The sequence below is a fragment of the Marinifilum sp. D714 genome (assembly GCF_030851345.1).
In the GTDB taxonomy this organism is placed as follows: Bacteria; Bacteroidota; Bacteroidia; order Bacteroidales; family Marinifilaceae; genus Marinifilum.
Genome location: NZ_JALPNU010000007.1, coordinates 1 through 115,343 on the forward strand (window position 1 = coordinate 1; position 115,343 = coordinate 115,343).

Annotated in this window: 103 protein-coding genes, 2 tRNA genes and 1 riboswitch; of the genes, 45 read left to right on the top strand and 60 right to left on the bottom strand. The window is 35.3% G+C overall.

Annotated features, from left to right (window positions below; translation table 11 throughout):
• Positions 1-176: 176 nt before the first annotated feature.
• Positions 177-398, top strand: coding sequence for a helix-turn-helix domain-containing protein (locus tag M0051_RS08690; RefSeq protein WP_306741143.1), 222 nt, complete (start codon positions 177-179; stop codon positions 396-398).
• Positions 399-404: 6 nt separating this feature from the next.
• Positions 405-1,085, top strand: coding sequence for a hypothetical protein (locus M0051_RS08695; protein WP_306741144.1), 681 nt, complete (start codon positions 405-407; stop codon positions 1,083-1,085).
• Here the strand turns inward: M0051_RS08695 and M0051_RS08700 are convergent.
• Positions 1,080-2,960 carry an N-6 DNA methylase gene (locus M0051_RS08700; protein WP_306741145.1) on the bottom strand — a complete coding sequence of 627 codons (1,881 nt, stop codon included), beginning with the start codon at positions 2,958-2,960 and terminating at the stop codon, positions 1,080-1,082. The two genes, M0051_RS08695 and M0051_RS08700, sit on opposite strands and share 6 nt — an antisense overlap.
• A 211-nt stretch (positions 2,961-3,171) precedes the next feature.
• Between M0051_RS08700 and M0051_RS08705 the strand changes: the two genes are divergently transcribed.
• Positions 3,172-3,684: a YcxB family protein gene (locus M0051_RS08705; protein WP_306741146.1), complete on the top strand. Its 513-nt coding sequence runs from the start codon at positions 3,172-3,174 to the stop codon at positions 3,682-3,684.
• A gap of 173 nt (positions 3,685-3,857) precedes the next feature.
• On the top strand, positions 3,858-4,412 hold the full coding sequence (locus tag M0051_RS08710) for a hypothetical protein (RefSeq protein WP_306741147.1): 555 nt from the start codon (positions 3,858-3,860) through the stop codon (positions 4,410-4,412).
• 291 nt (positions 4,413-4,703) lie between these two features.
• Here M0051_RS08710 and M0051_RS08715 read toward each other — a convergent pair whose 3' ends face one another.
• The 5 genes from M0051_RS08715 to M0051_RS08735 form a co-directional block, all read right to left on the bottom strand.
• Positions 4,704-11,288, bottom strand: a complete 6,585-nt coding sequence (locus M0051_RS08715; RefSeq protein WP_306741148.1) for a carboxypeptidase-like regulatory domain-containing protein — start codon at positions 11,286-11,288, stop codon at positions 4,704-4,706.
• Between the two features lie 730 nt (positions 11,289-12,018).
• On the bottom strand, positions 12,019-12,357 hold the full coding sequence (locus M0051_RS08720; RefSeq protein ID WP_306741149.1) for a hypothetical protein: 339 nt from the start codon (positions 12,355-12,357) through the stop codon (positions 12,019-12,021).
• 21 nt (positions 12,358-12,378) lie between these two features.
• Positions 12,379-13,356: a deoxyhypusine synthase family protein gene (locus tag M0051_RS08725; protein WP_306741150.1), complete on the bottom strand. Its 978-nt coding sequence runs from the start codon at positions 13,354-13,356 to the stop codon at positions 12,379-12,381.
• Positions 13,346-14,200 carry an agmatinase gene (gene speB / locus M0051_RS08730; RefSeq protein ID WP_306741151.1) on the bottom strand — a complete coding sequence of 285 codons (855 nt, stop codon included), beginning with the start codon at positions 14,198-14,200 and terminating at the stop codon, positions 13,346-13,348. Before speB ends, M0051_RS08725 begins: the two co-directional genes overlap by 11 nt.
• Positions 14,197-15,606 carry an arginine decarboxylase gene (locus tag M0051_RS08735; protein WP_306741152.1) on the bottom strand — a complete coding sequence of 470 codons (1,410 nt, stop codon included), beginning with the start codon at positions 15,604-15,606 and terminating at the stop codon, positions 14,197-14,199. Before M0051_RS08735 ends, speB begins: the two co-directional genes overlap by 4 nt.
• Positions 15,607-16,184: 578 nt before the next feature.
• Here M0051_RS08735 and M0051_RS08740 point away from each other — a divergent pair.
• From M0051_RS08740 to M0051_RS08755, 4 genes are read left to right on the top strand one after another with little or no spacing between them, the layout of a single operon-like run.
• Entirely contained in the window at positions 16,185-19,082 is a 2,898-nt protein-coding gene (locus M0051_RS08740) for a hypothetical protein (protein WP_306741153.1), read from the top strand.
• A complete protein-coding gene (locus M0051_RS08745; protein WP_306741154.1) occupies positions 19,082-20,050 on the top strand; it encodes a mechanosensitive ion channel family protein in 969 nt (322 codons plus the stop codon). The genes M0051_RS08740 and M0051_RS08745 overlap by 1 nt, the downstream gene beginning before the upstream one ends.
• A 1-nt stretch (position 20,051) precedes the next feature.
• Positions 20,052-20,636, top strand: coding sequence for a gamma-glutamyl-gamma-aminobutyrate hydrolase family protein (locus tag M0051_RS08750; RefSeq protein WP_306741155.1), 585 nt, complete (start codon positions 20,052-20,054; stop codon positions 20,634-20,636).
• Between the two features lie 38 nt (positions 20,637-20,674).
• A complete protein-coding gene (locus M0051_RS08755) occupies positions 20,675-21,607 on the top strand; it encodes a CorA family divalent cation transporter (protein ID WP_306741156.1) in 933 nt (310 codons plus the stop codon).
• A gap of 42 nt (positions 21,608-21,649) precedes the next feature.
• Here M0051_RS08755 and M0051_RS08760 read toward each other — a convergent pair whose 3' ends face one another.
• Positions 21,650-23,818, bottom strand: a complete 2,169-nt coding sequence (locus tag M0051_RS08760; RefSeq protein WP_306741157.1) for a M20/M25/M40 family metallo-hydrolase — start codon at positions 23,816-23,818, stop codon at positions 21,650-21,652.
• A gap of 74 nt (positions 23,819-23,892) precedes the next feature.
• Entirely contained in the window at positions 23,893-24,765 is an 873-nt protein-coding gene (locus tag M0051_RS08765; protein ID WP_306741158.1) for a mechanosensitive ion channel family protein, read from the bottom strand.
• A gap of 77 nt (positions 24,766-24,842) precedes the next feature.
• Here M0051_RS08765 and corA point away from each other — a divergent pair, with 77 nt between their 5' ends.
• Positions 24,843-25,913: a magnesium/cobalt transporter CorA gene (gene corA / locus M0051_RS08770; protein ID WP_306741159.1), complete on the top strand. Its 1,071-nt coding sequence runs from the start codon at positions 24,843-24,845 to the stop codon at positions 25,911-25,913.
• Positions 25,914-26,414: 501 nt separating this feature from the next.
• Here corA and M0051_RS08775 read toward each other — a convergent pair.
• The 4 genes from M0051_RS08775 to M0051_RS08790 form a co-directional block, all read right to left on the bottom strand.
• Positions 26,415-26,888 (bottom strand): hypothetical protein, encoded by a 474-nt coding sequence (locus M0051_RS08775; RefSeq protein WP_306741160.1) that lies wholly within the window; start codon positions 26,886-26,888, stop codon positions 26,415-26,417.
• Positions 26,889-26,952: 64 nt separating this feature from the next.
• Positions 26,953-28,470 (bottom strand): carbon-nitrogen hydrolase family protein, encoded by a 1,518-nt coding sequence (locus tag M0051_RS08780; RefSeq protein ID WP_306741161.1) that lies wholly within the window; start codon positions 28,468-28,470, stop codon positions 26,953-26,955.
• A gap of 362 nt (positions 28,471-28,832) precedes the next feature.
• On the bottom strand, positions 28,833-29,390 hold the full coding sequence (locus M0051_RS08785; protein ID WP_306741162.1) for an RNA polymerase sigma factor: 558 nt from the start codon (positions 29,388-29,390) through the stop codon (positions 28,833-28,835).
• Positions 29,391-29,522: 132 nt separating this feature from the next.
• On the bottom strand, positions 29,523-29,675 hold the full coding sequence (locus M0051_RS08790; RefSeq protein ID WP_306741163.1) for a hypothetical protein: 153 nt from the start codon (positions 29,673-29,675) through the stop codon (positions 29,523-29,525).
• A gap of 166 nt (positions 29,676-29,841) precedes the next feature.
• Here M0051_RS08790 and M0051_RS08795 point away from each other — a divergent pair, with 166 nt between their 5' ends.
• Together M0051_RS08795 and M0051_RS08800 are read left to right on the top strand one after the other, a co-directional pair.
• Entirely contained in the window at positions 29,842-30,852 is a 1,011-nt protein-coding gene (locus M0051_RS08795; RefSeq protein WP_306741164.1) for an ATP-binding protein, read from the top strand.
• Positions 30,849-31,493 (top strand): response regulator transcription factor, encoded by a 645-nt coding sequence (locus M0051_RS08800; protein ID WP_306741165.1) that lies wholly within the window; start codon positions 30,849-30,851, stop codon positions 31,491-31,493. The genes M0051_RS08795 and M0051_RS08800 overlap by 4 nt, the downstream gene beginning before the upstream one ends.
• Position 31,494: 1 nt before the next feature.
• Here the strand turns inward: M0051_RS08800 and M0051_RS08805 are convergent, their stop codons facing one another.
• A complete protein-coding gene (locus M0051_RS08805) occupies positions 31,495-31,731 on the bottom strand; it encodes a hypothetical protein (protein WP_306741166.1) in 237 nt (78 codons plus the stop codon).
• A 545-nt stretch (positions 31,732-32,276) separates the two neighbouring features.
• On the opposite strand from M0051_RS08805, the gene M0051_RS08810 reads away from it, so the two are divergent.
• The 14 genes from M0051_RS08810 (at position 32,277) to M0051_RS08875 (ending at position 50,900) form a co-directional block, all read left to right on the top strand.
• Complete coding sequence (locus M0051_RS08810; RefSeq protein ID WP_306741167.1) at positions 32,277-33,479, top strand: site-specific integrase; 1,203 nt, start codon at positions 32,277-32,279, stop codon at positions 33,477-33,479.
• A gap of 144 nt (positions 33,480-33,623) precedes the next feature.
• A complete protein-coding gene (locus M0051_RS08815; RefSeq protein WP_306741168.1) occupies positions 33,624-34,610 on the top strand; it encodes an RteC domain-containing protein in 987 nt (328 codons plus the stop codon).
• Between the two features lie 232 nt (positions 34,611-34,842).
• Positions 34,843-35,130 carry a helix-turn-helix domain-containing protein gene (locus M0051_RS08820; RefSeq protein WP_306741169.1) on the top strand — a complete coding sequence of 96 codons (288 nt, stop codon included), beginning with the start codon at positions 34,843-34,845 and terminating at the stop codon, positions 35,128-35,130.
• Between the two features lie 132 nt (positions 35,131-35,262).
• Complete coding sequence (locus tag M0051_RS08825; protein WP_306741170.1) at positions 35,263-36,003, top strand: hypothetical protein; 741 nt, start codon at positions 35,263-35,265, stop codon at positions 36,001-36,003.
• Between the two features lie 277 nt (positions 36,004-36,280).
• Positions 36,281-36,718: a hypothetical protein gene (locus M0051_RS08830; RefSeq protein WP_306741171.1), complete on the top strand. Its 438-nt coding sequence runs from the start codon at positions 36,281-36,283 to the stop codon at positions 36,716-36,718.
• 263 nt (positions 36,719-36,981) lie between these two features.
• A complete protein-coding gene (locus M0051_RS08835; RefSeq protein WP_306741172.1) occupies positions 36,982-37,818 on the top strand; it encodes a GIY-YIG nuclease family protein in 837 nt (278 codons plus the stop codon).
• A gap of 24 nt (positions 37,819-37,842) precedes the next feature.
• A complete protein-coding gene (locus M0051_RS08840) occupies positions 37,843-39,492 on the top strand; it encodes a TIGR04141 family sporadically distributed protein (RefSeq protein ID WP_306741173.1) in 1,650 nt (549 codons plus the stop codon).
• Between the two features lie 13 nt (positions 39,493-39,505).
• The gene (locus tag M0051_RS08845; protein WP_306741174.1) at positions 39,506-40,654 is read left to right on the top strand and encodes a PD-(D/E)XK nuclease family protein; all 1,149 of its coding nucleotides are present in this window, start codon (positions 39,506-39,508) and stop codon (positions 40,652-40,654) included.
• A 49-nt stretch (positions 40,655-40,703) separates the two neighbouring features.
• Positions 40,704-42,479: a type I restriction-modification system subunit M gene (locus M0051_RS08850; protein ID WP_306741175.1), complete on the top strand. Its 1,776-nt coding sequence runs from the start codon at positions 40,704-40,706 to the stop codon at positions 42,477-42,479.
• Positions 42,469-43,821 (top strand): restriction endonuclease subunit S, encoded by a 1,353-nt coding sequence (locus M0051_RS08855; RefSeq protein ID WP_306741176.1) that lies wholly within the window; start codon positions 42,469-42,471, stop codon positions 43,819-43,821. Before M0051_RS08850 ends, M0051_RS08855 begins: the two co-directional genes overlap by 11 nt.
• A gap of 6 nt (positions 43,822-43,827) precedes the next feature.
• Positions 43,828-45,009: an SIR2 family protein gene (locus M0051_RS08860; RefSeq protein ID WP_306741177.1), complete on the top strand. Its 1,182-nt coding sequence runs from the start codon at positions 43,828-43,830 to the stop codon at positions 45,007-45,009.
• Positions 45,006-48,152: a type I restriction endonuclease subunit R gene (locus M0051_RS08865; RefSeq protein WP_306741178.1), complete on the top strand. Its 3,147-nt coding sequence runs from the start codon at positions 45,006-45,008 to the stop codon at positions 48,150-48,152. The genes M0051_RS08860 and M0051_RS08865 overlap by 4 nt, the downstream gene beginning before the upstream one ends.
• Before the next feature lie 7 nt (positions 48,153-48,159).
• Positions 48,160-50,112 (top strand): putative phage abortive infection protein, encoded by a 1,953-nt coding sequence (locus tag M0051_RS08870; RefSeq protein WP_306741179.1) that lies wholly within the window; start codon positions 48,160-48,162, stop codon positions 50,110-50,112.
• Positions 50,109-50,900, top strand: coding sequence for a hypothetical protein (locus tag M0051_RS08875; protein ID WP_306741180.1), 792 nt, complete (start codon positions 50,109-50,111; stop codon positions 50,898-50,900). Before M0051_RS08870 ends, M0051_RS08875 begins: the two co-directional genes overlap by 4 nt.
• A 78-nt stretch (positions 50,901-50,978) precedes the next feature.
• Here M0051_RS08875 and M0051_RS08880 read toward each other — a convergent pair whose 3' ends face one another.
• The 4 genes from M0051_RS08880 to M0051_RS08890 form a co-directional block, all read right to left on the bottom strand.
• Positions 50,979-51,308, bottom strand: a complete 330-nt coding sequence (locus M0051_RS08880) for a YegP family protein (RefSeq protein WP_306741181.1) — start codon at positions 51,306-51,308, stop codon at positions 50,979-50,981.
• Positions 51,309-51,515: 207 nt separating this feature from the next.
• Complete coding sequence (locus M0051_RS19770; protein WP_083464573.1) at positions 51,516-51,650, bottom strand: rubredoxin-like protein; 135 nt, start codon at positions 51,648-51,650, stop codon at positions 51,516-51,518.
• Positions 51,651-52,294: 644 nt separating this feature from the next.
• Entirely contained in the window at positions 52,295-53,014 is a 720-nt protein-coding gene (locus M0051_RS08885) for an SOS response-associated peptidase (protein ID WP_306741182.1), read from the bottom strand.
• Between the two features lie 56 nt (positions 53,015-53,070).
• The gene (locus tag M0051_RS08890; RefSeq protein WP_306741183.1) at positions 53,071-53,415 is read right to left on the bottom strand and encodes a hypothetical protein; all 345 of its coding nucleotides are present in this window, start codon (positions 53,413-53,415) and stop codon (positions 53,071-53,073) included.
• Between the two features lie 150 nt (positions 53,416-53,565).
• Here M0051_RS08890 and M0051_RS08895 point away from each other — a divergent pair, with 150 nt between their 5' ends.
• The 7 genes from M0051_RS08895 to M0051_RS08925 all read left to right on the top strand — a co-directional run bounded on the left by M0051_RS08895 (position 53,566) and on the right by M0051_RS08925 (position 59,030).
• On the top strand, positions 53,566-54,285 hold the full coding sequence (locus M0051_RS08895) for a hypothetical protein (RefSeq protein ID WP_306741184.1): 720 nt from the start codon (positions 53,566-53,568) through the stop codon (positions 54,283-54,285).
• A gap of 214 nt (positions 54,286-54,499) precedes the next feature.
• Positions 54,500-54,697: a type II toxin-antitoxin system Y4mF family antitoxin gene (locus M0051_RS08900; RefSeq protein WP_306741185.1), complete on the top strand. Its 198-nt coding sequence runs from the start codon at positions 54,500-54,502 to the stop codon at positions 54,695-54,697.
• A 6-nt stretch (positions 54,698-54,703) separates the two neighbouring features.
• The gene (locus M0051_RS08905) at positions 54,704-55,033 is read left to right on the top strand and encodes a HipA N-terminal domain-containing protein (RefSeq protein ID WP_306741186.1); all 330 of its coding nucleotides are present in this window, start codon (positions 54,704-54,706) and stop codon (positions 55,031-55,033) included.
• A gap of 61 nt (positions 55,034-55,094) precedes the next feature.
• On the top strand, positions 55,095-56,003 hold the full coding sequence (locus M0051_RS08910) for a HipA domain-containing protein (protein ID WP_306741187.1): 909 nt from the start codon (positions 55,095-55,097) through the stop codon (positions 56,001-56,003).
• 950 nt (positions 56,004-56,953) lie between these two features.
• Positions 56,954-57,754 (top strand): GldM family protein, encoded by an 801-nt coding sequence (locus tag M0051_RS08915; protein ID WP_306741188.1) that lies wholly within the window; start codon positions 56,954-56,956, stop codon positions 57,752-57,754.
• A 358-nt stretch (positions 57,755-58,112) separates the two neighbouring features.
• Positions 58,113-58,340 carry a hypothetical protein gene (locus tag M0051_RS08920; protein ID WP_054717681.1) on the top strand — a complete coding sequence of 76 codons (228 nt, stop codon included), beginning with the start codon at positions 58,113-58,115 and terminating at the stop codon, positions 58,338-58,340.
• Between the two features lie 66 nt (positions 58,341-58,406).
• Positions 58,407-59,030 (top strand): DUF6266 family protein, encoded by a 624-nt coding sequence (locus tag M0051_RS08925; RefSeq protein ID WP_306741189.1) that lies wholly within the window; start codon positions 58,407-58,409, stop codon positions 59,028-59,030.
• Positions 59,031-59,191: 161 nt separating this feature from the next.
• Here the strand turns inward: M0051_RS08925 and M0051_RS08930 are convergent.
• Together M0051_RS08930 and M0051_RS08935 are read right to left on the bottom strand one after the other, a co-directional pair.
• Positions 59,192-59,279 (bottom strand) — tRNA-Ser (locus M0051_RS08930).
• Between the two features lie 181 nt (positions 59,280-59,460).
• The gene (locus tag M0051_RS08935) at positions 59,461-61,077 is read right to left on the bottom strand and encodes a pseudouridine synthase (RefSeq protein WP_306741190.1); all 1,617 of its coding nucleotides are present in this window, start codon (positions 61,075-61,077) and stop codon (positions 59,461-59,463) included.
• A 377-nt stretch (positions 61,078-61,454) separates the two neighbouring features.
• Here M0051_RS08935 and M0051_RS08940 point away from each other — a divergent pair, with 377 nt between their 5' ends.
• Entirely contained in the window at positions 61,455-62,690 is a 1,236-nt protein-coding gene (locus M0051_RS08940; RefSeq protein ID WP_306741191.1) for a phage integrase SAM-like domain-containing protein, read from the top strand.
• A gap of 102 nt (positions 62,691-62,792) precedes the next feature.
• Here the strand turns inward: M0051_RS08940 and M0051_RS08945 are convergent, their stop codons facing one another.
• The 12 genes from M0051_RS08945 to M0051_RS09000 form a co-directional block, all read right to left on the bottom strand.
• The gene (locus tag M0051_RS08945; RefSeq protein ID WP_306741192.1) at positions 62,793-65,900 is read right to left on the bottom strand and encodes an HsdR family type I site-specific deoxyribonuclease; all 3,108 of its coding nucleotides are present in this window, start codon (positions 65,898-65,900) and stop codon (positions 62,793-62,795) included.
• Between the two features lie 22 nt (positions 65,901-65,922).
• Positions 65,923-67,128 carry a restriction endonuclease subunit S gene (locus tag M0051_RS08950; RefSeq protein WP_306741193.1) on the bottom strand — a complete coding sequence of 402 codons (1,206 nt, stop codon included), beginning with the start codon at positions 67,126-67,128 and terminating at the stop codon, positions 65,923-65,925.
• On the bottom strand, positions 67,125-68,672 hold the full coding sequence (locus M0051_RS08955) for a type I restriction-modification system subunit M (protein WP_306741194.1): 1,548 nt from the start codon (positions 68,670-68,672) through the stop codon (positions 67,125-67,127). Before M0051_RS08955 ends, M0051_RS08950 begins: the two co-directional genes overlap by 4 nt.
• Positions 68,673-68,823: 151 nt before the next feature.
• Entirely contained in the window at positions 68,824-69,915 is a 1,092-nt protein-coding gene (locus M0051_RS08960; RefSeq protein ID WP_306741195.1) for a hypothetical protein, read from the bottom strand.
• Positions 69,915-70,439 (bottom strand): DUF4365 domain-containing protein, encoded by a 525-nt coding sequence (locus tag M0051_RS08965; protein WP_306741196.1) that lies wholly within the window; start codon positions 70,437-70,439, stop codon positions 69,915-69,917. Before M0051_RS08965 ends, M0051_RS08960 begins: the two co-directional genes overlap by 1 nt.
• Before the next feature lie 278 nt (positions 70,440-70,717).
• Positions 70,718-70,993 carry a hypothetical protein gene (locus M0051_RS08970; RefSeq protein ID WP_306741197.1) on the bottom strand — a complete coding sequence of 92 codons (276 nt, stop codon included), beginning with the start codon at positions 70,991-70,993 and terminating at the stop codon, positions 70,718-70,720.
• Positions 70,994-71,109: 116 nt separating this feature from the next.
• Positions 71,110-71,718, bottom strand: coding sequence for a recombinase family protein (locus M0051_RS08975; RefSeq protein WP_306741198.1), 609 nt, complete (start codon positions 71,716-71,718; stop codon positions 71,110-71,112).
• Between the two features lie 181 nt (positions 71,719-71,899).
• Entirely contained in the window at positions 71,900-72,106 is a 207-nt protein-coding gene (locus M0051_RS08980; protein ID WP_306741199.1) for a hypothetical protein, read from the bottom strand.
• A 98-nt stretch (positions 72,107-72,204) separates the two neighbouring features.
• A complete protein-coding gene (locus M0051_RS08985) occupies positions 72,205-72,447 on the bottom strand; it encodes a hypothetical protein (protein WP_306741200.1) in 243 nt (80 codons plus the stop codon).
• Positions 72,428-73,810 carry a hypothetical protein gene (locus M0051_RS08990; protein ID WP_306741201.1) on the bottom strand — a complete coding sequence of 461 codons (1,383 nt, stop codon included), beginning with the start codon at positions 73,808-73,810 and terminating at the stop codon, positions 72,428-72,430. The genes M0051_RS08985 and M0051_RS08990 overlap by 20 nt, the downstream gene beginning before the upstream one ends.
• A 302-nt stretch (positions 73,811-74,112) precedes the next feature.
• On the bottom strand, positions 74,113-74,373 hold the full coding sequence (locus M0051_RS08995) for a helix-turn-helix domain-containing protein (protein ID WP_306741202.1): 261 nt from the start codon (positions 74,371-74,373) through the stop codon (positions 74,113-74,115).
• Positions 74,374-74,441: 68 nt separating this feature from the next.
• Complete coding sequence (locus tag M0051_RS09000) at positions 74,442-74,627, bottom strand: hypothetical protein (RefSeq protein ID WP_306741203.1); 186 nt, start codon at positions 74,625-74,627, stop codon at positions 74,442-74,444.
• 111 nt (positions 74,628-74,738) lie between these two features.
• Here M0051_RS09000 and M0051_RS09005 point away from each other — a divergent pair, with 111 nt between their 5' ends.
• Both M0051_RS09005 and M0051_RS09010 read left to right on the top strand, forming a co-directional pair.
• Positions 74,739-75,371 (top strand): S24 family peptidase, encoded by a 633-nt coding sequence (locus M0051_RS09005; RefSeq protein ID WP_306741204.1) that lies wholly within the window; start codon positions 74,739-74,741, stop codon positions 75,369-75,371.
• A gap of 49 nt (positions 75,372-75,420) precedes the next feature.
• Positions 75,421-75,996: a hypothetical protein gene (locus M0051_RS09010; RefSeq protein WP_306741205.1), complete on the top strand. Its 576-nt coding sequence runs from the start codon at positions 75,421-75,423 to the stop codon at positions 75,994-75,996.
• 24 nt (positions 75,997-76,020) lie between these two features.
• Here M0051_RS09010 and M0051_RS09015 read toward each other — a convergent pair whose 3' ends face one another.
• From M0051_RS09015 to M0051_RS09115, 21 genes are all read right to left on the bottom strand, one after another.
• A complete protein-coding gene (locus tag M0051_RS09015) occupies positions 76,021-77,145 on the bottom strand; it encodes a PAS domain-containing sensor histidine kinase (protein WP_306741206.1) in 1,125 nt (374 codons plus the stop codon).
• Positions 77,146-77,677: 532 nt separating this feature from the next.
• The gene (locus M0051_RS09020) at positions 77,678-79,924 is read right to left on the bottom strand and encodes a hypothetical protein (protein ID WP_306741207.1); all 2,247 of its coding nucleotides are present in this window, start codon (positions 79,922-79,924) and stop codon (positions 77,678-77,680) included.
• A complete protein-coding gene (locus tag M0051_RS09025) occupies positions 79,911-81,710 on the bottom strand; it encodes a zincin-like metallopeptidase domain-containing protein (protein ID WP_306741208.1) in 1,800 nt (599 codons plus the stop codon). The genes M0051_RS09020 and M0051_RS09025 overlap by 14 nt, the downstream gene beginning before the upstream one ends.
• 3 nt (positions 81,711-81,713) lie before the next feature.
• Positions 81,714-81,962 carry a hypothetical protein gene (locus M0051_RS09030; protein WP_171594370.1) on the bottom strand — a complete coding sequence of 83 codons (249 nt, stop codon included), beginning with the start codon at positions 81,960-81,962 and terminating at the stop codon, positions 81,714-81,716.
• A 78-nt stretch (positions 81,963-82,040) separates the two neighbouring features.
• Positions 82,041-82,358: a hypothetical protein gene (locus M0051_RS09035; RefSeq protein ID WP_306741209.1), complete on the bottom strand. Its 318-nt coding sequence runs from the start codon at positions 82,356-82,358 to the stop codon at positions 82,041-82,043.
• Positions 82,359-82,364: 6 nt separating this feature from the next.
• Positions 82,365-82,976, bottom strand: coding sequence for a glycoside hydrolase family 108 protein (locus M0051_RS09040; protein WP_306741210.1), 612 nt, complete (start codon positions 82,974-82,976; stop codon positions 82,365-82,367).
• Positions 82,977-82,980: 4 nt separating this feature from the next.
• Positions 82,981-83,511: a hypothetical protein gene (locus M0051_RS09045; RefSeq protein ID WP_306741211.1), complete on the bottom strand. Its 531-nt coding sequence runs from the start codon at positions 83,509-83,511 to the stop codon at positions 82,981-82,983.
• On the bottom strand, positions 83,505-83,681 hold the full coding sequence (locus M0051_RS09050; protein ID WP_306741212.1) for a hypothetical protein: 177 nt from the start codon (positions 83,679-83,681) through the stop codon (positions 83,505-83,507). Before M0051_RS09050 ends, M0051_RS09045 begins: the two co-directional genes overlap by 7 nt.
• A 3-nt stretch (positions 83,682-83,684) precedes the next feature.
• Entirely contained in the window at positions 83,685-84,014 is a 330-nt protein-coding gene (locus M0051_RS09055) for a hypothetical protein (RefSeq protein ID WP_306741213.1), read from the bottom strand.
• Positions 84,015-84,113: 99 nt separating this feature from the next.
• Entirely contained in the window at positions 84,114-84,443 is a 330-nt protein-coding gene (locus M0051_RS09060; protein ID WP_306741214.1) for a hypothetical protein, read from the bottom strand.
• Complete coding sequence (locus tag M0051_RS09065) at positions 84,443-85,024, bottom strand: hypothetical protein (protein ID WP_306741215.1); 582 nt, start codon at positions 85,022-85,024, stop codon at positions 84,443-84,445. The genes M0051_RS09060 and M0051_RS09065 overlap by 1 nt, the downstream gene beginning before the upstream one ends.
• A 54-nt stretch (positions 85,025-85,078) precedes the next feature.
• Positions 85,079-85,564 (bottom strand): hypothetical protein, encoded by a 486-nt coding sequence (locus tag M0051_RS09070; RefSeq protein ID WP_306741216.1) that lies wholly within the window; start codon positions 85,562-85,564, stop codon positions 85,079-85,081.
• Entirely contained in the window at positions 85,564-87,696 is a 2,133-nt protein-coding gene (locus M0051_RS09075; protein WP_306741217.1) for a hypothetical protein, read from the bottom strand. Before M0051_RS09075 ends, M0051_RS09070 begins: the two co-directional genes overlap by 1 nt.
• Positions 87,697-87,698: 2 nt before the next feature.
• Positions 87,699-88,271, bottom strand: coding sequence for a hypothetical protein (locus M0051_RS09080; RefSeq protein ID WP_306741218.1), 573 nt, complete (start codon positions 88,269-88,271; stop codon positions 87,699-87,701).
• 583 nt (positions 88,272-88,854) lie between these two features.
• The gene (locus M0051_RS09085) at positions 88,855-89,529 is read right to left on the bottom strand and encodes a hypothetical protein (RefSeq protein ID WP_306741219.1); all 675 of its coding nucleotides are present in this window, start codon (positions 89,527-89,529) and stop codon (positions 88,855-88,857) included.
• A 226-nt stretch (positions 89,530-89,755) separates the two neighbouring features.
• Positions 89,756-89,840, bottom strand: a tRNA-Ser gene (locus tag M0051_RS09090).
• 149 nt (positions 89,841-89,989) lie between these two features.
• Entirely contained in the window at positions 89,990-90,925 is a 936-nt protein-coding gene (locus M0051_RS09095; RefSeq protein ID WP_306741220.1) for an MOSC domain-containing protein, read from the bottom strand.
• Positions 90,926-91,038: 113 nt separating this feature from the next.
• Entirely contained in the window at positions 91,039-91,494 is a 456-nt protein-coding gene (gene moaC, locus M0051_RS09100; RefSeq protein WP_306741221.1) for a cyclic pyranopterin monophosphate synthase MoaC, read from the bottom strand.
• An 87-nt stretch (positions 91,495-91,581) separates the two neighbouring features.
• Positions 91,582-92,382: a GTP 3',8-cyclase MoaA gene (locus M0051_RS09105; RefSeq protein WP_306741222.1), complete on the bottom strand. Its 801-nt coding sequence runs from the start codon at positions 92,380-92,382 to the stop codon at positions 91,582-91,584.
• Positions 92,366-93,541: a gephyrin-like molybdotransferase Glp gene (gene glp / locus M0051_RS09110; protein ID WP_306741223.1), complete on the bottom strand. Its 1,176-nt coding sequence runs from the start codon at positions 93,539-93,541 to the stop codon at positions 92,366-92,368. Before glp ends, M0051_RS09105 begins: the two co-directional genes overlap by 17 nt.
• 4 nt (positions 93,542-93,545) lie before the next feature.
• Positions 93,546-94,166: a hypothetical protein gene (locus M0051_RS09115; RefSeq protein ID WP_306741224.1), complete on the bottom strand. Its 621-nt coding sequence runs from the start codon at positions 94,164-94,166 to the stop codon at positions 93,546-93,548.
• Between the two features lie 8 nt (positions 94,167-94,174).
• Positions 94,175-94,318: riboswitch (molybdenum cofactor riboswitch) on the bottom strand.
• Positions 94,319-94,564: 246 nt separating this feature from the next.
• Here M0051_RS09115 and M0051_RS09120 point away from each other — a divergent pair.
• Complete coding sequence (locus M0051_RS09120) at positions 94,565-95,497, top strand: cation diffusion facilitator family transporter (RefSeq protein ID WP_306741225.1); 933 nt, start codon at positions 94,565-94,567, stop codon at positions 95,495-95,497.
• Here M0051_RS09120 and M0051_RS09125 read toward each other — a convergent pair.
• Both M0051_RS09125 and M0051_RS09130 read right to left on the bottom strand, forming a co-directional pair.
• Positions 95,494-96,144: an HAD family hydrolase gene (locus M0051_RS09125; protein WP_306741226.1), complete on the bottom strand. Its 651-nt coding sequence runs from the start codon at positions 96,142-96,144 to the stop codon at positions 95,494-95,496. The genes M0051_RS09120 and M0051_RS09125 overlap by 4 nt on opposite strands.
• Positions 96,145-96,266: 122 nt before the next feature.
• Positions 96,267-96,998 carry a hypothetical protein gene (locus tag M0051_RS09130; protein WP_306741227.1) on the bottom strand — a complete coding sequence of 244 codons (732 nt, stop codon included), beginning with the start codon at positions 96,996-96,998 and terminating at the stop codon, positions 96,267-96,269.
• Positions 96,999-97,607: 609 nt separating this feature from the next.
• Between M0051_RS09130 and thrA the strand changes: the two genes are divergently transcribed.
• The 9 genes from thrA (at position 97,608) to M0051_RS09175 (ending at position 108,763) form a co-directional block, all read left to right on the top strand.
• Positions 97,608-100,070 carry a bifunctional aspartate kinase/homoserine dehydrogenase I gene (gene thrA, locus M0051_RS09135; RefSeq protein WP_306741228.1) on the top strand — a complete coding sequence of 821 codons (2,463 nt, stop codon included), beginning with the start codon at positions 97,608-97,610 and terminating at the stop codon, positions 100,068-100,070.
• Between the two features lie 10 nt (positions 100,071-100,080).
• Positions 100,081-101,064: a homoserine kinase gene (locus tag M0051_RS09140; RefSeq protein ID WP_306741229.1), complete on the top strand. Its 984-nt coding sequence runs from the start codon at positions 100,081-100,083 to the stop codon at positions 101,062-101,064.
• A gap of 21 nt (positions 101,065-101,085) precedes the next feature.
• Positions 101,086-102,378 carry a threonine synthase gene (gene thrC / locus M0051_RS09145; RefSeq protein ID WP_306741230.1) on the top strand — a complete coding sequence of 431 codons (1,293 nt, stop codon included), beginning with the start codon at positions 101,086-101,088 and terminating at the stop codon, positions 102,376-102,378.
• Positions 102,379-102,811: 433 nt separating this feature from the next.
• Positions 102,812-103,084, top strand: coding sequence for an HU family DNA-binding protein (locus M0051_RS09150; RefSeq protein WP_054717818.1), 273 nt, complete (start codon positions 102,812-102,814; stop codon positions 103,082-103,084).
• 70 nt (positions 103,085-103,154) lie between these two features.
• The gene (locus M0051_RS09155; protein ID WP_306741231.1) at positions 103,155-103,844 is read left to right on the top strand and encodes an RNA methyltransferase; all 690 of its coding nucleotides are present in this window, start codon (positions 103,155-103,157) and stop codon (positions 103,842-103,844) included.
• A 166-nt stretch (positions 103,845-104,010) separates the two neighbouring features.
• Positions 104,011-104,718 (top strand): LytTR family DNA-binding domain-containing protein, encoded by a 708-nt coding sequence (locus M0051_RS09160; RefSeq protein ID WP_120239252.1) that lies wholly within the window; start codon positions 104,011-104,013, stop codon positions 104,716-104,718.
• A gap of 53 nt (positions 104,719-104,771) precedes the next feature.
• On the top strand, positions 104,772-105,971 hold the full coding sequence (locus M0051_RS09165; RefSeq protein ID WP_306741232.1) for an aspartate aminotransferase family protein: 1,200 nt from the start codon (positions 104,772-104,774) through the stop codon (positions 105,969-105,971).
• Positions 105,968-106,765 carry a hypothetical protein gene (locus M0051_RS09170; protein ID WP_306741233.1) on the top strand — a complete coding sequence of 266 codons (798 nt, stop codon included), beginning with the start codon at positions 105,968-105,970 and terminating at the stop codon, positions 106,763-106,765. Before M0051_RS09165 ends, M0051_RS09170 begins: the two co-directional genes overlap by 4 nt.
• A 39-nt stretch (positions 106,766-106,804) precedes the next feature.
• Positions 106,805-108,763 (top strand): dihydrofolate reductase, encoded by a 1,959-nt coding sequence (locus M0051_RS09175; RefSeq protein ID WP_306741234.1) that lies wholly within the window; start codon positions 106,805-106,807, stop codon positions 108,761-108,763.
• Between the two features lie 275 nt (positions 108,764-109,038).
• Here M0051_RS09175 and M0051_RS09180 read toward each other — a convergent pair whose 3' ends face one another.
• From M0051_RS09180 to M0051_RS09205, 6 genes are all read right to left on the bottom strand, one after another.
• Complete coding sequence (locus tag M0051_RS09180; RefSeq protein WP_306741235.1) at positions 109,039-109,335, bottom strand: hypothetical protein; 297 nt, start codon at positions 109,333-109,335, stop codon at positions 109,039-109,041.
• 47 nt (positions 109,336-109,382) lie between these two features.
• On the bottom strand, positions 109,383-110,243 hold the full coding sequence (locus M0051_RS09185) for a hypothetical protein (RefSeq protein ID WP_306741236.1): 861 nt from the start codon (positions 110,241-110,243) through the stop codon (positions 109,383-109,385).
• Between the two features lie 18 nt (positions 110,244-110,261).
• Positions 110,262-110,765 (bottom strand): hypothetical protein, encoded by a 504-nt coding sequence (locus M0051_RS09190; protein WP_306741237.1) that lies wholly within the window; start codon positions 110,763-110,765, stop codon positions 110,262-110,264.
• A gap of 98 nt (positions 110,766-110,863) precedes the next feature.
• Positions 110,864-111,139, bottom strand: coding sequence for a hypothetical protein (locus M0051_RS09195; RefSeq protein WP_306741238.1), 276 nt, complete (start codon positions 111,137-111,139; stop codon positions 110,864-110,866).
• A gap of 87 nt (positions 111,140-111,226) precedes the next feature.
• Positions 111,227-111,970 (bottom strand): DUF6261 family protein, encoded by a 744-nt coding sequence (locus M0051_RS09200; protein ID WP_306741239.1) that lies wholly within the window; start codon positions 111,968-111,970, stop codon positions 111,227-111,229.
• Between the two features lie 566 nt (positions 111,971-112,536).
• A complete protein-coding gene (locus M0051_RS09205; RefSeq protein WP_306741240.1) occupies positions 112,537-115,167 on the bottom strand; it encodes a DUF5686 and carboxypeptidase regulatory-like domain-containing protein in 2,631 nt (876 codons plus the stop codon).
• Positions 115,168-115,343: the final 176 nt, after the last annotated feature.

Here is a 115,343-nt window from a genome sequence, read left to right on the forward strand (position 1 = left end):
ATCCTTTATTTGGAATTATTCTGTAAAGAAAATTAAACTCTCTTAATAATGTTTTGTTAATTTTATCAAACGAAAGAATAAAACACTTTTACGTTGGGTGTAATTTAATAGAGTGCTACTTATAGTCTGTAGACTGATAGTCATCAATTATATACTTTTGCTTCAAAATATTTCTAATGACTATAGAGGAAAAATTTGGAGCAGTATTAAAATCCGTACGAGTTTCAAGAGGAATATCCCAAGAAAAATTAGCTTTTAATGTAGACCTTCATAGAACATACATCGGTAGCGTTGAAAGAGGTGAACGTAATATTTCATTAAAAAACATCAATCTAATTTGCAGTGCTTTAGAAATATCTTTAAGTGATTTTTTTAAAGAAGTTGAAAATATAGATTAGTACTACATGAATTATTGCGGAAAAACAATTAACAGCAGGTCGAGATTTGAAGATGTACAAAAGAGAAAATGTCATAGAGAGCCTGGACATGAAGGGAAATGTGAGGAATTTCCATTTTTAAAACATTTGGCGAAGACAAATAAGAGAATAGCTGATAAGATAAAGAGAGATTCAACTATGACTACTGGTGCTGCATGGAAAAGTGAAGATGCTGGTCCTAATAGAATACTTAGATGGGTAATGCTATTGTCAGATGAAGAGCTTTTAAAGTATGGTTTAGATATGAATGCTCTTAAACCTCAAGTTATTGCGAAAATAAGAGAAAAGGCATCTGATTATGATTCCTGTATTCAAGTCGCCATCAAATTAACTTGGCTTGTTTATCAGATGAATGGAGCACCTGAATGTCCCGAAAATATAAAGGAATATTTGGAAGAACACTGTGGAGTTATGAATAATTCAACTGTATGTAGCATCTGCTTGGAAGAAATAGATTTCGATTTATTTCATAGTGCTCAACGAGGTAAAGCTAACTTAGAAACATGTCATTTGAATCCACGAATCCATGACCACGAAAACGTAGGTTTTGGTCATAGAGAATGTAATATTGCTCAAGGGAACAAAACCTTAGACGAGTTTTATGAATGGATTCGAGGGATTTTGCATCGCGCTGATAATAATTTATAGTTCGTATTCGTAGGACAGCTTATTTAGTTTGTGTAATAGTTTATTTCGTTCTTGCAGAGTTATTGCAAAATCATTAATTTGATTATTCCATTTCTCATTTTTGACAGGAATTGGCAAAAGCAGTTCATTTAATCTATTACCAATGCTTCCTAATGTGGATTGGATAAATATCAAACTTCGAATTTGTTCAATTATTTGCTTTTGATTCAGAATATATAATAATTCAAAAGATGAGAAGGTTTTTGCGTTAAGTACTTTAATAATTTTAACGTGGCTTTGAACAACACATTCAGTCATTCCATTTAAAATCATTGAAGTTTTACCTATTCTATACCTTCCATCAGCAACCATTAATATATCATTTTCCTTAATGTTTTGGAGTTTTGCATATTTTGTGTAAACATCTTGACTTACTGATTTTGTAGGGTCATAGTTGATTTCTAAGTTATTTAAATCAGATGTTCTAATAAATGGAATTACACCAGTTCCATATGCCTCTGAGCCAACTTCATTACCTTTCTTTATTTGTAATTCATCCTGTTGTATTAACTCTTTAATGCTAATAAATCCATTAACTGGAAAATCAAATTTATTTTCATCTCTCCAGTTATTTGAAGAAATACTATATCTAGGAACTAGGTAATATTTATCTTTTATATTAGCCTCTTTCCAAATACCATTTTCTATAGGGTAAGAATTCCCGATATCTATAAAATCATCTTTTATTTTATTACCATTGTTATCAACAAGTCGACCTCTTTTATCATGTCCACAGTGAATGGCAACAGAGACTTTAAAATCATTCTTAAAACTTTTTTCTTTTTGGAATACCAGAATGTTTGTCTTAACGTCAGTACTAGGTTGGAACAATGTTCTAGGACAATCAATCATCGCAAGGATTTTAACCTTATCACGCATATAATCCCAAATGAACCCAAGACTTTTATTCCCGAAAATTCCTTCGGGCAGTACTATTGCAGCTCTACCGCCATCTTTTAATAGTTTAATGCACAGTTCTAAAAATAAAATTTGCGGTGATTGTTCTTTTAGAATCTGTTTTGTTTTAGAATAGCAGTTCTTTTCTTTATTAAAAATCCAACTATATCCAAAATCAAACTTCTTTAATATGTCTTTGTCTTTAATTCCAATTTTTGCTCCAAATGGTGGATTTGTAACAATAACATCAATAGTACCTAAAAGGGATTTAATACTAGGGTTTTCAATATCTAGTGAATTTTCATTAAGAACTTTAAAATTGTCTCTAGTATAAATTTCAAGTATAGCATTTGCTGTACTTGATAAAAAATCATCTTTTTCTATACCTACTAGTCTTCCAGTGTACTTTTTATCCTGATTTAAGATTTGAGTAATACTTTCAATTAAGAAACCACCTGTTCCACAAGCTGGGTCACAGATAACATCTTGACTTTTGGGAGATAGGATTTTAATTAAAGATGTAACAACAGATTTTGGAGTAAAGAACTGTCCTTTATCTCCTCTCAAGTTGGGGCCAACAAGAGTTTGAAATGCATCACCGATAATATGTGCTGGTGCATCTTTTATATTTACTTGGCTTAGATTTTCTATTATATACTTTATGTGATTATCATCTAATTCAAACGGACTAAAAAAAACATCAATATTAGGATAGCTAGTTTTTAAATAGTCAAGTATCTTATCAGGTGATTTTTCTTTACCAACTGACTCTTGCACAGATAAACAGTATAGTAAAACTTTTGATATATCTTTTATTAAAATCTCAGCTCTACTGACGTTACTATTTGAATATAAATGATAGTAAATTGTCTTAAAGACCTGTAAATAATCATCTTTAGTATCAATCGGAAAAATAATATCTTTTTGTATATTGCTCATGTTAAATGAATTCTATAAGTATCGTTTCACAATATGGCAAAGGTATGAAAAAGAAAAACTACACCCAACAATTTGTATAAGTAATGCGGGGTATAGAGCGAAAATAAAACGTAAATACTTATATTTGAGCATGATTACGGTTTGAAAGTTTAGTGCAATTAATTCCCGCACTACTCATACAAGTAGCCGTTAGCACCCATAAATAACAAAAATGAAAACAGAAATTACGAGAGAAGACTTTTTACAATTTAACAAACATGTTCAGTCTACAATAAACCATAGAAAGCCTATTTTATTTGCCTTTTCATTTTTAATACTTTTTGTTATAGTAATGAATATAGGTAAACCATTCGATCTACTTTCTATTGTAACTGAAATATTTTTGATCATTGTTTTATGGGGGCTTATTTTTGTTGTTTTTAAGCAAATTGGTTTATCTAAAATTAAGAAAATGCCTTATGAAAAAGGGGGAATACTTGGTGAGAGAATATATTTGATAGAAGACAAAGGGTTTAGAGAAATATCTAATTCAAGCGAAACTTTTACCAATTGGAATGGATTTAAAGAAATTCAAGAGTCGAAAGATCACTATTATTTATTCGTTGTCAAAATAGCTGCTTATATAATACCTAAAAGAAGCTTCTCTAATGGAACTGAGGAAGAAGAGTTTATAAATACGATTAATAAAAAAATATTAAAATACAATACGGGTGATAAAAGCTAAATTTTATGGGCAGTGATGTGCAGTTTGAGAGTTTAGTTCAATTAAGAAACACCAGCAAGCCACTTTAATTGGTTTGCAAAAAAATATAAACAAAATTATGTGGCTTGCTTATTTAGCGGTTTGATAAGCCAACTGTTAACTATCTCCCTTTACATACATTAAAAAATAAAGAAGTGATACATAAATTAAGTTTAGAACTATCAAAAGAGCACCCATCCTATTTATGGGCGAAAAAACAATCGGATTCTGTCAATGCATTAGGACATATTGGAACACATATTGATTGTTATACAACTTCACCCAAAGAATCAGAATATGAATTAGAAGTGGAGTTGATTAAATGCTTTAACGGTATGCCAGAAATTAATGAAATAGAAAAGAGGAATATTCGGGGTAAAGCTTTAATTCTTTATACAGATGTCTTAAATAAATTTGGATATGGTACAAAAGAATATGGTGAAGCAAATTTTTTTTTATCAGAAAGTGTTCTTGATTATATATTGTCTTTAGAACCAAAATTTATTTTAATTGATTCTTGTGGTATTGGAAATCATGGCGATGAGCATATCCGGTTTGATAAGAAATGTGAGACAAATGGCTGTTTTGTTGTAGAAAACATTTTCATGAATCATACTATTGCTGAATTAATAACCAATATCAGAATCAAAATTGACATTAGTAATCCTTCTACGGGAAAACCGTGTCAAGTGTATGCTATGACAAAATAAGAGCGTATAACAGCGGGTGCTATGTAATGCATAAACGATACCTTGTAAACAATTTTGAATAAATACATCGGATAAAATAAGATATAGAATATACCTCTACTGATGTGTGATTTTATCTTGTTCCATTACTAAAAAAAAAAACTAAGCACTTTAGAGGGTTCGTGATTTGGCAAGGAGTTAATCCTAATATATTGGTATAGCCACATGTCACAGACTTGCGGTAGTGTAGTATAAAAAAGCATCAATCTTTTACAGGATTGATGCTTTTTATATTGAAGTGCTATTTTAATCCTATTCGCTTTCATGAATCGAAATGCGATTTCCTTTAGAATTTCCTGTAAACTCAGGAGCATACATACTTTGTATGCTGGCGTTTCCGTTCGAAAAATTTCCTTTGTTATTGGCTCTCAGCTCGTATTCAAATACATATCTGCCTTTTGGCAGTAGCTCAAAGAAGAAATGGCTTGCTACATCTTTGGTGCTTTGATAGTAGCCCAGTCCATCTTGCCATTTGTAGCCTGAAAGAACATCCAAAGGTTCCATTCCGGCAGCACGTAAATCTTTCAGGTGAATGAATTCCAGATCGTTCTTCGATTCTATCACCAATCGAACGCTAATTAAATCGCCAATTTTAATTGGAGTTTCCGCTGTTATTGGCTCAAGAACTTCACCGTCATCGGTAGATCTCTTGATGTACATGCTTTTTTGTACGATCAATTCTCCCTGATCAGAATCACTGATTTTATCCAGATCTTCGAAGTATTGCCAGTATACACCTCCAAATCCGGTAATTTTTCCCTGGTTGCTCACTTTTACTTTTGCCATGGATGAATCAATTTCTTCCTTCTTCCAGTTCAATTTGAAGTATCCTGTTCCAGCTTCTTTTTGAACCTTTTCCAGCTTATCACTGCTTAGGTTTTTATCCCCAATTGTGATTTGGGTATTGTCGCTCAAAGCCAGAGAATTGTTTCCATGCATCAACAAAGCATAAATGGCCTCGGTAGTCGCCTTTGTGCTAGGCCATTTGTTGGTTTGTTTCTTTTTAAGCAGCCATTGTTTTAAACGGGTCACTTTATTCATATCACCTTCTATTTCATTAAAAGTTTCAATCAATAAAGCCTGGCACTCAATGGCAGACTGGTACCAATACCAACCGCTCTTGTTGCTCTTCCAGTACATGCCATTTTCCTCCTTCAAAACAGATTGTTCTGTTAAAGCATCCGTAATTTGCTTGGCGGCATCTTCTTCTCCGTTTCTTTTCAAAATCAATGCAATTAAAGCCTTGTTGTACAAGGATTGGGTTAACCAATCTTCTTTGCATTTTTCGATATACAATTTTGTGATTTCTTGCAATTGATCTGATAAAGGATAGTTCGCTTTAAAGAAACTTCTGCAATACAAGTAATGCAAGTCGCTTGCAAATAGAGAAATATCCTTGTTGTCTTTGGCGTTTTCAGCCCATATCGTATACTGTTCTGTAAATTCTCTATCGAGATAAGCAATTGCTTTCTTTTCGATTTTTTTGCATTGATCGCGGTATTCATTGTTGATATTTAGCTTTTGCAAATGACCCAATCCAGCCAGTATGTGTTGGGTAATAAAACGGTTTTCATTTCCCCCGGCAAACCAAGGAAATCCTCCCGATGAAAGCTGCATTTCTCTTAGTTTGTTTAAAGATTGTAGTTGCTGTAATTTTAGTTTATCCTTTTCAAAAAGATTGGCCAATCTGGCTTTGTTTTTCTCATCATCCTGTGCATCTCTTAACCAAGGTGATTCCTCAATCAGAATGGATTTCAATTCCTTGTTTTTCTCCAGTGGAGATGTTAGCGATTGGTCTTTTTTCCAGGCTTGAATGACCTCCTTTATTTTAGGATTCTTTTTAAGAATATCCCTGGCCAATGCATTGGCATAGAATCTTGAGAAGCTTTGTTCTGCACATTCATGAGGGAATTCCATAAGGTAAGGCAATGATTTTAGAGCCAGCCATGCAGGATTGCTTGTATATTCCAGTATGTACTTGTGATTGCTCTGTGTTTTAGAATTGCCATCCTTTAACTTTTCGAACTGAATTTCCTTTGTAGCACCCGGTTGAACCCAAATCGATTTTGCTTCTGTTACCAATGTTCTGTTCGAAAGTACCGGAATTATTCCCATTTCACCATCGCTGTGCGATCCTGCTTTGGCTACAATTTTATATTGAAGGGCAGCAAGATCTTTAGGAACTTTAATGGTCCAGTTCAAACTTGTATTTCCTTTGGCATCCACTTCAAAAGGGAGCATTGGATTAAAATCCACTTGATTTTTATCGATAGGATTTCCAGTTGCGCCATCGAACAATTGCAAAGCAGCAGATCCTTGTAGCTTCTCTTTGGTAAGGTTACTGATTTTTGTACTTAGTGTAATGGTATCACCCTCTCTTAAAAAACGTGGGACGTTAGGAATTACATTGAGATTTTTCTGCGTAACAACGAACTTTTCAACATAGCCATTTTCAGAGGATTTGTTGTGTGCAAAAAGCATCAATCTCCATTTTGTAAGTGCTTCCGGACTATTGAATTTGAAAATAATTTCCCCCTTTTTATTGGTCCACAAGTGAGGATAGAAGAAAGCCGTTTCTTTTAAGTCGTTCCTGCTTTCCACCTGTGTCAACTCTTTCAAGCCTTTTTTCGTGCTGATAATTACCACACCATTACTGGCTCTTGATCCGTATAATGCGGTGGCTGATGCTCCTTTTAATACCGTAATGTCTGCCACATCCTTTGGAGAAAATTGTGCCCCGGTATTTGCATCTACTGGTACACCATCGATAATATACAGGGGAGAGTTAGAGCTTCCTGTACCACTATAACCTCGTATTTTAACAAAACATTCTTCATCCATTTCTTCATTCTCCTCAACTACTTCAATAATATCGACTCCTGATATTTGTCCATTCAACTGTAGCATAATGTCATTTCTTACATCACTGGCTTTTACGTAGGCATATGTTCCCGTAGTGGATGTTTCTCGGGCAATTCCCATAGCGGTAACCACTACTTCATTACATGCAACATCATCATTCTGTAAAGCCATATTGTAGGTGCCAGTTTTCGAAACGATCATTTCTTGTGTGTTCATTCCTATAAAGCTGAAGATTAATTCTCCACCTTTTGGAACACGGATGGAGTAGAATCCATCAATATCCGTACTCACGCCAGTTTTTGTACCTTTAATCATTACGCTAACACCAGGAATAGGCATACCCGTTTCATCGGTTACAATGCCATTCACATTTCCTTCTACATATTGTATTGTGTTTTGCTTGCGCTTCAGTTGCTTCAGATATATCTTGTTGGTATACTCGGTATCACCAAAATGGCATCCAAATCGTTTCAATTCATGATATTGTTTTAGGTATGGAACGGTATTGGTAAAACGGAATGAATTAAAATTCGAAAAATACTGTAAGCCAAAGAATCTGCTTTGAATGTATGCTGCCGAAGAGTACCTGTTTTTACGGAATCCAATATTTTTTTTCCATGAATGAGTTTTAAACTGATCCAGCGAAGTGTCGTACATGGAAGCCAGAACCTCGGCTTGTGCCTTCTTGTTGTTCGAATTGGTAATTTTAAAACTCCAGCTCTCTTCTTGTCCTGGCGTAAGCTTGTTTCTGAAGCTTAAGGTTTCAATATTCAGTTTGTTTTCCACTTCTTTAAAAACTGCAGAGAACTGTTTTTTTACAATACTGTTGTATTTTACAAAGTAGAGGTTAAAGTCCAGTTTGTTTGTGTAAGATTCTTTCACTGGAATTTTAACAATGCTGTAGCCATCTACAATGCTTACTAGTTTTTTGAATACATTCTCATTTTTGTAGTAAGCTTCTACATGAACATTTAGACGTTGGCAAGCCGTTTTTAGCTTTAATATTACGTACTTGTCTTTCTTGAAATCCAAATTCACCATTTCATAAGAAAACATTTGGTGATCGGCCAATTTGTTATTATCAGGATGATAAACTTCAAAGTTCTTGCTGGAAATCACCGTATCCTTCCCACTATCGGTAGCTGTTACTTCCAGCTGATAAATACCAGCTTCCCATTTCGATAGTTTCGGAAGAGCGAACTCTTTCGATTCTTTTGGTCCTGCTTTTTTAGTATAGACCGTATTTCCTTTTGGCCAGTTTTGTTCTACATCGGTGCTGTCGTACACTTCATGTGGAAAGTCTTTGATAAATTGTTCTTTGGGAATGGAATGAATTTCCACAATCTCCCAAGGTTTTTTTCTTACAACTCTTGCTGGTCCATTCAATTTCTTAATGCTAAGTTCTACATTGGCATCAATAAACTGATCGTTCAAATTTTTGGTTTCGATACTAATGGTTTGATCCTTATTCGAATTCAGTCGACCGCCCATTACAACATCTACTTTCAGGTTGTGATAAGCAACTTTAATGTTTTGGGAAGAACTTCTGGTTTCCCCGTTTTGATCTGTTACGTCAGCTTTTATGCTGTAAAGAAATATAGGTTTGTCCTCTTTTTTTGCCACTGAATCGGGAATGGCAACAAAATCAATGGAAAATTTGCCTTGTGCATTGGTTTTGCAAGTTCCAGTTTTAATAACTTGGGATGAGCTGCCATAAAATCCACGTCTCCAGTCATGCACTCTTTCTCTGCTGACGGTATAATTTACTTTTGAATTGCTAATGTTTGAACCTAGAAAAGCTTTGGCAAAACCTGTGGCACTAACACTGTCGCCAATCACATAATTGTTCTTTACAGCATCAAAAACTACTTCAAATTTTGGTCGCTTGTATTCTTCTACCGAAAAGTTGAGTTCTACGTAGTCAAAGTCGTCAATTTTGTCATAGAATGGATCTGGATCTTCAATATTAGTTCCTAAGTCTTCGTCCATTTCAATGGTGAATTGGCCGGTAAGCAAATTATCTGGCAATGTAAATTCACCACTTACACTTCCGTATTCATTGGTTTTTAAACGAAATTCCTTGAGTTCTTCATAATTGGCATCAGAAATGCATATCGATACATAGGTATTAGGAACTACTTGCGATTTCCCATCCTTCTTTTCGCTTAATATGCCTTTGAAATACATTGTCTGTCCGGGGCGGTAGATACTTCTGTCCAGGTACAAATAGCCTTTGGCCATATGTTCCTTGTCTTTGTTTCGATCTTTGTAAAATCTGTTGATGTAAGAATAATTGCTAATCGAGTCGGTACCATCTGTCGCAATAATTTGGTAATGGTGATTCTTGTTGTTCTTTTCAATTAAAAATTCACCATTGCTGTTGGTAAATCCATTGCGTTCGAAATTTTCAGACTCACTGCTAACAGATATTTTTACATTTTCCCTAGGTGTTCCTGTTTCCCTGTCCAGAATTTTTATTAGCTCATGTTTTTTCTGGTTAATACTAAGCATGGAAAGTTTGCTTATTGAAATCACTGCATGATTGTAAATCTCATCTATAGAGCTAATCTTTTTAGATCCTGAGGAAAGCAAAATGTAATTCCCAGAAGGCAGTGCAGGAAAATCTACTTCAGTGGTATATTCGTAATAGTCCTTTTTAGGCTGAAGCAAATAAAATTTTGATGCGATCGCTTTTGTTTTCTTCAGTACATTCAATAATAAACTATCCTTTTTGTATGATGATTTGTTCTTGTAAAAATCGAAGGGAACAGGATAGGCTGAAAGATACAAGCTATCAACGCTCTTGAACTCAACTTTGGCAAGAAAAGCTTTGTTAGGCATATTGTATTGCTCAGTTTGAAGGGATACAGAGGCTTGTTCAATTTTATTTTTCAAAATGGTACACAGCAAGCCTCCATCTGAATTTGGATATTGTTTCACAACCGAATTGCAAATATCTAATGCTTTTATGCGATAGTTTTTCAAGATGGGATCGTATTTGGCATTGTAAGCATTACTTTCCTTGAAATAGTAATCTGCAATTTTGTAATTGATCATGGATGAAGCTGAATGCTTTGCAAATCGATTGGAAAGTCTTTTTAGTTCTTTGATATACAGATCTTCTTTGTTTTCGATATTTCCTTGTTCCTTGGCAAAATTCAATCGCTCCAATACCACATCAACATAGGCTGTTGTGTCAGAAGACTCATGAAACAATTCAAGTTGTTGGTACAATAGTAAAGCATTTCGATTCGAGAATACACTATCTTTTGTGAGGAATGGTTCTTTGCTAAATTCTTCTGTAGATTTAAACACCACAGGATTGCTGATGTAAAACTTTTCCTTTGGCCTGGTAAAATACCATGTGTTTTTTTGATAATACTGAATGGCGAGATGCGCAAGAAAATCGTATAAAGTAGGTCTGAATTTGTGAGATGAGTGACTTTCTGTTAGGATATCACGATAATCATCAATGGAGATATTTTGAAGAATATCTGGGTTTTTCAGAGATCGTTTGTAGTATAAAACAATTTGTTCGCCAAGCGTATTTATGTCCCATTTTTCAAAGTCCACAGCGCTAACAGCTCCCTTAAGTTTAGTCCTTTTCCTAATTTTGTACCTGTTCTCATCCAGATATTGTTTAAGAAATTGTGCATAAATCGATTCAAGAAGGGCAGAGGTAGGAGCATCACTTTCTTTTAAGTGTGCTTCCAGGTTTTGAATGACCTTCTTTTGCGCATCTTCTTCTAGCAGCAAACTAAATTTCGATTGGTAAATGAAGCCTTTAACTATTTGATCGCTTCGCTTTGATTTTTTGGCTTGCTGAAGAATTTGATTCGCAACTCGGTTTGCACTATGGAATCTTCCTTCTAACTCAAATTGCTCAAGCTCGGTCCATAATTTATCCAATTCTTTTTGTGCATGGCAGATGTTAATACCTAGAATTAACAAAATTAAGATGGTTAACTTTTTCACGATTGCATGATTTTTAGTGTGATATGGATGAAGAGAATATCAATCTCATAAATTTTATGTATTCCATAAAAGTACAATTATGCATAATATTCTTATCGGTAGCATAATTTTATTTTAAGTTAGGATCTATATATAGAATAAGTCTAAACAAGTCTTAATTTAATTGAGTAGGAAATAAGGAGTTTAAATTTTGGTTATGTCCCATGTAAAAATTCAAGTGCTAATAGAAATAAAGGAGAATGGGAGAGCAAGTTGAATTGAACCTAAAATTCATGGATTGTACAGACTTGATATCTATATTCTCCAAAACAAAATCCTTGATAAGGCTAATTTTCTAACAACAGGCTATGTCTGCCTTTTTCCAAAAACTAAAAAAAATATGGCTTGCCATATCTTTGACACTTTATTAATGGGATAAAAAATAATGGTCATCTTGGAGTAGATAACCATCTTCTGTTTAATGTCAGCGAAAAGTGAACTTTTTTATTTGAATAAATTTAGTGTAAAGATTAGCTATTAAAAATACTGCAGGTTTGGTTAAATATGCTTTTATGAATAAACTCCTGGCATAGTTTATTGCGCACTAAAAACTTTTAATAACTTTCCATTACTCATGTCTGTAACTGATTTATTATTAAATTACAAATACGGATTGAAGTCATATCATAAAAAAATAAGGCTTCCCGATAAACAGGAAGCCCATTGAACACTTTCAAACAATAACGACTATTTAGTCGTCATAATCTTCACTATTATCGTCGAATAAATAATCAACATCAGAATATTTATCCGCATATTTTTCTCTTTTGCTTGCCAATAGCATCCCATCTTCGTCGAAATCAGAATCATCTTCTACAAGCTCTTGAGCTTTACGTACTGACATTCGAACCATATAGATTTTTTCATCAGTTTCAAATGGTAGTGCACTTACAAGTTCACCCTTTGCATTTGTAAATTCAATAAGGTAATCTACAAATCCATCGGGATAGAAGAACTTAATTTGTTCCTGAAGTTCTTTACTTAGTTTTTCATAGTTCTGAATAACTTTAGGTTTTAATAACTGAGTCATGATATTAAAGATTAAGAAGTATTACCAATCCAACAAATAAGCAAAAATTAAAGGAGCAACAATTGTTGCGTCTGATTCAATTATAAACTTAGGTGTATCTATCCCAAGCTTACCCCAGGTTATTTTTTCATTAGGCACAGCACCAGAGTATGAACCATAACTTGTTGTTGAATCTGAAATTTGACAGAAATAACTCCAAAATGGAGTATTAGTTCTTTCCATATCTTGATAAAGCATTGGTACCACACAAATCGGGAAATCTCCAGCAATTCCTCCACCAATTTGGAAGAAACCAATTCCTTTATCCTCAGCATTATCAGTGTACCAATCGGCTAACCATGCCATATATTCAATCCCCGATTTCATTGTTGATGCTTTTAGCTCACCCTTAATGACATAGGAAGCAAAAATGTTCCCCATGGTTGAATCTTCCCAACCAGGTACAACAATTGGTAAATTTTGTTTTGCTGCCTCTAGCATCCAACTATTTTGAGGGTCTATTTCATAATGTTCTTCCAATACACCAGACAGAAGTAGTTTATACATAAATTCGTGAGGAAAATATCTTTCTCCTTTTTCTTCTGCATCTTTCCAAATTTTAAATATATGCCCTTGTAATCTTCTGAAAGCTTCCTCCTCAGGAATACAGGTATCTGTCACTCGATTTAGACCTTTTTCGAGTAAGTCCCATTCCTGCTCTGGTGTTAAGTCGCGATAATGAGGAACTCTCTTATAATGAGAGTGTGCCACCAAGTTCATAATATCTTCTTCCAGATTAGCTCCTGTACAAGAAATAATTTGAACCTTGTTTTGTCGAATCATTTCAGCAAATGATCTTCCCAATTCTGCCGTACTCATTGCACCAGCCAAGGTAACCATCATTTTTTTACCTTCGGCAATATGTTTTTCATAGCCTTTAGCTGCATCAATTAAAGCAGCTGAGTTAAAATGACGATAGTGTTCAAGAATAAATTTTGATACTGGACCTTTATTTCTCATTTTTTTCGAATTTGTAACTTAATAGTTTGTAATACAGTTTGGCAGTAAGAAAATCTGGAGCTTTTTGTCCTTCTTGTGGTGCCAATTCCACAATATCAAAGCCCACAACATTTTTAGTGCGAAATACTTTTCGCAGGTATTTTAACAGGGTGTACCAATCCATTCCCCCAGGCTCAGGAGTTCCTGTTGATGGCATAATGGATGGATCAAGAACATCCAAATCAATGGTTAGATATACATTCTCCGTCATTTTTGAAATAGAATCTTCCATCCATTCTGTATGTCCATGAATATTATGAGCAAAGTAACACTTGTCTTTGTTCAGATATTTCATTTCACTAGAGTCCATACTTCTAATTCCAACTTGAATTAGATTGCATGATTGACTGGCTTCGTGCAATGCACATGCATGATTAAAAGGCGTCCCACCATACTCTTTTCTTAAATCAGCATGAGCATCTAATTGTAAAATACTTAGCTTATCATACTCTTCCTTAAAAGCACGAATTACACCAATGCTCACAGAGTGTTCCCCGCCAAAATAGGTGCAAAACTTATTCAATTTAAGGTTCTGCTTCGCAGCTTTAAACACTTCTTTCACCATTGCTTCAGGGGAAGAATTCTCTCTAATTTCAGGAAGAATGTGAATGCCTTTCTTGTATACTTCTGAATTGGTTTCTATGTCATACAATTCCATATTTTCAAGGGCTTCCAAAAATGCTGGGAATGCCCTATCTGCACCCTTTCCCCACGTACTTGTCCCATCATAGGGAATGGACTGTAAGAGTATTGCAGCATTTTCTAATGTGCAATACTTTTTTTCTATGCCAGCAAAAGTTTTCATTCCTGCTTGTAACCTAAAAGTTTAAACATTTCGTCTGCTGACTGTTCGTTTCTATATACATAGTCGAAAAAATTTCCTTTCTCGTCTCGATCAATAATTACATGTTTAGGCGATGGAATCAAACAATGTTTAATGCCTCCATATCCGCTTATTGAATCTTGGTATGCACCTGTATGGAAAAAACCTATATATAATGGTTCCTTTTCGTCCTCAGAATAGTCTGGTAACAGAACTTCTTGATTTAAATCTTCGGAATTATAATAATCCGAATGATCACAACTGATTCCCCCAATGTTAACACGTTTGTATTCATTATTCCATTTGTTAATTGGAAGCAGAATAAATTTTTCGTGTATCGACCAGGCATCAGGTATGGTATTCATTAAACTATTGTCTATGATATACCATGATTCAGTATCATTTTGTTGTTTTTGCTCTAATACTTTAAAAATGATAGCACCACTTTCTCCAACTGTATATTTTCCAAACTCTGTATATATATCCGGTTCTGGTATATTTTCATTGACACATGCATCTTTAATGTTTGTTACAATTTCATTGATCATGTACTCATAGTTGTATTCAAAGCCTAAGTGATTTTTAATTGGAAATCCACCTCCTAGGTTAAAAGAGTTCAATGATTCAGATTCTTTCTTTAGCTCAATATATACTTTAAGCGCTTTCTGAAATTCACCCCAATAATACAAACTGTCCTTAATGCCCGAATCAACAAAAAAATGAAGCATCTTCAGTTCAAATTTTGGATTGTTCTTAATTCTATTCTGAAAAAAATCCATGATTTCCATATCACGTATTCCTAATCGAGAGGTGTGATATGCAGATTGAGGTTCTTCATTTATTGCCATTCTGATACCAATCTGGATTTTCTCATTGGTAGTAATTTGCTCCAGACGATTAAGTTCGTGAACACTGTCAAATATGATGACAGTATTTTTGAATCCACATTTTTGAAGCTTGAGAATTTTCTTCAAATACTCATCAGTTTTGTACCCATTGTGTACTATAACTCTATCCAAATCGATCTTATCTTCTTTATATAAGTTAAGAATAAGATCAATGTCGAAAGATGAGGATGTTTCCAGGTTAACATTGTGCTTTAGCGCTTCTCCAATCACATGAGCAAAGTGATTACACTTGGTACAATAGCAATAATGATACGTTCCTTTGTATCCATTCTTTTTTATTGCGCGATTAAAAAGGTTTCGCGCTCTTTTGATTTGGTCTCCAATTTTTGGCAGGTAAAAAAATCTAAATGGAGTACCATGTTTTTCGATCAGATATTTCAAGGATATTCCTTGAAAAGTAAGAGATTCATCTCTTAAATCAAAACCTTCTTGTGGAAAGTAATAGCTCTGATCTATCAAATCAAAATAAGTGTTTTTCATTTATAAAACCATAAAAGATAAGTGTTGTTTTAAACTTCATTTTTTTGCAAATAAAAACATTTATTTAATTATATCAACACCTGTTGTGAAAAAAAGTACAAATGCGAATATTCAATCTTACAGCTTGATATTAAGTAGTATACGTTTTTTATTTGATATTGTTAATTGTTTTTCATAAATAAAAACTAAATCCTGAGTTTGAAATGATTTATATTCTAATTAGTTGTGCTTAGATTGTAAATATTATATGATAACTGATGGAATGAAAAAATTATTTAGTTTTTTTATCTACTAGTAGTGTGCAAATATTTTGAAGGATAAGCTGTTTTTTTTAAGTATAATCTTAAAGATGATAAGCCTACCTGATATCTTATCAAGCGGATTATAAAATATTAGAAAGTTAGTCTGCATGTGACTATGTAGAAATTACTAGTCTAATTAGTAAGATCTTACTTTTTCTTTTCATTTATTGCACAGATGTAAGCATTTGTTAGCTTATCTTTTACAGTTGATTAAAGATTGAAATGATGAAAGTTTTTCGTAATTTAATGTAACTCATAGATAAATAGACTATACTGATGTATCAAAAAATTACCACAAAGGTTATATCTCTGTTTCTACCGATTGAAAGTATTGTTTCTGCACTTACAGACATCTTCTTGACTTATAGTGATGACAAACAATTCTCTGATCAATTGAATAATTATGCCAAAACCTTTGATAAATTATTAGTTGAAGAGTTTATTAGTAATAAAACCATTAATAATGATGAGTTAAAAGCTCTTTTAAGTGAAGTTCATGATTACATACTAACTTTTCCAGAGCAAGAGATTAAGTTTCAAAGTATCGAAAGATATCAAATAAACTCGAAAGACAGTTTTAGGATTAAGATGCTAAAGGTTCTTAAAAAAATAAGACTAAACGGCAATTGGTTTAAAATTTGGATGTTTAATATGGCGAGGCGAATTGCTCGTAAATCACCATTAAATTATTCCACAGAAACACAAAAGATAATGCAACGACAGCTTGCGGAGTATGTTTTTGTGCAAGGATTTTATAGGAAATTTATAGCGATTTTGGCAGAAGTATTAGAGCAGAGGGAAGAGATTTTTCTTGAGCTTAAGTCTATCGATCAGGAAATTACGGGGAATATATTCACCAATGTAAAACCAAATCACGAAGAGTTCACGGATAAAATTACCTCGGTTCATGAAAAATATAAATCATTATTAAAAAAACTGGAGATTTTTTTTAATGAAGTAATGAAGGTGCTTCAATCAGATTTTGAGGATTTAAAGCCCTTGGTTGATACCGTCGAATTTCCTCTTTCTAAAATATCTGAATCTACTTTAAAGAATAATTCAGTAGCATTGGATCAAGCTTTGAATTTGATTTTTGAGAAATACAATGCAAGAATATCTTCCATATTTGATCATTGGAAGTTAATACATAGAGTTAGGCGATTTGCCTTTGATGCACAAAGATCTTTTCAAGAGGCTAACAATTGTATCGCCATTCAATTAAAAGAACATTTTCAAGTAAATGATCAAAAAACATTAGATCTTTTAAAATATACAACGGATAGCTTTAAGGACAATCAGATAGATTCAAAGCTGGTAGAACAAAATCTAAAGGTAGAATTGTTGCAAAATCATATTCCATTCTATCTAAATCAGGTTTTGAAACTGAATGTAAAAGAAGAAATTGCCATTTTAGATACAGGTATTCAGAAATCAATTTCATTAATTAATGAGCCATTTTACTTACCACTAAAAACAAAATTGGAGAAGGTAAAATCAAGAAAACAATTGAGAAATTTAAACCTTAATGAAATTATTGAAGGGTGGAGTTCCGAATATATTAGTAATCCACTTGATCAAGAAAGTAAGCGATTAAATAACTTTCAAAATGATACCCTTATTTTTCTAAACGAACTGTCTGGAATTATTGAATACACAAATGAATACTTGAACTCCAATGTTGATATTGATCAAAGCCAGCATATTAATGAATTTAAGCAAGGAATAGATAGAGCAAAAAACAAGGCTAACGAACGAATTAACCATTGCAGTGCATTCTCTATGGAAATACAAAAAGACTTAAACTTGATATGTTCAGAATTGATTAAGGAGATTATTTTATCAATCTCGCCTGAACAATTAAAGGCAAAGTATCATCAGATGTATCGTAAAAGAGTGTTGGCTGATGTAAAAAGAAAAAGCTATGCATATCTTAATTTGGTAAGTAAAAATGCAAAGGAGTATTATTTAAAACTTATTACAATCTTAAAACAAGTTCGATCGAAATATTCTTCTTATAGAGAAGTTTTAGGATTGTCTGTCTCTGATACAAGCATAAATAGTGAAATGTCAAATTATTTATCGGAAACAGAAGCGGCGATTGAGAAGTTGCCTTTAATGTATCAAAGGTTATTTAGCATTACTCCTGTTGAAAATACAAAATTTAGAATTGCAAGACCATTTGTTGTTCGACGATTGGAAATAGCCTATTCAAATTGGACTGCAGGGAAATTTGCACCAACTTGTTTAGTAGGGGAAACTGGGAGTGGACTTACTTCTCTGGTTAATGAGTTCATCGAAAAATTTGGTCACCAATACCCAGTAATCAGAATAAATCCAGAAGGTAAAATTAAAAATGAAACTGAGTTTGTTAAACTGATATCTAAAGCCCTTGATCAACCTGATTTAAAAAGTTTGAAGGAAATAATAGATTTCTTGTATTCTTCTAATAGTCGTAGAATTGTAATTCTGGAGAATGTACATAAACTTCATCTCCGAAAAATGGGTGGGTTTAATTTGCTGTACAATCTGTTTCAACTGATTTCAGAAACCAATTCGAAAGTTTACTGGTTGAACACGTGTCTTTTTTATACTTATAAATATCTGGATTATTCAATAGGATTTAGTAACTACTATGCTCATATAGAAAAACTTGACAATTTAACCAATGAGCAAGTAACCGAATCAATAATAAACAGACATAAATATAGTGGGTATAAATTATACTTTTTGCCTCCTGAAAATTTCTCACCTAAGCGGAGTTTTAAAAAACTTACAGAAACCCAGCAACAGGCAATACTTCAGGAGGATTATTTTAAAAGATTATTTAATTATGCTCAAAATAATTTATCCTTGGCACTTTTGTTTTGGATGAGATCTATAGTGAGTGTTGAAGATAATACATTTAACATGCAATTTAAAAACTTGAATCTGTTTTTTGTAAATTCCCTAAATGCTAGCCAGATGGCTACATTATATGCCATGGTTCTCCATGGAAGAATGAGTATTAGTGATCATATGGAAGTTTTTGATTTGACGGAGAAGGAAAGTTCAAATCAATTAATGGTATTTGTAGACGATGGAATTTTGGTTAAAAAGGAAAATGATTATTCTATAAATCCGCTAATATATAGGCAAGTAATAAATCATCTATCATCATTAAATTATATTCATTAATGAAGCGTGTAACTATATTTAAAATTCATCTTGTATTTGTTGTTTTACTTTTTCATTCTCTTTTAAGTGCAGAGGTCTATGCAAAAGAAGTACTACAAGATTCTCTTTCTGGGATTGAAACTGTAGATACCGTTTCAAACAGAATTGATAATGCCGTTCAGGCAATTGAAAAAAAATTAAAACCTCCCAGAGTTTCCAATATTATTTCGTTTTCGAAAGTGTTTTGGGCAATTATTTTTATCCTTATTGGCTATTTCACAATAAGGTTTCTGACAAAAACAATTGAACTTTGGTCTGAAAGAAGCCCTGAAAGAAGGGTTAAGGGAAAAGCAATTGTTCCAATTGTTAAGATTATTTGTTGGGCTGTTCTTGCATATATTATAGTTAGAGGGGTGTTTAGGCCTCCATTGGAATCTTTAATTGCTTTTGGTGCTTCGGTTGGTGTAGCTGTTGGATTTGCGGCGCAAGATATCTTAAAAAATATTTTTGGAGGTTTTGTCATATTAATCGACAGACCGTTTAAGGTTGGTGATAAAATTGAGGTAGGAAATACTTATGGTGAAGTTTTAGATATGTCGTTAAGATCTACTCGAATTCATACAGCTGATGATTCTGTTGTTACCTTACCCAATGGAGAGTTAATGAATCAGTCGATATCAAATTCTAACTCTGGAGAAACCAATTGCCAGGTGGTTGCAGAATTATTTTTACCAATAATAATTGATACCAAAAAGGTTCGAAAAATCGCCATGGAAGTTGCAAAGCTTTCCAAGTTCATTTATTTAGCAAAGCCAATAGCTGTAATATTTGTGAGTGATATTAAACATGATAAGCTATGTTATAAAATGAGGTTAAAAGCTTATGTGATGGATATTCGGTATGAGTTTGCTTTTAAAAGTGAATTAACGGAAAGAGTCATTCATGAGCTTCTGAAAGAGGGGGTTATTACTAACAAAAATTCGATTTAAGATGTTGTTAATTATTGATAATCAAAGTGCATTTATCAAGAAGTTTAAGCGGAATTTTTTGGCTGAGATAGATTTTGAAACCATTTTTTTCGATCACAATCAACCATTAAATTTACCTGATAATGCAAATATTCAAGGAATTATTCTTTCTGGAGGTAAGGGTAATCCATATGAACCATTAAACCTTACAACCAATTTTGTAGCGATACTTAATTTTCAGGTTCCTGTTCTAGGTTTATGTCTTGGACATGAAATTATTGCTGTATCGAACATGGGGCGAATTAAAAAATTAAAATCCTACAACAATAAAAAGGAGCTTGTTCGAATAAAAGATAAAAACGATCCAATATTTGAATCTATTGATCATGATGAAATCCCTCTTGTTAAAAAACATAATTGGTATGTTTCTCAATTGCCTGCTGAATTTATATCTTTAGGAGAGAGTGATACTTGTGTGAATGAAATTATCCGGCATAATTCAAAACCAATTTATGGATTTCAATCGCATCCTGAAGTGTCCGGAGAGGTGGGTATCCAAATCATGATAAACTTTTTAAAGATATGTAAGCTTTATGATGAAAAATGAGCTCATCCTAATTAAAAAAGATATAAATATTAAATACAATGTTGAATTACTATTGCCTAAAAGATGGTACTGTAGAATGTTTCGAACATTTTAAGAAAGAGCATGGAAAATTAATATGGATAGATTTATTGGATTACTCTCCATTAGAAATTGCATTAGTAGAAGATCTACTAGATCTAAAATTATTTTCCAAGAAAGAACGAGAGGAAATTGAAACAAGTTCCAAATACATAGAAAGTGAAAAACTGGTAGGAGTGAATTTAAACTTTCTTAACTTTTATAAGGACGAATATGAAATGAACCCGGTTTCATTTCTACTTAAAGATAATGTGTTGATTACGCAGCGTGAAAGGGAATATAAAAGTTTCGCAGATGCCAGAGAAAAACTATTTAACTTAGAAGAGAAAAATGGGCTGGATTTATTTTTAACATTATTGGAAACAAGAATCGATATTGATGCAGATTTAATTGAACTTATTACAACCGATATTAACAATTTGAATAGGGTAATTTCAAAAGAAAAAAAATTAGACAAGGAATTTTTATTACATATTTCGGATATCAGAAAATCCAGTAACTTAATTAGAGAAACTTTAATGGAAAAACAACGAATTGTTTTTGCCATATTGAAAAGTAAATATTTTCCGTTTTCTGATAGAGATCGATTCCTTGTGATGAATAAGGATATATCTTCGCTATTGCAACACTCTGGTTTTAATTTCGATAGATTAGAGTTTATGCAGAATACATTTATTGGTCTTGTAGGGATAGAACAAAATAAAACAATAAAAATGTTAACTATTGTTACAGTGATTTTTACCCCACCTGCACTTATTGCAGGGATATATGGAATGAATTTTGAGCAAATGCCAGAGTTAAAGTTGGTCCTTGGATATCCACTAAGTCTTGTCTTAATGTTACTGACCTCATTATTGCTCTTTCTTATTTTTCGTTTAAAAAAATGGCTATAATAAATTGCGGCCAGAATTGATAATAAAGGCCGCATGAAAAAATTATAAATTAAAGTTTTTATTGTAGAGTTCGTAAATTGTCATTGCAAGAAGTAATGATCTTTCTGAAATACTATGTGTATATATGAATTCAGAGTGTTTTGGATTGATCTGTCCAGTTGGACCAAATCCATCAATTAAATAAATTGCAGAATCATCAATAGAGCATATATCTGAAGAATCCCAGCGGTGTTCTTTAGCAACTCGAATGTCTAACCTTTTTGCAATTGGTTGAATGAATTGAAAGAGTTGAGCAGTTTTCTCATTTTCCTCTAAAGGAGGTCGCATGATTCCACCCTCCATTTGTAATTTAGCAATTTTGTTCAACTTTCTTGAAGGAACAGCTTTCTTAATGTTTTCATCAAGCTTTTTAAACTGATCAATTTGATTAAATCTAATATTTAATTTAACAGATCCGTTGCAGTAGGACTGCATAATATTGGAATTTAAATTCATTTCCTGTGGCGCGATCACCAAGCTGTCATCATCAACAGATAAGTCACACCATGATTGAATCATTTTAGTAAAGGCACTTGCAGCATTAGCCACCTTTTCAGAGCTTTTTCCAGCTAATAGATTCATTTGGCATGAATATTTTGCCGATCCACTTCTTGAAGTAGTTAGACTACCATTAGAATTGCCCCCATGCAAACCAATAACAACTTTTGATTTAGCAGCCTTTTCTTTTACAATATTTTTTGAAAATTTGCCAAAAATCGAATTGTCTGCAGTTAAGAGTATTCCAATTTTATAATTTTTAAGATTTCTGGAAAATTTTAATGCCTGTAAAGCTGCCATAGCAACAACTATACCTCCCTTATGCTCCCATACTCCTGTACCATAAATTTTCTGGTCATGCTCACCATAGGAATCATGATTAGAAAGCGGGGTTGAGTTATCTAGAACACCTAAAAGAAGAACATCATATTCATTATCATATGAATTTGTGAAGAATAGATGATTCCCAACCTCAACTTGTGGGTAATTCTCTTGTACAAATCCTAAAGTGGCAAATTGACCTTTTAAATAATTGCCGAGTTGATTTACTCCATCAATATCTCTAACATGAGAATTCATGTTTACAATCTTCTGAAGCATTTTTAAATGTTGCGGCTGTCTACCTCTCAAAAATCCTCTTATTCTTGTGTGAAGTAATGGTTTTTTAGGTTTTTGACTCGATTGATTTAAAATGCTTCCCGAAAAATATCTCACCGAAGCAACATCCAGCATCTTGTTGACAAGATCTTCGTACTCATAACCCGCAACTTTAGCGGCGGCTGGGTACGAACCTGAAAATCCCAGACTGGCCATCGAATTAATTTCCAACAGATAGATATTGTTATTTTCATCCATTCTAATATCAACCCTGGCAAAATCTCTTAATTGTAGGGCTTTAAAAGCTTCGATGCTTTGTCGCACCATTTCCTGGACAACTTCACTTGGTAAATCGGCAGGACAAATTTTTCTTTTTGGTGCTTCTTTTTTATCTGTAACTGTTTGTATTGCATCAGGATCGTTGTTCAAATCTATTTCTAGAATAGGAAATGTCTCGACAGGCTCATTTCCCAGAATCCCTACGCAAAATTCTCTTCCCCGTATAAATTGCTCAGCCAGCGCCTGTTGTTGAAATTCTTTTACAATAAAATTTACTGATTCCCTAAGGTCTTCTTCATTGTAAACAACTTTTAATCCAAATGAAACACTCTCCATTTTTGGTTTCACAATTACTGGAAACTTGACATCGCTCATGTCATCTTTTGCACTATTGAACACCCAGAAATCCGGAGTTGAAATGCCGTGCTTTTGCCACATGATTTTAGTAATAACCTTATCAAGTGCCAATGCATGTCCTGAAGGAGATGAGCCAACGTATGGTATTCCAAGCATTTCTAGCATCGATGGAATATGGGTATAACGACTTTCTCCCTGAATACCGTATGCCATGTTGAAAACCATTCCCATTTGTTCTCCATCCACGACTTTAGGCATAAAGTTTTGTAGTCTTTCGACTACATGCATATTGCCATCTATCACTGCAACGTTATGCCCTCCTTTTTCAAGAGCATCAACAACTTTTTGCACGGTGGCAGGGGAGTAAACTTCTTTATTTTGCATACCAAAAATATTGATAACTCCCTCAAAATCTTTGTTGTAAATTATTGCAACTTTCATTGATATAATAAATTATTAGAACCTCGCAATGTAGCAATTATTCCATTTCAAAAAACTTTCATATAATTAATTTACTAAGCCTTTTTTGAATCTTTTCTCAAATAAAGCGTTTGATGTGGAAATGGAATTTCGATATCATTTTCATCAAAGCTTTCTTTTATGGATTTGAGCAAGTCACATTTCATAACGAATGCTTTACCATTGTTTTCAGCCCAAACATATGCTCTTAAAACCACACTTGAATCAGCCAATTGAATTACACGAATTACCACTTTTTCAACTCCTTCTTCAATTTCTGTTTCTGACCTTGTATCAATAAGATTTGGGTGTTTTTCTGCTTCTGTTCGCATAATCGAAATTGCGGCGTCTATGGATGAAAAATAACTTATCCCAAGTTCAATAAATGCACAAACTTTTGGATCAGCAATTGAGGAATTAAGAATAGTCTCAGAACTAATTACTGAATTTGGAATAATTACTCTTCTGTTTTCAGGATTTTTGATGACAGTATGTCTTAGTGTTATGTCTTCCACCGTTCCAAAATGTAAATCTCCAATTTTTATGTAATCTCCAACTCTAAATGGTTTGAAAATTACAACAAAAATGCCACTGACGATATTCGAAAAAGCTTGCTGTGATGCAAATCCTACTATTGCAGCAAGAATCCCTGCACTAGCTAATAAGCTAACACCAATACTTTTTAATTCGGGAATAGAATAAAAAACAATGATAATAACACCAATGAATATTAGAAAACTTACTGCGTTTTTTAGGAAGTTGTAATTCGTAGGATCGGCATTTAATTTTTTCGCAGACCTCAACACCATGCGATGCATAAAAAAACGAATTACTTTTGAGGCTATAAATCCAACAATTATGGCAAAGAGTACAAACAATACTTTATAGCCAACACCTAAATCCTTTAAAATAATTTCAATAGCAGCCATCTTAAACAAGTAATATTGAGTAAATTTATCTGATACAAATAAAATTAAATATAGTACAATTTGTAACAGCTTGTATGATGGGAAATAAAAAATTAAAAAGAAATTCCACGAAGAAGGGAATGTCGCCAGGAACACTTATTCATATCGGAAAACAGCGTGTTAGTCATGCATCAATTCAAATTGTAAAATATAATGAGGATAGCATCCAATTCGAGGAATTTGTAAATGAACTCTCCAATATTAATTTTCCAAAGCCATCAAAAGATCATGTAACCTGGATAAACTTAAAAGGTGTTGATATACCTGCTTTGGAAAATATTGGTAAACAATTTAATATACATGATTTGGTTTTAGAAGATATTTTGAATAATTCTCTAAGACCTAAATTTGAAGTTTTTCAGGATTATTATTTTCTATCAATTAAAATGGTTTTATCAGATAGCGATGAGTTAACCTATGGATCTGTTCCTGTTCATTTTATACTTGGTGAGAGTTATATTTTGTCCTTTATTGATTTTGAAGATCCTATTTTTGATTCAGCATTGTTTAGGCTTAGAAATCAACCGCAAAGAATAAGAAGTAAAGGGGCAGATTATCTTCTTTTTGCATTAGCAGATGTGGTTATTGACAATTATTTCGAGCTAATTGAAATAGGTAATGATAAATTAGAGAAGCTGGATGATGAAATTTCAATTCCATCAAACGAGGATATTCCAAATTCAATTCGGGAATACAGGCGAGTTTTACTAAGAGCTAGAAGAGGAATTACACCCGTGAAAGAAACTTATTCAATTCTGGTGAATGATGATCTTCATTTGATTAAGGAGGAAAATGTTAAGTACTTTAGAGATACCAAGGATCATATTCTTTTTATAATTGACCAAATGGATTTTTTACGAGATAATTTGTCGGCAATTAATGAATCCTATCAGTCGATTCAAGACAATCAGTTAAATCAGGTCATGAAACTTTTGACATTAATAGCTACTATTTTTATTCCATTGACATTCTTGGCGGGTATTTATGGAATGAACTTTTCAAATATGCCTGAGCTTAATTATAAATATGGATACTATATCTTATTGGGAGTTATGTTTTTAGTAGCCATTTTTATGATTGTTTGGTTTAAAAAAAAGAAGTGGATGTAGATTTTTGAAATTATAGCGTTTTCTTCTCAGGTCTAAGAAAGATTTCTTCAAAGCTCCTAAGGTGCTAAGTGTTCAAGTTATTAGTATTTTAAGTGGGATTGATGTTTTCATTCAAGATTCACCAACTCCTAAGTCCTTTCTCTATATATTCAAATTGCCAAATGGAAAACAGTAGGGTATCAGCAGGAGGGGTAGTGGGTTCATCTTTTAGAAGTTTGTGAATCGCTTCAATTTGTTTTGCAAGGAATTCAACCATGTATAAAATGCTTCCATTTTTACAGTTACACGAATTAAATTGTAATTAAATTTGGTTAAATTAAGGAGCGGATACGAAGCTTTGGGAATATGACAATTGAACTTGTAAATGAAAATTATTGAGTCGCCTGCCATAGTATAACATCACTAATACGCTAACAATAACCCATTCCTTAAATTTTAAAAAGAAAGCCACTCCAGGGGTAAGTGACTTTCAACCTTAAGATAAATGCAAAATGAAACGGATTACTCCAGCTCTTCTTCATCTTCTATGTCTGAATCAACTGAAGTAAATGAAACCTTTTTTGACTCTAGTATTTCATAAACTTCCGACATTTTTATTTTATATATTGTTACTCCATCATCAGCCTGTATTCGATAAAAATTTATCTTTTTAGGTGTTTCCACCAGGAAAATGTTATCGATAACAGCACCATTATATTTTTTATAAATAGGTTTGGTGATTTCTGTAGATGCAGATTCTACATTGATAGACGTAGAGGTTTCGAGCCATTTTCCATCTGCGGAAAACATAGCAAGTTTATACTCTTCCTCAACGTAAAAAGAGGCCTCAAAATCGCCATCCATTTCAGTCCAAATAACATCTTCTGCATCTGCAAACATTTTTACAAATGCATCATTAACTTGTTTTGGTACATCATAATCCTGTCCAAAAACCATCAAAGGAATAATACCTATAAGTAATAATAATTTTCTCATTTTAATTGCTCTTATGAATTATGACATTTTGACGATAGATTTTAAAAAAGTCACAACCGATATATCACATTTTTTGAATTTTATATAAGTTTTTCCTCATGTCTTTTAAATTTCGATAGGTGCCAAATTCATGCAATATTTTTAACAAGCTTAAATCCAAGTCAGCTACTAAAGTCATTTCTGTATTTGGAGTCGATTCAGCAAGTATCGCATCTGTCGGAAATGAAAAATCTGATGGAGTAAAGACTGCAGATTGTGCATATTGAACATCCATATTGGTCACTTTTGGTAAATTTCCAACGCACCCTGCAATTGCCACATAACATTCATTTTCTATGGCACGGGCCTGTGCACACCTTCGAACTCTGTAATAACTGTTTTTAGTATCAGAAATAAAGGGAACAAATAGCACTTCAACTTTTTCCTGTGACATGATTCTGCTCAATTCAGGAAATTCAATGTCATAACTCGAAAGAATTCCTATTTTTCCACAGTCGGTCGACAAGACCTTTATTTCATGTCCACCTTTCATTCCCCAATCGGATGACTCGGCAGGCGATGGATGTATTTTGAACTGGTAATCAATGGTACCATCCCGACGAAATAAATAGGAAATTCCCTTAAGTTGATAATCATCTATTACAGGAATGCATCCGGCTATAATATTAGTGTTGTATTTTACTGCGAAATCAATAAATTTCTTTTTTAAAGAACGAGAAGTTAAAGCAAGTTTTCTAATTGCTTCAGATTCAGTTAAACCTTTATAGTTGGCTAGAAGTGGTGCATGGAATAGTTCCGGAAATAATATAAAATCAACTTTATAACGACTTAGCGAATCAATAAAATACTCCACTTGTTCAATCAAACTTCTTTGGTTCTCAAATAAGCGCATCTGCCATTGAACAATACCAAGTCTGATTGACGTTTTTGGTGTATTAATTAGTTGTTCTTGTTCCTGGTAATAAATATTATTCCACTCCAATAAGGTAGCATACTCTTTAGATTCAATATCACCAGGCAAATAACCTTTTAGTATTTTCTTGACATGAAAATCATTGGCCAATTGAAACCCCAATACAGGATCATCAACTTCTTTATTTCTTACCTTTTCGATAAATGTACGAGGACTATAGATATCTGAATATCGTATGTAATTAGGGATTCTACCTCCTGCAATAATGGATTTTAAATTTAATTGTTCGCAGAGTTCTTTTCTAGCATCATATAGCCTGCGTCCAAGTCTTTTATCGCGGTGTTCAGGATGCACTAATACTTCAATGCCATACAAAACATCTCCATCTTTTGAGTGAGTTGAAAAAGTATAGCTTCCTGTAGCTTGTTCATAAGTGTGCTGGTTTCCAAATTGTTTGTAGTCTACTATTATGGATAAGGCACAAGCAACAACTTTATTGTTAATTTCAATACAAATCTGGCCTTCTGGAAATATATCGAGTAATTTTTCCAGATCTTTTTTACTCCAAAATTGACCACCTATCCCCGAATAAGATTTGGTTGATGCCTCCTTTAATGAGTAATAGTCATCAATTTCCAAATGCCTTAGTTCTATTTTTTGTTTTGTCATGTGTGAATGAATTATGAAAGGGACAGAAAGTGTAAACTAACATCATGTGATAAATTAAAATCTGCCCCTTTCTACGGTCTGATATAAACAACAAAACCTAACATTTGCTTTCAAAGGGGTAATAAAGCAGAGATGATTGGAAGTGCCACAGCAACCAGATCATAGCACTTCCTATTTCACCCTAAGAAAATTAAAACATAGTTTCAACAAGATAATTCACGTAATTAGCCGCATTGATTCTTTCACACAACAAACTGCCTTTTATTTATCTTGTAAGTGAAATAATCATCTCATTTTAATGCAAAATATTTAAAAACCACCCTTAGTTGAATATATAATTTAGACTGAACAATATTGAAAAGTCACATTATTTCATTAAAAAATTTTATTTGTTTACTGATTTTTTGTTTGGCTCGCTGTAGTCTCATCTTTACAGCACTTGCCCCCATATTGAATTGATCTTGTAATTCCTTTATACTTTTTCCCTCTAAATATTTCAATTTCAGCATCAGTTGATCAGTTTCAGATACCGATTTTATTATCGTTTCAATAGAAATATTGTCCAACCTACACGGCTCATATCCTTCATCTTCCAGATTATAAGCGGCTGATGAAAGTACCTCGTATTGATTTCTAAATTTCTTTCTGTAATGTTCTATGCAAAAATTTTGTGTTATTCTATATAACCATGTCGAAAACTCAGAATTGCCTCTAAACAGATGTAGCTTACTAAAAGTTCTTAGGAAAATTTCTTGTACAAGATCATAAGCCTCTGATGAATCTTTTGTGAAAGAAAGACACTTGTAATAGACTTTGTTGAAATGTCTTTCGTACAAAATGCCAATGCTCATCTGATCCCCTTGCAAATGAAACATTACAAGTTGTTCATCGGATAAATTCTTGTGTACAGACTTTTTCATCTCTTAACCTTATTAATTGTTATATAGTTAAAAGTATGAAGTGCTCATGAAATAAAAATCGAGTAAATTACTGTTTTTAATTCTAAGTAGAAATGCAGAAAAAAAGTAGGTGATTTCACCTACTTGTAAAAGTTATTTATTAAACATTCCATCCAAATCGTCGGTCAGAACTCCTTGATAATAATCCTGTAAGAGTTTCTTTTTTGGAGTCGACTTAATCGGCTTTCTATTGCGGTTTGATTTCATATCTTTTCCTGATATGAAATTTCTAAAGGTTTTAGACATGACTTCAAGTATTATTTGTTTTAATATCTTTTTTAACTATTCGACGCTCGACGAATAAAAAAGTCACATCTTATAATTGGTATTGAAATATTATTTAATATTGATATAATGAATGAAATGTCATGGAATAGAGATCTCGGTTTTGTATAATGTTGAAATTTAGTAAATGAAACAAAAAATCCATAACGATTCGACTAAGAATCTTTTGAGTTCTGTTGTTAAAAATGCACCATATGGCATGATAGCAATAGATAACTTTGATCAAATTGTACTTGTAAACGATCAGGCTGTTTCTCTTTTAAAGCTTGATGCAAAACCCAATGAATTAAATGAACTTGTCATTTTTGATCAAATAAAGCATATAGAACAATTGCATCTTAAATTGAATCAAATCGTTGAAAATCAGTATCGCGATTTTAATTTAGAAGCATTACCATTTGATGATAAGTTTTTAAATATTCGAGGCAGAAAAATAGTAGAAGGTTATATTGTTACAATTGAAGATATCACCAGAGATAAAGAGATGGAAATGGTGGCTTTGAACTCGATGTTGGAAGGTCAGGAATTGGAAAGAACAAGAATTGCCAAGGAAATACATGATGGAATTGGTCCAAGTTTATCAACAATTCGTCTTTTATTGGAAAACTTGTCGTCCGAAAATAATCGATTGGATAATGCAAAATTCTCTGGTCAGGTGTCTGAAATTTTAGATATGATTGATTCTCTAACAGGTGATATTAGAGATATTTCTCATCAGTTAATGCCTAAAATTCTGCTCGATTTTGGTATCATCCCAGCACTGGAGAATTTAGTGAATCGAATTAATAGAGCCGAACGAATAAAAATTATTCTATTTCACTCTATTCTTAGTGATCGGTTTCCAGAGTTGATTGAATTAGGATTGTACCGGATATGTCAGGAATTAATCAACAATTCGGTGAAGCATTCATCTGCAACAGAAGTGCAAGTGCAACTCATTGAACACCCTGAAAGCTTAATTTTGATGGTTGAGGATAATGGTAAAGGATTTGATAAAACATCTGTAATGAAGGAGAATCCAGGAGTGGGATTAATTAACGTAGAATCTAGAACCAATGCTTTTGGTGGTAATTTTATTTTAGATACGGCAATATCAAAAGGAGTTACTGCTACAATCGAAATACCTTTAGAAAAATGACAGGAACGAAAATTAAAATCATAATAGCAGATGACCACAAAATGTTCAGGGAAGGAATAAAAGCCCTTCTTCAGAAAGAGAAAATGATTGAAGTTTGTGGTGATGCAGATAATGAGCAGGACATTCTGGAGCTAATCAGTTTATCGCGACCTGATGTTGTTCTGATGGATATTGATATGGGAAAAACCAGCGGAATTGAGTTGACCGAGAAGATTAAGCAATATGATGATAGCATTAATATTCTGGCGGTATCTATGCATGGTGATAAGGAATATGTTGTAAAAATGTTAGAGGCTGGAGCAGTTGGATATATCCTCAAAAATGCAGGCAAGGAGGAGATGTTGAGAGCTGTTAAATGTGTAGCGGTTGGCGATACTTATTTAAGTGGAGAAGTTTCAAAAAGTCTAATGATCGGTAGAAATGAAAAATCCAAAACACTTAAATCAATTTCTTTAACAAAACGAGAGGTAGAAATCTTAAAACTTATTGCGCAAGAATTTTCAAATAGTGAAATCGCATCTCAATTATTTGTTAGTGTAAGAACCGTGGATACCCATCGAAGAAATTTAATGGAAAAATTAGCAGTTAAAAATACTGCTGGTTTGGTTAAATATGCTTTTAGGAATAAACTCGTAGAATAGTTTATTCAGCACTAAAAACTTTTACTAATTTTCCATTATTCATGAATATAGCATTGACCTGTTCCTCTTGATAAGAAAAATTTACTTTATACATGTCATGACCAAGCATTCTCCATTTAACATTGGATGCATTAGGGAAATAGGCCTTAAAAGCTTTAAGAATACTGTTGTTGGGTAAGGTTTTCCAATAAATAAATGAATCTAATAAATCATGATCCAAACTTCTCTTTTTACTCATATCTGTCTTTCTATTTAATTATTAGACGACAAATTAAGATGGAAGTCACATGATATGGCGTTTACTCCTCGGGTCTGGGCAAAAATTCCGCTAGAATTTTAAATTAGGTTCATACATCAAACCAGTAGCTACTCAGGCAACAGGCATTTGTTAGGGGTTTCACCTTTGCTTTAGCTGGGAGGGGAGTATTCGCTCGTGCCTCTCTTTTTTGAGCGTATTACGAACCCAGACCATCACTTTTGTTCTCATCCCTAGGGTTTATTAATAGAAAAAGCACCAAAGTAAAATACATTGATGCTTTTGTTGCGGAGAGGAAGGGATTCGAACCCCCGATACGCTTTTGGCGTATACTCGCTTTCCAGGCGCGAAATTCGTGTTTTCCTACAATTGAAGAATATACTACTTTTAGAAGTGAATTGCTTATAAATGCTGGTTTTATAGTGCTTTAGGTTGCTTTGTTTTTCTTGTTCAAGTAAGAAGAAAATAGTATCTTTCTGATAGAAATGTTTAAACCATGTTTAAACCAGAACTTAACAAGGGATTATATGGCAAAAGTTAAAGCAGTACTTTTTACTTCAAAAAAATTCAAAGATGATACTTTTCCGGTCATGTTAAGGATTACTCATAATAGGAAAGTAAAGTATGTATCAATGAAGATTTCAGTTCCAAAATCACATTGGAATATGAAGGAATCCATACTAGTTACTGAAGTCAAATCAAAAGGACGATTGTATAAAAGAAAGAACCTTGAGATTCAGAGTGAGATTGTAAAGTATAGTGAAGTAATAATGAATTTAGATTCGACAGGAAAATATTATACTGTTGATGACATCATTGCAAAATTAAAAGGAGTAGATTCGGCATTATTTTCGGCCTTCACAGACAACCTAATCCAGGAGCTCCAAAAGCAGGGGAGAGATGGCAATGCCAATGCCTACATTAACACCAAATCCGTCTTTTTAAAGAAAATTGGAAAGAAGGAAATCTCTTTTGATGAGATTGATTATAGGTTATTAAAGAAATTCGAAACCGTATTGGTAAAGGAAGAAGTTAGTATTAATGGAATTTCTTTCTACATGCGTACCATAAGAGCAATTTATAATCGAGCCATCAAAGAAGGAGTTGCCAGGAAAGAAAACTATCCATTCGAAGAGTACAAAATTAAAAACTCCAAAACTCAGAAAAGAGCACTCACAAAAGAAGATCTTATTAAAATTAGAGATGTTGACTTGACGGGAAAGCCTGCCCAGGCAAAAGCCAGAGATTATTTCATGTTTAGTTTTTACTGCATGGGAATGGCATTTGTTGATGTAGCCCATTTAAAAGTGAAAAATGTGGTCAAGGGAAGATTGCATTATTCAAGGCAAAAAACTTCACAACTATATAATTTTGAGTTGGTACCTCCAGCAATGGAGCTAATTTCTAAATACTCAGACCTGAAGAATCCGGAAGATTATATTTTCCCAATAATAGATCCAAAACATCCAGATCCATACAGGTGTTATCGTTCCAGAATGCAGGTAAATAATTATAAGCTAAAAGAAATTCAAAAGTATTTGGAACTACCCTTAAGTTTAACAACTTACGTAGCCCGCCACTCCTGGGCAACCATAGCCAAAAGATCAGGAATTCCAACTGCGGTTATTTCCGAAGGACTTGGCCATACAACAGAAAAAACAACCCAAATCTATCTCGATAGTTTCGAGAATGAAGTTTTAGATGCAGCAAACAGACTAATCACACTTTAGTTTTATCACAAATATTTCTATTAATGGCTTATGATTCAATGCTTGTGAAGCTATTGTTGTTTTCTTCTTTTTGCTGCAGCTTTATAACAAAAATTTGCAATATGTTAGATTTTAGTTAAATTGGTATTAAAATTAATATTTTGCATGATAAGCGAAAAATCCTTTAAATCTCTCAAAAAAGAATTAACGAATTCTTCGGTAGTATTCACAAAAGGAGATGGTGGTTATCAATTTAGTTTCAATAATTATGATGATTTGATATCATACAAATACAAACTGAATCACTTGCATCTTGAATTTGTGGATGAACTGCATACCAACCTCAATGTTTTCTCAGACAGCAATCAAGCTCTGGCATATCTCGATAAACAACTTGAGATTTTTACACTGCTTAAAAAGCAGATAAAAAATGGTTTAAACGATATTCCTTACCATATAAATACCACTGTCACGTCCGGACAAAATCCTTCAATTCAATGTGTCGGAAATGAATTTATTGGAGCGGAATATTTAGTAGGTTTCCTAAAGCACCAGCAAAAAGTCATTAAGGAATCGATTAGAATCATAAAAGCCCTCATACGCAAAAAAAACAATTTGCAGGATGAGGAAGCAAGCCAAATAGATTGGAAAGATCAAATCAAAGACCTTTATCCTTATTTAAGTAAAATCAAGGATCAACTGGAGCAGATTGCATTGCCATCGGAGAAAGTGGAATACCTCAAAAATGCAAAGAGAAACATTGGTGAAGAGTTAAAAGCAAAAGGAATTGATATTCACAATAGTTTGTTTTCTTTCATTATCGACATCCACATTGGCAGCTGCAAGGAAATGTTGCTTCGCGAAAATAATTCAATAAACAGTAATGGAAAACCTCAACTGAAAATATACTGGAATGCTTCTAAAACAGATTTTCTGGAACTTCTTTTTGCCCTAACAAAAATTGGAATAATCACTGATGAGGAAGGTAATCCTATTCCCAGAAACCAGTTGATAGAATACCTTGTAGCAATTTTCAATTTAGATGAAATGAAAGACTTCGAAAGTCGAATTACAAAGCTCATCGACAGAAAGGAACCAGCATCTTTCTTGAAGAAACTTCAGGAAGAAATCGAATTGAGTGCTAAGATGTAATGCATCTTTTTGCTTTCAACTTGTATCCAACTTGAATCTTTTTTGAAGCATTCACAGGTAGAATGATGTAAATTTCAGTTTCCTGATATTTTTTTAAGTCATCCCAATGATGCCATTTTTCTAGCCATCTGGCAATAAATGGCATCATTTTCTAAAAAGACGCTACCATACAAGTTGGATGATTCTATCGCACATCATTTTTAAAATTGTTGTAAACAAATTTGATTACAACATGAGCAACCAAGACGCTACCCTTAAAATGTTTCTCTCCATTAACGAGAAAATTACTTCTATTGAGAAGCAAGTGAGACAACTATCACTCAAAGAAAGAAATCCACTGGGAGATACCTATCTTGATACTGATGAAGTATGCGAACTCCTAAAAATCTGCAAACGAACACTGCAGAAACATCGCGATGAGGCTTCGATAGCCTACATCCAGTTTGGAGGCAAAACCCTCTACAAAAAGACCGACATTCAAGATCTCCTCGAGAAACACTACCAACACGCTATCTCTTAAGGATGCTGAGCGTAGTCGAAGCATTGGATTTTGGGATTTGAATTTTGGAGCTTGAAAATTACTCCTTTATCCTTATTCCTTAGTCTATCTTCCTTTAACCTTTATACTTAATACTTTTTACTTGTGATATCCATGAACATCCCCATCGAGCTTTTGGTCTTTGCACTTTCAAAGCGCAAAGTAAACCAGGTGCGACTCTACCTTTATCTGAAGAGTCAGTGCTCGGGATATCTGCCATGGAACCAGGAAACAATTGAAAAAATCAAGAGAAATCTTTCTATTAAAGAAACCAGGACCATTCACAATAACCTCAATTGGCTATTGAAAAACTCCTGGGTAATAATGAATTCGAAACGAGGAGTCATACGTGTAGTCAGTTATCTTGTACTTTCTAAAAAGCTACAATTCCATTCTGCTACCGGAGCACTTTTTGATACATCACAATTTCATAATTTCCGGCCTTTCATATATGCTGCTGTACTCACATATTATCTCAAGTACAGGCATAGGATAGCAAGACAATCGGAACGAAAAAAAGGGCGTTCCATTACGAATTGTAGCTTCCACGAAATGCCTGCACAATACCTGGCCAGTATTCTCAAACTCGGTAAATCAACTACTACGCGTTACCGACAAAAGGCCTGGGATGCCGGATTTATAAAAATGAAACACCGGTACAAACCACTATATATCCCTCTCGATGAACTCGAGTTTTGTCGCATTTATGGTGATGAGGAAGCCTGGCAACTGGTTATTCACAATAATCAGGTCATGGTCCAGCTTTCCAACGCCATAACCAGCTACGTGCGTCTGCGTACAAAACCCGCATTGAAGAAGTGTATCTACTCCAGGGAAAAAGTGGACCCGTTATAAGAAGGGATCCTAAGGGAAGACTGCGATAGCAGAAATTCCCGCAAGGATCCCGTAGGGAAACGCCACGGCGTGTCCAATTCAAATGGCCGCCAGATTTATCTGGTGCGAAACGTAATTCGTAATTAAAACAATACTCATGAATAATCTTAAACACTACCTTACAAACCTCCACTTCCAAATAAACCTCCTCATCAGCTTCTTTTTGGAAAATAGCTCTTTATTGTCCAACGAGATAATTTCCCTCATGGACAAAACCCAGTTGGAACTCCACGACCTCATGGAAATAAAAGGAGAGTTGGAGAGCAAGTTGAATTGCTTCGAAAACATCGAAACAATTTGCAAGCACCCACGATATTTTAACATCGAAAAGCCATCAGAATTAATTCAATTCTACACTTCAAAAGAATGCTTCAGAAAAAACACCTATGCCTTGAATACATTCCTGGCATATGCTAATTCCTTTGCTCAGGCAATGCACAAATCAAACCTCGAGGTCATTGAAAATTTACCACCCTTGTACCAATCCATTTTGAACCACAGCAGGAAAAATAGGAGAGAAGGATTTAGAGAAGCTTTGGCCAAGATTGTTTACGAACATCCATATCCTGAAATTCTAACTGCAGAGTACATCCGCATCACAACATTAATAGCCGACTTGGCCAAATCTAAAACAGCCCTCAATTATTTCATCTCAACCTTGGAGCAGCAATTTTAATTGGTAGCTGAGCGAAGTCGAAGCTTGAATTCCAACTTTGCTGGTCCCGACCCTTCGGGATTCGACTTTCAAAAACAAGAAAACCTCCCCAAAACAGGGAGGTCCTTTACAACTATTAACTACGGTTAATATTAATTATTTACGACATTAAAGGTAAAGAAAAATTATTTCTGAGTAATAAATTTTTTATGCTTATTCTTTTCTTCTATTCAATTTTACTTAAATTTGATCAACCCAAAAGTAAAACTTAGAAAAAGAATAGCATGAGAGGCAAAACAATCCAAGTCTTCCTTACAGATGGTTCCCCGCGTGGCATCAAACTAGCCGAGATAACCTCTAATATAGAACAAGCAATCTTCATTCCTCGCAGCAAGATGAACGAAGCCTCCAAGAGAAAAGAAGTAAGCCGTCCAGGCATCTATTTTCTTTTTGGCAAAAATGGAGAAGATGCAAAAACATTGGTTTATATCGGACAATCTCGTAATTGCTTAGATCGCATAAAAACCCACGATCAAAAGAAAGACTTCTGGAACTATGCCGTTTTAATTATTTCGAAAACCGAAAGTTTTACCCAAACTCATGTAGAATATCTGGAGGAGCTGGCAATCACAAAAGCTACGGAAGCCAATCGTTATGCATTGGAGAATTCTGTGAATCCAAGAAAATTCAAGGTTCCGGAAACCATGGAAGCCGACTTGCTGGACAATTTTGACACAATCAAAATCTTGCTCTCAACATTAGGATTTCCTCTATTTGACACAATTGAGAAAGAAGAAAAATCCAAAGAGCTATTGTTTTGCAAGGGAAAGGAAGCTCTAGCCGAAGGCGAATACAAAGAAGATGGTTTTGTGGTTTTCAAGGGATCTAAAGCCAATAAAGAACTAGCTCCTGCATGTAATAATTGGATAAAAAAACATAGAGCCAATTTAATTGAGAGAAAGGTGTTATTAGAAAAAAATGGTGTTCTCATTTTTCAAGAGAATGAAATCTTTAACTCACCAAGCTCCGCAGCAACACAAGTGTTAGGTCGTAATGCCAATGGTTGGACAGAATGGAAGGATAAAAAAGGAAAGACACTAGATGAGCTGAAAAGAAAATAAATATAACCTAAAACCAATTCTATAATGGCTTCCGCAATAAAAGATAAGAAATCTATTTCGTTAAGAGTCTGTATGCTTAAATCAAAGTATAAAGGGAAACTTGGCTATCAGAAATTTATGTCCGACGGTTTAGAGTGTACATCATATAAACTAAATCCTAAGTTTGATATTGATGGGATTCTGTTGGTTAAAGAGGCATTCGATACACAACCGAAATGGAAAGAATTTATTCAGGAGGCAGTAGAAGAAGAAATAAAGAGATTGAATTCTAAAAGCTGTTCCGCAGTTCTGTTTGTAAAAAGGAAGAAATATACTTTAGCCTATATATTTGGGTATGGTAGGTTTATGATTGATCCAAAATATTTGGTGACAGATTTCGGAATAAAAACAGCCTTAAATAGTATCGATCATAACAGCCTTCGAAGTGTTGATATGTTTTCATTAGATGAGCAACCCGTTCAAAAAAGAGCTCAAGCAGCACGAAGTGCAGATATGAATGTTTTTGGATTGGATCCTACAAGAGATATTTTAAAATCTGTAACTGGAACTTCAAGAGAAGATGTTTCATTTAGAAACATCACAGGAGGAGATGCTTTTTTTGCATTCAATAGTGATATGAAATTCTCTGATATTGCTAAAATTTCTGACCAACTAATAAAATTGTATAAGAAGGATGATTACAAGGAAAATTTCTCTTGGGTTGATAATTTAAGAAGGTTAAGGAATGAAGGAAAAATAAAAAAGTTGAATGAAGTTGTATTGAAGAATATATTAGAAAAAGATACATCACGTACATTCCTAACACTACCAGAAATTATTTCATGGGACAAAGTTGATGGGTTTTCTTACACTAGAAAAAAAGGTAATATAAATCCATCATTGGATATAAGAGATTACTATGATGCAATTGATGTGGATAGTTATAATGAAGATCGACTTAAAGGAGATAAGGTTTTTGTTCATGAATGTAATTCAACGCCGATGCAATTTTCTTTGTCAAAATGTCTTTATACTGAAATTGAAGAGAAAGAGAATACTTATGTGTTGTTCATGGGAGATTGGTTTGAAGTAGAGAATGATTTTTTAAAAGTAATTGATGAAGAGTTAGCACAAATTAATCAATCTGATTTTCCTTTTTCACCTGTTCACAAATGGAGAGAACATACAAAAAAAGGAGAGGTGATTAAAATTGAAACAGAAGGCGAGTACAATGAACGAGTTTGCAAAGAAACTGGATTTTATCTTTTAGATAAGAAAATGATCAAAACTAAAATGATGTCATCTTCAATTGAGGTTTGCGACATACTTACTCCAAAGAAACAGTTGATTCACGTAAAGCATAAAAAGGGTGGATCTTCTAGTTTGAGTCATTTATTTGCACAAGGGTATGTTTCTGCAGAATCTTTACTTTCAGATAAAGAACTTAGAAAATTGGCTAGAGCTAAGTTAAGAGAAGTTCATGCAGATTCAAATATGATTCCACTAGATAAATTAAAAAGTAGCGAGTATGAAATCAGCTTTTTGATTTTGGGTTATAAATCGAATGAGAATATTGCAACTCGTTTACCTTTTTTTAGCAAAATTAATCTGTTTAGAATCAATAGAACATTACAACAAAAGGGATTTCAGGTTTCTATTGCTGGATGTGGCTATAAAGAAATAGCCAAACAATAAAATAAGTCAATAAATGAACATGGAACAACTGCAAGCTTTTCTTGAAAAAGCAGATATCCCTATAATAAAAGCCAAACCCAAAACCTTTTTGGGGATAGCCAAGCAACCTCATTACGAGAATGTGCTCTCCAATATTTATGCTTTCTTTTTTAAGAAAAGTGAAGAGCATGGATTTACAGATCTATTTATTAAAAGTTTCTTGAATTTAGTGAAAAATAAAAAATCTGATAAATGCTTCTCTTTTGAATATTTCGGAATACATACCGAATTCCCAACAGACGATGGAGGACGCATTGATCTGTTACTCAAAAATGATAGTGAGGCCATTATTATAGAAAATAAGGTTTATCATATTCTAAATAATAAACTGCATGATTATTGGGATACAATTAGAGTGAAAAATAAAATTGGTGTCGTACTATCTCTTAGAAAAATTCCATACACTGGGAATGAGAATTTTATTAACATCACCCATCTGGAGTTAATGGAAGAGGTAATGAGGAATTTGAATATTTATAAAGAACAAGCATCACCGAAATATTTGATTTTTCTGGAAGATCTACATCAAAACATTAAGAACTTAAGTTTGAGTCATATGAAAGTTGAGGAATTAGAACTGTTTTTGCTGAATAAAGACAAAATCAATCAATTGGTTAAATATCGCAGAAATATTCAAGTTCATGTGGAAGATGAAATTGCAAAAGCATGTAAAGAACTAGGTGGTAATTTGAAATTGGCCAAACCAAAAGATAAGAATAGAGGAAAAAGATTGAGATATATGATTTCTCCAAGTCATAAAGATTTAGTGATTACTGTAGTGTATGGAGAATTGCTGAATGAAGTTGGAGGTCAATTGCATCTAATTGTGGAGATGAGAAATAAATTATTAAATGATCGCGAACAATATCGCAACATTCAGTTTCCAGCTATAACAGATGACGTGAGACGAGATGACTTCTTTGAAATTAAGGATCAAAACTACGAACATTTCGCAAGTAAATCTTATGATTTGGGACTGGAAAATTTTCATGATTTAAACTTATTTATCGTACGCAAACTCAAAGAAGATGGTTTGTACTCAGTATATACTCACTTGAATAGCTACATAAAAGAGAGCAGGAAAGAAAAACAAAAAAGAAATCCTCAACCAGTCGAACAATAAGCTCAAATGTTAACTACATTTGTTGTCTGAATTCAAAGAAACACAATATATGACATCTCAAGAAGAACAAAAATTCTTACAAGAACTAGATAAAAAACTCTGGACTGCAGCCGATAAACTGCGTTCAACACTTTCAGCAGCCGAATACAAGCATGCCGTTTTGGGCTTGATATTCGTAAAATACGTAAGCGATGCTTTCCAGAAAAGACGAACCAAACTGGAAGAACAGCTCACAGATCCAAAGCACGAATACTATTTGCCTCGTGAGGATTTTGGTACAGATGAAGAATACCAGGAAGAACTGAATTTCGAATTGGAGGTTAGAGACTACTATACCGAGAAAAATGTATTCTGGGTGCCTGAACGTGCCCGTTGGAGCATGTTGGAAGACAATGCAAAATTGCCTGCTGGTTCCGATCTGCCATGGAAAATAATAAACAGCAAAGGCGAAGAGGTACATGAAAAACTAAGATCGGTGGGGATATTAGTGGACAATGCCCTGGCTGCCATCGAAAAGGACAACCCAAAGCTAAAGGGAATCCTAAACAAAACCTATGCACGTTTAAACTTGGATAACGACAAATTAGGCGATCTAATCTCCCTAATTGGAAGCATTCAACTCGATCACAAATCTTTGTCTTCCAAAGATATTTTAGGTCACGTTTACGAATACTTTTTAGGACAATTTGCCAGCGCCGAAGGAAAAAAAGGTGGTCAGTTCTACACCCCAAAATCAATCGTTAGCCTAATTGTTGAAATGTTGGAACCTTATCAAGGTAGAGTATATGACCCTGCTATGGGATCGGGAGGTTTCTTCGTACAAAGCGAAAAATTCATTAAAGAGTTTGGAGGAAAAATTGACAACATCTCCGTCTACGGACAGGAGTACAACCATACCACCTGGCAATTGGCAGCCATGAACATGGCCATCCGTGGCATCGACTTCAATTTTGGAGCGCAGCCGGCCGATACCATGAACAACGATCTGCACCCCGATTTGCGTGCCGATTACATCATGGCCAATCCCCCTTTTAACATGAAGGAGTGGTGGACAGAAAAACTGGCAAACGATGTACGTTGGAAATACGGTACTCCACCACAAAGCAACGCCAACTTTGCATGGTTGCAGCACATGATTCACCACTTAAGCCCCAATGGCTCCATGGCATTGCTATTGGCCAATGGTTCCATGAGCTCCAACACCAACAGCGAAGGAGAAATTCGAAAAGCAATTATCGAAGCCGATTTGGTAGAATGCATGGTGGCCCTGCCAGGGCAATTGTTCACCAACACGCAAATCCCGGCATGCATCTGGTTCCTGACCAAAAACAAGGATGCCAAAGATAAAAAACGTGCCCGCCACGGCGAAGTACTTTTCATCGATGCTCGCGAAAAAGGATACATGAAAGATCGCGTACTCCGCGACTTCACCTTAGAAGACATCAAAGATATTGCCGACACCTTCCACGCTTGGCAGACTGACCCGGCCCCTGAGCGAAGTCGAAGGGAGCAGAGTCGAAGTGCCAACAGGACCCTGAGCGAAGCCGAAGGGAGCGAAGTCGAAGTGCCTGCCCTGAGCGAAGTCGAAGGGTATGAAGACATCCCAGGCTACTGCAAATCAGCCACCCTCGAAGATATCCGCAAAAACGACCACATCCTCACACCTGGCCGCTACGTGGGGACTGCTGCCCAGGAAGAAGACACGGAACCTTTTGCCGAAAAAATGACACGACTAACAATCGAACTAAAAGAACATTTGGAAGAAGGAAACCGTCTGGAAGCTGAAATTAAAAAACAGTTGGGAGGGCTGGGATATGAGATCTGATTGGCAAACTAAAAGACTGGGAGAAGTTGCAGAAAACATTTCACGTCCTTTTGATTTTAAGAATAAAACTAAGGTTATTTTTATAAATACTGGTGATGTTTTGGAAGGTAAATTATTACATCAAACTTATACTAATGTGAATAAATTACCCGGGCAAGCAAAAAAAGCAATAAAAAAGGGAGATATCTTATATAGTGAAATTAGACCAGGAAATAAGCGGTATTTGCTAGTTGATTTTGAATGTGAGGACTTTGTTGTGTCCACAAAGTTTATGGTTATTAGACCAATTGGAATAACATCTGAATTTTTATATCTAAAATTGATAAGTAATGAAGTAGAAGATGAATTTAAAATGGTAGCAGATTCTAGATCAGGTACATTTCCGCAAATAACATTTGAATCTATTGCTTATTATCCTATTAAATATCCAATTAATAAAATTCAAAAAGCAATAGCAAAGTTAGGATTTGATTTCATTTACAAAATCGCAAACAACAACCGCATCAACCAAACATTGGAACAAATCGCCCAAGCCCTTTTCAAATCGTGGTTTGTAGATTTCGACCCCGTAAAAGCAAAAATACAAGCCAAAGCCCAGGGCAAAGACCCACAATTGGCAGCCATGGAAGCCATCAGTGGAAAAACCGCCGTAGAGACGCAAGGTTTTGCGTCTCCAGAATACGACGAACTTCGAGCCACTGCCGATCTTTTCCCTGATCAATTGGTGGAGAGTGAGTTGGGATTGATGCCAGAGGGATGGATTTTAAAGCCTCTTTATGAAACTGCTGAATATGTAAATGGAGGAGCATTTAAGTCAAAAGATTTTTCAGAATCTAAAGAAGGATTGCCGATTATTAAAATTGCAGAACTAAAATCAGGAATTTCAGCACAGACCAAATATACCTCAAAAGAAATGCCTGAAAAATATAGAATAAACAATGATGATATGCTTTATTCTTGGTCTGGTAGTCCTGAAACATCATTGGAAGTTTTTAAATGGTATGGTGGTCAAGGATGGTTAAACCAACATATTTTCAAAATAAATACAGAAAATATAGAACAAAAAGTATTTGTGTATTATTTACTTAAGTTTCTTAAACCTCAATTGATTCAAATAGCTAAAAATAAGCAAACAACAGGATTAGGTCATGTTACTGTTGCTGATATGAAAAGGATGCAGGTTGTTATGCCCAACGATAGTTCATACCAATTAATTACTGATAATTTTATTTCATTATTTGAACAAGCTTCAAATTGCATGAAACAAAACTCTGTGCTTTCGCTACAACGAGATACATTATTACCCAAATTATTATCTGGCGCAATCACGACTAACCTTTAAGTAGCTATGCAAAACAAATTAATTAAAAATAATGAACATGTAATTTCAAGGGTTGAAGATGTTTTGACAACGGCTCTGAATAGCAATGAAGAGTTTAATAATGATTTTGATGGTGAACAGTCAATTCAATTTAATAGTAAAATACTTGAAAGAGATCCATATTCATTTTCTCCAAGTGAAATTTTATTTTGGGTAGAAAGAGTCTCCTATTGGGATGAATTAGAAAACTATAGAAATGAAGAAATAGAAAGTCAGCATAAAGAGTTGATTTCGTTTCTTTTTAATAGTAACCAAGATACGATATTTGAAGGTCTTGTTGATTCCATAAGGAGGCAACGTATTACCCCTTTTGTCGGAGCTGGTATTTCTAAAGGTTATTCTTATCCATTATGGGGAGAAGCATTAGATAGCATTTATGAGGAATTAAAAGATTTGGGGATTGATGAGTACAATGAGTTAATAAAATCCAATTCCTATCTGGAAGCTGCTCAAGTCTTGTTTGAAAAAGACCCTCAACAATTCAATTATTTTATAAAAAAGAGGTTTGAAATTACAGAAGCTACAAAAAAAGAAATTTGCAAGCCAGGTATACCACAACTTCTAACAAAAATTACAAATGGGGCAGTAATAACCACAAATTACGACAAAATTTTAGAAGTTGTTTTTGAAGCTGAGAATAAACCCTTTCAAGGGTTTATGCATGGTGTGCAGCAAAAGAATCAATTCGTTTCCAAATTAATAAAAGGTGATCGCTGTATCTTAAAACTTCATGGTGATGTTGAATATGAGGACACATATATTTTCTGTAAACAGCAATACGATAATGCATACAATATTGATGAGCGAACAATTGACTTTAAAAAACCTCTTCCAAAAACTTTAAGACAAATATTTATTAGTAACTCTCTATTATTCTTAGGATGTAGTTTAGAACAAGATAGAACATTAGAATTATTTAAGTTTATAAAAGAAGAGGGGCAATTTGAGATACCTGAACACTTTGCTTTATTAGAAAATAAGAATCCTGATAATCGAGCATGGAAAAGAGAAACGGAAAATAGATTATTACCCATTAACATTAGACCGATTTGGTATCCAAAAGGAAAATATAATATGCCAGCAGAAATGTTAGGCTTAGCATTGGATGTAGTTAATGGTAAAGTGGAATTTAAAAAGCCTCAAAAATGATCAACGAAAACCAACTCGAACAAATAACCTTAACCTGGTTTCAGGACACAGGCTACAACTACCTAAACGGAGCCGACATTGCCCCTGAAACAGCAACACCTTATCGAAACGATTTCTCCGAAGTCATTCTTCAAAAGGAATGTTTCCAGGCACTTTCTGCATTGAATACTGAAATCCCCCAAGAGAAAATCGAAGAGGTCATTCACCAAATCAAACACATCGAAGGAATCAACGCCATCCACAAAAACAAGGCATTCCATAAGTTGCTTTTAAATGGTGTAAAAGTGGAATTCCAACGCGATGGTCAGGAGGTGGAAGAAGTGGTTTTTCTAATCGATTTCAATTCCGTTTCAGCCAATCGCTTTTTGGTGGTCAAGCAATTCTCCATTGCAGGCGAAAAGCACACCCGCCGTCCCGATATTGTACTATTCATCAATGGCTTTCCGTTGTCGGTAATCGAATTAAAGAATCCGGCCAACGAGGAAACCGACATTTGGGATGCTTACAACCAATTGCAAACCTACAAGAATGATATAGAAGATCTATTCATCTTCAATCAGGCACTAATTATCTCCGATGGCATCATGGCACGTGTAGGATCTCTAACGGCCAACAAAGAACGTTTTGTACCTTGGCGTACCATCGAAGATGAAGGAGATCGCCCAATCGTGGAGTTCGAATTGGAAAAAGTGGTAAAAGGTTTCTTCAAACCTGAACTCTTTCTCGATTACCTGCGCCATTTCATTCTTTTTGAAAATGGCAATGGCAAATTGATTAAGAAAATTGCGGCTTACCATCAGTTTCATGCAGTTCGTGCAGCGGTAAGGGCAACAATTAAAGCCAGCAATGTAGAAGAACTGGAATTGGCTCAGGAGCCAAGAGCCGATTATGCCAATCGTGTTGAAAAAGGCTGTAAAAAAGCAGGCGTCATTTGGCATACACAGGGCTCAGGTAAAAGCATCTCCATGGTCTGCTATGCAGGGAAATTGGTACAGCAGGCCGAAATGATGAATCCAACCATTGTAGTGGTAACCGATCGCTCCGATCTGGATGGCCAGCTGTACGAAACCTTTTCCCAGTCTGCCGACTTATTAAAAACGGAGCCCGTTCAGGCTACAAGTCGCGAAGACCTGCGCGATATACTGGAAAGTAAAAATTCTGGTGGGATTGTATTTACCACCATTCAAAAATTTGCCTTATACCAGGGCGAAACCAAACACCCATTGCTGAGCAAGCGTCACAACATTGTGGTAATTAGCGATGAGGCACACCGCTCGCAATATGGCGACAAAGCCAAGCTCGATACCAAAACAGGGATTTACAAATACGGCTATTCACAGCACTTGCGCGATGCCCTGAAGAACGCAACCTTCATAGGTTTTACGGGTACACCAATTGCAACAACCGATAAGGATACTCAATCGGTTTTTGGGGAGTACGTAAGCATTTACGACATTCAGGATGCAGTAGACGATGGAGCTACTGTACCGATCTTTTACGAGAGTCGTTTGGCAAAACTCGACATCAACCAGGCACAAATTGAGGAACTCAACAAGGAAGTTGAAGAGGTAATCGAAGACGAAGAGGATTTTGTATCCCGCGAAAACACCAAGAGCAAGTGGGCTGCCCTGGAAAAACTCGTAGGTGCTGATGAAAGAATTCAGGAAGTGGCCGAAGATCTGGTGAAGCACTTCAGGGAAAGAACCAGAATCATCGACGGAAAAGCCATGATTGTCTGCATGAGTCGTGATATCTGCGTTCGCATGTACAACAAAATTGTAGAACTGGCTCCCCATTGGCACAACGATGATCCAATGAAGGGAAAGATTAAGGTCATCATGACCGGTTCCGCTTCCGATAAGGAACTGCTTCAAAAGCACGTCTATTCCAAGAAAGTAAAGAAAGATCTGGAGGGGCGTTTCAAGGATGAAAAGGATGACTTGCAAATCGTAATCGTCCGCGACATGTGGCTAACCGGTTTCGATGCGCCCCCATGCCATACCATGTATGTCGACAAACCCATGAAAGGCCACAACCTAATGCAGGCCATCGCAAGGGTAAATCGTGTGTTCAAGAACAAGCCCGGTGGTTTGGTGGTCGATTATATTGGCATAGCCAATGACCTGAAGCGGGCACTGAAAACCTATACCGATTCCAAAGGAAAAGGATCGCCTACCAACAAGGCACAGGAAGCCTTGGTCGTTTTTCAAGCCAAACTAAGCGCGCTGCGTGATTTGTTTCATGGCTTTGATTACTCCGCTTACAAAGAAAAGCCATTGGAGCTCTTAATTCCTGCGGTAAATCACATTCTGGAGGATACCCAAAATGGAAAAAAACGTTTTCTGGATCTGATGGCGGCAATCAACTCAGCATTGGCTTTATGTGGGACACTCGATGAAGCGAAAGAGAACAGTATCGAAGTGGCCTTTTTCAATGCTGTAAAAGCAACCATCATCAAGCATACCTCTGTTGATCGCAAGCGAGTGGAGGAAGAAAAGAACTCAGCCCTTCAAAAAATATTGGACAATGCAGTTCTTGCCGAAGGAGTAGAAGATATCTTCAGCCTGGCTGGTTTGGAAAAACCCAATATCGGCATTTTATCCGAAGATTTTCTCGATGAGGTCCGCAGGTTAAAGCACAAGAACTTTGCCATTGCCCTTTTGGAAAAATTACTGAAGGACAACATCAAGCACCATGCAAAAGGCAACCTGGTACAGGAAATGAAGTACAGCGATCGTTTACTGGAGTCCCTTCGAAAATACCACAACCGACAAATCGAAACCGCTCAGGTAATCGAGGAGCTGATCGATATGGCCAAGGATTTCCAAAAAGCCATGCAACGTGAGCAGGAATTGGGCTTAAACCCTGATGAAATACGTTTCTACGATGCTTTAGCCAGCAACGAAAGTGCAGTTCGTGCACTCCACGAAGAAACACTAAAAAACATTGCCGTCGAGCTTACCGAAAAATTGCGAAACAGCACAACGGTCGATTGGCAAGTCCGCGACAGCGTCCGCGCTAAAATCCGCAATATGGTTCGCCGCCTGCTTCGCCGCTACAAATATCCACCCGATAAAGCACCCGAAGCAATCGAATTAATATTAAAACAAGCCGAAGTTTTGGCTGAGGATTGGACTGTATAAAAAGACTATGGAAATAATTTATTGGATATTATTAATTGTAGCGATTGTATTAAGTGCAATAGCCATTTGGCCTTATTTAAAAATAACAACGAGAAATTCAAAAAAATGGATTGCAGGAAGTGCCATTTTTTGTTGGTGTATTCTTTTAATTGTTTTGTTCATAAGTTCTACAGGTAATTCAATTACCTGGAATATTAATACTGGTGTGTGGTCGCAATTTGGCTCTTTTATAGGTGCATTTCTTCTTGCGGGTACATTACTATTTCAAATTCGCTCCTTTCGTCGTCAACAAATAGAGGCCAAATTCTTTGAAATGATCAAGTATTATCGTGAGAATGTAAAAGAGATGAGATATCGAAATCCTTTCTATTACGATGAAAATGGTCGTAAACCGGAAGAGGAGGTTGTTACAGGGAGGAGAGCAATTAAAACCATTTTTGATCAGTATAAGGTTGCGAGGAGGTTATGCCATACCGTTATTAAGGTTGACCCATACATCAATTGTGATAGTAATGATTTAAAGATAAAAAGAGCCTTATACAATGAAAAAGAATACAATCAATTTAAAAATTCTAAAGGTGAATACTTAGAGTTTAAATTTGACGTATGGCAAGAGAAATACAATTTAAATGAAATTGCCTATCATATAATGTTTTGGGGAATTCCTTTGGATGTTGAAGATGAACTAAGAAACTATATCGATAATTTAATTACAGGGTATAAGCCAAAACTTTTTGAGGTTTTAGAAAATCAAAAGAATACAAATAAAAGTATCTACTTTATAATAAAGAAAATTGTAACAGTATGGGAAAGCTCAAATAAAATTAGTCATTCTAAAAATTTGAAAAGTAAAGATGATTTTAAATTAAAAGAGCTTATAGATAATAATGCAAAAGGTAAAGTGAAATTTTTCGGTGGTCATCAATATCATCTTGGACATTACTTTAGACATTTATATCAAGCCGTAAAGTATATAGACGGACAACCGATATGGTTATTGTCACTGGACGACAAGAAAGATATGATAAAAACACTTAGAGCTCAGATGTCAAATTATGAACAGGCATTACTTTTTATTAATTCCCTTACCAAACTTGGGAGGAATTGGGAATATGAGCGTCAAGGTGAAGGGTTAATTTCGAAATATAATCTAATTAAGAATCTACCAGAAAATTTTATTCCATATATGAGACCTCAGTATTATTATCCTAAAGTTGATTTTGAATGGTATAAAGGTATTAGTGATAACTCTAAAAAAAAAACGCCACACAAGATTGATATGAGCTTTGACGATAAAATTAAACTATGGACAGAGGATATTTCTTTCTTGGGCTTAATATGGAAAAAGTATAGGTGGGATTGGCAATTAATAATTTATAGTTCTAATATATTTTCTGCTATATTGCTGTTTATCTGGACTAATAACAGCGATAATGTAAATTATTGGTGGTTATTGTTGCCCTGCTTAGGTTCTTTTGTTTTTTCAGTATTTTACTCCAGAAAGAAAACAGCAAAAGTAATAAAGAACGAATATAGCGAAATTCTTATATCAGATAAGAAGTGGTCTCAGCAAACGATTCGACTTATTAAAAGAGGTGTATTAAAAAAGAGAATTGGAGAGAGGTTAGACAATGCTGAATTTGTGCAGTTCTTCATTGATACCTTGGATAGAAGAAATAGCTATAAAAAATATTCTTACCCATTTATTATAATGGTAACAAGTTCTATTGTTAGTATTATCGTAACATCTTTTTATAATGCAATATTAGATACAGCCAAATCCTTGGATGGATTAATGTTGGGTGTGTTTGTTTTTTTTGCGCTACTCATTTTAGTTGGATTTTCATTGATGCTTGATAATACTTTGAAGGGGATATGGTTAATATTGAGGAGCAAAAATCAACAATTGATTTATTGCTTAGAGGACCTATTAGAAGAACTAAAATTTGGTAAAAAATGAGTGTAACATTACAAGTATTAATTATTATTATTTCTTCTGGAGGCTTTTCATCTCTACTTTATTTTATATTTCAACGTTGGTATCAAAAACAACTAGATAAAAATCTTGAAACTCACAAAGGTGATATCAGGAAAGAAATTGACACCCAATTAGAATCTCATAAGGGCGATATTCAAAAGGATCTGGAACATTTAAAAGATTCCTACATCAAAGAAAATTTGGAATCAACTCGCTTCGTTGAGGTGATATGCCGTCAAAGAATCACATGGCTAGATCAGCTTCGCGAGGATATTACAGAAATAGTTTCCAAAACTCATTTGTTTGTTGAAATATCACAAAAACATTTGCAAGAGTTGGGTGTGAATGTATTAGCAAAAGGAATTGAAATGTTTCAGGATGAAAAATTTTCTGCAGGGGATGCAGGTAATGTCATAAACACTTCCATAAATAATACAAAAGAAAGCCTTCCAATAAAAACAGAGGTTGTAGCGGCAATTACAAGATTGAAATTAAAACTCAATCCACTTCAAGATTTTTTCGTTATCGAATTGTTGGATTCACTTAGAGATTTAATTGAATACCCAACAGATAATAGCACGAAAATATCTGTAAACTTAAATCAGCTGCAAACTGAAGGACAAAATTTAATAAAGCATGAATGGAAGCGTGTCAAAAAAGAAGTGAAAATCGGAAAAGAAACCAAATCCACATCGTATTACAAGCCTCAATCACCATCAAAACCTATTGACTTGGACCCTTCCGAATTTCCTAAAATAAATACCAATTAAATCCAAGTTTATACCTTAATTATCTTATAGAAATTGGTTGGCACTTTTGTGCCAACCAATTCTAATTAAGCTCTTATTCTAGCTCAAATCAACAATACCTGCTGAAGGAGCATTTACTTTTACCGACGCAATTCCATTTTCCCTTGCCTGACTTGTTGTATAACTTTCACTTCTACCAATAATTTCGCCATTAGCGGCCTTTAAGTTAAAAGTATAGGTTATCCCATTTTTGCGCTCATAGCGCGAATCATAGGGTGAATTTACTTTTACCGAGGCAATCCCATTTTGGCATCCCTGTTTTGTTGTATAGCCTTCGCTGGCTAATATGATTTGTCCATTACTTGCTTTCAATCTAAAGTAGTACTGAAAGTCTCGTGGACTTTTGAAAATCTCAAATTTTGAACTCATTTCAACTGAATTTAAATTAATAATTGAAGCAGAATAATTATTCAACTTCCTCGTAAATCAAATTAATGAGGATGTCCAAAAAGTTCAATATTATTGTCATTCTGAGTTTAGCGAAGAATCTGTCCCTTTGATACACAGATGTTTCACTTCATTCAATATGACATTATTTTCGATTGAACTTACTCTTTGGACACCCTCATTGGTTTGTTATGGTCTATAATTAGTACCATTACACTTTGGACATGGAGGCAATGTATCAGAGTGGTCATCTAATACAACCTTTTGTCCGCATTTAGTACATGTATACGTACCTTTTCCTGGTTTTTCACCTGTGCTTGACATATTCTAAAAATTTAGATTTTTAAATAGTAAAGTGGCTTACTTCAAGCAATTGCGATTTCTTTTTTGTTATTCAGTTGAAAATGATATTTTTGCATCGCGAAATTTAAAAAGTCATTTATGACTAAACAGCAGACCTACACAATTTTTTCGGTCTGCTGTCTTTGTTCAAATGCCTTGCCATTAACCTTCATATTACTATTTTTTAAACTTTACTTTGACCAATATTAGGTAATGTGATGCAATCGTTTGGTAAAATTATGTCAAGATAACATTTGCATTGATTGCTCTTTTGTCACTATGAAACTGACAGTGTATGTCATTATTTCTTGTTGGATATTAAGGTGTTAAAGTCTTTTGAAATAAATAGAGCTTTGTGTTATTCCATTAACCTTCATGCTCTCACTCAAAGGGAGGGTATGAATATTTCCTGAACTTTCCCATTTTCAAATTCAATAAATAGCCATAAATTAGAACTACTAAATCTAATACAGCTATGAACACCCCCGATAGCGCGAGTTTTATCAACTCGTGCTCTGCGTATGCAGAAAACTCTTTTCCATAAGAATTATAATTCCTTCAACTTTCCTAAATTGACTACTCCAGCCGGATACTCGATTCCTATCGCCTACCTCAAACCCCAGATCTCAAAACATCCTCCCTTGGCTCAACTCCTCATAAACAAACTGATCTTGAGCACTAGCCTCATTTGCCAACTTCCTCTGAACCGTATAGGCAAACATCTCATCCTCCTCAATAGGAAGTTTCAACAAATCCATAATCTCATTTTTCGATTCAGCCTTAAGCCAGGCATCTTCATTTTCGACAGGTAAAATAAGAGGCATTCTTTTCTTGGTATTATGAATTTTCGCCATCAAGCCATTGGCTTCAGTCGTGATGATCGAATAGCTTTTCACAAGTTCTTTGCTTTCTGGATTCTCCCACAAATCCCAAATCCCTGCAAAAGCAAAAGAGACTTCATTTTTCAGACCAATGAAATATGGATACTTGTTTTTGCCAACATGCTGCCATTCATAAAAGCCATCCGCTAAAATCAAACACCGTTGACTGGCAATCGCTTTCTTAAAAGAAGGCTTTTCAAAAATCGTTTCACTTCTGGCGTTCAGCGTATATTTTCGCATACTCTTATCCTTTGCCCATGCCGGTATCAAACCCCAGGCAGCCAATCCAATCTCCTCAGGTTGATCATTGCAAACAACTGGCATCAGTGGAAACTCAAAGCCACTTTTATAAAAATGTCGCTCAAACAATTTCGGCTCCCGCATTTTTCTGGCAAATCGCTCTGCCAACTTACTCGATGAATATCCATAGCACATACCTAAATGTACAAATTTCCCAGCTCCCACAAATTTGTAATTTGCGAGCTTAGAGTTAAGGATTTTGAATCCTGAGAGGAAGAGTTTTATTTTAACCTAATCACCTTCACACCTACATCATCCAAAACAAAATCCACAACAATACCCCTCTGTTTCATGCGTTCAAAAAAAGGAATGTCAACAGTTTCTTTTGTATAAATAACTCCATCAGCATAAGGTTCACCATATCTTAAAGCATAAGTTTCATAAGTATTCCTTGGAACCTCTTTCAACTTCAATACATCCTCTCTGGGTGCCAAATACAACACACCTTCATCATCTCTAAATTCGATACATCGCTTCATCGTTCCATCAACAGATCGATAGTTTGCTGCGGAGCAAACAACATACTTTTCAAAATCGATATCCGATCTTTCCATCTCCCAGTTCATACCTCAATTTTTGCTTGAATAAACTGCAAGATACAGCAAAAAAGATGTTCATTCCTTGGGCTGAGACAAAAAGTAACATGTAGTTTTCTACAGAAATCATTAAATATCTTCTTAACTTCTTCAAAGCAAAACAGAAAAACATTTTAAGCTATGGAAGAAGATAAGCTCTATACAGAATTGAAACAGCTAAGATATTTATTGGCAAAAGTTGTAGGAACTCAAGATTTACCAAAGCGTGATCAGTTCTCAAAGGAAGCAGTAAAAAAAGCAGCTTCAGAATTTCGTAAACTACAAACCCAAAGAGGAGAGTGGGTTCCGGAAGATGACATTTCAAAAATTATCAGAACTGCAGGATATCATCGTCCTGGCAGATTTATTATTGAAAAATTCAATTTTAAAAACTACTTCATCCGGGCTAGGACTTATTACTTTAGTCGAAATGACCTTGTTGCCTTGAACAAGGAATTAAAAGCCAGGAAAATCAATCTTGGGCTATACATGGATTTGGAGGAAGACAAAGAGAAATTTCACAAGTACCTCACTGATTTAAGACAGGGTAAAAAGAGACGCCCTCGCTTTAAAATTCCCGAGAATCTTACAGATATCACAAGTGAACCATACAACCATCCACCCAAGGAGAAAGTCCTAAAACATATCGATTCATTAATGGAAGAATACGAAAGTTTTAAGCTCAATGAATTCATAGATATATTCCAAGATGACTATGCCAGGGTAAAGCATATCTATTACTTTGACAGATACATTGAACCAGTTAAAAGAAAGCAATGTGACAAATGGTGTTTCGAATTCAACTATGCACAAACCGCTTTGAAAGAAATTAAGAAAATTAGGAGCCAGGTGATTTATTGATCTGTAAGAGAGGAATTATTGAATAGAATAGGAAATAAGGTGTTATTCCTCCGATATCCATACAATTCTAAATTCATCACAAAATGAAAATGTATTGATTATACCCGTACGGGTATAATCAATGCTAAATATATTTAATTTATACCCGATCGGGTATAATTACAATAAAAAGAACTATATTTATACCCGTACGGGTATAATGTTATTTTTTAATATGGAAGTATCACAATTTCTAAAAGAAAAAAGAAAGCTACTCAAGCTTACACAGCAAGATGTAGCCGACAAAGCAGGTGTAGGAATTCGATTCATTCGAGAATTGGAACAAGGCAAAGAAACTTTACAGATGGATAAGGTCAATCAAGTATTGCAATTATTCGGATTCAAGTTAGGACCAATATCTCTAAAAAAATAAGGAAGGATGAGAAAAGCAAAAGTATACATGCACAAGATATGGGCAGGAACCATTATCGAAAATGAGGAAGGATTCACATTTTATTACGAGAACGATTATTTAAAATCGGAAAAGCCTGAAGCCATAAGTCTTACTTTGCCAATCACAGATATTCCCTATAATAGTAAAACCATGTTCCCCTTTTTCGATGGCTTAATACCGGAAGGTTGGCTTCTCGACATTGCTGAAGAAAATTGGAAACTACGGGAATCAGACCGTATGGGCTTACTAATGGCCTGCTGTAAAGACTGTATCGGTGCTGTAAGTATCATCGCCGAAACAACCGATAACCAATAACTGAAAACCGACAACAACCATGAACTGTTTATACTGCTATAAACCACTAAAAGTAAATCAAGTGGATTTTCATCCGACTTGTTCTAAAAAAATATTTAACACAAATGTGGTACCCGTTCTCGATTATTCCGAAGATCAAATGCTCGAATTAGCATATCAAGTAATAAAAAGTCAAATTGCAGTAACAGGTGTACAGCCCAAATTATCATTGGAGATTGCTAAAAATCCAGACAACAATAAAGAAAGACGTTTTACCATAGTTGGATTATGGGGTGGATACATCCTTAAACCTCCAACAAAGCAATTCGCTAATTTGCCCGAATTGGAAGACCTAACAATGAATCTGGCCTCCATATCAAAAATAAATACAGTCCCACACTCCCTAATTCGATTGAATAATGGAAAATTGGCCTACATCACCAAGCGAATAGATCGTGAAAATGGAAACAAAATTCACATGGAAGACATGTGTCAACTAACCGAGCGTTTAACAGAGTACAAGTACAAAGGATCTTATGAGCAAATTGGGAAAGCAATTTTAAAGTATTCTTCTAACCCAGGCTTAGATCTGATTAACTTTTTCGAGCAAGTAGTCTTTTCCTTCTTAACGGGAAACGCAGATATGCATTTAAAAAATTTTTCATTAATAAATAATCCTCATTTAGGATATGTTTTAACTCCTGCTTACGATATGCTTTCCACAGCATTGGTAATGCCCGAAGATGATGAAGATCTAGCCTTAACATTAAATGCAAAAAAGAAAAAGTTAAAACGTAAAGATTTTCTTTCAGCATTTAACCTTTTTGAGATTCCTGAAAAAACTCAAAATAACATCTTTGTAAAATTTGAAAAATCAATACCATCTTGGTTTAAAACTATTGAAATTAGTTTTCTTCCACCTGAAATGAAAGAAGCTTATAAACAACTAATTCAAGATCGAGCCAAACGAATAGATTTAATGATAAAGTAGGAAATAAGGCGTTCACTCCTCGGGCCTCGGCAAAAATTCCGCCAGGGCTTTCCAAAATCCTTTTGCCCATCTTCGCTGTTTTTTCAACACTAGCTCTATAACTTTTAATAAAGGGTCTCAATGGGCAAAAGGCATTTGTCAGAATATTCACCCTTGCTTTAGCTGGGGTGTTAGCTTTTCGCAAATTTTAATTTGCAGTTTCTTTATCAGTCGTCCCGTCCTTTAGGGCGGGTTCACCCTGTCACAATTTTTTCGCTCAACCACTCGTCGTTCACAGCAATTCCCGGCTCCCTTGTTCCTCGACTTTCCAATAAAAGTTAGTCGGTGCCTTGTCTCAATTATTCTTATTTAATACTATAGGTTTCTGAGCGTAGTCGAAGAACAAAAAAGCCTCCATTGCTCACTTAAAGCGAGCCTGCTGGGTCGGGTGCTATCAGTTTTTGTCATCTTTTTTGAGCGGCCACGGCCAGTACTTTGCCCTGGTAACAATTTTGCATTCCCAGTAAAATAAAGGCAATTTCAAACAGAGAAGGAGAGAAGCAAAAGAAGAGAACTGTCATTTACTCGCAAAATTTATTACCACTTCAAAGCACTTTAACCTACGCACCCGGGTCAAGCACCTCCATCCCAATTGTTTTTTCATACATTACATTCGAAAGCATTCAAAAACAACCCACTCAGTGCTTCACCCGGCAACATCCATCACAGCTTCAAAAAAGCCGCCAAAAACTGCTGGCTGTCAATCACAGAAAACAAGTTTCTGTTTTACTTGCCAGTCACACCCTCCCACTCGCGGGCGGCTCGCCACTCCGTAGTAAGGGCCGCTACTGACCACCACAAACCCCACCACCACCCATTTTTAATGCAGGCATTAAAAACAAAAAAGAGTGGTTAAGTAATTAGATTGGTTTTTATTAACTTCGCATTTATCACAAAAAAATATAATGATAATGAACTTTACCAATTCTCTTTTGTACTCTCTTACAGTATCCATCTGTCTTTTAACTGCAAGATGTAATTCCTCTAAGTATGAAAATGTCAAGCAGGAAAAAACGGATGTAAAAACTGAAAATAAACTAGCTCCTGATATAAAAACAAGCACTCCTGAAACAACTCATGTTACCAAGGAAAATAAATCAGGTGAGCAAGTAAAGCAAAAGCTTCCTTTGTATGCTTCAATTTCTGCTAGTAAGATGAATGTATTATATGATGGAGTAGATAATCCGGTCGAAATAAATGTTCCTGGAATACCTATAAATCACGTTAACGTTCAAGTAACTAATGCATTTTTCAGAAGAGTTGGAAATGTATATATGATTAATCCAAGACCAGGCTCTGCAGGTAGAAAATGCATTGTGAAGGTGTCAGCTAAAATTCAAGATGAATGGCAAGTGATAGATAGTAAATATTTTAGAATAAAAAGAATTCCAAATCCAATATCAATTGTCGCTGGTAAAACAGGAGGTAAAATTCGTAAAAATAGACTACTTGTAGAATCCGGAATTTACGCTAAGCTAACGGAAGATTTTGATTTCGACACTAAATTTACCGTTACTCAATTTACTTTAACAGTTCTTAAAGGTGGATATACTATAGACTCTAGTTCTAGAGGTTATAGATTCACATCCGAGCAGAAGGAATTAATCAAAAGCTTAAGTTTAGGAAGTAGGGTGTTTATTCATAATATTAAAGCAGTGGGACCTGATAAAATTCCTAGAAATTTAGGCAGTCTTGTTTTCACGATTGATTAATTTCCTCCTCCCTGATAAACAAAGATATTTCCTCTGTTTGCTCTAATATCAAATGTTTACCCCGCTTGAATTTAGCAATTCAGCCAACAAGTCAAGCTTATACAAAGTTTTGATGGATTTTTTGATCCAAACTATTTCCTGGGGCATAAAAAATCCATCAAAAAGCTTGACATCCCACCCGCATTCCGGATAATGATTGGATGCTTATCAGAAAGCAGCAAAACCTCTGGATGATTTCCCTTCCCAAATATTAATTTAAAGCATGATGATGTAAGTTAAGGTAAATCAATCTATTGGTTTGGTTTTCTCTTGGAAAGATACATAAGTTTGCTATAAGTACTAACCAAATCATCATCATATGAATAAGATATCATCATTTGTAATCGGCACTTTATCCACCATGGGAGTAGCAGAATCATTGGGAATGGGAAGTCCAAATATCCAAGCTGTTCAGGAAGTTCCCGTTGACAGCACGGAAGCACTAATTTCTGTTATTGGAGGAGCCATCTCAACCATTGTTGTTGCACTGCTAAAGCGCTGGTGGAAAAAATTAGATGAGAGAAAGAAGCAGCCTAATACTTCCTAGGGACCAAGTCTGTATCTGTCTCAATTCTATGTTTATTAATTCAATACTAACCAAAAACCTTTAATCATGGGGAAATACAATCAAGGAATCCTGGGGCCATTTACGGGGAAAGTGGGCTCAGTAGTAGGTAGCAGTTGGAAAGGGGTGAATTACATCAAGTCACTACCAGGTCCAAATGCATCAAATACGGAAGGGCAACAAAAGCAACGCAGCAGGTTCAAAGCTGTTGTAAGTTTTGCTTCTTCTTTGTTGGAAACACTCATTCGTCCTGTTTGGAATCTTTCAGCAGGAAAAATGACCGGCTACAATTTGTTTGTGAAAACAAACATTGCGGCCTTTGATGAGACGGGAGATTTATCAAACTTCTCTCAATTTAGAGCATCAGTGGGTAATTTGAGTTTGCCATCAAATCTTTCCATCCAGGATGATACAGATGTGTCATCAGGAATCGAGATGAGTTGGAAGGATGAAAGTGCTACTGGAGTAGGTAATGCTGACGATAAATTACATTTGCTTGTAATGGGCGGTGACAAAGTTCACATGCTTCATGCAAATGCAGCTCGATCTGATCAATCTGCAGAAATCACACTTCCAGTGGATCCGGGAGCAACTCACATTTACGCTTTCTTTGGAACTGCTGAGGCTGACGAATACTCTTTGGACCAATACCAGATGGTTAACGTGACTTAAGATCTTGTAATTTTAGGGTGCTTAAAGCTGCTGCGATTTTCGTGGCAGCTTTTTGTTTTTTATAGCAAAAAAACGTGCAAATTGTTTAAACCATGTTTAAACCAAACGGGAATATGTAAAAAAGCAGCATTTTATAAAAACGCTGCTTTCCTTTGTTTATGCGGAGAGGAAGGGATTCGAACCCCCGATACGCTTTTGGCGTATACTCGCTTTCCAGGCGAGCCAGTTCAACCACTCCTGCACCTCTCCAATGTTGCAATAATTGAGTGTGATGACAAAAGTAAAATAAAATTGCAGATTTAAAAAAAGTTAGGGAATATAAAATTTAACAATTTGCATATTTATTTATGCTGTAAATTGGGGGATTTTAAACATGAATTATTGGTAAAATACACTTATAAAGTAATTTATCTATATTATTTAGCTAGGCTTAAAATTCAGCCAAACATTTAAAGTTTATTTTTTTCTGAGTAAATGGGTGTAAGAAGGTAATTTCTTCAGCGTGTAGCATTAGACGATCAGCTTTTAGACCATAAAGAGGATCACCAACGATTGGGGTATTTAGTCCGAGAGGATGAGCTGCATGCACACGCAATTGGTGTGTACGCCCTGTGATAGGGTAGAAGTGTATTTTGCTTTGCAATGGAGTACGTTCAACAATTTTCCACTTGGTAAATGCCGACTTTCCATGTTCAAAACAAACCAATTGTCTGGGGCGATCATCCAAATCAACACGCAAGGGCAGATCAAGGGTGCCTGAATCTTCCTCAATAATACCATCCAATAGAGCTACATATCTTTTTTGAATGCTTTTGCTAAGAAATTGTTTCTGCAGGTTTTCGTGTGCAGATTTTGTTTTGGCAATAAGCATAATGCCCGAAGTAGCCATATCTAGGCGATGAACAATAAGAGGTCCATCAGCATGTGGATACAGATCTTTTATTTGAGTATATACAGATTCTTGCATCTCTTTGCCGGGTACTGATAATAAACCTGAAGGTTTGTTAATGATTGCAATTGCATCATCCTCATGAAGGACTTTTATAACTAGATTTTGATCTTCTTGCTTTGCTTTTTCTATGCTCATCCCGTTTAGCATGTGTCCTAGTATGGGCTCACATTTGCTTTTGCACGATGGGTAAAAGTAGCCATGTTTTCGGATTTCTTTTTTTGGAGATGTTCCCCACCAAAATTCTGCCATAGCAATAGGTTTCAGTTCGTTCTGAAATGCATAATGTAATAACTTAGGAGCACAGCAATCGCCAGCACCGGCAGGAGGAACCTTGGCTTCGGTCTCCTTAAAAATAAGGCTTGCACTTTTTTCTTTTCCTTCAATATTCAAAAAAAGATAGTTGTCGAATATTTGCTTTTGTAGCCGAGCTGATTGAGTTTTACGCGCTTGTTTTAGATCTGTAATTCTTTGGTAATGCTCATCCGCTTTTAATTGTAAACTTTCAATCTTCTCTTTACACTCTTTCTTTAACTTATTGAATTTACTTTTCTCTGTTTGGCTTTCTTTTACAAGATGTTTTAGAATGCTTTCCTTGTCAGGATGATTTTCAGCTTCTGCTCGCTTGCCTTTTCTTTCCTTCTTGGCATTCGCCATGACAAGTTTAGCTGCTTTTAAAGTGTCATTTACATTTTGAATTTCATCATCCAGTTCTTTCTGAATCTGTTTTATAGCTGGTGAATTTTCTGCATTGTAAATGGCTTGATTGATTTGATTTAATTCTGCTTCACCTTTACGAAAAAATCCATTGGGATTGGTGATTTCGAATACCTGTGGTACAAATGGAATCTGAGTTTCTTGAGCTTGATCATTGCCTGAATAAGCCACAATGTATCCAATTTCATCGTAGTGATTTTTTACAATCAACACGCCATACATTTTACCTTTTGAGTCGGGATTTGGCTTTCCAAGTTTGGCTTGAAGTTCCATTGCAGCTTGTACGCATAAAGGATGAGGCGTATAGTTAAATGGATTGGTAAAATACTCAGGGAGTACTTTGTATTCCAATGGTTTATTGAAGGTGATGAAGCAATGCATTCGCAATTACAAATAAGAGATTTGGATTCAGTATTTGCAAAAGAAGTGGTTTTTGTAGCCAGATGCAATAAAAAACCTGAAAGTTTTTTAATTCAATCATCATGTACATGTTACTCCCGAGAATTGGGATCATCCCTTTTGAGTTTAGTGCATAAAAAAAGCACCAAAGTTTTTCAACTTCAATGCTTGTTTCAGCGGAGAGAGAGGGATTCGAACCTCTTATCTAGCAAATATTTCATTTTTGGTATTTCTTAGGTAATTCGGGGGTTGTGACGTTTTCTTTATCCGTCAAATTCTTTTTTTTTGTACTTCAAAAACACTTTTACTTTCCCCTTTACTTTCCCTTTTGTATATTTGTGGAAACAAATTTAAAGCCTATGTATTTCTTTTTGAAAGAACCCAAGTCAGACAAACTTACACCAATTTATTTGATTTACTATTTAAAAAGTCAGAAGAAAAATTTTAAATATTCTACTAATCAAACCATTCACCCCGACAATTGGAATAGTGAAAGTAGAATGCCAAAGGCAAAAAGAGGAGCTAGTGGAGCGGAATTGAAACATACTTCATCAATGTTAAGTATGTATTCTGATTTCTTAGATGAGAAAGTAAAGGAACTTGATAAGCAAAATACTCCAATAACCAGAGAGTTATTAAAGCAATTGTTTGATGAAGAATTTAAACATAAATCTACTAAGCAGGAAAGCAGGTTTCTAACAGAGGCAATTCAAGATTTCATTGACACTAAGGGCAAGTCCAATGGACAATCGGATAGTTGGAATCAGAAATATACAAACCTAAAAAACAAGCTGATTGCTTTTGAGGATAAAAAAAGAAAGAAAATAGAGTTTACTTCAATAACGCAAGATTGGATTGACGAATTTTGTGGCTTTCTACGGATTATCAAGGTTAAACCGTTTAAACCACATAACGACAACACGCTACACCGTACTATTAACTTTCTTATCACAGTTCTTATTTGGTCAGAAGGTAAATACCATAACATCGACCTGAAAAAGATTAAAAATCCAGTTAATAAATATCAGCCTGACGATGTGTTTTTGACAGATAAGGAAATACAAGTTCTGGAAAAATTCCAGTTTCCCCGTGAATCACTGGAAAGAGCAAGAGATTTGTTCTTAATTGGGGTGTATTCTGGTCAAAGGTATTCGGATTATTCGATATTTGAGAAAGCTGATATACATGGAGACATGATTATAAAAAAAGCTGAAAAAACCGAAAGTGAAAGTTTTATTCCATTACACCCAAAGTTAAAAGCGCTATTGGATAAATACGATTGGCAATTACCTAAGATCTCCAATCAGAAATTTAATAAGAGAATTCAAGAGGCTTGCAAGCTTGCTGGTTTTGATGAAAAAATTAAGGAGATTATTTATAGCGGAACAAAAAAGGAGATTGTTTACAACCTTAAGTATAAAATGATTTCGAGCCATACGGCCAGACGTACTTTTATCACTCTTTCAAGTGAAAAAGGGATGCCAGATCATATCATCATGAAAATAACAGGAATCAAAGACCCAAAGACTTTGATAAAATACAAAAAGACTTCTCAAAAATCGGTTGTAGATTCCATGCAGAAATATTGGGGGTAAATATTGAGAGAGGTTCATTGTTAGGTTGTTAACCTGTAGGTGAACCTCTCTTGTGTTTTAATCATGGCTATTCAATTATAGCTATGAATTATTTCAGTTAATTTAAATTTGTCCACCAACACCCTTGAACTTCTCAACAAAAGAAGCAATCTTTTGAAAAACACTCTGTTTTTTAGTTAAGTACTGTGGATTCAATGGACTCATTTTTGGTAAAACTTCGTTGAGTTCAGTTCCATTTTCACTAGCATATTCATGTTTCAATGAAGTTGTAATGTAGCGTTTAGCTGCATCTTCATTAAGGTTTTCATCTGCAATTAGCTTGGAAACTTCATGTTTTTGCTTTTTTTGAGCAAAGCTAAAGAAAGCATCAATGATGGTTGCTTTATCTTGAATTTTATCAAGGTCAGTGCTATTGATAAAATCAACAAGTAGGCTTTCTTTTGCACGATTACCAACACTAGCACGGATGATGCGGCGAACCTCTTCAACTAGGGTTGCTTTGTCTTTGGTCTTTTTGTTGTGTTCAAAAATTAACTCAAGGATATAGTCTAGGTTTATCTCTTGAGATTTAAGAAGATCTATTTCAAAAACAACATCATCCCAGTCGATACTTGACTCTTCGGATTCTTTTCCGCTCTTTTCACGACGAAGCCAGTCACGAATGTCATTATAGGTTGAACGATAGTCTTGAATTGTTCGTTCAGCTGGAACCTCAACCTCTTGCATGGCTGCAATATCTTCATCAGTTACGTAATGAGTAGCTTTAAATTCCTCCACAGCTTTGGGATCTTCCAGATCAAGATTTTGGATAGCTTTTAAGCTGATAAACTCATCGTAGTTTTGAAGAACATTTTCAACACGAAGATATTCACCAAATAGCTTGGAGAATTCTTTTTTGTCTTTTTCAGTGACTATCTCATCAGGGTTGGGGAACTTATCATTTAACTCTTTTACTACATCAATATATCCACGACGAGCTTCTCCGGTTGCAATATCCGTAAATCCTTCCAAATACTCCTTGTAGCTCTTTTCAAGGACTACATTTTTGGTGCTACTATCTCCAAAAAGGGTAATTGCATCAATGGTAGATGTTTCCAAATCTCTAAATGTAACAATGTTACCAAAGGTTTTGGTGGCATCATATATACGATTAGTACGAGAATAAGCTTGCATTAAGCCATGATAGCGTAGGTTCTTATCAACAAAAAGAGTATTAAGAGTAGGTGCATCAAAACCAGTGAGGAACATGCCAACTACTATAAGAAGGTCAATATCCTTGCTCTTTACTCGTTTGGCAAGATCACGATAGTAGTTTTGGAATTCTTTACTATCTACTCCAAAGCTGGTTTTAAATATACTATTATAATCATTGATAGCAGCCGTTAAAAACTCCTTTGCGCTTGTATCCATTGCAGAGGGTTCAAATGTTTCATCAATAATCTCACCTATGGCATTTTGCTCTTCGTTGGCCGCAAAAGAAAAGATAGTAGCAATCCTAAGAGGCTTATCATCCCCATTTTGCAGCTTCTTTATTTCATCGTAGTAACATTTTGCAGCATCAACACTACTAACTGCAAACATTGCATTGAACCCTTTGTTGCTCCCATTTAATCTATGGGTTTTTAGCTTAAAGTTCTGTAAGATGTATTGAGATATTTCATTAATGCGAGCAGGATGAAGTAAAGCTTTTTTATTTTCTGCCGCACTTAACTTTTTCTCGTCTTGTTCTGTTTCAATAGCCTTAAATTGAGGACGAACATCATTGTAGTCTACCTTAAATTTAAGTACTTTCTCATCTCTAATTGCATCGGTAATCACATAAGAGTGTAGTTCTCGACCGAATACGCTAGCTGTCGTCTCTGAGCCTAAAGCATTTTCTGGAAAGATAGGAGTGCCAGTAAAACCAAATTGATAGTACTTCTTAAACTTCTTTTTAAGATTTTTTTGAGCCTCTCCAAATTGAGAGCGGTGAGCTTCATCAAAGATAAATACCACTTGCTTTTCAAAAATAGGAAGACTGCTCTCATTTTTCATGAGATTGTTTAATTTCTGAATAGTGGTTACTATGATTTTATTGTCATCCTTATCAATGTTTCGTTTGAGACCTGCTGTACTTTCCGATCCATTAACACTATCCGGTGAGAATCGTTGATATTCTTTCATAGTTTGAAAATCGAGATCTTTACGATCTACCACAAAGAAGACCTTATCGATAAACTCAAGTTCTGTGGCTAGTCGTGCAGCTTTGAAGCTTGTCAGAGTTTTTCCGGAACCAGTGGTGTGCCAGATATAACCTCCGCCTTCTGTGTTAGACCATTTTTTTGCTTGTGAAGAACTTGCAATTTTCCATAAAATACGTTCAGTAGCTGCAATTTGATAGGGCCGCATGATAAGGAGTGTGTCACTCACATCAAAAACAGAATAAGAAAGAAGTACTTTTAAAAGGGTATGTTTTTGAAAAAAAGTAGCTGTAAAATCTTTAAGGTCTTTGATAAGGGAATTGTCAGATTTTGCCCAGTTCATAGTGAAATCAAAACTGTTTTTATTCCTTTTGACCGTATTGGCAAAATATCGACTATCAGTTCCATTTGAGATAACAAAAAGCTGTAGGTATTTAAAAAGCGAATTTTTACTATTAAAGCTCTCTTTGCTATATCGGTGTACTTGATTGAAAGCTTCACGAATGGCAACACCACGCTTTTTTAATTCAACCTGTACTAATGGTAAGCCGTTTACTAGAATAGTAACATCATAACGATTTGCCTGACTGCCTTTTTGTTCGAATTGTGAAATTACCTGCACTTTATTTCGAGCGATATTCTTTTTATCTACCAAGTAGATGTTTTGGATATGCCCATCATCAAATACAAAATCGTAAATGTAGTCATCGTGTAGTTTTCTTGTTTTGTCAATGAGATTTTCACTTGGTTTGTCCAAATATTCATCAACAAAACGAAGCCATTCTACATCCGAAAACTCCATGTTGTTAAGTGTTTGCAACTGCACCCTAACATTGGCAAGCATTGTTTCTTGGCTAGTAAGCTTGGGTAAGTACTCATAGCCTTGATTGCTTAAATCCTGTATAAGCTCCCTTTCAAGGTCTGCTTCTGTTTGATATGTGGCAGGAGCTTCGTGTGCTTCTGAGAACTTGATGTATTTATCAAGAACAATGAAGTTCTTTGTTTCTGCTATGGTTTTATAGGTTGTCATTTTTGTGCTTCGTAATTTTTAATCATTTTTGGGAGAAGGTTAGCAATTTATCTCGGTAGTATTCATATTGCTTTTTTCTTAATTCGATCTCTTTTGGTAAACCTTCACTTATTGAAGAAGTGAGGGTGTCGAATTTATTGAGAATGGAGATTATGTATTCTTGTTCTTTTAATGGTGGGATAGGGATTTTAAAATCTTTAACTTTTGCATCTGAAATTGCTGGGTATGCTGAACCACTCTGATTTTCTTCAAGGTATATTTTAAACTCTGAAGAGGAAACCCAATAGAAAATCCATTTAGGTAATACTTCGGTAGATTTAGCTCGCAAAACACAGTAACCAGTACTTGCCACATCTCCAGAGTATTCTTTTGGGATTAGGCAATAACGCATCTGAGTAGGTCGAGTTGTTGCAAAAATAACATCATCTTTTTGTACAAGTTTTTTTGCTCTACTCGGCGCATTATTTCGTGTTATTTCAATTGTTTCAGTAATTGAGTTGTTAATACGACTTACAGATGATAAATCAATATAATGATAATATTCATCTGTTCCATTCCATTTAATATTTTTTGTTCGTTGTACCACTTCCCCCAAAGTCTTCCACTCCACTTTGTTCTCTTCAAAACTCAATAGTTTATCACGATAATAGCTATACTGTTTTTTACGAGCTGTTAGCTCCGCTGTTAGCTCCGCTGTTAGCTTTGTAAAGGTGTCTAAAATTCGAATAATCTCTTTTTGTACTTCCAAGGGGGGAATTGGGATGGGGAATTTTTTAAAACCATGCATGTCTACGCCTGCAAAATTACCGACAGTTGTATTGTTTTTACACCATTCATCTAGTATAAAGCAGTAATAATATAGAAACTTTGGCATCAACACTTCTTTATACTCCTTTTTCAAACTGAGATTCGTAAACCTCTGATTTGATAAATATGGGACTGTAATTAAAGCGTGTTCTCCAATTGTAGCTGAGGTTGCTATAATAATAGAATTAGCAGGGAAATACTTACCTCCTTTTATAGCAGATTCAGATACGTGTTGAATGGAATCTGAAAGAACTCTTCCATTTGTACGTAAATCTTCCATACGAAACCAAGGAACAGTACCATCTAACCAAAACTCTTTGTTTTTCTTTGATGGAGTATAACCATTCTTAACATGAAAAAGTTCATCTATTGTCTTCCACTCAACCTCAACTCCCTGTAACAATTTATCTATATAACTCATGCCTCAATCTCCTTTATTATTACATCAATATTAGCACGAAGAGCATCTATCTTTTCTACCGTTTTTGAAATTTCCTGATTCAACTCAATAATATCAATCTTCTCACGAGTATCCTTTGCTTCCACATAGGAACTGACTGAAAGATTATAATCATTTTCAGCAATTTTGTTATTGTCTATCGATGCTGCCACATACTCCACGTTCCCCTTACTATCGAACATCTTCATGATTTCTTCGATATGTTCATCGGTTAGAATGTTGTTATTGGTCTCTTTTTTAAAGAAACCTTCTCCACTAGCATCAATAAACTGGGTTGTGTTTTCTTTTTTACTTTTTGAAAGAACAAGGATGTTTACCGCTATAGAAGTACCAAAGAAAAGATTTGGCGCTAAGGAGATAACAGTTTCTACAAAGTTATTATCTACAAGATATTTTCTAATCTTCTGTTCTGCACCACTACGATAAAAGATGCCGGGGAAACACACAATGGCTGCACGACCTTTGCTTGAAAGATAACTAAGAGCATGAAGAACAAAGGCAAAGTCTGCTTTAGATTTAGGGGCTAGGACTCCAGCAGGTGCAAAGCGATCATCATTAATGAGTGTTGGATCATCACTGCCAATCCATTTTACTGAGTAGGGTGGATTAGAGACGATTGCATCAAAGGGTTTATCATCTCTTAATTGAGGATCTGTCAATGTATTTCCAAGCTGAATATTAAACTTGTCGTAATTTATGTTGTGTAGAAACATGTTCATGCGAGCAAGGTTGTAGGTGGTATGATTTATCTCTTGGCCAAAAAAACCATCTTCAATAATATGGGCATCAAAGTGCTTTTTCGCTTGTAATAGCAGAGAACCGGAACCAGCAGCAGGGTCGTAAATTTTATTTACAGTTTCCTGTTTGTGCATTGCCAGCTGTGCAATCAACTTTGATACATTTTGTGGAGTGAAAAACTCGCCTCCTGACTTTCCAGCATTGGCAGCATAATTAGAGATCAAAAATTCATACGCATCACCAAAAAGATCGATATGATTGTCTTCAAAATTACCAAAGCCTAGTCCAGCTACACCCTTAATTACAGCAGTTAAACGACTGTTTTTGTCTTCAACAGTATTGCCAAGTCGATTACTGGTAGTGTCAAAGTCGGCAAAAAGTCCTTTAATATCTTCTTCTGAAGGATAGCCATTTGCAGAGCTTTCAATAGCTGAAAAGATAGCAGCTAAATCAGTATTAAGGTTAGTGTTGGTGCTGGCATTTTTTGCAATGTTTGAAAAAAGCTGACTAGGATAGATGAAGTATCCTTTCGTTTTAATGGCATCTTCTTTAATCTCAGGCGTTATAACTTCATCAGAGAGGCTGGCATAATTAACGCTCTCATCTCCACCCTCAATATAGTTGGTGAAATTCTCACTAATAAATCGATAGAAAAGAGTTCCTAATACAAATTGTTTGAAATCCCATCCATCAACAGAGCCACGAACATCATTAGCTATTTTCCATATTTGAGCTTGTAGTTCGGCTCTTTGTGCTGTACTTGTCATTATTGTGTTTTTATATCGTTGTTTCTAAATGCTTGATTTTATTTTGATTCCTGTGTGGGATTCATTTATGCTTTCCTATGTTATGTATTCAGATGGTAAATCTGAATTGCATCTGCTAAATGTATTGAAATATCATAAGTGTTGGTGATAATTATTTTTTCAACACTTCAAATAATTCTAATTCCTTAATTGATAATTGTGTTTTTCCTTGCTTAGCTTTTCCTTTGATTCTAACTGCCCATTCGTGTTTATGGGCTTCTATTGCTTCAATATATTCCTCAGTGTCCAAAATAACTTTAATTGTTTCCTGTGTATTTGCTATCTCTGCAACAATCAATACTTCATTGTTTGATGAATGACGAGGAGATATAGAGGACAATCTTTTAATGTAACCTGTTGCTTCTAAGGAAACCAACTCTAATAATAGGTTTTTGATTTCTTTTAGATACCGATTAAAATATGATATTCTGTTTTGTACCTTAGTTGTTTCTATTCTTCTAAACTTTTCTACAGATGAAAGCTGTAATTCAATATTATTAATAGAAGTTTTGCTATATAAGTCTTTAATAGAATAAAATAATTCATAATTAAGAAGTTCTGAAATATCCTGAATGTAATTCTCATTTATTTCTACTAGAGTTGTAGTATTGAAAATTTCTTCTTTAACAAATTCAAAAACGTCAAATAACTTATTATTTATGCTATTTGTATCTATAACAGATACAGTAGAATATATTTCGCTATTTGGAATTGATAGCTTAGTAACATAACTACCTTTTTCTGTTTGTAAAGCCTTGCAACGATTTAGATAACTGTTAACTTCAAATTTAGCTGTTCCAAATATAGGTTTATTTGTAGTTTTAAATGTTACAGCTTGTGATAACACTTTCTTAAACCCCTCTAATGATTCTATATGCTTTTGAAATGGAATAGTTCCATCTAATGTTTCTGCATCAAAAATCCGATATTTTAGAATTGAATCATCCTTGGAGAATAAAATGCTTAAATCATCTGCATTTGAGTCTAAGGATAAAATATTAGATAGCTCTTTTATAAGATTATTAATATAGTAATCGAAACCTGTCTTTTCTTTTAAGTATTTTGGTATTTCAATTTCAAAATCAACAGGAAGATTTAATTGTTCAGGTGGTGAGAAATAATTAAATAGATTTCCTGTTCTAACGAATTTCCACCCTCTAGAAATAAGAAAATCTATTATTAATTCTTCTTTATATTTACTCATTATTCAAGTGCTGCAAATTGGTTAGTATAAAAGTTTAAATCAATTCTATTAGTTTTGGGAATATCAATATTTACGGTTGTTTTATTCATTGAATGGGTTTGACCTGTAGGTATTTGATACCAAAATGCGCATTTACGAATCATTAATTGTTCTGGAGTTAATTGAATCCACTCATCTTCATTTTCTGGCATTATAAAAACTGCGAGAATAAGAGGGATGAATGCTCCTGTTTCATTTGCTCTATCAATTAGATCATTATAATTCTTAACTTCTAAGCTGTATTTAATAATATTTTTTGATGTGTCGTTAAGATAGTTAATATACTTTTCTGAAACAGCCTTAACTTGTATGTCTACGGCTTTTCCTGTTGTTAGATAACGTCTTCGATTATGACATAACTTAGCTTTTCTAATAGATAAATCTGTACCATAATCTCGATGAATAGAATTAAAGAATCCGCTTCTATTTGCAATTACTTCTAGGTAATCTTTTGAAAGCTCTTCCATTATGTCTGTCTTTGTCATATTAAATTTTCTTCTATTGTTATGACCATTGTTGCTAATATTATATAGGCGTAACTGATTGATATTGTTTTCCTAAGGCAGTAGCTTGATTACGTTTATGTATCCAATTAATGTATGTAAACGTAATAAAATTATGAATAGAAATTACTTATAATTATCAATCAATAAATAAAAGGTTAGGCTATAATTTAATTTAGAATAAATTTAGATAATGCACAATGTATTACTCTCTGATTTATAATTCGAAACACTAAAAAAATGAAGAGCTAAAATAATTACTACTCCTTATTTGGATAATTCAAATTAATATTTGCCGTTCCCCCACGCTTGAGCGGTTGTCGTAAGTGAACTCTTATTCTTTTTCGTTTAAGAGGTTTCATATTCTGAGCTTGTTCCAGTTTTAACTCAGCTTCTTTTTTCTTGTTTTCCCAGTAATTTACAATCTCCTGTTTTGCATCCTCAAAGGTTTCTGCTTTGTCAAGCTCTTTATAAGCACTTGTATTCTCTTTTGTAAGTTCTACTGCTAACAAGTCTTCATATAGTAGTGCATACATATCTTTGTGTTTTTTTATTAATTGTCTATTGAAAAAGGTTAGGTTGCGTAGCTGCGCAAATTAACCAAATACTTTTTAATATTGTGGTAGGTGAGTATAAAACCATTTTAGCATTTTTATTCAAAATATTCTTTCCTAACTCTCTTTACCGTACTACGACCTACACCAGTAGCAGCAACGGTTTTATTGATGCTCATTTTTGCTTCCAAACAAGCAGCAACATTTGGGTATTTGGCAACCAGAGAAATAGAATCTTTGTTTTTAGAACCTTTTACTCTGCCTTTGTAAACACCTCTTTGTTTTGCTTGGGCAATTCCTTCTTTTTGGCGCTCTTTAATTCGATCATATTCCATTTGTGCTACTTGTGCCAGTACGGTTGTTATTAAATCAAAAGTTTGATTGCTTTTCTCATCAATCAGACTTTTTAATCCAAGGCTGTGAACAGTAACACAAACCTTATTTTCCTTCATAAATTTTAAAACCGCCAAAACGTCAATAATATCTCTTCCTAGTCGATCAACTTCCAAAATAATTAAATCAGAAATCAATCCCTCTTTTACGGCCTGAATTATCTTTTTTCCTTCTGGTCGATCTGCAAAAGCAACTTTACCGGAAATTTTATCAATAAAGGTTTCGCCTTCATATTTTCCCAAGCCGCCAATTTGTCGGGCTTCGTTTTGTTCTGTTGTCGAAACTCTAGTGTATTTATAAATTTTCTTATTCATGCAAAAAAATCCGTTTTTCTGGGTTTATTTTTAAAGTGGGTTCAAAAGCTGGGGATTCGACCTAAAAAACTTCGGTTTTTACCCTTCTTTTTGGGTTCGGGTTCAGGTGTACCCTATTTTGAACCTGCTTGTCCGAGGGTTCGACTCCCTCATGAAAATAGTATGTTAAATTTTCTGTATTCTATTTTGAATCCATTAGTTTTTTCCATTTTTCAGAAGCAATGATTTCTTTATAGATGAATTCAACTTGCTCTTTAAAAAGTAACTTTCCTTTGGTCAGTTCTAAAAATTCAGGAGCAAGACAATCTTTCATGTAACGATACAGTGTTGATCTGCTAACTTTCATTTTTACGGCAAACTCTTTTCTAGTCATTGTATAAAATTCCATAGTATAGGTTTTTGAGGTTTTTACATTCTGGGCAAGCATCACTTAATCTTAAGTCGTATTCATTGCCACATTTTTTGCATTTGTGCCAGACTTCATGATTATGCACATTTGTTTCTTTCTTCATTCTTTGATGTATCAGGTGGTATTGGTTTTATGTATCTGTCATTAAGCGTCTGTCCGGCTTTTAATTTGCCTTCCTTTATGAGCTGGTTTATTGCTTCTTTAATTTTAACACCTAACTCTTTTCTTAAATCAATCCACAATACATGAGTAGGGGCAATTCCATTTTCAATCTTTTCATTTGAGAGTCTTTGAATGGTTTCAAGTACTATTTGTTTCATCGTTCATATTGGTCTGGTTCAACTTCTTTTTCTTTTCAAATTCTTTCAGGAAGAAACGGGCAGCAACACCATGGTAATGTTTCTGCTTTCCGTTTGTTGTAACTATTATTGAAGTCTTTCGACTAGGTATCCCAGCTAACTTTTTTCTGCTAGGGTTGGTTGTTCTTGTGAGCATTAGATCAGTTCCAAGCTCATTAATGATTTTTAGTATTTCTTTTTGCTTCTGGGTTCTTCTGGCTTTTCGTTGTTGTGATACTTTCGTATTGTATGCCTTATCCCTGCACTTGCGGTTATCGTTACAGTACTTTGCATCTTTTTTCAGGTGTGAAATATCCTTACCACATACCAAGCAATATTTTCTTTTAAACATGTTCGTTTCTCCGACATGCTTGCCGCTAACAATACGTCCGGCATTTGTACCCATGTTTTTCTGCGTGTTGTTGCTAGGTGAAAAATTTTGAGAGGCAATAACACTGCTAAATTCATTGATTAGCTTATTTTTAAGTATCTCTTTAATGTCATATTTGGCCTTGTTTTTAATCAGACTTTCAAAACTTATTTTGTTTCGATTTCTCACTTTTGTAGTCATACTCTTTTCACGCCACCAGTTTGGATTTCGCCAATTCAAAAACCTTTTCTTTTGATATTCAGGAAGTTTGTTTGTGTTTGGTAAAGATTTCCAATCCAGTAGAATTGTTTCATTTACCGATTTTAAAAGCCTCTTTTCAAAAAGCTGGATCAACTTGTCTTTGTCGGTTAAATCGTGAAGAGTAACTATGCCGAAACGCTTTAATAATCGCATTCGTCTAAACCTTAGCTCATAGCGTATGATTTCATGAGAGCATTGTAGGGCGGCTTGTTGCTTTTTATCGTAGCTTTTAACCGTGGTATCCTCAGTAATAAACTGTTTTCCGATAAGGTTGTTGCCGTCATCACACATGCACTTTTCAATTTCGCCAACTCTGTAAATGATTGAATTGTAAAAGCTTTTAGCACATAGGTGTTTTTCTTTAATAGGTAGATTTAAACCAAACTCAAAGCTTTTAAGTATGGCTTTATCCGGTATTACCCCAAAGTCCTGCAATTCTTCCAAAGCTTCCGTAAAATCCAGATAGGAAAAGCGGTTGCCATTGTTACTGCCAGCATTGAAAAATCTGTGAATTGAGCCTTTTATAAAGCATTTCCCTGATAGTGTTCGAATGAAGTCTAAGCCCTGATAATGTGCTGCTTCACTGCTGGTTTGAACTACATTGCCAAACCTATCAAGTTCGTCAGCGATTTTAAATTGAAACTGCAAGCGTTTATCCGATTGCCACGTTTTAAAATCAAAGTCAGATAGTAGTATGTTAATGTAGTCGATCAAGGGTGAGTGAGAGAGTTTTTGGAAAGAAAATAATGTGGCATGCGTACCCAAATATTCTGCGTTTCCGATTGCTTATTTTGTGAGAAAACAAACATTTCCGTACCCGAAAAAAAGTGCGGCATTGATACCCCGTTTTTCAGCGTTATTATTGCTGTACCTTCTGTGCCTAAGATGTATCCAGTCCTTTGGGATTTGTACAGGTTGCTTGAGCAATCAAGCAAACAACAAGCATTATAATTTGATGCGTAGCCCCAATGCAAATGCCAACAAAAGCACAAAGGGCAAGTAGTATGAATAAGATTCTAAATACTTTCATTGTGTTTCTGATTTTCAAATTTTGTAACGATCTCTTTTACAAATTGGATTTTTGGGATTTTCCAGCCCTTGCCGTAAGGACGAGCAATGATCTTCTTGTTTGTATCCTTGGTCTTAATCCGGTTTTTTACAGTTTTTTCATGTATGCCGAGAAATTCAGCACACTGCTCAACCGACATGCAAACATTGTTTGCATCGAACAGAGCTGAGCCGATAAAGCTGGCTTCTATCATTTCGTTTTTACTCATGGTGCGATTCTTAAAAAAATAAGTGTAAAATGTCTTTCTTTTGAAAGGGTGATCTAACTGGTTGGTTGTTAAGCTTTTCTTGTAACTTCAATCACATTTCCGTTTCTTTTCTTTGAAAACGACAAGCCTTCTTCAATAGAAAGGTTACTTGCTGTAACACTGATAGATCGATTCTGTGAACAAGGGTATAATTCAACTTGTCCGATTTTCATTTTTCTCATTAGAGGTGCTAAAGGTTTTTTTTCTAATTCCATTTTATTTATATATTTGTTTACAAGTTTGTATTTCCATACAAATATAAACACAACGTTTACATAGATACAAACAAAACCCAAACAAAAAGTTTTAATAAATCTTAATTGCCTATGTTGGAGAGACTTAGAAATGCTATTGAAATATTGAAAAGTCAGCATATTATCAGGAATCAACAGGAATTTGTAGAAAGGATTGGATATAACAAGTCCAGTGTATCACTAATTCTAAACGGAAGAACGCCTCTATCCAAACAATTTGTTGTTAAAGTGTGTGAGGTGTTTCCAATGCTTAACAGCAAATATCTGTTCGATGGAGTTGGAGAGGTAATAAGAGTAGTGAAAAATGAGTCTTTGGATGGTGTTCCATATTGGAATTTATATGTAACAGCTGGTCATAGTGTATCTGAAATCATAGGACAAAATAAACCTGATGGATACATACAGGGATTACCCGGAGCTGATATTGCAGAAAACATTCTACCAGTGGCAGGAGCAAGCATGGAACCGGAAATTTCAAGCAGTGCTTTAGTGGGGGTAAGAAAGATAAATAACTGGGAAACGCTGAATACAGAAAGAATCTATTTGATCATTACTACAGAAGATCGAATGATTAAAAGAATTGAACACGACCCAGAAGATGAAAACATCCTTTGGTGTGTAAGTCCGAATTATCCAAAATTCAAAATCTACAAAAACGATATTATAGAAATACAAAGAGTTTGTTTTGTGTATAATCCGAAGTGATTGTACTTAAGAATGGAATCTTGGAGTGTATAATTTATTGAAAAAGTGTATGAAGCTACCTATACTAAAAATAGAAAACTCTGATTTAAATGAATTCATCAATTATTGGTCAGAACTTTATAGCTATCCTTTAGAGTCATTGTATAACGAAAGGATTTATAAAAAGAAGTTTGACGCAGAAGACTTATTGCAATTATTTATTTGGAAAAATGGAATGAAATTGAGTGCTGGTAAGCAAAAGTCATTCGAGGACAAAGTATTATCAAAACGAGATATTATAAATGACTTGAAATCAAAACAAAATCTTGGAATTAACGAATTTCAAAAACATTTTAATAATTTATCTGCTGTATGGAAAATCTTTCTGTTGCATATAATCAGACCAAATAAATACCCGATTTATGACCAGCATATTAATCGAGCATTCAATTATATTCATGGATTTGACTATCAAAATATCTCAGCAAATTCTATGACAAATAATAGTAAAGAAGAATTTTACTTCAATACATACCTTGAATTTATTGAATCCTTAAATGGTATAGATTTAAAAAAAATGGATGAAGCATTTTTTGCTTTTGGTCAATTTATAAATACTAAGACATATGTTCAGATAGTTAATTAAATGCTAGTTGTCTATTAGATTTTACTAGGCTTGAATTTGATTCTTTATAGGAAGCTCAATTGTAAATTTACTACCAATTCCAACTTCACTTTGGAGTAATAACCTTCCCTTATTTTTCTTAACAAATTCTTTGCACAATAAGAGACCTAGGCCAAACCCTTTTTCTCCTCTAGTTCCAATGCTGGAAAATGATTCCTCAATCTTAAAGAGTTTAGAAATATGGTGTTTATCGATTCCAACACCATTATCCACAACTGATAAATTAGCTAAGTTTCCCACTCTTTCAATAATTAGCTCAATTTTTCCACCTTTAGGAGTAAACTTAACGGCATTCGAAAATAGGTTTCGCAATACGGTTTCTAACATTTCTTTATCTGCATATACGTTGAAATCTTGCTCTAAATTTAGGGTGAGATTAATACTCTTGGATTCAGCCATTTGTTTGGCAAGATCAATAGGTTCCTTAATAATTTCTTTGACAGTGTATGACTTAGGATTGAAATCAATTTTATCACCTTGAGATTGTGCCCACATAAGTAGGTTGTTTAGAAGTGAATAGGTGTTAATAATTGCTTTATTCATGAAGTTTGCATATCTCTGTAATCGGGAAATGTTATTATTTTTAATGTCTTCCAGCATCATTTCTGAAAAACCAAGCAAAGAATTGAAGGGAGAGCGCAAATCGTGAGATATTATAGAGATAAATTTATCCTTTGAGGCCACTGTATTATTTAGTTCTTTTTCAAGTTTTTTCTTCTCAGTGATAATACGATTGCTTCCGCGTATTCCAATTATCTTTCCATCAGAATCATAGACATCCTTACAATCATGATCTATCCATTCAATTTTACCTGATTTGGTAATTATTCTGAATTCAACAGGTTTTTTTAATCCATTTTCATCGATCTCATGCTCATGTTTTTTAAATGTCCTTTGGTCTTCGGGATGGATGATTTTCTTTATTAATTCTTTGTTGGAATAAAACTCCTGTACCGTATAACCAGTCATTTCTTGTGCTGAAGGTGAGACATATATGCATTCACCTTTTATATTGATCATATATTCCCAATCTTTTGAATTGTTAATTAGACTTTTATAAAAAGTTAATTCTTTCTTTAGGTTTTCAATGGTGGTGTTTTCGTTTTGCATTTTAAACTGTGGCTTTCATTGTCTATACAATATACTATTTTAAAATGAGATATATCTAGGTAAGTTATGTTGGGTTGTATGAATATTTAACTAAAACATACTAGGGTTTTAGAAGATAAAGTTTGAAAAATATTATCGGGAAATGGTATTGTTTAGAGAGAAAATAAATTGAACTTCCTTATCGATAATATTAGTTGTTATTATTTCAATTCTGCTTTTATTGCATTATTTGTGATTTGTAGGAAAAAAAAGAGAGCTTTCGGCTCTCTTTTTATTTTTAATTGTCAGTAAAATTGTATGTAATAAGCAAGTTACCCATTCAGATAACTTGCTCATATACATTGTGAAAAAATGTTTATGTCAATAAACTATTATAAATTTAATAAAGAATAAATTAAATGTCAAAGACATGAAAAAATATCTTTTAGATTTTGTAAGGTTGTTTATCCAGACCTTGAAGAAGGTACCTCAATTTTCGTATTGCTTGCTGTTGTTGTTATTTTGGCAAGCGTTGTAATTTTTACCGGCATGTTTATGGAGTAACTTTCTCAGCCCACAATTCATCAAAAGGAGCTAGCATATCTTTCCAGTGTTTGAACAAATAAATTTTCGACAAATCCCAGCTTTCCCCCTGACCAGTATCAGGAATATAAGCCAATACGGTTAAAATTCTCGCTTTAGAAATAACATCATCCGGCCTGAATTCCACCATAGCCCCAGACGGTTGAGTGTAAGTTGTCATGCCGCCCGAAGTGGTTTCGGTATCGGTAATGGTAGCCCCAACAGTCCAATAAGCCCATTTGCCAGCCATGTTAGAGCCAAAAAGATCAGTTCCCAAAGGCCAGTAAGCCACTCTCATATATTTTCTGACGCCATCAACCAAAATCGGAATAGCTTGATTGCCGCTTCTTGGCGTTATTGTAATATCAGAACCAGCCGCCGAAATATTGAAATCAAAATCCTTAAGCAAAAACATATTCACCTTATGACCAATTTGTAAAGCTGGAATAGACAATTGTCCCAAATAATTTTTGTCAATTGTGTACTTGTCAACAGATATTTCAGCTGTAGTATTGATTCGTTCCTCTGCTGGAGCAATTGCTTTTTTGTAGATATTGTGCAGTACCAATTTTGAAGCATCCGTATTGTTGATATCATTAGGAATTGGCAATTTGATAACAGACAAAAGAACATCATTAACAGGGTCTAGGCTACTTAAATCTGGAAACTTACCAAGCCCAACTTTGTAGCTGAATTTGTCACTACCATCACTTACCAAGCTTGAATAAAAAGCAACATACATTGTTTTGCCTTGAATTAGATTAGCCCAAACTCCAATTGCAACATTTACATTTTTAATTCTAAATGTACGATCGTTGCTGTAAAGCTTTGCTGGAATATCTACAGGTGTATTTGGATCAGGATAGATTTTGATTTGTTTCACAACTGAACTGTATTCCGCTTTCATGGTGAAATCCTGCATAATCTTGATATGACTGTAATTCTCCATAGCTGGAATGACTCGCAATTTATCATCCAAAATAGGCTCAACAGTTATGCCATCCGGTGGTGTGCCGCCTAAGTTTAATCTTTGTTCAGCAGGGGCAAGGCAATTTTTCCAAAGCTTATAAATTTTGAAATCCTCCGCTTTTACGCTCCCTGTTACTCTTGGAACTTTAAGCGATACCACAAGCAAAGGAAATTGAGTGGCTGTTGCTGGATCTTCTCGTCTTCTTGCATCAAATCCAAAAGAGTCACCACCATAAGTCACCCAGCCATTTACAGTTGCATCCTTGTCTGCTGCAATCTTAAAGCCATAAGTCCAGCGATAGATTTTACCTGCTTCCGCTCCTGTAGTAGTTGCAAGGTCAATGGTTGGGCTACCTACGCCAATGTATTTAATGCCGTCGGTAGTTTGGACAGGAATGTTTTTCATTAATGCACCGCCATTATTTTTTAACTGCAATTTTACCCCATCCTTACCTTCAATTTTTTGAACCTCATAGTCAAAATCTTCCAGCAGAAAACCGTTTATTAATGGATTGTGATGTTCAGGAATATGCACAAAATTGTGAGAGTCTTTCGCAATTGTAATGCCGTCGTAATAATCGGCAGTCTTTAAGGAATGCTTCCAATGTTCAATAATTTCAGCAGATGACGTATCGAAAGTACCATCAACCTTTTTTAAGACTTTCAGCTGAGCGATTACATATCTTCCATTGTATAACGTGTTTTCATTTACCTCCATGAAGTCAGTAGCATCTTTCTGGTGTACGCTAATTATTCCGTAGTCGCTAGTCCAAGCATCCTCAAATGTGGAATAAATAACAAAATACTGAATCGTATCTTCTGTTGGAGTTTGAGAAGTCACGTAACAGTCTGCCATATTCATGAACTTGTAACCCGAAGGTGTGTAAACCGGAATAAATTTTTTATCGTAGTTTCTCCTGTGATTTGGTTGCAACATGAAAGAAGCGCCCAGGTAAGTTGGAACGAAATAAAAGTCTTCTTCCAATCTCCAATTGTGCGGCAAAGTTCGTATTGCACGAAAATCCTTTGGAATGGAATTATCTTGTTCCTCTTTTTCCAGCAAATCAAAAGTATCATTCCCCTGATCATACTTATAAATAGCCCAGCCAGTTTCTATGTTGGTATCGCTGGAAGCATCAGTCACTTTAATTTCCTGACCATTTGTAAAGTCTTTTTTTGCTGCATCACGATCAGCAATATTGTCAAATACCAAGTATTGTTGCTTTTTCGCAGGTTTACTTATCCTCATTTTCGATTAATTTTTTAGTGAATACATTGTAAATCTTGTCGCATGAATTGTATCGGTTTTTCTCACACTGAGCATTGCCGCCACGTTCAACCTGAATTACCATAGAACTATCATACTCACTCATGATACCACCTCTGGCAGTTCCGTTTGTAGTACTTTGAAAAATGCAAAGCCAAATCACATTTGGATACTTTTCAATCAAACTCATGAAATCTTCCTGAGTGACGTTTTTTAATTTCCCCCAGCTGTCAATGGCAATAAAATCATATTTCTTGCAATAGCTTTCCAGCTCTTCGATGCTATTTGAACTACTAACGGCCACATGCTTTTTAGCTTCGGGTGAGATGTAGGAAAGATATTTGCCAAACAATTCAGATTCAGGTGACACTTCCAAAGAAAGAAACAACCCGTTTAGTTTTTCCAGAGCAAACAAGTTGATCATCTGGCATAGCAAACGGGTTTTTCCAGCCCCTTTCTCACCACGAAGCACAATAGCAAATTGCTTTCTTTCATAACCACCCAGAAACTTACCCAGCTGACCTTTTAAAGCTGTGATATGAGAACTCGGTTTCCAATCGGCCAGACTGGTAATTGTCTTTTTCTGGGAATGACCCATTAAAGTCAATTGCTTAGTTTTCTGTACTTTCTTGCCCGTAGATTTAGGCTTTTTAGTTTCTACTTTTTTTTTATTCTTTCCCTCCTTGGCTCTGTTTCTCATTGACTTTGGAACAAGCTTGGAAAGATCAATACCTTCCAGAAGATAATCAGCAGCATCACAAGCATATCCATAAGCTTCGATAAGGTTCTTGTCAACATCGCCTTTGGCTTGACTCAACCAGCCTTTTAGGTAGGTAATTCCATTTTGTCTATTGTATTTTAAACCCAACTCAGAACAAATGATCATAGCACCCATTTCAGCCACCAATTCCTCATTCGGATAATCCAGAGTGGCAGAAATACCCAATTTCCCACGTCCCAAACGTTTCGGATTCATGGTACTGTGGGTAATCTCATGAAATAGGGTAGAGTAATATTCAGCAACTTTCTTGAATTGCTTGATGTTTACCATGTGGATTGACTCATTATTAAAATTCAGTGCGCTGTGTGTATAATAGCATCGGTCTGCCTGATCAGTATGAATTTTCGGAACACGTTTCTTTTTTACCAGCTCCCTAAGAAAGTTCTCAACGTACTGGTTGAACTCATTGTCTTTGAAAAACACCTGTTTGAAAACTGGCTTTTTAATCCCTTCGCAATAATCAATATTGACAGCACGGTGTAATTTAGGAAGCATCCAGTCCGGTTTGCGAGGTGTTTTGTCTTCCTTGTCCTTGTACATTGGAATGTATGACAAAACAGAAATAACTTTCGATTTATTAAGCAGTTTGCCACCCTTTTCTTTAAGAGCTGCCATGGTAATGAAATAAGGGCTTTTCCCTGCATTTCTTTCCATAGTTAGAATGTTTGTACTGTTCTTGTACAAACGACCAGTGATATTTCTAAACCCACTTAAAACAATACCGGATTCACTAAAAACCAAACCAGCTTTCCAAGGCTTTTCCCACTTGGTAAACAGGAAAGTTTTAATATCACTGATCAGCTCCAGTTTGAATTTTTCCTTATCATCTTTCCATCCGTCCAGATTGGATTCAAACAAACCTTTCAGAATTTCACTAGGTTTGAGTTTGTCAAAGACTTTTACTCTTCCTTTCGGTTTTGCTTTTGGAGAACTTGCTTTTTTTCTAACCGATTTCCTTGGTGTACTTTGTAAAATATATCCTAACATGATTTAATTGAATAGTTTGTTAAAGAATCCTTTCTTTTTCGATTCATCCTTTTTGTTATCCTGTTGTTGATCGCTTTCAGCATCGATAGAGATAACACCGCCTTTTTTGGCATTCAAATCCTTAATCTCAATTGTAGTTTGTTGAGCCGGAAGCTGGTTTTTGGCGTACTTGTAGCCAATGGCCATACCAAAACCAAGTCCGGTAGTAAAAAGAAGGATTGCTGAAAGAACTGTTATTTTTCGTCTAAGCATGATTTTTAATTTGATTGTTTAGAAAACTGCTCGCTTGCTATCCCTATTCCAATGGTTCCGGCAAGCAAGACCAATTGTTTAATAAATTCTATGTTTGCCTTTAGCAATCCGCTCATGATAACGGAAACGACAAGCAAGAATAGAATTTGTCTTTTGAAGCTGGGGCGTCCCTTCACATCCGTAAAGGTTGAACGAAGCCAGCTTTTCTTTTGGGATTTTTCCATAGTTGAGTCTGTAGGTTATGATTTTAATATCCGCTTTGATGTCGGCAAGCTCAAGTAACAAGCGTTGCTGAGTTCGATAGTTCTGGATTAATCCGGCAAAGCAAATACAGATCAGAAATACCAAAACAGTATGCTCCTTAGAGAAAAAGCCCTTTATTTCAGGAGTCGTCATTGGTATTTAGTTTTTAGTCAAAAAAAACAGAGAGATACCAACAATGGTCAATAAGCCAAGAGAAACTCCGGCACTGGGTAAATACTCTTTCATGGTATTAAGGCGATTGCTCCACACCTGAGCAAAAGCAGGTTGATTCTGCGCCTCTTTCTGTAAAAACACCTCCCTGTTTTTATGTAGCAATTGAGCCAAGTTGCTTTGATCATGTTTGGCAATAGCCGCCAAAGATTTTGCACCTATCACACCATCCACTAGTAAAGATTCTCCCAATTGATTCAAAATTGCTTGAAGTGTTTTAACAGCTCTGCCTTTACCGGAATTCACTGCATAATCAAAAAGCTGATTGGCCAAAGCTTGATCCAAAGCCGAACAATGCAATTTGTCCCAGAACTCACGAGTATAAAAGGTCTTTACATACTCATTTAGCTTTGGAAAAATCTGATTGGTTTTGAGAGTGCCGTATCTTCTTTGTTTGTCGATATATGGCCACCCAATCCAAGTTGAATGAAACTTTCTGGAAATACCAGCATAAGTCTCACCACCTTTATCTTTTGGATGGTTCGCATAACCGCCTTCTAAAGCACTGGTTATGCCGTATGAAATATTGAATACCGCCATAAGTCTAAATAGTTACTCCGATTTTGGAAAGAATGGCTTTAGCCTTGATCATTTCCTTATTATCTAATTCATTGTAAAGCTCTGCAACCAGTGTTCTTTTTCTTGGCATACCATACTCACGACCCACCAAAAGCCAATCAGCACTGTTCTTTAAAACAGACAAGTTGCTGTAAATTTGCTCCTCATACGTTCCGGGGTATTCCATAGCATCCAGTAAAGCTTGTGCAATCCCTTTTGCTGTTGCAATCCCAATGGTAGGAGTGATTCCCACCTTGTTAATTTCCTGATCGATTTGACTTTTTACCTTGGTTTCTGCGGCCTTTCTTTCCTCTTCACTTTTTGCCCCCGTAAACCAGCTGATTGTATCTTTCATGCCGGAATACATTTTGTATCCCATAAATAGCACACCAGCAAAGAGAGCTAAGCCCCCAATGTTGACTGCCATTTTTTGGTTCTTGTCAAGGCTTTTGTATTTTTTAGCTCCTGTTTCGGTAACGGTTTTAACAACTGCGGCCTGTGGTAAGATTCCTAACATAACGCACGATATTTATAAGCTGTTTTCAATAGCTTGTTAATGTCCTTTCTTGATTTCTGGAAATGCTCAATAATTCTTAATGACTGATCATTTAAGGGCTTTCCGAATGTTTCCAAAAGCTCTTCTTTCTCTTTAGGAGAATATGTTTTTTTCTCTTTTTTATCTGGCATGGTTTAAGCGTTTTTAATAACTACAGTGTTGTATTCTTTCAAGGCTTGCAAGTCTCTGTCTTCATGCTGAGAAATAAGGAACAAACCTTGATGCTTTTCAATTTGAGTAGCCAATAATTCAACATCGAAAATGGCTTCTTCTAAAATTCCGTTGATCTCTAAACTTTCATCCATCTTTAGAGGGTATCCAATCTTACTTGAATCACGGTGATAGATGTAGGCAATATCATTTGTGGAGTTGGTAATGATCAAAGATTTTGAAGCAGGAACACTTACCTCTTTTCGTCGTCCGGTTTCAATAATCTTTTGAATATCATCGAATAATCTTATCATGTTTTTAATGGATTTGGTAATCAAACAAAAAGCCCCTTTTGTAAGCTGAACCAGCAGACAAAAGGAGCTTTTACAATCAATTACAAGTGAGTTACAGTTCTATTTCTTACATGTGAAAACCAAAGCCCCTTGAACATCAGTACCAGCAGTAAAAGAAGTTACTACCCGTACCGAGTTGTTTACGATTGGTTGGTTCATTGAAATTTCCTCACGGCCAGTACCGATCTTGTAATATTCCAAAGGAACTGAGTCAATAAAAGTTTCCTTACCGTCGTGGCTTCTTATTTCAACATCCATATTATTTGCCCCATGAGCGCCCACAAAAGAAACACCAATGATTTCGGTGTAGTCTTCGAAGGACACTACCTCATTGGAGGTAGTATCTGGGTCTGCGGCTTGCTTGTTGATGTTGTAAACAAACCTGCGCATTATCCTCTATTTTCCGAAATTTTGTAACCAACAAATGCAACTTCAATTGCACAATTTCCGGCAGCATCCAAGATGTTCAGCTCAGGGTTAATCACTTGTGAAGGAGGAATAACAAATGGGCTAACATGGTAAGCCATTTGCTCCGGTTTATCATCTCCGGCAACTTCCGGTGACATGTGACGAAGCAAAGCTTTCATTTTCTCTTCGCCACCAACTTTGATAGACAATTCAGAGTTGAACAATGCACCATCAGCCTGAGAGCCGATAGAGAATTCCTGCTTGCTCATTTCGCTTTCATTGGCCAATGGAGCGCCAAAAGAAGTAGTGGAAATTAAGATTCCGGTAACAAGGAAAGCAGTGCCGCTTGTTAATTTTGCAGAATCAATGTTACGAACACCGTCTTTTTCTGCATCCTGTGGCTTAATCAGTTGTTGGATTCCCGATTTGCCGGAAAGCTCCTTTCTCAACCATAACATGTCTTTTTCAATGCGAGCGTTTGCCACATTGAAATTTACTTTTTGGTTTTCTTTGGCGATCATTCTAACCGCTTTCTTTTCTTCTAATGCTTTAATTAATTGCATGATATAGGTTTTAAATATTATTTACCGATTTAATTTGTATGTTGGAGGTAAAACTTAGTTTACCTCAGTTGAAACAACTTCCTGAACCTCGTCGTCATCGTATTCCACAAAATCATCTTTGATTTCAGGATCACGTAAAGCGGCCAAGGCGTTTACTTCATATTCATTTTCTTCCAACTCCATTTCCTCGTCGTAAATGTCACCTTCCAGTGCGGCCATAGCAGTAGTGCCATGAAGAGCCGGAATAAAACCTTTGTCCTCACCTTTGGCAAAAGGAGTCATTGCAGAAAGAACACCAGCAGTAGCAAAACCAGCTGCAATACTTTTGTAGTTGTTAGGAAGTTTTAAAGCACCTGCAATACCAACACCAGCGATACCAGCACCTAAGGCAACTTCTTTCAGTTTTTTCTTTTTCGGGTCGGTTTCCTCGTTCACTTTTAAAGCCTTTTTTCCTGCTACAGCTACCATTCTACCAGCCATAACACCACCCACGGTTTTAGCGGTTTCGATTAAAACCGCAGTAGTTTGATTTTTTCTCATTACTTACTTTTTTTAGAATTATTCCTGTTATTCTGATTAGCACCCCAAAGCAGACCCCCACCAATAAGAACCATTGCACCAATGGCAAGAGGACTCATGCCGGCCTTGTTTACCTTTTGATCCATGTACTGAGCACTTGTGCTTGTTGGATTGGAGCCTGAACTTGGTACAAGAGGACTGTTTTGATCCGGTGACCTGTGTTCTACAACTGGTAAAGGCGAATTGCTCCCAGACCCTTTGTGTTTTCCGTACTCTTTGTTGAAAATCACCAGATTGTTTTCAGCCTTTTGTTTTTTCTGAATCAGTCTGGCTTTTTTTTCTGGATCAGTTTCATTTTCAATTCGCTCAGAAAGGTTTTCAATCCGTTTCTTTTTCAGCTTAGTGATAATGTCACCAAGTCCAAGCGAGCTTAAAAGTTTCAGAATCGGCTTAAGAATCAGCATTGCTTTTGCAAGTATGCCTTTAGAAGCACCAGCTGCAACAACAGGAGCAACGCCCAATTCACCTTTTAACTGAACCTGCTTAGCAATATCCTTGTGTACCATTTTTAGGAATTCCAGACGTTCCTTTTCAAACTTTGACATTTTCTTAGGTGTGTGCTTTTGCTGAGCAAGCAACAATCTGCGGCGTTTTTCTGCGGCAGCTCTTCTACGTCTTCTACGTCTGCGGCGTCTACGTCCGTCTAATTCTCCCAAATTGCCATGTAAAGACATACTAGGTAAATCAGCTTTTTTGGCAGCCTTTTGCCAAGCAGAAGCAAGAACCTTTCTAAGTTTACTTTCCCGACCACCTAAGAAGCGGTATTTCTTGGCAAATTTGGCATAAGCACGTTTTGATTTCTCCCAAGCACTTTTCTCAATTCCCAACTGTTCAGCCTGAGCTAAAGTCAAAAGGCCATAGCCCATTTTTAGAGCAAGGTTGTTGGCATTTTTAGAGATTCTGGAACGAAGTACGGCACGAATGGCAATGTTGATCGGGTTGATTTTCATCATGAACTTTCCGATTTTCTTCAACTTCTTTCTAGCCCAGCGTCCTAAGTTGCGAACACCCTTCTTGATTGCCTTAAAACCTTTCTTGATTTTACGACGAAGCTTTTTGAAGAGTCCTTCCAGAGTACCCAGCAAGCCAACCGTGTTTCCTTCTTGATCAACAATACCATTCAAAGGAGAGAGGTTTGCAGTTTCCCAACCGGAACCATCCTCTAGCTTGATGATGATACCGTCCAAGCTTTCTCCATAGAGAAGAGCATTTAAAGCACTTTGCATGTGCTTCCAGTAGGAAAGACCAAAGCCCAGAGCATGAAACTTTTCCGGCTCTTTTTGGTATTCGCTTAAAGTGGTTGATAGCTGAGCAATTCCCATTTTTTTCAGGGCATTTTCTTCCTGTTGCAGTAAGGCAGAACCCATACCGTTAAGCTCTTCAGTACTGTCAATCGCTTCAATTTCGGCGTCGTATTGTTCGGCGCTATTGTAAAGCGACTGCAAAGCGCCCAAGCCTTCAACGGTATCTGGGGTAGCTCCGTAACCTGCTAAAGTTTCAATTTGCATTTGCGTATCTTTTTTAGATGTGTATTGAGCTTCACAATTGAAGCGATGTAACACGGTATCAATGCAAACATGATCAGAAACGATGTACACATGTGAAAAAGGCTTGCCCTCGTATCCAGCGATTCTGATAGTAAAAGGAATTCCCAAGCAGTAAAGAAGGGAACCAATGAAAATACTATGGTCGTCACAATCAGAAGGAGTATTTGGTTTTACCCTGTTCAGCCAAATTCGAGCAGGAGTGCTTAGTTGTTCAACACCCTTTTTGTCGTTTTTGTACTGGATGTGATTGAATACAAAATCCCAGATAGCCTTAAGAGTTTGAAATCGGGTTGCTTTTTGAAGAAAAGCCGCCAAATCTTTAACCTGTGCATGGTGGTTTTTGATGATTTCACACATGATTCTAACGGTATCTTCTACGCCGCCCTCAGTAAAAGAGCTGGTAAAACTTACCGATTTAGTATCAATCAAGTGAGAAAACTCAATACCAGACTTAACAGATCTAACCCCTTGTCCTATCTCTTCACCCTTAGAAGTTCGGAAAACTACGCCTCTCTGTGGATTATATGATTTAAAGACGGTTTCCATACTTAAAACTTGAAAAGGTTAGTTAGTAAAGAAGAAGGATTGCTAACCACTCTAGCAACATCTTGCCATGTTTTCGATATGTCGATTTTGATTGCAGGTGCATTAACACCGCTAATTTTTAGATTGTCAACATGCAAGGCAAGTTTTGCACCTTGCAGTTGTTTTGCTTGAACCAGTCTAGCAACTTGGTCAAGCTGAATCATGAAAGTATAACCAATCGATGCTTTGGAATTTGCCAATACCTCTTTGTTGGGATATTCAATAGGAGTGTAACCAAGACTAATTTTCTGCCCATTGTGATCCAAAACCAAATTGATGCGGTAAGTATCAAGAGTAGCTGCAAAAGGAGTACGGTTCGATAACTCAATAGAACCCTTAAGTTTTACAGCTGCTCTTTTTATATCCACGCTTACACGGGGAAAGTCTTTTGGGGCAAAGCTTAGCTTTGTTCCCAGATAAGATTGAGTTTTTTGCTCAACCTTATCCACACCCTTATTCACTAAATCACCTAATTGTTTGCGATAATATATAGCTGCTAAAGCGCCGCCGATTAAGATTACATGTCCTGTCTTCATGTTTCAAACATATGGGCTAATATGCTGGAATCCCAGCGAGTGCAACACCTTGCAACAGTTTGACACATATTGAAACAAATCGCAATATGAAAGGGAATAGCTAAGTAGTTAAACCAGTTTTTAAACCACTTACAAACCCTTTAAAGATATTTTTCAATAATTAAATTGTGAACGACCTCTTTAAAAAGAGTAAAAAAAATCGTAAATTAAATTGTCATTTGCATGGAGACTATAGAATAGTGTTTTAAATACAATTAGGGTTAGTCTTCAAGGGAACAATTTCACTGATGTGTGGTCTAGGTGTTTAACAAATATTATTGGTAGGATGAGTTGGTGGAATTGTTCCTTTTTTTTAATGTAATGGATTGTATGATAAATCCTTGTGAAAAGAAATGAAATATTAATTGCAATTAAAATTTATTTTTATTCTAGTATTATAAGATACTACATGAGTAGTCATTTTATGGGTGGAAGCCTTTCCTTAGGAGGGGCTTCCACCTTATTTTATGGCATACGAACATATACTTAAAACATCATCAATAAATTACATTGGCTAATCCTTTACATTATTTTTGCTTTGCATTTAAGGCAAGTCTTCCTCTTCGTCTGTATTGTTTTCAGCCTGCATGTATGCGGTTAATGAGCCAAATATTTGCATTTGCTCAGCATGACTTTGTGAAAACAGGAAATACAGCATTTGCACCAAGTATTGCTGTGCGTCGGTTTCCATTTTTCTGACTTCCTGAATGATCTGTTTTTCAGTGATGCTCAATGTTTCTTCCATACCACCTAAAGCGCTGTCTTTGCTGGGGATAAGGTTGTTTGCCAAAGCACCCAAAGCCCCTTGAATTGCAGGCATCGAAGTAATGGCATTAACCGTTTCTTTTACTGTGTTTGTGCTGGCAGTTTGCAGATCTCTTTGATGGGTGTTGTGTAGGTCTTCAATTTTATCCTTTAGTCTTCGGATTTCAAAGTCTTTGTTAAGATTGCTGGTTTCAAGCTGTTTGATCTGGCTTTCATATCCTTCTTTAAGGTTGAGAACCGTATCAAATTTATCCTTTTCAAGCTCTCTAATTTCTGTGAATCCATACAAGGAATTTGGGGTGTTATGTGGTGATACCAGCATGTGCTGGGTAGCTTTTTCAATTTTTCTTTCGTCGGCTCTTCTGTTTTTTGCTCTTCCGGCGCAAGTTTTGGAGCAATACTTACTATCAGATCGGCGGCCTATAATTGGTCTTCCACATTCTAAGCATTCCATACTATCTATTTTGATTAATAACTTAAATTCTAACCACTAAAAAAATCTTAAGTGGTTTATCTGGGGTAAAGTTATTTTAAAAGAGGGTTGGAATTTGTTGCGAAGTGTTTCAAGATGATTCAAGATGAAGCAGGGTAAATGTAGTTTAATATTCTCGTTCTTTCCCCTGAGCTTTCCCCTAAAAAACAAAAGCCCCTGAAAATCAGGAGCTTTATCTGTTTTAGTGCGGAGAGAGAGGGATTCGAACCCCCGGTACGTTGCCGTACAATGGTTTTCAAGACCACCGCATTCGACCACTCTGCCATCTCTCCAATACTTGTTTTGAGCTATTGTTGCTCTGTTATCTCTTGAGATAACGGGTGCAAATGTAGGACAAAATTTATTTGCTACCAAACATTTTTTTGCAATAAATTCGAATTATTTTCGAAGCGCTTGATGTTCAGTTGAATTATTTTTTCAATCAATGCAAGTCGAGTTCGTTTAGCATGTATAATGAGTGCTCGATGGTCTTAAATATTTCGCTGCAATATTCATTTACTGCCTTCGGGCTTCCCGGCATAGCATAAATTAAAGTTTTATTCATAACACCGGCAATTCCTCGACTGACCAATGAATTTGGCTTATCCATGCCATATTTTACCCTGATTAATTCCATAATACCAGGAATCTCTTTCGTAATGTGTTTTTTTACCACTTCAGGTGTAATGTCTTTTGGACCTATTCCTGTTCCTCCCGTGGTGAAAACAATGTCAAACTCTTCCGATTTGGCTTTGTCTAGTAGCATTGCTAATTCTTCTTTCTGATCAGGTATAATATGTTTTTCGATGCTATATTGTCGGTTTCGTGATTTGTAGAAATCCTGGCAAAGCTTTTCAGTCAAAGGACCGCTTTTATCAGCATATTCACCTCTGCTGGCTCTATCGCTAAGTGTAATGATCATGGTTTTTATTACTCTTGGATAATAGGTTAATGTATCACCAGCTTTAAGGGCTCCGTTTTTAATTACCCTACAAAAGATTCCTTCTTTGGGCATCACACAGTTGCCAACTTCTCTGAAAATATTACAATTATCTCCATGACATTTTTTACCAATCTGTGTAACCTCAAGTTCCAGGTCGCCAAAGATAAATATATCAAGTGGGGCAGTATGGTGCAATAAAATACCTTCAGTAGTGATATTCTCGGCAAATTCTCCAAAATTGATTTTTCGCTTTGCTTCTTCTGAGAACTTATCGATACTTTCTTTGGCCAATAAACTAACCTGACGGTGCCAGTTTCCCGAATGCGCATCGCCTTCAACTCCAATAGAGCTTAACTCAATACTTTCAACAGGTTTTTTAATCGTACCTTTCTTTTCTGAAATATTAACCGATAATACACTTACTTCTTTGTTCATAGTATGTTATGCCATTTTGATTTTAAAATTATTGGGGTGTAATGCCGATAGATATTTAAAGATCAATAACAAACGAAGTGAGCTTATTGATCATTCTTAAATACTAATCGGTATTATTTCAAGTCAGTTTTAGTTTTGTCCAATAGCTTAATCCCTTCTATTCTCATATTTTTGTCAACCGCCTTACACATATCGTAAATGGTGAGAAGGGCAATGCTTGCAGCACTTAAAGCTTCCATTTCAACGCCAGTTTGTCCTATACATTTTACTCTGGTATCTGCAATAACCGCATCCTCAACTATTCTGCATTTTACTTCAGCCTTGGTAATTTGCAGTGTATGACACAATGGAATTAAATCACTTGTTTTTTTTGCAGCTTGAATTCCTGCAATTTCAGCCACCGTTAGAACATCACCTTTTTTTAATGCATTTTCATTAATAAGTTGAAGTGTTTGTTCTTCCAATATAATTTTACCAGTGGCCCTGGCTTCTCTTATTTGCGGAATTTTATTACCAACATCTACCATATTGGCTTTTCCCTCATTATCGATATGACTGAATTTTCCCATTCTTATATTGTAAATGATCAGTAACTAGTTAATATGAAATTCGTTTGTAAGTACATACTATTACTAATTATTCATTATTAATTGATTTTACCCTCCAATTCCATAGAAACTTCCTTTCTTGTTTTTGCTTCCGGATTTTGGTTTCTTAATAATGGATTTTTTAATGGCCTGTTTGGCACCCAATTCCTTTAAATCATATTCACTCTGGTTAAACAAGCAAGGCTTAACCTTTCCATTTGCAGTTAACCTGATACGATTACATTCCAGGCAATTGCCACCATTTCCTCCTTCAACAATAGAAAATTCACCAGTTGCCAGATCCATTTGCCTAATGAAGCGAAGATCAAGATTCTTGCTATCACAGTATTTTCTTAATGCCTCCAAATCATCTAAATCTGCATTTGGCATTCTTACGCAATTGATTTTAACCGGACGTAAATCGGCTTCTAATGCCGCATCAATTCCTTTAAATACATCTTCAATATTACCCAGGCGAGTTAGCTTTTTGTATTTTTCAGGATTCATGGTATCCAAACTGATATTTACACGCATTAAACCAGCTTTGGCCAGATCTTTGGAGTATTTTTCCAGCAGAATACCATTGGTAGTCATGGCCAAGTCTTCAATGCCAGGAATGCTTGCGATTTGATGAACCAAGTCTACAATACCTTTTCTTACCAAAGGTTCACCACCTGTTAATCTTACTTTCGTGATGCCTGAGGCAATGGCTTCCTTTACAAATGCTACAATTTCTTCGAAACTAAGTACTTCTTCATGTGCAATTAGGTCAATACCTTCTTCTGGCATACAATAAGTGCAGCGAAGATTACAGCGATCTGTAACCGAGATTCTTAGGTAATTGATATTTCGATTATAATTGTCTAACATGAACAAATTCTCCTTCGGTAAATTCATCAACTTCTCTGGGTACAGCCATTATTCCATCCGCCAATGTGAATGCATTAATGTGGGCTGAGCCATGATATTCAATAGGAACCACGCGATTATTGGCATTAAAACGAACAGGGATAAATGCCAACCTGTCGGTTCTTTTGCGCTTGTAATCTTCTGCAATAGGCATGCGTACCATAGGTGCATTGTAGTCGTGTCCCATCAATCTAAACACAAGAGGTTTGCCTAATAATTCGAATTGCACAAATGACGATACCGGATTACCAGGCATTGCAAAAACGTATTGACCGTTTTTGGCAGCAAACACTGTATGTTTTCCAGGTTTTACAGCTAAAGTGTGAAACCAGATATTAAATCCAAGTTCTTTTAATATTTGAGGTACATAGTCGTAATCTCCAACCGAAACACCACCTGAAATGATTAAAATATCATTCTCCACCAAGCATTTTTCCATGGTTTCCTGTGTAGCTTCTTTTGAATCTTCCACTATGCCATAGTAATTGGCATCTATACCAATCTTCTTCAGTTGTGCTTGTAACTGCCATGAATTCACATTTCTAATTTGTGATTTATTCGGCTTTTGATGTGGCTCTACTAACTCACTTCCTGTGGCAATGGTCGCAACTCTTGGCTTTTTATATACCAATGGATTGGTGCATCCAACTGTTGCCAATACTGATATGTGCTGAGATTTTAGCCTGGTACCTTTTTTCAAAACCACATCATTCTCTTCAATATCTTCACCTTTGATACAGATGTTTGATTTTGTCTTCTCTTTGGTAAAGCGAATTCTGTTGTTTTCTAATTCTTCGGTGTGTTCTACCATTATTACTGTATCTGCACCTTCAGGTACCATAGCTCCAGTCATAATTTTTGAACATTGCTTACTTCCAATAGACTTAGAAGGAGCAACACCAGCAGCGATCACTTCCAAAACTTCTAATTCTTCTAATAGATCCTCTTTTTTACAAGCATATCCATCCATTGCCGATTTGTTGAACGGAGGAATAGCCATATCGGATCTTACATCTTCTGCCAATACTCGGTTTAAGCAGTCCGAAATATCAATATGCTCTTTCTCTAATTTTCGAGTGGCATGTTTTACTGTTTTTAAAGCCTCGTGAAACGTAATCATATTGCTAGTTCTTTATTACCCATTTTTGATCAGAGAAATCGATCTTATCAGAATCAAAATTGAACTCTTCACCATTAAATTCAATAATCAGATCAGCCAATTCTCTGTATTCTTTTGTGTTGGGCTTTAGTTTTTTATTGTTTTTGCTTTCTATCATTATAAATAATCCAGGCTCAAGAATCTTTCTCAACCCTCCCGATTCTATAATTAAAAGCTGATTATTTGAAATTATTTTATCCAGACAGCTTAGAACCTCCTTAAGATAATCATCTTTTGCTTGTATATAATATACTTCTTTTGCTCCTGCGGCGAGAAGTCGGTTACTATCTTTTTTACCTTGTTGAAGGTGTTCTTTTGTAATCTGATAATTCGTATTTTTTACAACAAACTCTGTATCTGGCTTAAGCTCATGAAAGTGAGGACATATTTTAATTCCGATAACCGAATACTTTTGTTTTAACGAATTAATAAGCTGACAAGCAAAGAGAGTTTTACCAACATTCTGGCCATTACCAGCCAGCAGAATTATATTTTCTCTTTGAATTGCCATATACAAAAAACCTCCAACTCGGTGCAGAATTGGAGGTAATGTATGCTGAAACAGACCAGTACCAGAGGGTACCATCAATTATCATTCACATCAATTTCGCTCCTTTCCAATTTTTGGACTTTTATCCTGCGGGAGGCAAATTCGTTTCCAAACTTACCCATCGGTTTATAAATCTTGCAGTTATATTAATCTGTTTAGAGCTTATAAACTCGGAGTTATTTTTATTATTCATCGTAAAGATATTAATATTAACGAATCTACAAATGTGTATGTGTTACTAATGTAATGGTTTTGTAATGTTATCGATTGTGTAAATTATTAAAGGATTGCTGGAAACTCTTGTTTTACTATGCTTTCAGACTTACTGTATCCAATTAATAAGATGAGAAGGAAAGAAAAAAAGAAGCTTATTTATAATTAGTTTTATTAAAAAATGGTTTTATTTACAAACCAGTCAAATATATTAATGGAATATGGGAAAGCACGGACACGATCATAAACATGATCATGGAAACTTGAAAGGAAGAAATCTAGGAATAGCCATTTTACTAAACGTTGGAATAACTGTTGCTCAAGTGGTAGGTGGTTTTATTTCAGGAAGTTTAGCCTTGTTGTCAGATGCTTTACACAATTTCTCAGATGTTTTAGCATTGGTGATTAGTTGGTTTGCAAGCAAGTTGGCAGGAAGAAAACAAACGGCTCGTCAGACCTTTGGTTACAAACGTGCGGAAATTTTGGCTGCACTTATTAATGCAGTTTCTTTAATTGTTATCGCATTTTTTTTACTTAAAGAAGCAGTGGAACGTTTGGGCGAACCACAGGAAATTCAATCAGGATTGGTTATGATTCTGGGAGGACTTTCCATTGTTCTAAATGGCGCAAGTGTATTGTTGGTAGTGAAAGATGCTAAGAACAATATCAATATGCGATCAGCTTATTTGCACTTGCTTAGCGATATGGTTTCTTCCATTGCCGTGGTATTGGGCGGATTTGTGATGTACATGTGGAAGGTAAGTTGGGTAGATAGTGTTTTATCCATTGCCATTGCGCTATATCTCGTTTATTCCAGTTGGGGATTAATTGTTGAAAGCATAAGAATCATTATGCAGTTTGCTCCAATTCATATCAATTTGGAAGAGGTGCAGCAGAAAGTAAAATCAGTTAAGGAGATTAAAAATATTCATCATGTCCATGTATGGCAATTGGATGATAAACAAATCAATTTTGAGGCGCATGTTAGTTTTAAAGAGGATATGCCATTAAGTGAAGTGAACAAGGTTCTATATGCACTCGAACGCATTCTTCATGATGACTTTGAAATTAACCATGTTACCTTACAGCCCGAAATTAATGGATATTGCCAGGATGAAAGTTTGGTGAAGCAAGAAAAGCCTCATTCGCATTAATCGAATGAGGTCATTAAATCCATTGGCTTTTCCAATATTGTTTGGGCACCATTGGTAAGTAGCTCTTCCATTTCTCTAAATCCCCAAAGAACACCAACTGCATGCATGCCTGAATTTTGAGCAGTGGCCATATCAACACCAGAGTCACCTATATACATAAGTTCCGAAGGATCAATTCCCATTTTCTCACCAATTAGAATTGCTCCTTTAGGATCTGGTTTTCGAGGGATGTCGCCGCCAGCTCCTAATACATATTCCAACTTCCAATCGGCAAGTAAAACCTTAACTACTTTTTGAGTCAATTCGTTAGCTTTGTTCGAGAAAACTGAAATCTTAATGCCTCTTTCACTTAGAGCGTCTAATAAATCTTTTATACCAGGATACAGGCAAGTTTTAACAATGCAGTTTTCACCGTAAACTTGCATCATGCGATCAAAGTTCTTCTCTATTTCTGTTGTATCTCTATTTTCCAGCGGTAAAGATTTTTCGACTAAAGTTCTTACGCCTCTTCCAACAAAGGTTTTGTAAGTTGCATAATCGTGTGTTGGAAAATTATTTTCTTCTAAAACCTGATTCATAGAATCGGCAATGTCCTCAATAGAATTGGCAAGTGTGCCATCAAGATCAAAAATTACTCCTTTTATCATGATATATGTATAGATTGAAATGCAAATATTGCACACTAATATCTTATTGCAAAATAAAAATCCCTTAAAAATAAAAGCCGGAATGAGATATTCAGTCCGGCTTATAAATATATTTTCTTTTTTTAGTGAACAGTAGATCGTAACTCAGCATTATAATCAACCATGATATCGAACCATTCATCAATCATGTTTTGCCAAGTTCCTTTACCATACAATTTTTCATATGCTTTCATGAAACCAATATCCTGCGACCAGGCATCATAACTGTCAAAATTCCAAACCAAACCAACATCTGCACTACCAGTAGTATGAAGTGGGTTGTTGAATACCAGGAATGCAACTCCCAGACTTTCGGAAGTTTTCATGAGTTTTTCGGCAATGGCTTTAAAGCGATAATACTGTCCACGCTTAATGTCAACAGCCCAAGCTTCATAATGTTTTGCTTTTTTTACCAGATCCATACCAAAAGACAGTTTTTCATTGAAATTCCATAAGTTTACAGCTCCATATTTTTCAACCAATGGGTCAATATTATTGTCCCAGTCTTCATCATGTCCATTTTGTTTTGACGGACGGCTATCAAGTGCAGCATAAGTTGTAGGACCCATAATCCACACATACCATCCAGCTTTTTGTCCATAGTCTACTCTTCTTAAGCCTGCTACATAATCTCCTTCAGGATGAAACTTATCGTTATGAGCTTTAATTGCTTGCTCAAATTTATCTGACATTCCACGTTTCGGTAAAATATATACACTTTCTACCACCACAGTTTTCTTCTCCTCTTTTTCCTGGCCAAATGCAACAAATGTGCAGAAAAGTGCTAAGCCTAGGATTAAACTCATCTTCTTCATGATAAATATTTTTTTAGTGAATATCCCCAAATTTACGACAATTATTTGGAAAGAGTCTAATTAAGATTTATTAAACGATAGAAAATCAAGCTAATAGAGAGTGTGTTTGAAATGGTGAAGTATTATAGAGAGTTTGAATTTTGAGTTCAATTTGAACAGGCGCATGTTACTATAAATACTCTGACCATGCTACTATCGATAACAGGGCTGGGATACTGCCAATATCCTAGGTAGTATTAAATTTTATTTTAACATGAATATTTAGTAACAAAAAATCTTTATATTTGATGCTCACAACGAAAAGTAATATTCGCTAATGCATAAAAATATTAACATAGCTATGATGAACATGCCAATTATTGGTATGCGAGGCGCTATGGGCATTATTGATATTACAACTACCACCACAACTACAACGACCCTTTAGGGGTCTATATTATTACATATCACCAAAGGTGAGTATTATCATACTCAAAAAGTACATAGAAATATTTGTGCCTGATTGTTTAATATGTCGTAAATTCATTTGTGCGATGTTAAAAGCACTAAATATCAAATAACTATAACCATTATATAATCATTGATAAGGGAGTTGACATTTGTAGGGAGATGAACTTATTAGAAGAAGTGAAAATCATGAAAGTTTTAAAATTTGGAGGAAGCTCGGTAGCCAATGCAGATAACTGTAATCGGGTGAAAGAGATTGTCAAAAAGAATCAAAAAAGCTGTAAGCAAGTTGTAGTTGTGTCGGCTTTTGGAGGTGTAACTGATGAATTGGAACGCTGTATTAGCTTGGCAAGTGAACGAAACAAGGAATACAAAAGTGTTCTGGAAGTTCTGAAGCAGAGACATCAGGAAATGATTCAGCAACTTGGAGTAAGTGGCAATCTGAATGAAAAGATCAATGCAAAATTTGAAGAAATATCGGAGCTTTTACAAGGGGTTTATTTGTTGGAAGATATTTCGGAGAAAGTTCGTAGCGTTATATTGGGTTCGGGAGAGTTGTTGTCTGCGGCAATTTTATCGGAATTCTTTAACAATGCTGGATTACAAACAGCATATTTCGATTCCAGAGAGTATATCAAAACACAAAATGGGAAAGGGGTTTATTTAAATGCTAAACAGACCAACCTAAATCTTGAATCAATAAAGGAAAAAGAATTTGAAGTTGCATTGTTTCCAGGATTTGTGGCTTCTGGAGCAAAAGGAGAAATAACGCTTCTTGGAAGAGGAGGTTCGGATTATACCGCTTCAATTCTAGCTGCAGGCTTGGGGTGTTCTGAATTGGAAATTTGGACGGATGTGAGCGGTATGTATACTGCTGATCCTCGATTTGTTTCTCAGGCTTTACCTATTGAAAGAATGTCATTTCAGGAAGCCATTGAATTGTCGCATTTCGGAGCTAAAGTGATTTATCCTCCTACTTTAATTCCTGTAGTACAGAATCAAATAGATGTTAGAATTAAAAATACTTTCGAACCTGATGATGAGGGAACTTTAATCAGCAAAACTCCCGGGGAGGTTCGTTCTGTTGTTCGTGGTTTGTCATCGGTTAACGATACTAACTTGTTTACCCTTTCGGGGAGTGGAGTTATGGGAATTAGCGGATTTGCCTCTCGATTTTTTACAAGTTTGGCGCATAGTAAAATCAATGTGGTATTGATTACCCAGGCATCATCGGAGCATAGTATCAGTGTTGGTATCCATAAAAATGATACAGAGTTGGCTGTGGATGCGTTGCGTGAAGAATTCGAAATGGAGATCAATATGAATCTTGTAAATGAACCAGCAGTGGAAGAGAATTTATCAGTGGTAGCCATTGTTGGTGAAGATATGGGATTCACTCCAGGTATTTCAGGCAAAGTATTTAGCGTTCTTGGCAAGAATGGTGTAAATATTCGCGCAATGGCTCAAGGTGGAAATGAAATGAACCTTACATTCATGGTTCGCACCAAGGATATTAAAAAGGTGCTGAACGTAATACATGAAGAGTTTTTCGATTCTACCTACAAAAAGGTGAACCTTTATATTGCCGGACTTGGTAATGTGGGAGGTAAGCTTCTCGAATTTATTAAAAATCAATACGAACATCTTCTGGAAGAAAAAGGGCTACAGTTAATTGTTAGAGCTGTTACAAATAGTAGAAAAATGTACTTTGCTGAAGATGAAAAGCTACTGGAAAATTGGGAAGACAAATTGAATAAGAATGGAGTTCAAGCAGATTTGCAAGAGTTTGTTCGCCTAATGGATCAATCGAACCTGAGAAATCGAATTTTTGTTGATATCACCGCAAGCGAAAAGGTAAGCGAAGTATACGAGCAGATATTAAATTCTACGGTTGCAATTGTGGCCTGTAATAAAATTGCGGCATCATCTGATTACGACAATTATAGTAAGATAAAAGCTACAGCTAAAAAGCACAATGTCGAGTTCATGTTCGAAAGTAATGTTGGAGCCGGTTTACCAGTAATTAGTACCATTAATAGTTTGGTAAACACAGGTGATGAAATTGTTGGGATTGATGCGGTAGTTTCGGGTAGCTTAAATTTCATCATGAACGAATTTAACAAAGGTCGCTCTTTTTTCGAAGCTGTAAAAATGGCTATGGAGCAAGGATTTACTGAACCTGATCCTAAAATTGATTTGAGTGGAATGGATGTTCTGAGAAAGCTACTGATTTTATCGCGTGAAGCAGGTTACCAATTGGAAGAGAGTGAGGTGGAGCATCAACCAATGATTCCAGAATCATGCCTGCAAGGAAATTCTGCCGATGAACTATTGGAAGATTTGGAAGCCAATAATGATTATTTCGAAGCTTGGAGAGAAGTAATGAAAGAGAAAAATGTTCGATTTAGATATATCGCTTCCTTTAAAAATGGAAAAGCAAATGTGAGTTTGAAGGAAGTAAGCCCTGATCATCCGTTTTACGATATTCATGGTAAGGATAATGTGATTTCGCTAAACACCAAATGGTATGACGATCAGCCTTTAATTATTAAAGGAGCTGGAGCTGGAGCTGAGGTTACGGCATCGGGTATTTTTGGTGATATTATACGAGTTAGCAGAAATTAATTGAGGTAGGATGGATCGTAAATCAGTAAACTATTGCATGGAAGACAGTAGTAAAAAAATAAATGAGATGTCAGAAGAAGTTAAAGTGTTTGCACCCGGAAGTGTTTCAAATGTTGGGTGTGGTTTCGATATATTGGGATTTGCCATTGATGGAATTGGTGACCAAATGATTCTTAAAAAGAACAATGAAAACAAGATCAGAATTAGTCCAGTAAATGGATATGAGAGCTTGCCAACCGACCCAAAGAAAAATGTTGCAGGAGTTGCCATTCAGGCATTATTGGATGATCTGGGAAGTGATCAGGGATTTGATGTTGAGATCTTAAAGAATATAAAACCTGGAAGTGGTATCGGTTCAAGTGCAGCTAGTGCGGCAGGAGCAGTGGTTGCAGCCAATGAATTATTGGGGAAACCCTATTCGAGAATGCAGCTGGTTGATTTTGCTATGAAAGGCGAAGAGGTTGCATCAGGTGATATTCATGCCGATAATGTTGCACCAGCTACACTGGGAGGTTTTTGTTTGATTCGAGGATACAATCCATTGGATGTGATTCATATTGAGCCACCAAAAGATTTATGGTGTGTGGTGATACATCCGCAAATTGAAATTAAAACCAAAGAATCAAGAGAACTTCTTTCTCCTGAAATTCCTTTGAAAAAGGCCATTCGTCAGTGGGGAAATGTTGCTGGACTAATGTCAGGTCTTTATACTTCAAATTATGAGTTAATAGGTCGATCGTTGGAAGATCATATTGTTGAACCACAAAGGAAAGTTTTGATTCCTGAGTTTGATGAACTGAAACTATCAGTAATGGAATCAGGAGCTTTGGGTTGTAGTATTTCTGGTTCGGGACCATCGGTATTTGCTTTGGCAAATGGAAAAGAAACAGCAGATGTAATTGCTGGAGCTATGGATACTGTATTCAGAAGAACAGAATTGGACTATAAGATTTATGTGTCAAAAGTGAGTGAGGGAGGAGTTAAAATCTTATAATCAGAAAAACATTGAATAATAATGAAGTATTTCAGTACCAATAATAAAGAATTGCGATACAGTTTTAAAGAGGCTGTAATAAAAGGATTAGCTCCCGATAAAGGTCTGTTTTTTCCTGTTGATATTCCAAAACTGAGCGATCGGTTTTTTCAAGATTTGCCTAATAAAAGTCTCGCAGAAATAGGATTTGAAGTGGCTAGGCATTTTGTGGATGAAGATATAGATGAAAAGCTACTCAAGAATATTTGTGAAGAAGTATTCAGTTTTCCGATTCCTTTGGTTAAGGTAGAAGAAGGAGTGTATGGCTTAGAGTTATTTCATGGTCCAACTTGTGCATTTAAGGATGTTGGAGCACGTTTTATGAGTCGATGTTTAAGTGCTTTTGCAAAAGAGAGTAAAAAAGAGCTTACCATACTGGTTGCCACTTCAGGTGATACAGGAAGTGCCGTTGCCAATGGATTTTTGGGAGTTGAGGGTGTGAATGTGATTATTCTTTATCCGAAGGGAAAGGTAAGTCATATTCAGGAGCAGCAGCTTACCACTATGGGGCAAAACATAACAGCTCTAGAAGTGGAAGGAACATTTGACGATTGCCAGGCTTTGGTTAAGGAAGCTTTCGCAGATGACGAATTGGATACAAAATACAAACTAACTTCTGCCAACTCCATTAATATTGCTCGTCTGTTGCCTCAAAGTTTCTATTATTTTTATGCGTGGGCTCAATTGCAAGAGAAAAACAAGGAGGTAATTGTTTCTGTGCCTAGTGGAAATTACGGTAATCTTACAGGAGGGCTGTTGGCAAAGCAAATGGGATTGCCAATTCATAAATTTGTTGCAGCTGCAAATAGAAACAAGATTGTGCCAGACTATTTAGATAGCGGAAAATATGAGCCTAAACCATCAGTTCAAACCATTTCTAATGCCATGGATGTTGGAACTCCTAGTAATTTCTCGCGAATGATGGAGATTTATAAAGAGAAATACTCTGATGTGATTAAAGATTTAAAAGGAGCTTGGTATTCTGATGAAGAAACCAAAGCTGTTATGAAAGAAGTTTATGAGCGTGAGTCGTATGTTTTAGATCCACATGGTGCGGTTGGCTATTTGGGACTTAACAAATACCTTAATAGAGGAAAACAAGTTGGGATATTTTTAGAAACAGCACATCCTGCTAAGTTTAAAGACATTGTTGAAGATGTAATTGAAATAGAGGTGAGAATACCCAATTACTTGCAAGAATGTTTAAAAAAAGAAAAAAAATGCGTTGTTATCGGAAAAGAATATCATGCGTTAAAAAATTATCTATTGAGATAAAAAATGATATGATTAAACCAGGCCCAAAGGCTTGGTTTTTTTGTATTTAAATAGCTTGGTGATAAGGTGTTTATAGATGTTAGGGAAAATAATCAACGATTGTGAATTTATCTTATCTTTCAGAAGATAAGGGCTTAAGGATAGGTGTGTTGTAGATCTAGTTTAAATGATTGATTTTTGAAAAAGCTTTTCGTAAATAGAATTTGGTTAAACTAAAATCGAGGATGAATAGTTTTATGATTTTATAATTACTGCTGTGTGTTTCATATTCAGTGCAGTTGTAAAAAAATAGTTCCTTTATTATGTTTTTATTTTTAAAAGATGAATTTTCTTGTTTTTTCGTAATTGAAATTTGCAAACGTCCAGAAATCCTTTATATTTGTATATAAATCAAATTTAAAAGCATTTTTTAACCCTAAAATTTTATAAAGTTATGAACAAAGCTCAATTAATTGATGCAATTGCTAGCAAGGCTGGTTTAACTAAAGCTGATTCTAAAAAAGCATTAGACGCTTTTATTGAAACTACTACTGAAGCATTAAAAGGTGATGATAGAGTAGCCCTTGTTGGATTCGGTTCATTCTCTGTATCTAAGCGTGACGCTAGAACTGGTAGAAACCCACAAACTGGTAAGCCAATCAATATCCCTGCAAAAAAGGTTATTAAATTTAAGGCTGGTTCAGAATTAGCAGACTCAGTACAATAAATATATTGTAAGTCATAAGAAATTAGGGGGGTAGAAATTACCTCCTTTTTTTATACCACAAATTTTAAAGATGGAAAAAGATGTACTGATCAGATCAATTCAATTTCTTGAAGAATTTGCAACAGAAAAACGCATAAATCTGATAAATGAAAATGTAGGCAACCGCACAAGATATATTACCGTGGCATTGGAAAATATTTTTCAGCCGCAAAATGCAAGTGCTGTAATTCGATCCTGCGATTGTTTTGGTATTCAGGATTTGCATGTAATCGAAAACTCAAATGAATACACTTTAAACCCTGATGTTGTTATGGGATCTTCAAAATGGGTAGATTTACATCGGTATAATGAAAAGGATGAGAATACGCTTGATACTATAAATTCTTTGAAAGAAAAAGGCTATAGAATTGTTGCTACAACACCTCATACCAATGATGTTCTTTTACCAGATTTTGATTTGTCGAAGGGTAAATCCGCATTTTTTTTTGGAACAGAACTAACAGGATTATCAGATGTTGTAATGGATCACGCTGATGAGTTTGTTAAAATCCCAATGTATGGCTTTACAGAGAGTTTTAATATTTCGGTTTCAGCAGCCCTTGTGTTAAATCATTTGGCGACAGAAGTGCGCAGAACTGACGTAAAATGGCAGTTATCGGAACAAGAAAGCTTAGAGCTTAAATTAGAGTGGCTAAAAAAATCAGTTAAAAGAGGAGATAAATTGTTAGAAGAGCAATTCAGACGTTGGGGAATTGATTGAAAATGATAATATTTAGAAGACTTTAATGGGTATGTATCTAGACCTTTAATATTTTCATTAAATATTTCGGAAATGGTAAAAAGATTATTATTTTTGATGAAGACATTATTAGAATAGATAAATAAAATTTATTCGCTAATTCCTGACATTTAAATAATACCACTATATGAATTGTGTTGTAATTGACGATGATAAGCTTTCTAGAAAAGTTGTAGAGAGTTATATTGAGAGAACCGATTTCCTTACATTTGGAGCATCCTATCCAAGTGCTATTGATGCGATTAATAATATTAAAAAGAATGAGCCTGTAGACTTAATCTTTTTAGATATTGAAATGCCGGAAATGAGTGGAATGGAATTTCTGAATAGCCTTAACACAACTCCTCAGATTATTATTATTTCTTCAAAAGAGCAATATGCTCTTGAAGCTTTTGAGTATGATGTAACAGATTACTTACTAAAACCGATTAGTTACAGTAGATTTTTTAAAGCAGCTAATAAGGCAAATAAGCGTTATAAAAATAGCGAAGGATTTATTCAGGATAAGAACGAGATCTTTATTAAGAGCAACTCATCGCTGGTTCGTTTAAATTACGATGATATTCTTTGGATTGAGGCATTGGAGAATTATGTTGTGGTGAATACCTATCAAGAAAAGTATACCATTCACTTTACAATGAAGGCTATTGAAGAAAAAATGCCAGCAGCACGTTTCTCAAGAATACATCGTTCTTACATTGTAAATCTAAGTAAGATTGAAATGATTGAGGATAATTCAGTGATAATTGATACCGATGGAGGACCAAAATCAATTCCAATTGGAAAATCGTATCGCGATAAATTAATGGGTGATATTAATTTAATGACTCGATAGTTTTCTTTATCGCAGGATTTTTTTGAATTTTGTATTCAATAAAAATTCTGTATATGATTACCAATAGACAATTATTTCTACAACACGTAGCTACAACTTCTGATTTTCCAATCGCATTGGAAATAGAAAGAGCAGAAGGTATATATATGTACGACCCGAACGGGAAACCATATTTGGATCTCGTTTCGGGCGTTTCTGTTAGTAACCTGGGACATGGCCATCCAAGGGTAAAGCAAGCCATAAAAGACCAGGTAGATAAATACATGCACTTGATGGTGTATGGTGAATTTATAGAAACTCCGCAGGTTCAACTTGCCAAATTATTATCCGATAATCTTCCGGAAAGCTTAAATTCAGTTTACTTCGTGAACTCAGGAAGTGAAGCCAATGAAGGTGCACTTAAATTAGCCAAAAGATATACTGGCAGAACCGAAATTATTCACTTTACAAGAGCATATCATGGCAGCACACATGGAGCATTAAGTGTGCTTTGCGATGAGGAAATGAAAAATTCATTTCGTCCATTGCTGCCAGATGTAAGAATGATTGAGTTCGGAAACCAAGGTGATTTGAAACAAATTACCGAGAAAACGGCTTGCGTAATTCTGGAACCAATACAATCGGAAGGTGGAATGATTATTCCTTCGAAAGAATACATTCAGGCATTGAGAGCCCGTTGTACTGAGAAAGGAGCTTTGCTGATTTTTGATGAGGTACAAATGGGTTTTGGACGAACTGGAAAATTATTTGCATTCGAACATTTCGATGTTGTGCCTGATATTTTGTGTTTGGCAAAAGCAATGGGTGGTGGAATGCCAGTTGGTGCTTTTATTTCTGACAAGAAAATTTTGGATTCCTTCAAAACCAATCCAATGTTAGGACACATCACAACTTTTGGAGGTCATCCGGTTTGTTGTGCAGCTGCCAAAGCTTCATTAGAGGTTCTTTTGGAAGAAAATATTGTTGATGATGTTCAGCGCAAAGGAGAGTTGTTTGTGGAGCTTCTAAAAGATCATCCTTTGGTGAAAGGGTTCCGTCAACTGGGACTTTTTGTGGCAGTTATTGTAGAGTCGAAAGAAATCATGTTGGAGATAATGAAAGAAGCACATGAGCTGGGAGTTGTAATGGATGCTTTCCTTTTCTGTGATGATGCTTACCGGATTGCTCCTCCGTTGAATATTACCGATGAGGAAATTCGTCACGCTTCTAATCTTTTGATTCAGGCAATGGATAAAGTAAAAAAACAGGCATGAGATTTATTGGAGTTGTAATTATTCTTTTGTGCATGAACCTCGGTGCCAATGCACAATTATTGGAAGTTGAGAAGGAAATTGCAGGTGATTTTGAACAGCTGGTGCAAGCTGACAATGATTCGATAAAACTTGTAATCTGTAAGAAAATTGAAGATTCCTTTCTGCGCGTATTACCCCAAAAGGAAAGTTTTGATTATGCTTTTTCCAAACTTAACCGGATTGGAAAAATTACATCGCCAGATCTTAGATTTAGAATTTACAATTGGAATTGTGTGCTCTCCGATGGAAGTTATAAGTATTTTGGAATACTTCAATACAAGGAGAAATCTAAAATAAAGGTGAAGCTTCTTTCCGATAAAACGGAGGCAGATATGTTCTCAAGATATCTGCCGGAAAATTGGCCGGGAGCTTTGTATTATCAGATTATCCCATTCAAATCGAAAGGTGGAGCAAGCTATTTGCTATTGGGGTGGGATGGAAACAATGTTTCAACCAATAAGAAACTGATAGAAGTGTTGAGTTTTGAAAAATCGGGGATAAAGTTTGGAAAGCCCGTAATTGCCTGGAGGGGAAAACAACTGAATCGTGTGGTTTTCGAATACGCAAAGCAAGCACGAATGAGTATCAATTACCAGGAAAAAGAAAAGAGATTGGTGTTCGATCATCTGTCGCCTTCCAAGCCTCAATTCGCAAACCAATTTGAATATTACGGTCCGGATTTTACACACGATGCTTTACTGTTGAAAAAGGGAATTTGGATTCTACAGGAAGATGTGGATGTAAGAAACAAGTAATACCGTTAAGAAAATCTATTTATAAAAAAGGTATAATTAATGAGCGATACATTTAAATATCAGACGGAGCAATTTGCCGATGTTAAAATATTAAGATATCAGGTACCAGGCTTTGGAGATTTGAGTTTGCAGCAAAAAAAGCTGATTTACTTTTTGGCTGAAGCAGCAAGGTGTGGACGTGATATTCTATTCGATCAGAATAACAAGTACAATTTAAGAATTAGAAGAACTTTAGAAGCCATTGTAAAATCATTCTATGGAGATAGAGAGTCGGAAGATTTTAAGAACTTTTTGGTTTACACAAAAAGAGTGTGGTTCTCCAATGGAATTCACCATCATTATTCGATGGATAAGTTTCTGCCAGATTTCGATGAGGAATATTTTGGAGATTTATTAGCCAATACCAATCCTGATTTATTGCCATTAGGCGAAAAAGAAGAGATAATAGATTTAATGAATCAATTGGTGCCGGTAATTTTTGAGGAAAACACTGAGGCAAAAAGAGTTGTTTTAAATCCTGATTTGGATTTAATTGCCGATTCGGCGAACAATTACTACGAAGGAGTCACGCAAAAAGAGGTAGAAGAATTCTACTCTAATGCTGATAAGGGTGATGCTGAGAGACCTCTGTCCATTGGTTTAAATTCGAAGCTGACCAAAGAGAATGGCCAATTAATTGAAAAAATCTGGAAGATTGGAGGAATGTATTCTTCTGCAATTGAGAAAGTAGTTTTCTGGTTAGAGAAAGCGATAGAAGTTGCGGATAGTGATCTTCAGAAGGAATCATTAATAAAATTGGTTGATTTTTATAGAACAGGCGATTTAAAAACATTCGACGAATATTCTATTCTTTGGGTGAAGGATTTGGATGCTCATGTAGATGTGGTAAACGGATTTATTGAGGTTTACGGCGATGCACTAGCCTTTAAAGCAAGCTGGGAATCGGTTGTGAACTTTAAGGATGTTGAGGCTACCAAACGCACAGAAATTATCTCGGATAATGCACAATGGTTCGAGGATAATTCGCCGGTTGATGATAGATTTAAAAAGGATGAGGTAAAAGGTGTGAGTGCCAAAGTAATTACAGTAGCCATGTTAGGAGGCGATTGTCATCCGGCTACGCCTATTGGAATTAACTTGCCAAATGCCGAATGGATAAGAAAAGAGCACGGAAGTAAATCTGTAACCATCGATAACATTACACATGCCTATCATCAATCATCGCTGAAAAGTGGAATGTTGGAAGAGTTTGCTTATAGCGATGAGGAAGTTGCAAGAGCGAAAGAGCATGGCTATTTAGGTGGAAATCTGCATACCGATTTGCATGAATGTTTGGGGCATGGATCGGGACAATTGTTGTCAGGCGTGGGTATGGATGCTTTGAAAAACTACCATTCTACATTGGAAGAGGCAAGAGCTGATTTGTTTGCACTGTACTATATGATGGATCCGAAAATGGTTGAAATTGGATTGATGCCAAGTCTGGATGTTGCAAAAGCAGAGTACGATGGATACATCCGTAACGGATTATTGACTCAACTTACCCGTATAGAATTGGGTAAGGATATTGAGGAATCGCACATGCGAAACAGACAGTTGATTGCAAAATGGGTATTTGAAAGAGGTGACAATGCAATTGAGAAAGTGAAGAAGGAAGACAAAACTTTCTTTGTGGTGAAGGATTACGAAAAACTGAGGGGGCTATTTGGAGAATTGCTTGCCGAAGTACAAAGAATAAAATCAGTAGGAGATCTTGAAGCAGGAAAAGCTTTGGTTGAGAATTATGGTGTTAAGGTGGATGAGGATCTACATAAAGAGGTGAAAGAGCGATTCGAAAAATTGAATCTTGCGGCTTATGCTGGTTTCATCAATCCTGATTATCATCCAATTATTGAAAATGATGAGATTGTTGATGTGGAGATATCCTATCCTATGGACTTTATGGAACAAATGTTAGAGTACAGTGAAAAGTATTCTTTCTTGCCACATGTAAACTAATTTGAAGGAATCTTAAAGCTGTTTGATGCTCTCACTTCAAGTGAGGGTATCAATATTTTAAAACTAAAGGAAAATTTACCACAAAGGGTAAAAAAGGTTTTCACAAAGGAACACAAAGGGTTTTTGCTATTAGCAAAGGCCCTTTTTTGTTTTGGTAGTAGAGACGTAGCATGCTACGTCTGTACGGTAGTCAATATAAGTCCTGACAGGTTTATAAATATAATTTAACATGCGATGCGATGCGATAAACCTGCGATTCCAATCAATGGCGATTTTCATTTAGAAGTCATTTCAAGAAGTTCGAATTGCACGTAACTGACAGCTTCATCAATAATTAAATTTAATTCTGAACTTGAAAAGTTCATGTTTAAAGCTACGTCATCGGCAAAATACGCTTCAATTATTGGAGATAATCCTCTCAATTCGTTACTATATTCATTAATTTTGTGCTTAATAATTTCTCTTTTTATAGAATTAGGTAACTCGCGTAAATCCTGTGTTTCTTCATATAGTTTTTTTAATATGAAATCTTCCATATGCCTTTTAAGAGTGAAAGCTGCTTTTAATTTCATGGGTTTATGTTGATTAAGATTTATTTTGATTTCGAATCTTTACAGGTTTATTTTGGAGGTAAAATAGTAAATTGAATAGCTAAACAGTCATCACATCCATTTAGTTTGTGCCACTCATTCTTCGAAATTATTTTTACCACTACTGATTTTAATTCACCTACATGCTTTGCTTCGAAATTGATCTCAATATTTTTTTGATTTTTAACCTCCATGTCATCAAATTTCCAAATTAGATCATATTCATTTTCATGAAATGAAGGATCTACCTCAATTTGTAGACTTACAGTATCATTACAATAAATATCGAATCCTCTATTATTAATTATTAAACAATTGGTTGCCCAATCAATATTTTCACGAAGAAAGTGTTGTCCTAACGAATCAGAATAAGATAGAATTGTCGGTACATTAAATTTTTTCTCTTGATTCATGTTACTGTATTGTATTTTTATGGATTCAATGATATCATTACTGTAACAGATTACTTTTTCTAAATGACGAATCGAAATAGGATTGATATGATATAGGCGGTTTCTTATTTCGCTGAGATCTTCTAATGTATTCTTTAATTGAATTCTTCCTAATGGATAATTAGATTCAAAAAATGGGCGAAAATATTTTTGATATAAATCCTCTTTACAAATGATATAGATTAAATGTTCGAGAAGAGATGCATCTATTATTCTACTAAACCTTTCTGGATGTTTTTGAAACCTTGAGTTTATGCTATCTCGTATCTCCTTTTTTATTAAGAAATGACCTACAGGAGATTGATAGTTAATAAAATCATTACCAAAATCAGCTGATAATTGTTGATCGATAACCCTTCTTAACCAATATTCTAGATTTTCTAAATACTTTTTTGCGTATTCCTTTTTAGATTCTTCTGTTAGTTTATAAAGTGGCATTTTGAAAATGATTCAATTCTAAAATAAGTTTTCAATATTTCTCCCTCCAAATAATTCAATTAAATGATTAAAGGCTTTTAAAATTCTCTTTGCTAAATCATCATTTAATGATTCTTCATGGAAAGCTAGGCTTAATATTTCACGATTTTGAACTCCCATGCCATTATCATTTACATTATTCCCAATAAGGATAACTTTGATAGGTTTTTGATCTTGGTAACTAAAATTCAATAGCTGGATTTGATCCTTACTTGTTATATCAACATTTAATCTTTTTAAATCAAGTTTAGTGGTGTAAAAGATTGGTTCTTCATTTTTTAATTTGAAGTCCCATGATATTGTTAGGTTAGAATTTTCGACTTCGAATTTATATATACATTTTAATTGTTCGCTATTAGGTGAAATCTCCCTTATTTTTTTATTAATCCACAAAATAGTTTCTTCTTTTGTTGGAGAGTTTCCTTGAGAATACATTAAGTTACTAAATAGTATCAGGGTAAGGCAAACGATTATGTGTTTCATAAGAGTTGAGGTAAATTCATAAAATGTAAGTTTTTAATATAATAGAGAGTAAAGAGACAGGATTAATATACCTGTCTCTATTTTTGAAACATACTGTTTTACCAATTATTTTTAATCCAATCTTTAATTTTATCTTGACTTCTAATTGAAGTTGGAACATCTTCTCGTATCATTTTTTCAATTTTATTTGCACTTGATTTATTCTTAAGAGAATAAATATCTGCAAACTTGTTAATAAAATAAAGAACTTCATATCCTTCTTTTCGATTAAGAAGAGTGTTGTCTGGATTACCCGTAATTTTCGGATTGTCGTCTCTATAGACAGTCCAAGAATAGTCCGTGTAGACTAAATCTGATTTACTTATTAGCGCCATTTCTTTTTGATTTATGTGTTAATAATTAAAAAAACGAAACAAGGCCTTACAGCCTTGTCTCTACCCAATTAATTAAATACTTATGACTTATTCCGCCTCGCTGTTTCCTTCTTCTTCTGAAGCAGGTCGGTTTCTACGAGTCCTTATTTTTGTGTTGATGGTTTCGATGTAGTGAGTAATTTTTGCATAAACTTCGTCAAACTCATCAGTTTGAACTTTTGCCATCACCATTAGGTAAGGCAATAGTTCGTTGTTAAAAATATCGATCACCACTTTTTTCTGAATGCTCGAAGGAATGGTATCTTCCTTTAAGGCTTGTATGTCTTGGTTCTTTAGGTAAAGCGTATTTAACTCGGTAGCAACCGCTTTTAATTCTGCCAATGGAGCCGCAACCCCTACCAAGGAATCTACCACAGGTTTCATATCAGGCTTTTCGTATTCTTCTACTAGTGAAAAAGCACGAGCCAACTCTTTTTCGTAACCCAATTTGTAGAAAGTAGGATCGTAACTAGCCAGTTTGTCTAAAGCTTTCTCGGCATTTTTAGCTATGGTTTCGTCGGAAGAGTAGGTGTTGGCTTCAATAAATTTTTTCACACAAATTACCCTGTCATCAAAATTGCGATCTAAATCAGCCAATTCTGTGGTGTACTCATGCTTTCGTTCAATGCTTAATGCACCTGATAAGGTGTTGGTTTCAGTACTCAGTTTCGTTTTTAGGTCTGATAAATAAGCATTGGTGCTCAAATCGAGTTCTCCCAAAAGAGTGAGAGAGTTGGTTGCAATATGCTTTGCTTCGTCTGCATCGCATCTGCTTAGGATTTTTATTTCCATAATTCAATGTTTTGGTTTGTGATATAAGGTTTTGTATTATTGGGTAAATCTAAATTATGAAAGTAAATTGAATTGTAAAAATTAATCAGTATGAAAATACTGATTTTAATATTTTAGCAAACTTGGCACATTTGACAGCTTGATTTGATGGAAAATAATTGTACTTTAATTGGTTTTTTATGTTGAGAGATGAATGTTCTTGGCAAAACGAACTTTAGTTTGAGGGAGAGCATAATTCTTTTGTCAAAATACCCTCAACGATAAAAGTTTTCAAATTTCACCTGACAAAATGCTCTCGACGTTCAGAGTTGCAAAAATCCAACGGACAAAACGCTCTCGACAAACGAAAAACTCAGAATTTTACTGACAAAATGCTCTCGATGATCGGGGAGGGGAAAATTTCAATGGAAAAGAGCTCTCGACAGATAGTGAAAAGGAAAATCTGTTGGCAATTTGTTATTTGGGTAGAGACGTAGCATGCTACGTCTGTACGGTGTGGCATAAAAGAAAACCTGCCAGAATTTGTAATCCTGACAGGTTTATATTAATGATATTTTGGAAAAATTTTAAAAATTAAATTTCAATTTCACACCTGTATCTCTGTGATGCTTGCCATCAAAACTCCAAACGACTTCAACATCCATGAAAAGGAAGATTTGTGATAATCCGTAACCCACTTCCCAATAGTTTTTCTTGTTTTCGTGAGTTAGATAGTTGGCAAAAACTCTTTCCTGAATGGCCAATGAATTGTTCAAAATTGGCAAACGTTTCAGTAAGAATCGGTCAGACTCATATTGCAGGTGAGCCTCAAGATAATCTTCGGTGGTTGAGTGCTGATAGTAATCCAACAAACGGAAAGTGTTTAAACCACCACCCAACATTACAGTAGGCTTGCTGGTATTAAAGTGTTTAAAATCCGAAAAGTGCATGTTGTCACTAGTTAGAAAGGTTCCGGCTTTCACGTTATAGGATATTCTATCATTAAATCCGGTTTCAAACTCTTGTCTAATCGAGGCTTCGAGCAAGGAGTAATCGGCTTCCGAATCGAAAACATCTTTAATGGCTTGTTTGTATCTTAAGCCGAATGTTGGTTGATTGTGATACCAGGTCATTCGTTTCACACCTTTTTCGATAGAATATCTATGTCGTGGCGTGTATTCCAATTTTGCTTCAACACTAAATGCCTTGTTGTCTTGCACCAATAAAGGATCAACTCCTTCAGGGATGTTGATGGTATATTCATTATCATCAGGATCGGAAATGTACCATGAGTTGTTATTGTACAACTGCTTTCGATTTGCATATTCAACACTGGCAGATAATCTTAAACCATTTGCCAAATCGGCATTGTGCCAAATGTTGATATAGTTTTTATCATACAGTTTCATGTAATTGTCCTTAAAATACAATGAACTCATGGCATTCAGAAGTGGATCGATACCTGTTTTTCCATTAAAATCGACTGCTTTGCTTCCCAAGCCAAAACCAATGTACGATCGTTTTAATCCGTTGTAACGATAATATGTGCTTAAGGAATAATCGAGATGTTCCCTTGAAAATGCATAGGTGAATTCCGGACTTAAAGTGAAGTAATGACCCAAAGTGTCGGATTTTGTATATCGAAAAGGAGCATTAAAGGTAAATCCCTGAACAGTATTGTACGATACTTTATCAAAACTTAATAATCCTGGTGTGGTGAAATTTGAGTTCGATTCCTTGTATTTGTAGGTTTTACCAAAAAGCAGGTGATTGAATTTAAATTTGCGATTGGCCATACGCACTGAATCCTTGTACTCCGGAGTATTGCGAACAATTTCCATGGAGTCCTTTTTCTCGAAACTGATTTTCTCATCTTCCGATAGAGGAATAGGACGCATCTCTGCCCAATACAAAGAGTCTTTGTCTTTGGCATCCTTGGCCATTTTTACTTTTTCAATTTTGATTTCCAATGGCTCTCGCACCTTTTCCTTTTTGGGTTTTTCGGTGTCCTTTTCCATTAGGCGAGCCAATTTGCGCATTTCGGAATTGCTCATGTCATCCTTTTCCAGAAGCGTTTGAATTTCTTTCTTGCGCTTTTGTTCTTTTACCGATAACACTTTCGATTCCTGATTACCCAATTCTGCCACTTGTGCTTCTTCTTGTTTTTTAGAGATGTCGAGTTTCTTCAGGTAATCATGATCCAAATCGGGATTCAAAGTAATCTGGTAATCTTTAATAGAGGCTACATACATGCCTTCCAATCCGAAACCCATGCCTTTAAATTTGATGTTGAAATCGAAACTTACCGGCATCCAAACCTCTTCTTTTACCGGAGCATACAATTGGTGCATGTGTACATCGGTCATTGGTAAATTCAATTTTAAATCGGCAGAGTGAATGTTCCAGTAGTTTTCGGCAATATTGATGTAACCGCGAAACAAATCTTTCCCTTTTCTTTTGGGTGTTACCTTAATTTTGTTGATCATTCTCCCTTGATCTTCAAAAACCGATTCAAGCTCGAAACGGTACACTGCAAAAGCAGTTTTATCGAGCGGAGAGATGAATCCGTCATCTTTGGTATTGTACAAGTTGGCAGTAATAAACTGCATAGGATCGGCTTGCTCACCCAAACCAGATGAACGTATCGAGATAACCTCTTCCTTTACCTTATCAGGCAATTCGAAGTGAATTTTTGAAATGTTTTCGGTTACGAAAGTTTTTCCTGCGGTAATGCCTTCTTCTGCCAGTTTCTTTTTAAATAATCTGGGTACGCTGGTTACTTTCCCCGATCCTTTTAGGTAAACCATATTGTTGTATTGGCTAACCTGCTTGGTGTAATAATCGCCCATTGCAATGGCTTTGCGCATTACATAGTAAGCAGGATCTTCACCGCTGGCCAACACCTTAACCTCTTTTAGCTGGTAGGTTTGAGGAGCCAAGGCAACGTCCATGTTCAGGTCGTTTTCTGTCATGTTAACCACAACTTCTTTGGTCTGATATCCGAGGTATCTGTAATGTAAATTCCATGTTCCTTTTGCAAGATCCATATAATACTCCCCATCAATATTTGAAGTGGTTCCAGTTGCCAATTCCTTGATGTAGATGTTTGCAAATGGAATGGGTTTTCCTTCTAAATCTGTGATCTTACCGCTAATTTTCTGTGCATATCCCGATAAAGAAATCAGGAAGAAGAGAATGATAGTGTAAATTTTTGTCATGTTTGGCTTTGTTTAATAAGTGTGTGACGGCTTAGTATTTATTTTTGTTACATATTCAATTGTTGTATTGTGAACAATAGGATTTGTATTGAAAAGTGTGAATTTATGAAAAGTATGTTTTTTTATTAAACGATTTAATAAGTTTTATGTTTTTTTAACAGCTTGGTGAATTGATG

Coding starts and splice junctions, on each gene's coding strand:
- M0051_RS08815 (WP_306741168.1), top strand. CDS start 33,624: ATGATAAGCGAAAAATCCTTTAAATCTCTCAAAAAAGAATTAACGAAT.
- M0051_RS09000 (WP_306741203.1), bottom strand. CDS start 74,627: ATGGAATTAGAAAAAAAACCTTTAGCACCTCTAATGAGAAAAATGAAA.
- M0051_RS08720 (WP_306741149.1), bottom strand. CDS start 12,357: ATGACTCAGTTATTAAAACCTAAAGTTATTCAGAACTATGAAAAACTA.
- M0051_RS08975 (WP_306741198.1), bottom strand. CDS start 71,718: ATGAATAAGAAAATTTATAAATACACTAGAGTTTCGACAACAGAACAA.
- M0051_RS08705 (WP_306741146.1), top strand. CDS start 3,172: ATGAAAACAGAAATTACGAGAGAAGACTTTTTACAATTTAACAAACAT.
- M0051_RS09055 (WP_306741213.1), bottom strand. CDS start 84,014: ATGATAAGATTATTCGATGATATTCAAAAGATTATTGAAACCGGACGA.
- M0051_RS09160 (WP_120239252.1), top strand. CDS start 104,011: ATGAATTGTGTTGTAATTGACGATGATAAGCTTTCTAGAAAAGTTGTA.
- M0051_RS09115 (WP_306741224.1), bottom strand. CDS start 94,166: ATGGTACCCTCTGGTACTGGTCTGTTTCAGCATACATTACCTCCAATT.
- M0051_RS08900 (WP_306741185.1), top strand. CDS start 54,500: ATGGAAGTATCACAATTTCTAAAAGAAAAAAGAAAGCTACTCAAGCTT.
- M0051_RS09165 (WP_306741232.1), top strand. CDS start 104,772: ATGATTACCAATAGACAATTATTTCTACAACACGTAGCTACAACTTCT.
- M0051_RS08690 (WP_306741143.1), top strand. CDS start 177: ATGACTATAGAGGAAAAATTTGGAGCAGTATTAAAATCCGTACGAGTT.
- M0051_RS09185 (WP_306741236.1), bottom strand. CDS start 110,243: ATGCCACTTTATAAACTAACAGAAGAATCTAAAAAGGAATACGCAAAA.
- M0051_RS09200 (WP_306741239.1), bottom strand. CDS start 111,970: ATGGAAATAAAAATCCTAAGCAGATGCGATGCAGACGAAGCAAAGCAT.
- M0051_RS09175 (WP_306741234.1), top strand. CDS start 106,805: ATGAGCGATACATTTAAATATCAGACGGAGCAATTTGCCGATGTTAAA.
- M0051_RS09140 (WP_306741229.1), top strand. CDS start 100,081: ATGGATCGTAAATCAGTAAACTATTGCATGGAAGACAGTAGTAAAAAA.
- M0051_RS08895 (WP_306741184.1), top strand. CDS start 53,566: ATGGAAGAAGATAAGCTCTATACAGAATTGAAACAGCTAAGATATTTA.
- M0051_RS09030 (WP_171594370.1), bottom strand. CDS start 81,962: ATGCTTAGACGAAAAATAACAGTTCTTTCAGCAATCCTTCTTTTTACT.
- M0051_RS08950 (WP_306741193.1), bottom strand. CDS start 67,128: ATGAGTTATATAGATAAATTGTTACAGGGAGTTGAGGTTGAGTGGAAG.
- M0051_RS08725 (WP_306741150.1), bottom strand. CDS start 13,356: ATGAGAAATAAAGGTCCAGTATCAAAATTTATTCTTGAACACTATCGT.
- M0051_RS08855 (WP_306741176.1), top strand. CDS start 42,469: ATGAGATCTGATTGGCAAACTAAAAGACTGGGAGAAGTTGCAGAAAAC.
- M0051_RS09040 (WP_306741210.1), bottom strand. CDS start 82,976: ATGGCGGTATTCAATATTTCATACGGCATAACCAGTGCTTTAGAAGGC.
- M0051_RS09095 (WP_306741220.1), bottom strand. CDS start 90,925: ATGAACAAAGAAGTAAGTGTATTATCGGTTAATATTTCAGAAAAGAAA.
- M0051_RS08765 (WP_306741158.1), bottom strand. CDS start 24,765: ATGGCTGCTATTGAAATTATTTTAAAGGATTTAGGTGTTGGCTATAAA.
- M0051_RS09035 (WP_306741209.1), bottom strand. CDS start 82,358: ATGACGACTCCTGAAATAAAGGGCTTTTTCTCTAAGGAGCATACTGTT.
- M0051_RS09170 (WP_306741233.1), top strand. CDS start 105,968: ATGAGATTTATTGGAGTTGTAATTATTCTTTTGTGCATGAACCTCGGT.
- M0051_RS08915 (WP_306741188.1), top strand. CDS start 56,954: ATGAACTTTACCAATTCTCTTTTGTACTCTCTTACAGTATCCATCTGT.
- M0051_RS08860 (WP_306741177.1), top strand. CDS start 43,828: ATGCAAAACAAATTAATTAAAAATAATGAACATGTAATTTCAAGGGTT.
- M0051_RS09125 (WP_306741226.1), bottom strand. CDS start 96,144: ATGATAAAAGGAGTAATTTTTGATCTTGATGGCACACTTGCCAATTCT.
- M0051_RS08955 (WP_306741194.1), bottom strand. CDS start 68,672: ATGACAAGTACAGCACAAAGAGCCGAACTACAAGCTCAAATATGGAAA.
- M0051_RS08795 (WP_306741164.1), top strand. CDS start 29,842: ATGAAACAAAAAATCCATAACGATTCGACTAAGAATCTTTTGAGTTCT.
- thrA (WP_306741228.1), top strand. CDS start 97,608: ATGAACTTATTAGAAGAAGTGAAAATCATGAAAGTTTTAAAATTTGGA.
- M0051_RS09080 (WP_306741218.1), bottom strand. CDS start 88,271: ATGAAGACAGGACATGTAATCTTAATCGGCGGCGCTTTAGCAGCTATA.
- M0051_RS08840 (WP_306741173.1), top strand. CDS start 37,843: ATGGCTTCCGCAATAAAAGATAAGAAATCTATTTCGTTAAGAGTCTGT.
- M0051_RS09155 (WP_306741231.1), top strand. CDS start 103,155: ATGGAAAAAGATGTACTGATCAGATCAATTCAATTTCTTGAAGAATTT.
- M0051_RS19770 (WP_083464573.1), bottom strand. CDS start 51,650: ATGTCAAGCACAGGTGAAAAACCAGGAAAAGGTACGTATACATGTACT.
- M0051_RS09180 (WP_306741235.1), bottom strand. CDS start 109,335: ATGAAATTAAAAGCAGCTTTCACTCTTAAAAGGCATATGGAAGATTTC.
- M0051_RS08925 (WP_306741189.1), top strand. CDS start 58,407: ATGGGGAAATACAATCAAGGAATCCTGGGGCCATTTACGGGGAAAGTG.
- M0051_RS08970 (WP_306741197.1), bottom strand. CDS start 70,993: ATGTATGCACTACTATATGAAGACTTGTTAGCAGTAGAACTTACAAAA.
- corA (WP_306741159.1), top strand. CDS start 24,843: ATGGGAAATAAAAAATTAAAAAGAAATTCCACGAAGAAGGGAATGTCG.
- M0051_RS08700 (WP_306741145.1), bottom strand. CDS start 2,960: ATGAGCAATATACAAAAAGATATTATTTTTCCGATTGATACTAAAGAT.
- M0051_RS08945 (WP_306741192.1), bottom strand. CDS start 65,900: ATGACAACCTATAAAACCATAGCAGAAACAAAGAACTTCATTGTTCTT.
- M0051_RS08875 (WP_306741180.1), top strand. CDS start 50,109: ATGAGTGTAACATTACAAGTATTAATTATTATTATTTCTTCTGGAGGC.
- M0051_RS08805 (WP_306741166.1), bottom strand. CDS start 31,731: ATGAGTAAAAAGAGAAGTTTGGATCATGATTTATTAGATTCATTTATT.
- M0051_RS08880 (WP_306741181.1), bottom strand. CDS start 51,308: ATGAGTTCAAAATTTGAGATTTTCAAAAGTCCACGAGACTTTCAGTAC.
- M0051_RS08850 (WP_306741175.1), top strand. CDS start 40,704: ATGACATCTCAAGAAGAACAAAAATTCTTACAAGAACTAGATAAAAAA.
- M0051_RS08835 (WP_306741172.1), top strand. CDS start 36,982: ATGAGAGGCAAAACAATCCAAGTCTTCCTTACAGATGGTTCCCCGCGT.
- M0051_RS09085 (WP_306741219.1), bottom strand. CDS start 89,529: ATGGAATGCTTAGAATGTGGAAGACCAATTATAGGCCGCCGATCTGAT.
- M0051_RS09060 (WP_306741214.1), bottom strand. CDS start 84,443: ATGCGCAGGTTTGTTTACAACATCAACAAGCAAGCCGCAGACCCAGAT.
- M0051_RS09065 (WP_306741215.1), bottom strand. CDS start 85,024: ATGCAATTAATTAAAGCATTAGAAGAAAAGAAAGCGGTTAGAATGATC.
- M0051_RS08745 (WP_306741154.1), top strand. CDS start 19,082: ATGAAGCGTGTAACTATATTTAAAATTCATCTTGTATTTGTTGTTTTA.
- M0051_RS08750 (WP_306741155.1), top strand. CDS start 20,052: ATGTTGTTAATTATTGATAATCAAAGTGCATTTATCAAGAAGTTTAAG.
- M0051_RS09025 (WP_306741208.1), bottom strand. CDS start 81,710: ATGTTAGGATATATTTTACAAAGTACACCAAGGAAATCGGTTAGAAAA.
- M0051_RS08825 (WP_306741170.1), top strand. CDS start 35,263: ATGAACATCCCCATCGAGCTTTTGGTCTTTGCACTTTCAAAGCGCAAA.
- M0051_RS08695 (WP_306741144.1), top strand. CDS start 405: ATGAATTATTGCGGAAAAACAATTAACAGCAGGTCGAGATTTGAAGAT.
- M0051_RS08890 (WP_306741183.1), bottom strand. CDS start 53,415: ATGAACTGGGAGATGGAAAGATCGGATATCGATTTTGAAAAGTATGTT.
- M0051_RS08810 (WP_306741167.1), top strand. CDS start 32,277: ATGGCAAAAGTTAAAGCAGTACTTTTTACTTCAAAAAAATTCAAAGAT.
- M0051_RS09120 (WP_306741225.1), top strand. CDS start 94,565: ATGGGAAAGCACGGACACGATCATAAACATGATCATGGAAACTTGAAA.
- M0051_RS08780 (WP_306741161.1), bottom strand. CDS start 28,470: ATGACAAAACAAAAAATAGAACTAAGGCATTTGGAAATTGATGACTAT.
- M0051_RS08800 (WP_306741165.1), top strand. CDS start 30,849: ATGACAGGAACGAAAATTAAAATCATAATAGCAGATGACCACAAAATG.
- M0051_RS08740 (WP_306741153.1), top strand. CDS start 16,185: ATGTATCAAAAAATTACCACAAAGGTTATATCTCTGTTTCTACCGATT.
- M0051_RS08920 (WP_054717681.1), top strand. CDS start 58,113: ATGAATAAGATATCATCATTTGTAATCGGCACTTTATCCACCATGGGA.
- M0051_RS08935 (WP_306741190.1), bottom strand. CDS start 61,077: ATGCATTGCTTCATCACCTTCAATAAACCATTGGAATACAAAGTACTC.
- M0051_RS09050 (WP_306741212.1), bottom strand. CDS start 83,681: ATGCCAGATAAAAAAGAGAAAAAAACATATTCTCCTAAAGAGAAAGAA.
- M0051_RS08980 (WP_306741199.1), bottom strand. CDS start 72,106: ATGGAATTTTATACAATGACTAGAAAAGAGTTTGCCGTAAAAATGAAA.
- M0051_RS08755 (WP_306741156.1), top strand. CDS start 20,675: ATGTTGAATTACTATTGCCTAAAAGATGGTACTGTAGAATGTTTCGAA.
- M0051_RS08830 (WP_306741171.1), top strand. CDS start 36,281: ATGGAAATAAAAGGAGAGTTGGAGAGCAAGTTGAATTGCTTCGAAAAC.
- M0051_RS09070 (WP_306741216.1), bottom strand. CDS start 85,564: ATGAGAAAAAATCAAACTACTGCGGTTTTAATCGAAACCGCTAAAACC.
- moaC (WP_306741221.1), bottom strand. CDS start 91,494: ATGGGAAAATTCAGTCATATCGATAATGAGGGAAAAGCCAATATGGTA.
- M0051_RS09075 (WP_306741217.1), bottom strand. CDS start 87,696: ATGGAAACCGTCTTTAAATCATATAATCCACAGAGAGGCGTAGTTTTC.
- speB (WP_306741151.1), bottom strand. CDS start 14,200: ATGAAAACTTTTGCTGGCATAGAAAAAAAGTATTGCACATTAGAAAAT.
- M0051_RS08960 (WP_306741195.1), bottom strand. CDS start 69,915: ATGAGTAAATATAAAGAAGAATTAATAATAGATTTTCTTATTTCTAGA.
- M0051_RS09015 (WP_306741206.1), bottom strand. CDS start 77,145: ATGCAAAACGAAAACACCACCATTGAAAACCTAAAGAAAGAATTAACT.
- M0051_RS09005 (WP_306741204.1), top strand. CDS start 74,739: ATGTTGGAGAGACTTAGAAATGCTATTGAAATATTGAAAAGTCAGCAT.
- thrC (WP_306741230.1), top strand. CDS start 101,086: ATGAAGTATTTCAGTACCAATAATAAAGAATTGCGATACAGTTTTAAA.
- M0051_RS08870 (WP_306741179.1), top strand. CDS start 48,160: ATGGAAATAATTTATTGGATATTATTAATTGTAGCGATTGTATTAAGT.
- M0051_RS08985 (WP_306741200.1), bottom strand. CDS start 72,447: ATGAAACAAATAGTACTTGAAACCATTCAAAGACTCTCAAATGAAAAG.
- M0051_RS08785 (WP_306741162.1), bottom strand. CDS start 29,390: ATGAAAAAGTCTGTACACAAGAATTTATCCGATGAACAACTTGTAATG.
- M0051_RS08865 (WP_306741178.1), top strand. CDS start 45,006: ATGATCAACGAAAACCAACTCGAACAAATAACCTTAACCTGGTTTCAG.
- M0051_RS09205 (WP_306741240.1), bottom strand. CDS start 115,167: ATGACAAAAATTTACACTATCATTCTCTTCTTCCTGATTTCTTTATCG.
- M0051_RS08905 (WP_306741186.1), top strand. CDS start 54,704: ATGAGAAAAGCAAAAGTATACATGCACAAGATATGGGCAGGAACCATT.
- M0051_RS08760 (WP_306741157.1), bottom strand. CDS start 23,818: ATGAAAGTTGCAATAATTTACAACAAAGATTTTGAGGGAGTTATCAAT.
- M0051_RS09190 (WP_306741237.1), bottom strand. CDS start 110,765: ATGAAACACATAATCGTTTGCCTTACCCTGATACTATTTAGTAACTTA.
- M0051_RS08965 (WP_306741196.1), bottom strand. CDS start 70,439: ATGACAAAGACAGACATAATGGAAGAGCTTTCAAAAGATTACCTAGAA.
- M0051_RS08820 (WP_306741169.1), top strand. CDS start 34,843: ATGAGCAACCAAGACGCTACCCTTAAAATGTTTCTCTCCATTAACGAG.
- M0051_RS09195 (WP_306741238.1), bottom strand. CDS start 111,139: ATGGCGCTAATAAGTAAATCAGATTTAGTCTACACGGACTATTCTTGG.
- M0051_RS09150 (WP_054717818.1), top strand. CDS start 102,812: ATGAACAAAGCTCAATTAATTGATGCAATTGCTAGCAAGGCTGGTTTA.
- M0051_RS08775 (WP_306741160.1), bottom strand. CDS start 26,888: ATGAGAAAATTATTATTACTTATAGGTATTATTCCTTTGATGGTTTTT.
- M0051_RS08735 (WP_306741152.1), bottom strand. CDS start 15,606: ATGAAAAACACTTATTTTGATTTGATAGATCAGAGCTATTACTTTCCA.
- M0051_RS08995 (WP_306741202.1), bottom strand. CDS start 74,373: ATGAGTAAAAACGAAATGATAGAAGCCAGCTTTATCGGCTCAGCTCTG.
- glp (WP_306741223.1), bottom strand. CDS start 93,541: ATGATTACGTTTCACGAGGCTTTAAAAACAGTAAAACATGCCACTCGA.
- M0051_RS09105 (WP_306741222.1), bottom strand. CDS start 92,382: ATGTTAGACAATTATAATCGAAATATCAATTACCTAAGAATCTCGGTT.
- M0051_RS09130 (WP_306741227.1), bottom strand. CDS start 96,998: ATGAAGAAGATGAGTTTAATCCTAGGCTTAGCACTTTTCTGCACATTT.
- M0051_RS09045 (WP_306741211.1), bottom strand. CDS start 83,511: ATGTTAGGAATCTTACCACAGGCCGCAGTTGTTAAAACCGTTACCGAA.
- M0051_RS08790 (WP_306741163.1), bottom strand. CDS start 29,675: ATGTCTAAAACCTTTAGAAATTTCATATCAGGAAAAGATATGAAATCA.
- M0051_RS09020 (WP_306741207.1), bottom strand. CDS start 79,924: ATGAGGATAAGTAAACCTGCGAAAAAGCAACAATACTTGGTATTTGAC.
- M0051_RS08845 (WP_306741174.1), top strand. CDS start 39,506: ATGAACATGGAACAACTGCAAGCTTTTCTTGAAAAAGCAGATATCCCT.
- M0051_RS09010 (WP_306741205.1), top strand. CDS start 75,421: ATGAAGCTACCTATACTAAAAATAGAAAACTCTGATTTAAATGAATTC.
- M0051_RS08940 (WP_306741191.1), top strand. CDS start 61,455: ATGTATTTCTTTTTGAAAGAACCCAAGTCAGACAAACTTACACCAATT.